This window comes from Pseudomonas sp. Pso3 (assembly GCF_055393275.1).
The window spans coordinates 2949584-3060451 of sequence record NZ_AP043687.1; the positions used below are offsets into that span (position 1 = coordinate 2949584).

105 protein-coding genes, 1 tRNA gene and 3 pseudogenes (2 of these 109 only partly in view) are annotated in these 110868 nt (G+C 66.0%); 57 read left to right on the forward strand and 52 right to left on the reverse strand.

What is annotated here, in order from left to right:
- Nucleotides 1–174, forward strand: partial view of a class I SAM-dependent methyltransferase gene (locus tag ACZ5R1_RS13885; protein WP_464712410.1) — the 3' portion only. It extends 405 nt beyond the left edge of the window; the window shows 174 of its 579 coding nt (coding positions 406–579); its start codon lies beyond the left edge, outside the window; its stop codon occupies nucleotides 172–174.
- An 87-nt stretch (nucleotides 175–261) separates the two neighbouring features.
- Nucleotides 262–1551 (forward strand): M18 family aminopeptidase, encoded by a 1290-nt coding sequence (locus ACZ5R1_RS13890; protein ID WP_314586471.1) that lies wholly within the window; start codon nucleotides 262–264, stop codon nucleotides 1549–1551.
- A 7-nt stretch (nucleotides 1552–1558) separates the two neighbouring features.
- Here ACZ5R1_RS13890 and ACZ5R1_RS13895 read toward each other — a convergent pair whose 3' ends face one another.
- Nucleotides 1559–2296 (reverse strand): UTRA domain-containing protein, encoded by a 738-nt coding sequence (locus tag ACZ5R1_RS13895; RefSeq protein ID WP_044341329.1) that lies wholly within the window; start codon nucleotides 2294–2296, stop codon nucleotides 1559–1561.
- Between the two features lie 182 nt (nucleotides 2297–2478).
- Here ACZ5R1_RS13895 and ACZ5R1_RS13900 point away from each other — a divergent pair, with 182 nt between their 5' ends.
- Genes ACZ5R1_RS13900 through ACZ5R1_RS13925 form a run of 6 tightly spaced genes read left to right on the forward strand, consistent with a single transcriptional unit; the run spans nucleotide 2479 to nucleotide 7580 of the window.
- Nucleotides 2479–3540, forward strand: a complete 1062-nt coding sequence (locus ACZ5R1_RS13900) for an ABC transporter substrate-binding protein (RefSeq protein ID WP_464712411.1) — start codon at nucleotides 2479–2481, stop codon at nucleotides 3538–3540.
- A 4-nt stretch (nucleotides 3541–3544) separates the two neighbouring features.
- Nucleotides 3545–4342 (forward strand): alkaline phosphatase family protein, encoded by a 798-nt coding sequence (locus ACZ5R1_RS13905; RefSeq protein ID WP_464712412.1) that lies wholly within the window; start codon nucleotides 3545–3547, stop codon nucleotides 4340–4342.
- Complete coding sequence (locus ACZ5R1_RS13910; RefSeq protein ID WP_108581969.1) at nucleotides 4339–5172, forward strand: ABC transporter permease; 834 nt, start codon at nucleotides 4339–4341, stop codon at nucleotides 5170–5172. Before ACZ5R1_RS13905 ends, ACZ5R1_RS13910 begins: the two co-directional genes overlap by 4 nt.
- Nucleotides 5159–5944, forward strand: a complete 786-nt coding sequence (locus ACZ5R1_RS13915) for an ABC transporter permease (RefSeq protein WP_027597665.1) — start codon at nucleotides 5159–5161, stop codon at nucleotides 5942–5944. The genes ACZ5R1_RS13910 and ACZ5R1_RS13915 overlap by 14 nt, the downstream gene beginning before the upstream one ends.
- Entirely contained in the window at nucleotides 5941–6930 is a 990-nt protein-coding gene (locus ACZ5R1_RS13920) for an ABC transporter ATP-binding protein (protein WP_027597664.1), read from the forward strand. The genes ACZ5R1_RS13915 and ACZ5R1_RS13920 overlap by 4 nt, the downstream gene beginning before the upstream one ends.
- Complete coding sequence (locus tag ACZ5R1_RS13925) at nucleotides 6927–7580, forward strand: HAD family hydrolase (RefSeq protein ID WP_027601263.1); 654 nt, start codon at nucleotides 6927–6929, stop codon at nucleotides 7578–7580. The genes ACZ5R1_RS13920 and ACZ5R1_RS13925 overlap by 4 nt, the downstream gene beginning before the upstream one ends.
- A 173-nt stretch (nucleotides 7581–7753) precedes the next feature.
- On the opposite strand, the gene ACZ5R1_RS13930 is transcribed toward ACZ5R1_RS13925, so the two are convergent.
- A complete protein-coding gene (locus tag ACZ5R1_RS13930; protein WP_027597662.1) occupies nucleotides 7754–8716 on the reverse strand; it encodes an NAD(P)H-quinone oxidoreductase in 963 nt (320 codons plus the stop codon).
- Nucleotides 8717–8953: 237 nt separating this feature from the next.
- On the opposite strand from ACZ5R1_RS13930, the gene ACZ5R1_RS13935 reads away from it, so the two are divergent.
- Both ACZ5R1_RS13935 and ACZ5R1_RS13940 read left to right on the forward strand, forming a co-directional pair.
- Nucleotides 8954–11035: a carboxy terminal-processing peptidase gene (locus ACZ5R1_RS13935; RefSeq protein WP_007162163.1), complete on the forward strand. Its 2082-nt coding sequence runs from the start codon at nucleotides 8954–8956 to the stop codon at nucleotides 11033–11035.
- A 92-nt stretch (nucleotides 11036–11127) separates the two neighbouring features.
- Complete coding sequence (locus ACZ5R1_RS13940; protein WP_027597661.1) at nucleotides 11128–12873, forward strand: bifunctional diguanylate cyclase/phosphodiesterase; 1746 nt, start codon at nucleotides 11128–11130, stop codon at nucleotides 12871–12873.
- 3 nt (nucleotides 12874–12876) lie between these two features.
- On the opposite strand, the gene ACZ5R1_RS13945 is transcribed toward ACZ5R1_RS13940, so the two are convergent.
- The 3 genes from ACZ5R1_RS13945 to ACZ5R1_RS13955 all read right to left on the reverse strand — a co-directional run bounded on the left by ACZ5R1_RS13945 (nucleotide 12877) and on the right by ACZ5R1_RS13955 (nucleotide 14642).
- Nucleotides 12877–13248 (reverse strand): hypothetical protein, encoded by a 372-nt coding sequence (locus ACZ5R1_RS13945; RefSeq protein WP_007162161.1) that lies wholly within the window; start codon nucleotides 13246–13248, stop codon nucleotides 12877–12879.
- Between the two features lie 5 nt (nucleotides 13249–13253).
- A complete protein-coding gene (locus ACZ5R1_RS13950) occupies nucleotides 13254–13718 on the reverse strand; it encodes a YkvA family protein (protein ID WP_007162160.1) in 465 nt (154 codons plus the stop codon).
- A gap of 150 nt (nucleotides 13719–13868) precedes the next feature.
- A complete protein-coding gene (locus ACZ5R1_RS13955) occupies nucleotides 13869–14642 on the reverse strand; it encodes an FKBP-type peptidyl-prolyl cis-trans isomerase (RefSeq protein ID WP_007162159.1) in 774 nt (257 codons plus the stop codon).
- A 255-nt stretch (nucleotides 14643–14897) separates the two neighbouring features.
- Between ACZ5R1_RS13955 and ACZ5R1_RS13960 the strand changes: the two genes are divergently transcribed.
- From ACZ5R1_RS13960 to ACZ5R1_RS13995, 8 genes are all read left to right on the forward strand, one after another.
- Complete coding sequence (locus ACZ5R1_RS13960) at nucleotides 14898–15188, forward strand: hypothetical protein (RefSeq protein WP_042137805.1); 291 nt, start codon at nucleotides 14898–14900, stop codon at nucleotides 15186–15188.
- Between the two features lie 63 nt (nucleotides 15189–15251).
- Complete coding sequence (locus ACZ5R1_RS13965) at nucleotides 15252–15926, forward strand: ABC transporter ATP-binding protein (RefSeq protein ID WP_058790809.1); 675 nt, start codon at nucleotides 15252–15254, stop codon at nucleotides 15924–15926.
- On the forward strand, nucleotides 15923–18382 hold the full coding sequence (locus ACZ5R1_RS13970) for an FtsX-like permease family protein (protein WP_464712413.1): 2460 nt from the start codon (nucleotides 15923–15925) through the stop codon (nucleotides 18380–18382). Before ACZ5R1_RS13965 ends, ACZ5R1_RS13970 begins: the two co-directional genes overlap by 4 nt.
- Nucleotides 18372–19424, forward strand: coding sequence for a lipocalin-like domain-containing protein (locus ACZ5R1_RS13975; protein WP_464712414.1), 1053 nt, complete (start codon nucleotides 18372–18374; stop codon nucleotides 19422–19424). The genes ACZ5R1_RS13970 and ACZ5R1_RS13975 overlap by 11 nt, the downstream gene beginning before the upstream one ends.
- A 125-nt stretch (nucleotides 19425–19549) precedes the next feature.
- Complete coding sequence (locus ACZ5R1_RS13980; protein WP_027601267.1) at nucleotides 19550–19861, forward strand: DUF6482 family protein; 312 nt, start codon at nucleotides 19550–19552, stop codon at nucleotides 19859–19861.
- Between the two features lie 159 nt (nucleotides 19862–20020).
- Entirely contained in the window at nucleotides 20021–20440 is a 420-nt protein-coding gene (locus tag ACZ5R1_RS13985) for an SgcJ/EcaC family oxidoreductase (protein ID WP_284671539.1), read from the forward strand.
- A gap of 143 nt (nucleotides 20441–20583) precedes the next feature.
- Entirely contained in the window at nucleotides 20584–21609 is a 1026-nt protein-coding gene (locus tag ACZ5R1_RS13990) for a TerC family protein (protein ID WP_115946813.1), read from the forward strand.
- Between the two features lie 16 nt (nucleotides 21610–21625).
- Nucleotides 21626–21913 carry a hypothetical protein gene (locus tag ACZ5R1_RS13995; RefSeq protein ID WP_044341337.1) on the forward strand — a complete coding sequence of 96 codons (288 nt, stop codon included), beginning with the start codon at nucleotides 21626–21628 and terminating at the stop codon, nucleotides 21911–21913.
- A 417-nt stretch (nucleotides 21914–22330) separates the two neighbouring features.
- Here the strand turns inward: ACZ5R1_RS13995 and ACZ5R1_RS14000 are convergent, their stop codons facing one another.
- Entirely contained in the window at nucleotides 22331–22804 is a 474-nt protein-coding gene (locus ACZ5R1_RS14000; protein WP_042137814.1) for a GreA/GreB family elongation factor, read from the reverse strand.
- A gap of 141 nt (nucleotides 22805–22945) precedes the next feature.
- Between ACZ5R1_RS14000 and ACZ5R1_RS14005 the strand changes: the two genes are divergently transcribed.
- Nucleotides 22946–23779 carry a DUF1206 domain-containing protein gene (locus ACZ5R1_RS14005; RefSeq protein ID WP_044341338.1) on the forward strand — a complete coding sequence of 278 codons (834 nt, stop codon included), beginning with the start codon at nucleotides 22946–22948 and terminating at the stop codon, nucleotides 23777–23779.
- Here ACZ5R1_RS14005 and ACZ5R1_RS14010 read toward each other — a convergent pair.
- The 4 genes from ACZ5R1_RS14010 to ACZ5R1_RS14025 all read right to left on the reverse strand — a co-directional run bounded on the left by ACZ5R1_RS14010 (nucleotide 23776) and on the right by ACZ5R1_RS14025 (nucleotide 31324).
- A complete protein-coding gene (locus ACZ5R1_RS14010) occupies nucleotides 23776–24501 on the reverse strand; it encodes a Mut7-C RNAse domain-containing protein (RefSeq protein WP_007162141.1) in 726 nt (241 codons plus the stop codon). The two genes, ACZ5R1_RS14005 and ACZ5R1_RS14010, sit on opposite strands and share 4 nt — an antisense overlap.
- Nucleotides 24502–24558: 57 nt before the next feature.
- Entirely contained in the window at nucleotides 24559–28584 is a 4026-nt protein-coding gene (gene hrpA / locus ACZ5R1_RS14015; RefSeq protein ID WP_108581961.1) for an ATP-dependent RNA helicase HrpA, read from the reverse strand.
- Between the two features lie 128 nt (nucleotides 28585–28712).
- A complete protein-coding gene (locus ACZ5R1_RS14020; RefSeq protein ID WP_464712415.1) occupies nucleotides 28713–29492 on the reverse strand; it encodes an SGNH/GDSL hydrolase family protein in 780 nt (259 codons plus the stop codon).
- Between the two features lie 152 nt (nucleotides 29493–29644).
- On the reverse strand, nucleotides 29645–31324 hold the full coding sequence (locus tag ACZ5R1_RS14025) for a long-chain fatty acid--CoA ligase (RefSeq protein WP_115946811.1): 1680 nt from the start codon (nucleotides 31322–31324) through the stop codon (nucleotides 29645–29647).
- A gap of 259 nt (nucleotides 31325–31583) precedes the next feature.
- Between ACZ5R1_RS14025 and ACZ5R1_RS14030 the strand changes: the two genes are divergently transcribed.
- Complete coding sequence (locus ACZ5R1_RS14030) at nucleotides 31584–32054, forward strand: MaoC family dehydratase (protein WP_007162137.1); 471 nt, start codon at nucleotides 31584–31586, stop codon at nucleotides 32052–32054.
- Between the two features lie 15 nt (nucleotides 32055–32069).
- On the opposite strand, the gene ACZ5R1_RS14035 is transcribed toward ACZ5R1_RS14030, so the two are convergent.
- From ACZ5R1_RS14035 to ACZ5R1_RS14105, 15 genes and pseudogenes are all read right to left on the reverse strand, one after another.
- Nucleotides 32070–32645, reverse strand: a complete 576-nt coding sequence (locus ACZ5R1_RS14035; RefSeq protein ID WP_464712416.1) for a DUF1349 domain-containing protein — start codon at nucleotides 32643–32645, stop codon at nucleotides 32070–32072.
- A 53-nt stretch (nucleotides 32646–32698) separates the two neighbouring features.
- Complete coding sequence (locus tag ACZ5R1_RS14040) at nucleotides 32699–33769, reverse strand: protein-glutamate methylesterase/protein-glutamine glutaminase (protein WP_027597648.1); 1071 nt, start codon at nucleotides 33767–33769, stop codon at nucleotides 32699–32701.
- Nucleotides 33766–34251, reverse strand: coding sequence for a chemotaxis protein CheD (locus tag ACZ5R1_RS14045; RefSeq protein ID WP_262378336.1), 486 nt, complete (start codon nucleotides 34249–34251; stop codon nucleotides 33766–33768). The genes ACZ5R1_RS14040 and ACZ5R1_RS14045 overlap by 4 nt, the downstream gene beginning before the upstream one ends.
- A 26-nt stretch (nucleotides 34252–34277) precedes the next feature.
- Nucleotides 34278–35081, reverse strand: a complete 804-nt coding sequence (locus tag ACZ5R1_RS14050; RefSeq protein ID WP_027597646.1) for a CheR family methyltransferase — start codon at nucleotides 35079–35081, stop codon at nucleotides 34278–34280.
- Nucleotides 35082–35091: 10 nt separating this feature from the next.
- Complete coding sequence (locus tag ACZ5R1_RS14055; protein WP_027601273.1) at nucleotides 35092–35562, reverse strand: chemotaxis protein CheW; 471 nt, start codon at nucleotides 35560–35562, stop codon at nucleotides 35092–35094.
- A complete protein-coding gene (locus ACZ5R1_RS14060) occupies nucleotides 35562–37217 on the reverse strand; it encodes a methyl-accepting chemotaxis protein (protein ID WP_464712417.1) in 1656 nt (551 codons plus the stop codon). Before ACZ5R1_RS14060 ends, ACZ5R1_RS14055 begins: the two co-directional genes overlap by 1 nt.
- Before the next feature lie 81 nt (nucleotides 37218–37298).
- Nucleotides 37299–37802, reverse strand: a complete 504-nt coding sequence (locus tag ACZ5R1_RS14065; RefSeq protein WP_027597644.1) for a chemotaxis protein CheW — start codon at nucleotides 37800–37802, stop codon at nucleotides 37299–37301.
- Nucleotides 37803–37809: 7 nt separating this feature from the next.
- On the reverse strand, nucleotides 37810–39984 hold the full coding sequence (locus tag ACZ5R1_RS14070; protein ID WP_464712418.1) for a HAMP domain-containing methyl-accepting chemotaxis protein: 2175 nt from the start codon (nucleotides 39982–39984) through the stop codon (nucleotides 37810–37812).
- Nucleotides 39985–40031: 47 nt separating this feature from the next.
- Nucleotides 40032–41183, reverse strand: a pseudogene (locus tag ACZ5R1_RS14075) (methyl-accepting chemotaxis protein); the annotation flags it as partial.
- A gap of 30 nt (nucleotides 41184–41213) precedes the next feature.
- Nucleotides 41214–42467: pseudogene (locus ACZ5R1_RS14080) on the reverse strand (MCP four helix bundle domain-containing protein); the annotation flags it as partial.
- A gap of 20 nt (nucleotides 42468–42487) precedes the next feature.
- A complete protein-coding gene (locus ACZ5R1_RS14085) occupies nucleotides 42488–44659 on the reverse strand; it encodes a chemotaxis protein CheA (RefSeq protein ID WP_464712419.1) in 2172 nt (723 codons plus the stop codon).
- Entirely contained in the window at nucleotides 44656–44961 is a 306-nt protein-coding gene (locus ACZ5R1_RS14090; protein WP_027601278.1) for an STAS domain-containing protein, read from the reverse strand. Before ACZ5R1_RS14090 ends, ACZ5R1_RS14085 begins: the two co-directional genes overlap by 4 nt.
- A 20-nt stretch (nucleotides 44962–44981) precedes the next feature.
- Nucleotides 44982–45353, reverse strand: a complete 372-nt coding sequence (locus ACZ5R1_RS14095) for a response regulator (RefSeq protein ID WP_007162125.1) — start codon at nucleotides 45351–45353, stop codon at nucleotides 44982–44984.
- Nucleotides 45354–45364: 11 nt separating this feature from the next.
- Nucleotides 45365–46114, reverse strand: coding sequence for a methyl-accepting chemotaxis protein (locus ACZ5R1_RS14100; RefSeq protein ID WP_237709571.1), 750 nt, complete (start codon nucleotides 46112–46114; stop codon nucleotides 45365–45367).
- Between the two features lie 566 nt (nucleotides 46115–46680).
- The gene (locus ACZ5R1_RS14105) at nucleotides 46681–47448 is read right to left on the reverse strand and encodes an FCD domain-containing protein (protein WP_027597638.1); all 768 of its coding nucleotides are present in this window, start codon (nucleotides 47446–47448) and stop codon (nucleotides 46681–46683) included.
- Nucleotides 47449–47669: 221 nt separating this feature from the next.
- Here ACZ5R1_RS14105 and ACZ5R1_RS14110 point away from each other — a divergent pair, with 221 nt between their 5' ends.
- The 4 genes from ACZ5R1_RS14110 to ACZ5R1_RS14125 all read left to right on the forward strand — a co-directional run bounded on the left by ACZ5R1_RS14110 (nucleotide 47670) and on the right by ACZ5R1_RS14125 (nucleotide 52381).
- A complete protein-coding gene (locus ACZ5R1_RS14110; RefSeq protein WP_314586433.1) occupies nucleotides 47670–49367 on the forward strand; it encodes a lactate permease LctP family transporter in 1698 nt (565 codons plus the stop codon).
- Nucleotides 49368–49440: 73 nt separating this feature from the next.
- Nucleotides 49441–50265, forward strand: coding sequence for a (Fe-S)-binding protein (locus tag ACZ5R1_RS14115; protein WP_007162121.1), 825 nt, complete (start codon nucleotides 49441–49443; stop codon nucleotides 50263–50265).
- Nucleotides 50262–51716: a LutB/LldF family L-lactate oxidation iron-sulfur protein gene (locus ACZ5R1_RS14120; RefSeq protein ID WP_074584558.1), complete on the forward strand. Its 1455-nt coding sequence runs from the start codon at nucleotides 50262–50264 to the stop codon at nucleotides 51714–51716. The genes ACZ5R1_RS14115 and ACZ5R1_RS14120 overlap by 4 nt, the downstream gene beginning before the upstream one ends.
- The gene (locus ACZ5R1_RS14125; protein ID WP_464712420.1) at nucleotides 51713–52381 is read left to right on the forward strand and encodes a LutC/YkgG family protein; all 669 of its coding nucleotides are present in this window, start codon (nucleotides 51713–51715) and stop codon (nucleotides 52379–52381) included. Before ACZ5R1_RS14120 ends, ACZ5R1_RS14125 begins: the two co-directional genes overlap by 4 nt.
- 174 nt (nucleotides 52382–52555) lie before the next feature.
- Here the strand turns inward: ACZ5R1_RS14125 and ACZ5R1_RS14130 are convergent, their stop codons facing one another.
- The 3 genes from ACZ5R1_RS14130 to ACZ5R1_RS14140 all read right to left on the reverse strand — a co-directional run bounded on the left by ACZ5R1_RS14130 (nucleotide 52556) and on the right by ACZ5R1_RS14140 (nucleotide 55363).
- Entirely contained in the window at nucleotides 52556–53026 is a 471-nt protein-coding gene (locus ACZ5R1_RS14130) for an MEKHLA domain-containing protein (protein WP_037007544.1), read from the reverse strand.
- 108 nt (nucleotides 53027–53134) lie between these two features.
- Nucleotides 53135–54256, reverse strand: coding sequence for a YncE family protein (locus ACZ5R1_RS14135; protein WP_007162793.1), 1122 nt, complete (start codon nucleotides 54254–54256; stop codon nucleotides 53135–53137).
- A gap of 102 nt (nucleotides 54257–54358) precedes the next feature.
- Nucleotides 54359–55363 carry a ribonuclease Z gene (locus ACZ5R1_RS14140; protein WP_464712421.1) on the reverse strand — a complete coding sequence of 335 codons (1005 nt, stop codon included), beginning with the start codon at nucleotides 55361–55363 and terminating at the stop codon, nucleotides 54359–54361.
- 186 nt (nucleotides 55364–55549) lie between these two features.
- Here ACZ5R1_RS14140 and ACZ5R1_RS14145 point away from each other — a divergent pair, with 186 nt between their 5' ends.
- Nucleotides 55550–56794, forward strand: coding sequence for an acyl-CoA dehydrogenase family protein (locus tag ACZ5R1_RS14145; protein WP_464712422.1), 1245 nt, complete (start codon nucleotides 55550–55552; stop codon nucleotides 56792–56794).
- A 57-nt stretch (nucleotides 56795–56851) separates the two neighbouring features.
- Here the strand turns inward: ACZ5R1_RS14145 and ACZ5R1_RS14150 are convergent, their stop codons facing one another.
- The gene (locus ACZ5R1_RS14150; protein ID WP_371099722.1) at nucleotides 56852–57283 is read right to left on the reverse strand and encodes a methyl-accepting chemotaxis protein; all 432 of its coding nucleotides are present in this window, start codon (nucleotides 57281–57283) and stop codon (nucleotides 56852–56854) included.
- 156 nt (nucleotides 57284–57439) lie between these two features.
- Nucleotides 57440–58168 (reverse strand): annotated as a pseudogene (locus ACZ5R1_RS14155) (PAS domain-containing protein); the annotation flags it as partial.
- Between the two features lie 211 nt (nucleotides 58169–58379).
- On the opposite strand from ACZ5R1_RS14155, the gene ACZ5R1_RS14160 reads away from it, so the two are divergent.
- From ACZ5R1_RS14160 to ACZ5R1_RS14175, 4 genes are all read left to right on the forward strand, one after another.
- Nucleotides 58380–59546: an acyl-CoA dehydrogenase family protein gene (locus ACZ5R1_RS14160; protein WP_464712423.1), complete on the forward strand. Its 1167-nt coding sequence runs from the start codon at nucleotides 58380–58382 to the stop codon at nucleotides 59544–59546.
- A 10-nt stretch (nucleotides 59547–59556) separates the two neighbouring features.
- Nucleotides 59557–60642: a sigma-54 interaction domain-containing protein gene (locus tag ACZ5R1_RS14165; protein ID WP_042138420.1), complete on the forward strand. Its 1086-nt coding sequence runs from the start codon at nucleotides 59557–59559 to the stop codon at nucleotides 60640–60642.
- A gap of 77 nt (nucleotides 60643–60719) precedes the next feature.
- Entirely contained in the window at nucleotides 60720–61580 is an 861-nt protein-coding gene (locus ACZ5R1_RS14170; RefSeq protein ID WP_464712424.1) for a pirin family protein, read from the forward strand.
- A 59-nt stretch (nucleotides 61581–61639) separates the two neighbouring features.
- Entirely contained in the window at nucleotides 61640–61981 is a 342-nt protein-coding gene (locus ACZ5R1_RS14175; RefSeq protein ID WP_027597627.1) for an FKBP-type peptidyl-prolyl cis-trans isomerase, read from the forward strand.
- Between the two features lie 13 nt (nucleotides 61982–61994).
- Here ACZ5R1_RS14175 and ACZ5R1_RS14180 read toward each other — a convergent pair whose 3' ends face one another.
- Both ACZ5R1_RS14180 and ACZ5R1_RS14185 read right to left on the reverse strand, forming a co-directional pair.
- Nucleotides 61995–62183, reverse strand: coding sequence for a hypothetical protein (locus ACZ5R1_RS14180; protein WP_027597626.1), 189 nt, complete (start codon nucleotides 62181–62183; stop codon nucleotides 61995–61997).
- Between the two features lie 224 nt (nucleotides 62184–62407).
- Nucleotides 62408–65092 (reverse strand): glycoside hydrolase family 5 protein, encoded by a 2685-nt coding sequence (locus ACZ5R1_RS14185; RefSeq protein ID WP_464712425.1) that lies wholly within the window; start codon nucleotides 65090–65092, stop codon nucleotides 62408–62410.
- A gap of 442 nt (nucleotides 65093–65534) precedes the next feature.
- On the opposite strand from ACZ5R1_RS14185, the gene xth reads away from it, so the two are divergent.
- On the forward strand, nucleotides 65535–66323 hold the full coding sequence (gene xth / locus ACZ5R1_RS14190) for an exodeoxyribonuclease III (protein ID WP_027597625.1): 789 nt from the start codon (nucleotides 65535–65537) through the stop codon (nucleotides 66321–66323).
- A 6-nt stretch (nucleotides 66324–66329) separates the two neighbouring features.
- Here the strand turns inward: xth and ACZ5R1_RS14195 are convergent, their stop codons facing one another.
- Nucleotides 66330–66722, reverse strand: coding sequence for a hypothetical protein (locus ACZ5R1_RS14195; protein ID WP_464712426.1), 393 nt, complete (start codon nucleotides 66720–66722; stop codon nucleotides 66330–66332).
- A 258-nt stretch (nucleotides 66723–66980) separates the two neighbouring features.
- Between ACZ5R1_RS14195 and ACZ5R1_RS14200 the strand changes: the two genes are divergently transcribed.
- Together ACZ5R1_RS14200 and rfbD are read left to right on the forward strand one after the other, a co-directional pair.
- On the forward strand, nucleotides 66981–67826 hold the full coding sequence (locus ACZ5R1_RS14200) for a sigma-54-dependent transcriptional regulator (RefSeq protein ID WP_042138427.1): 846 nt from the start codon (nucleotides 66981–66983) through the stop codon (nucleotides 67824–67826).
- 250 nt (nucleotides 67827–68076) lie between these two features.
- The gene (gene rfbD, locus ACZ5R1_RS14205; RefSeq protein WP_464712427.1) at nucleotides 68077–68958 is read left to right on the forward strand and encodes a dTDP-4-dehydrorhamnose reductase; all 882 of its coding nucleotides are present in this window, start codon (nucleotides 68077–68079) and stop codon (nucleotides 68956–68958) included.
- Nucleotides 68959–69030: 72 nt separating this feature from the next.
- Here rfbD and ACZ5R1_RS14210 read toward each other — a convergent pair whose 3' ends face one another.
- On the reverse strand, nucleotides 69031–70599 hold the full coding sequence (locus tag ACZ5R1_RS14210) for a catalase (protein ID WP_464712428.1): 1569 nt from the start codon (nucleotides 70597–70599) through the stop codon (nucleotides 69031–69033).
- A 260-nt stretch (nucleotides 70600–70859) separates the two neighbouring features.
- Between ACZ5R1_RS14210 and ACZ5R1_RS14215 the strand changes: the two genes are divergently transcribed.
- Entirely contained in the window at nucleotides 70860–71120 is a 261-nt protein-coding gene (locus tag ACZ5R1_RS14215) for a hypothetical protein (RefSeq protein ID WP_464712429.1), read from the forward strand.
- 88 nt (nucleotides 71121–71208) lie between these two features.
- The gene (locus tag ACZ5R1_RS14220; RefSeq protein WP_288461633.1) at nucleotides 71209–71415 is read left to right on the forward strand and encodes a carbon storage regulator; all 207 of its coding nucleotides are present in this window, start codon (nucleotides 71209–71211) and stop codon (nucleotides 71413–71415) included.
- A gap of 21 nt (nucleotides 71416–71436) precedes the next feature.
- On the opposite strand, the gene ACZ5R1_RS14225 is transcribed toward ACZ5R1_RS14220, so the two are convergent.
- Nucleotides 71437–71907, reverse strand: a complete 471-nt coding sequence (locus ACZ5R1_RS14225) for a hypothetical protein (RefSeq protein WP_007162776.1) — start codon at nucleotides 71905–71907, stop codon at nucleotides 71437–71439.
- A gap of 590 nt (nucleotides 71908–72497) precedes the next feature.
- Here ACZ5R1_RS14225 and ACZ5R1_RS14230 point away from each other — a divergent pair.
- Nucleotides 72498–72776, forward strand: a complete 279-nt coding sequence (locus ACZ5R1_RS14230) for a hypothetical protein (RefSeq protein ID WP_464712430.1) — start codon at nucleotides 72498–72500, stop codon at nucleotides 72774–72776.
- 60 nt (nucleotides 72777–72836) lie between these two features.
- Here the strand turns inward: ACZ5R1_RS14230 and ACZ5R1_RS14235 are convergent.
- The 5 genes from ACZ5R1_RS14235 to dapA form a co-directional block, all read right to left on the reverse strand.
- Nucleotides 72837–72926, reverse strand: a tRNA-Ser gene (locus ACZ5R1_RS14235).
- Nucleotides 72927–73006: 80 nt separating this feature from the next.
- Nucleotides 73007–73717 (reverse strand): phosphoribosylaminoimidazolesuccinocarboxamide synthase, encoded by a 711-nt coding sequence (gene purC, locus ACZ5R1_RS14240; RefSeq protein WP_007162774.1) that lies wholly within the window; start codon nucleotides 73715–73717, stop codon nucleotides 73007–73009.
- Nucleotides 73718–73874: 157 nt separating this feature from the next.
- The gene (locus tag ACZ5R1_RS14245; protein WP_017640332.1) at nucleotides 73875–74633 is read right to left on the reverse strand and encodes an MBL fold metallo-hydrolase; all 759 of its coding nucleotides are present in this window, start codon (nucleotides 74631–74633) and stop codon (nucleotides 73875–73877) included.
- Nucleotides 74572–75756, reverse strand: coding sequence for an outer membrane protein assembly factor BamC (gene bamC / locus ACZ5R1_RS14250; RefSeq protein WP_007162772.1), 1185 nt, complete (start codon nucleotides 75754–75756; stop codon nucleotides 74572–74574). The genes ACZ5R1_RS14245 and bamC overlap by 62 nt, the downstream gene beginning before the upstream one ends.
- A 14-nt stretch (nucleotides 75757–75770) precedes the next feature.
- The gene (gene dapA / locus ACZ5R1_RS14255; protein WP_007162771.1) at nucleotides 75771–76649 is read right to left on the reverse strand and encodes a 4-hydroxy-tetrahydrodipicolinate synthase; all 879 of its coding nucleotides are present in this window, start codon (nucleotides 76647–76649) and stop codon (nucleotides 75771–75773) included.
- A gap of 153 nt (nucleotides 76650–76802) precedes the next feature.
- Here dapA and ACZ5R1_RS14260 point away from each other — a divergent pair, with 153 nt between their 5' ends.
- Entirely contained in the window at nucleotides 76803–77363 is a 561-nt protein-coding gene (locus ACZ5R1_RS14260) for a glycine cleavage system transcriptional repressor (RefSeq protein ID WP_007162770.1), read from the forward strand.
- A gap of 22 nt (nucleotides 77364–77385) precedes the next feature.
- Complete coding sequence (locus ACZ5R1_RS14265; protein ID WP_027601299.1) at nucleotides 77386–77859, forward strand: peroxiredoxin; 474 nt, start codon at nucleotides 77386–77388, stop codon at nucleotides 77857–77859.
- Here ACZ5R1_RS14265 and ACZ5R1_RS14270 read toward each other — a convergent pair whose 3' ends face one another.
- Nucleotides 77860–78114: a sulfurtransferase TusA family protein gene (locus ACZ5R1_RS14270; RefSeq protein WP_007162768.1), complete on the reverse strand. Its 255-nt coding sequence runs from the start codon at nucleotides 78112–78114 to the stop codon at nucleotides 77860–77862.
- Between the two features lie 96 nt (nucleotides 78115–78210).
- Here ACZ5R1_RS14270 and ACZ5R1_RS14275 point away from each other — a divergent pair, with 96 nt between their 5' ends.
- Complete coding sequence (locus ACZ5R1_RS14275; RefSeq protein ID WP_007162767.1) at nucleotides 78211–79650, forward strand: M48 family metalloprotease; 1440 nt, start codon at nucleotides 78211–78213, stop codon at nucleotides 79648–79650.
- A gap of 17 nt (nucleotides 79651–79667) precedes the next feature.
- On the opposite strand, the gene nadA is transcribed toward ACZ5R1_RS14275, so the two are convergent.
- Nucleotides 79668–80726, reverse strand: coding sequence for a quinolinate synthase NadA (gene nadA, locus ACZ5R1_RS14280; RefSeq protein ID WP_007162766.1), 1059 nt, complete (start codon nucleotides 80724–80726; stop codon nucleotides 79668–79670).
- A 214-nt stretch (nucleotides 80727–80940) separates the two neighbouring features.
- On the opposite strand from nadA, the gene ACZ5R1_RS14285 reads away from it, so the two are divergent.
- A complete protein-coding gene (locus ACZ5R1_RS14285; RefSeq protein WP_464712432.1) occupies nucleotides 80941–82794 on the forward strand; it encodes a pyruvate kinase in 1854 nt (617 codons plus the stop codon).
- Nucleotides 82795–82815: 21 nt separating this feature from the next.
- On the opposite strand, the gene ACZ5R1_RS14290 is transcribed toward ACZ5R1_RS14285, so the two are convergent.
- The 5 genes from ACZ5R1_RS14290 to apbC form a co-directional block, all read right to left on the reverse strand.
- Nucleotides 82816–83706 carry a S66 peptidase family protein gene (locus tag ACZ5R1_RS14290; protein ID WP_027597615.1) on the reverse strand — a complete coding sequence of 297 codons (891 nt, stop codon included), beginning with the start codon at nucleotides 83704–83706 and terminating at the stop codon, nucleotides 82816–82818.
- On the reverse strand, nucleotides 83703–84506 hold the full coding sequence (locus ACZ5R1_RS14295; protein WP_042138446.1) for an MOSC domain-containing protein: 804 nt from the start codon (nucleotides 84504–84506) through the stop codon (nucleotides 83703–83705). Before ACZ5R1_RS14295 ends, ACZ5R1_RS14290 begins: the two co-directional genes overlap by 4 nt.
- A gap of 72 nt (nucleotides 84507–84578) precedes the next feature.
- Nucleotides 84579–85508: a chemotaxis protein CheV gene (locus ACZ5R1_RS14300; protein WP_007162762.1), complete on the reverse strand. Its 930-nt coding sequence runs from the start codon at nucleotides 85506–85508 to the stop codon at nucleotides 84579–84581.
- A 116-nt stretch (nucleotides 85509–85624) separates the two neighbouring features.
- Nucleotides 85625–86191, reverse strand: a complete 567-nt coding sequence (gene dcd / locus ACZ5R1_RS14305) for a dCTP deaminase (protein WP_007162761.1) — start codon at nucleotides 86189–86191, stop codon at nucleotides 85625–85627.
- Nucleotides 86192–86272: 81 nt separating this feature from the next.
- On the reverse strand, nucleotides 86273–87367 hold the full coding sequence (gene apbC / locus ACZ5R1_RS14310) for an iron-sulfur cluster carrier protein ApbC (RefSeq protein ID WP_027597613.1): 1095 nt from the start codon (nucleotides 87365–87367) through the stop codon (nucleotides 86273–86275).
- A 122-nt stretch (nucleotides 87368–87489) separates the two neighbouring features.
- Here apbC and ACZ5R1_RS14315 point away from each other — a divergent pair, with 122 nt between their 5' ends.
- The 5 genes from ACZ5R1_RS14315 (at nucleotide 87490) to ACZ5R1_RS14335 (ending at nucleotide 92752) form a co-directional block, all read left to right on the forward strand.
- Nucleotides 87490–88641: a M14 family metallopeptidase gene (locus ACZ5R1_RS14315; RefSeq protein WP_464712433.1), complete on the forward strand. Its 1152-nt coding sequence runs from the start codon at nucleotides 87490–87492 to the stop codon at nucleotides 88639–88641.
- Between the two features lie 98 nt (nucleotides 88642–88739).
- Nucleotides 88740–90779 (forward strand): methionine--tRNA ligase, encoded by a 2040-nt coding sequence (gene metG / locus ACZ5R1_RS14320; RefSeq protein WP_464712434.1) that lies wholly within the window; start codon nucleotides 88740–88742, stop codon nucleotides 90777–90779.
- A 42-nt stretch (nucleotides 90780–90821) separates the two neighbouring features.
- Nucleotides 90822–91796 (forward strand): RnfABCDGE type electron transport complex subunit B, encoded by a 975-nt coding sequence (locus ACZ5R1_RS14325; RefSeq protein ID WP_464712435.1) that lies wholly within the window; start codon nucleotides 90822–90824, stop codon nucleotides 91794–91796.
- Nucleotides 91793–92431 carry an endonuclease III gene (nth, locus tag ACZ5R1_RS14330; protein ID WP_042138452.1) on the forward strand — a complete coding sequence of 213 codons (639 nt, stop codon included), beginning with the start codon at nucleotides 91793–91795 and terminating at the stop codon, nucleotides 92429–92431. Before ACZ5R1_RS14325 ends, nth begins: the two co-directional genes overlap by 4 nt.
- Before the next feature lie 141 nt (nucleotides 92432–92572).
- Nucleotides 92573–92752 (forward strand): PA3496 family putative envelope integrity protein, encoded by a 180-nt coding sequence (locus tag ACZ5R1_RS14335; protein WP_007162755.1) that lies wholly within the window; start codon nucleotides 92573–92575, stop codon nucleotides 92750–92752.
- A 50-nt stretch (nucleotides 92753–92802) separates the two neighbouring features.
- On the opposite strand, the gene ACZ5R1_RS14340 is transcribed toward ACZ5R1_RS14335, so the two are convergent.
- Complete coding sequence (locus ACZ5R1_RS14340) at nucleotides 92803–94020, reverse strand: argininosuccinate synthase (RefSeq protein WP_007162754.1); 1218 nt, start codon at nucleotides 94018–94020, stop codon at nucleotides 92803–92805.
- 117 nt (nucleotides 94021–94137) lie between these two features.
- Nucleotides 94138–95088 (reverse strand): flagellar protein MotY, encoded by a 951-nt coding sequence (locus tag ACZ5R1_RS14345; protein ID WP_074584574.1) that lies wholly within the window; start codon nucleotides 95086–95088, stop codon nucleotides 94138–94140.
- A 141-nt stretch (nucleotides 95089–95229) separates the two neighbouring features.
- Between ACZ5R1_RS14345 and pyrC the strand changes: the two genes are divergently transcribed.
- The 4 genes from pyrC to bfr all read left to right on the forward strand — a co-directional run bounded on the left by pyrC (nucleotide 95230) and on the right by bfr (nucleotide 97945).
- Nucleotides 95230–96273 (forward strand): dihydroorotase, encoded by a 1044-nt coding sequence (gene pyrC, locus ACZ5R1_RS14350; protein ID WP_340247133.1) that lies wholly within the window; start codon nucleotides 95230–95232, stop codon nucleotides 96271–96273.
- Between the two features lie 2 nt (nucleotides 96274–96275).
- The gene (rnt, locus tag ACZ5R1_RS14355) at nucleotides 96276–96947 is read left to right on the forward strand and encodes a ribonuclease T (RefSeq protein ID WP_371099723.1); all 672 of its coding nucleotides are present in this window, start codon (nucleotides 96276–96278) and stop codon (nucleotides 96945–96947) included.
- Between the two features lie 110 nt (nucleotides 96948–97057).
- Nucleotides 97058–97273: a bacterioferritin-associated ferredoxin gene (locus ACZ5R1_RS14360; protein WP_007162750.1), complete on the forward strand. Its 216-nt coding sequence runs from the start codon at nucleotides 97058–97060 to the stop codon at nucleotides 97271–97273.
- 192 nt (nucleotides 97274–97465) lie between these two features.
- Entirely contained in the window at nucleotides 97466–97945 is a 480-nt protein-coding gene (gene bfr / locus ACZ5R1_RS14365; protein WP_027597606.1) for a bacterioferritin, read from the forward strand.
- Nucleotides 97946–98005: 60 nt separating this feature from the next.
- Here bfr and grxD read toward each other — a convergent pair whose 3' ends face one another.
- Nucleotides 98006–98332 carry a Grx4 family monothiol glutaredoxin gene (grxD, locus tag ACZ5R1_RS14370; RefSeq protein ID WP_007162748.1) on the reverse strand — a complete coding sequence of 109 codons (327 nt, stop codon included), beginning with the start codon at nucleotides 98330–98332 and terminating at the stop codon, nucleotides 98006–98008.
- Nucleotides 98333–98576: 244 nt separating this feature from the next.
- On the opposite strand from grxD, the gene ACZ5R1_RS14375 reads away from it, so the two are divergent.
- Together ACZ5R1_RS14375 and argF are read left to right on the forward strand one after the other, a co-directional pair.
- Nucleotides 98577–98981 carry a DUF3597 domain-containing protein gene (locus tag ACZ5R1_RS14375; RefSeq protein ID WP_464712436.1) on the forward strand — a complete coding sequence of 135 codons (405 nt, stop codon included), beginning with the start codon at nucleotides 98577–98579 and terminating at the stop codon, nucleotides 98979–98981.
- Nucleotides 98982–99175: 194 nt separating this feature from the next.
- A complete protein-coding gene (gene argF / locus ACZ5R1_RS14380; RefSeq protein ID WP_007162746.1) occupies nucleotides 99176–100093 on the forward strand; it encodes an ornithine carbamoyltransferase in 918 nt (305 codons plus the stop codon).
- A 48-nt stretch (nucleotides 100094–100141) separates the two neighbouring features.
- Here argF and ACZ5R1_RS14385 read toward each other — a convergent pair whose 3' ends face one another.
- Nucleotides 100142–100924 (reverse strand): PhzF family phenazine biosynthesis protein, encoded by a 783-nt coding sequence (locus tag ACZ5R1_RS14385; protein ID WP_007162745.1) that lies wholly within the window; start codon nucleotides 100922–100924, stop codon nucleotides 100142–100144.
- Nucleotides 100925–101220: 296 nt separating this feature from the next.
- Between ACZ5R1_RS14385 and ACZ5R1_RS14390 the strand changes: the two genes are divergently transcribed.
- The 5 genes from ACZ5R1_RS14390 (at nucleotide 101221) to metR (ending at nucleotide 107327) form a co-directional block, all read left to right on the forward strand.
- Nucleotides 101221–102093, forward strand: a complete 873-nt coding sequence (locus ACZ5R1_RS14390; RefSeq protein ID WP_027601308.1) for an MIP/aquaporin family protein — start codon at nucleotides 101221–101223, stop codon at nucleotides 102091–102093.
- A 30-nt stretch (nucleotides 102094–102123) separates the two neighbouring features.
- On the forward strand, nucleotides 102124–103632 hold the full coding sequence (gene glpK, locus ACZ5R1_RS14395; RefSeq protein ID WP_027597604.1) for a glycerol kinase GlpK: 1509 nt from the start codon (nucleotides 102124–102126) through the stop codon (nucleotides 103630–103632).
- A 171-nt stretch (nucleotides 103633–103803) separates the two neighbouring features.
- Nucleotides 103804–104568 carry a DeoR/GlpR family DNA-binding transcription regulator gene (locus ACZ5R1_RS14400; protein WP_007162742.1) on the forward strand — a complete coding sequence of 255 codons (765 nt, stop codon included), beginning with the start codon at nucleotides 103804–103806 and terminating at the stop codon, nucleotides 104566–104568.
- A gap of 156 nt (nucleotides 104569–104724) precedes the next feature.
- Nucleotides 104725–106254 (forward strand): glycerol-3-phosphate dehydrogenase, encoded by a 1530-nt coding sequence (gene glpD, locus ACZ5R1_RS14405; RefSeq protein WP_464712437.1) that lies wholly within the window; start codon nucleotides 104725–104727, stop codon nucleotides 106252–106254.
- Nucleotides 106255–106409: 155 nt separating this feature from the next.
- Nucleotides 106410–107327 (forward strand): transcriptional regulator MetR, encoded by a 918-nt coding sequence (metR, locus tag ACZ5R1_RS14410; RefSeq protein ID WP_007162740.1) that lies wholly within the window; start codon nucleotides 106410–106412, stop codon nucleotides 107325–107327.
- A gap of 24 nt (nucleotides 107328–107351) precedes the next feature.
- Here the strand turns inward: metR and ACZ5R1_RS14415 are convergent, their stop codons facing one another.
- Nucleotides 107352–107612 (reverse strand): type B 50S ribosomal protein L31, encoded by a 261-nt coding sequence (locus tag ACZ5R1_RS14415; RefSeq protein ID WP_007162739.1) that lies wholly within the window; start codon nucleotides 107610–107612, stop codon nucleotides 107352–107354.
- Nucleotides 107613–108010: 398 nt separating this feature from the next.
- Here ACZ5R1_RS14415 and ACZ5R1_RS14420 point away from each other — a divergent pair, with 398 nt between their 5' ends.
- Together ACZ5R1_RS14420 and ngg are read left to right on the forward strand one after the other, a co-directional pair.
- Nucleotides 108011–109783, forward strand: a complete 1773-nt coding sequence (locus ACZ5R1_RS14420) for an N-acetylglutaminylglutamine amidotransferase (RefSeq protein ID WP_027601310.1) — start codon at nucleotides 108011–108013, stop codon at nucleotides 109781–109783.
- A gap of 13 nt (nucleotides 109784–109796) precedes the next feature.
- Nucleotides 109797–110868 carry the 5' portion of an N-acetylglutaminylglutamine synthetase gene (ngg, locus tag ACZ5R1_RS14425; RefSeq protein WP_464712438.1) on the forward strand. Its footprint extends 668 nt past the window's final position, so the window shows 1072 of its 1740 coding nt (coding positions 1–1072); the start codon lies at nucleotides 109797–109799; its stop codon lies beyond the right edge, outside the window.

The following is a 110868-nucleotide window of genomic DNA, read 5'->3' on the forward strand; positions in this document are numbered from 1 at the left end:
GAGCGGGACAGCTGGGCCAGCAAGGGCGTGACGGTAGTCGACGCCGCGGCCCTGCGGCGGTTTCTCCAGGACTGGGACGTCCTCCTGCACCGGGAAGAGGAAGAGGACGGCCATACCGCGGTCGGGCGGCCCAAGCACTGGCACATCCACCACCTGGTGCTGCAGCGCCGCTGAGCAAGGCGGTGCCCCTGGGCCCGGCGCTACGCTCGACTCCCCCGGGTCCAGAACCTAGACTGGACGCCTTGTCGTCCGGAGTCGTCCATGCGTACCGATCAGATCCAAGGCCTCATCGATTTCCTCGCCAGTTCCCCCACCCCCTTCCATGCCACCGCCACCCTCGCCCGCCGTCTCGAAGCCGCCGGCTACCAGCGCCTGGACGAGCGCGAGAGCTGGTCCGTGCAGCCGGGTGGTCGCTACTACGTCACCCGCAACGATTCCTCGCTGATCGCCGTACGCCTGGGCGCCCAACCCCTGGAGCGCGGTCTGCGCCTGGTCGGCGCCCATACCGACAGCCCCTGCCTCAAGGTCAAGCCGCAGCCGGAGCTGCAGCGGCAGGGCTTCTGGCAACTGGGCGTCGAGGTCTACGGCGGCATGCTGATGGCGCCCTGGTTCGACCGCGACCTGTCCCTGGCGGGCCGGGTGACCTTTCGCGCCGGTGGCCGGGTGCAGAGTCGACTGATCGACTTCCGCAAGCCGCTGGCGATCATTCCCAACCTGGCCATCCACCTCAATCGCGAAGCCAACCAGGGCTGGGCCATCAATGCCCAGAACGAATTGCCGCCGATCCTGGCCCAGGTGCCGGCCGGCGAGCGGCGCGACTTCCGCGCCCTGCTGGCCACCCGCCTGCAACAGGAGCACGGCCTCGACGACGCCGAGGTGCTGGATTTCGAACTGAGCTTCTATGACGTCCAGCCCGCTGCCCTGGTCGGCTTGGAAGACGATTTCATCGCCGCCGCGCGCCTGGACAATCTGCTGTCCTGCTATGCCGGTCTGGAAGCCCTGCTGGCCGACGAGGGCAACGAAAACGCCGTACTGGTCTGCACCGATCACGAGGAAGTGGGCTCCACCTCCTGCTGCGGCGCCGACGGCCCCTTCCTCGAACAGGTGCTGCAGCGCCTGTTGCCCGTCGGGGATGCCTTTACCCGCACCCTGCAGCGCTCGCTGCTGATCTCGGCCGACAACGCCCATGGCGTGCACCCCAACTACGCCGACAAGCACGATGGCAACCACGGCCCGAAACTGAACGCCGGACCGGTCATCAAGGTGAATGCCAACCAGCGCTATGCCACCAGCAGCGAGACCGCGGCCTTCTTCCGCGACCTCTGCCAGCGCGAAGGGGTGCCGGTGCAGAGTTTCGTGGTGCGCAGCGACATGGGTTGCGGCTCCACCATCGGGCCCATCACCGCCGGACAGCTGGGCGTGCGCACCGTGGACATCGGTCTGCCCACCTTCGCCATGCACTCCATCCGCGAATTGGCCGGCAGCCACGACCTGGGCCATCTGATCAAGGTACTGACGGCCTTCTATTCGAGCAGCGAATTGCCGCTCTGACGCCGGTCTAGTCCGGCACCTCGACCCTGACCTGGATGGCGTCGTGCCGCCAGAATTCCAGGTCGCAGTCGATCAGGCGTCCCTGCTGGTCGTGGTTGATGCGGGTGATGTGCAGCGCCGGACTGCCCTGGGCCACCCGCAGCGCCTGGGCCGCTTCCGGCAGCAGCGCCGTGGGCAGGATCTCGAAGCGCACCTCGCCGTAGCGGATATCGTAGCGGTCGCGATACAGCTCGGTGAGAGAGCGCTGCAGGTCGTGCTCCAGCAGGCCCGGGAAATAGGCGGCATTGAGGTAGTGCTCGACATAGAGCACCAGTCGGCCATCCACGCGGCGGACCCGGCGGATCTGATAGACGCTGGACAGCGCCGGCAACTCCAGCAGGCGGCAGATCTCCGCCGAGGCCAGCATCTGCCGCGCCGCCAGCACCTCGGTAGCCGGTCGGCGACCCTGGGCTTCCACCATGGCATGGAAATGGGTCCGCGCCAGGGGGTTGTAGGCCAGGCGCGGTGGGGCGACGAACCAGCCGCGGCGTTCCTCGCGATAGATCAGCCCCAGGGCCTCCAGCTGCAGCAGGGCTTCGCGCAGGGTGATGCGGGTGGTGGCGAAGAGTTCGCTCAGCTGGCGCTCGGACGGCAGGCGCTCCATGGCCGGCAGCAGACCGTGGGCGATCTGCTCCTGCAGGGCCTGGCGGATGGCGCCGGCACCTGGCGCACTTCTTTGGACTAGACCAGTTTCAGATTGGTGCACCCGTAACGCCTCGACTAGGGTTTGGTTGGAGACTAAGACGGCCAGATGACCGCTTGGTGACGACTGCAGCGCCCGTGCCAGCAGAGAACCTGGGCGGATTGCCATCAAATCGTCATACCCCGGTCCTAGATTGGCCTGTGTCTTGCTGACCTAGACCAAGCCCTAATCCCTGGAGCGCCCGTATGACCCGTATGCTTGCTTCCCTGTTGGCCACAGCCGTTGCGGTACAGGCCGGTACCGTCTTCGCCGATACCGTCGATCTCAAAGCCCTCGAAGCCGCCGCCCGCAAGGAAGGCGAGGTGAACAGCGTCGGCATGCCCGATACCTGGGCGAACTGGAAAGGCACCTGGCAGGACCTAGAGCAGAAGTACGGACTCAAGCACCAGGATACCGACATGAGCTCCGCCCAGGAGATCGCCAAGTTCGCCGCAGAAGGCGAGAACGCCTCCGCCGACATCGGTGACGTCGGTGCTTCCTTCGGCCCCATCGCCGTGCAGAAGGGCGTTACCCAGCCCTACAAACCCAGCACCTGGGACCAGGTCCCGAGCTGGGCCAAGGACAGCGACGGTCACTGGGCCCTGGCCTACACCGGCACTATTGCCTTCATCGTCAACAAGCAGACCGTCAAGGACGTTCCCCATTCCTGGGCCGACCTGCTCAAGGGCAACTACAAGGTCACCATCGGCGACGTCAGCGCGGCCTCCCAGGCGGTGAGCGGCGTACTGGCGGCGGCCTATGCCAACGGCGGTGACGAAAAGAACATCAAGCCGGCGCTGGATTTCTTCGCCAAGCTGGCCAAGCAGGGCCGCCTGGCCTTCACCAACCCGGTGGTGGCCAACCTCGAGAAGGGTGAAGTGGAAGTCGGCGTGGTCTGGGACTTCAATGCCCTCAACTATCGCGACCAGATCGATCGCTCGCGCTTCGAGGTACTGATCCCCTCCGATGGCTCGGTGACCTCCGGCTACACCACCATCATCAACAAGTATGCCAAGCACCCCAACGCCGCCAAGCTGGCCCGCGAGTACATCTTCTCCGACGCCGGCCAGATCAACCTGGCCCAGGGCTATGCCCGGCCGATCCGCGCCGAGCACCTGACCCTGCCGGCCGATGTCCAGGCCAAGCTGCTGCCCCAGGCGCAATACGCCAAGGCCCGCCCCATCGCCGATGCCAAGGCCTGGGAAGAGACCTCCAAGCGCCTGCCGCGGCTCTGGCAGGAACACGTTCTGATCAACATGCAGCAGTGACATCATGAAGGTCATCCTGGTCGTACTGGACGGACTCGCCCTGAGGGTCGCCGAACACGGACTCGGCTTCCTCCAGGCGCTCTGCCTGGCCGGCCGGGGTCGCCTCTACCGGCTGGAATGCGAGTTGCCCTCGCTCTCTCGTCCGCTCTACGAATGCCTGCTCACCGGGGTGCCCCCGGTGCGCAGCGGCATCGTCCACAACGGCGTGGACCGGCTATCCAACCAGACCAGTTTCTTCCACCTGGCCCAGGCCGCCGGCCTCACCACGGCGGCAGCGGCCTATCACTGGGTCAGCGAACTCTACAACCGCAGCCCCTTCGACCGGGCACGGGACAGGCACGTCAGCGACACCGCCCTGCCGATCCAGCACGGCCACTTCTATTACGCCGACCACTATCCGGATTCCCATCTGTTCGACGATGCCGAGCACCTGCGCCTGGCCCATGACCCGGACATCCTGCTGGTGCATCCGATGAACATCGACGATGCCGGTCACCGGCACGGGCTCTCCAGCCACGAGTACCGCAACGCCGCGCGCCGCGCCGACGGCCTGCTGTCCCACTACCTGCCCGCCTGGCTGGACGCCGGCTACCAGGTGCTGGTGACCGCCGATCACGGCATGAACGACGACCGCAGTCACGGCGGGACGCTCCCGGAAGAACGCGAGGTGCCCCTGTTCGTCTTTGGCGCAGGCTTCTCCCTGGGCGAGGCGACGCCGCTGCAGGTGGAGCTCTGCGGCACCGTCTGCACGCTGCTGGGCCTCGCCCATGACAAGCCCCTGTGTCGGGAGCTGCTGGCATGAAGCGGCCCCGACTCGCCCTGCTGCTGATCCTGCCTTTCCTGCTGGTGTTCGGCGCCTTCCAGCTGGCGCCCCTGGCCTGGATCGCCTTCAACAGCTTCAACTCCAGCGAAAGCGGCTGGGGCCTGGGCAACTACGCCGAAATCCTCGGCTCGCCCTTCTACCTGCAGGCCATCCGCTTCTCCCTGGAGATTTCGCTCTGGTCCAGCGTCTGCGGCCTGCTGATCGCGCTGCTCGGCGCCTATTCGCTGACCCGGGTCGACTCGCGGCTGCGCGGCTTCGTAGTGGCCTTCACCAACATGACCAGCAACTTCGCCGGGGTGCCGCTGGCCTTCGCCTTCATCATCCTGCTGGGGATCAACGGCTGCCTGACCCTGGCGCTCAAGCAATTCGGGCTGATCGAAGGCTTCAACCTCTACACCAAGGGCGGCCTGATCCTCATCTACACCTACTTCCAGATTCCCCTGGGCGTGCTGCTGCTGTTCCCGGCCTTCGAAGCCCTGAAGCAGGACTGGCGCGACGCGGCGGCGCTGCTGGGTGCCGGCACCTGGCAATACTGGCGGCACATCGGCCTGCCGGTGCTCAGTCCGGCGCTGATCGGCACCTTCATCATCCTGCTCGCCAACGCCCTGGGTGCCTACGCCACGGTCTATGCCCTTACCGTCGGCAACTTCAACGTAGTGCCGGTGCGCATCGCCGCCCTGGTCTCCGGCGACATCTATCTGGAGCCCAACCTGGCCGCGGCGCTGGCCATGCTGCTGGTGGCCTTCATGACCCTGATCACCCTCGTCCATCAATGGCTGCTGCGGCGGAGTCGTCATGTCCAGAGCTGAGCGCCTCTACCATCGGCTGGTGGTCTGGATCCTGTTCCTGATCCTGTTCACGCCCCTCGCCGCGACCCTTATATATTCCCTGGCCACCCAGTGGTCGGCGACCCTGCTGCCGGCGGGCTTCACCTTCAAGTGGTACCTGCAGCTGTGGAGCGATCCGCGCTTTCTCGCCGCCTTCGGTCGCTCCCTGGCGATCTGCTTTGGCGCCCTGGCGCTGTCCTGCGTGCTGATCCTGCCGACCATGTTCGCCGTCGCCTATCACTTCCCCCGGCTGGATGCGCTGATGAACGTGCTGATCCTCCTGCCGTTCGCCGTGCCGCCGGTGGTCTCGGCGGTGGGCCTGCTGCAGCTCTATGCGAGCGGGCCGCTGCCGCTGACCGGCACGCCCTGGATCCTGGTGTTCTGCTACTTCACCATCGCCCTGCCCTTCATGTACCGCGCCATCAGCAACAACCTCCAGGCGCTGAATCTGCGCGACCTGATGGACGCCGCCCACCTGCTCGGCGCCAGCTCCTGGCGCGCCGCCCTGCTGGTGGTGCTGCCCAATCTGCGCACCGGCCTGATGGTGGCCCTGTTCCTGTCCTTCTCCTTTCTCATCGGCGAATTCGTCTTCGCCAACCTGCTGGTGGGGACGCGCTACGAGACCCTGCAGATCTATCTCTACAACCTGCGCAACGGCAGCGGCCACCTGACCAGCGCCCTGGTGATCTCCTACTTCCTCGCGGTCCTGCTGCTGACTTGGATCGCTAATCGCCTGAATCGGGAGCGGACATGAGCTATCTCGCGGTCAAGGGACTGCACAAGCGCTACGGCGCCAATACCCTGTTCACCGACATCGAATTCCATGCGGAACAGGGCGAACTGGTGACCCTGCTCGGCCCCTCGGGCTGCGGCAAGTCCACCCTGCTGCGCTGCCTGGCCGGGCTCACCGAGGTCGATCGCGGCGCCATCGTGCTGGCGGGACAGGACATCACCCACCTGCCGCCGCAACGCCGTGGCATCGCCATGGTGTTCCAGAGCTATGCGCTGTTTCCCAACATGACCGTGGCGCAGAACGTCGCCTTCGGCCTGCGCATGCAGCGCCTGGCGCGGGACGAAATCGAGCAGCGGGTGCGCGAGGCCCTGACCCTGGTAGAACTGCAGGGCTTCGCCGAGCGCTATCCGCACCAGCTCTCCGGCGGCCAGTGCCAGCGCGTGGCCCTGGCGCGCTCGCTGATCGTGCGGCCGCGGCTGCTGCTGCTGGACGAACCCCTCTCGGCGCTGGATGCCCGCATCCGTCGCCACCTGCGCGAACAGATCCGCGCCATCCAGCAGGAGCTGGGCCTGACCACGGTGTTCGTCACCCACGATCAGGAAGAAGCCCTCACCCTGTCCGATCGCATCGTGCTGATGCGCGAAGGCCGCATCGTCCAGAGCGGCGATGCCGAGACCCTCTACACCGCACCGGTGGATGCCTTCGCCGCCGGCTTCATCGGCAACTACAACCTGCTCAGCGCCGACCAGGCCAGCCGCCTGTTCGGCCAGACCTTCCAGGGGCAGGTGGCGATTCGCCCCGAGGCCATCCGACTCGGCGTCGCTGGCGGTTTCAGCGGCCGCATCGTCGGTCACAGCCTGTTGGGCAACGTGATCCGCTACCGGATCGCCACCGAAGCCTGCGAACTCAATGTCGACGTTCTCAACCATGGGCCGACGGCCTTGCAGCCGAACGGCACAGCCGTCACCCTGGCCGTCGATTCCGACAGCCTGAGAGAAGTGGCATGACCCTGGCGATTTTCGATCTCGACGAAACCCTTATCGACGGTGACTGTTCCAGCCTGTGGAGCCAGCAGATGGGCGTGCTCGGCTGGGTCGACCGCGAGTCCTTCGTGCGGCGCGACAGCGAGCTGATGGCGGCGTACGCCCAGGGCGAGTTGGCCATGGAAGACTACATGGCCTTCCACCTCGAACCCCTGGTGGGCCGCACGCCCGAGGAAGTGGATTTCGAGGTCGGGCCCTGGGTCGAGGACGTCATCGAACCCCTGATCTTCAGCGACGCCATGAAGTGCATCGCCGCCCACCGCGCGGCCGGCGACCGGGTGATCATCGTCTCGGCTTCCGGGGTGCATCTGGTGGAGCCCATCGCCGAACGCCTCGGCGTGGAAGAAGTGCTGGCCATCGACCTGCAGGTCAATCACGGCGTCTACAGCGGCCAGGTCGAGGGCGTCATGACCTTTCGCGAAGGCAAGCTGACCCGCCTGCTGGAACTGCTCGGCGGCGACCGCAGCCTGCTGGCTGGCGCCAGCTTCTACTCCGACTCGCGCAACGACCTGCCGCTGCTCGAAGCGGTGGGCAAGCCGCACGTGGTCAACCCCGATCCGGTACTACGCGAGCGCGCGGCACAGGCTGGCTGGCCGATCCTCAGCTGGCGGTAGAGTCAGTCAGACACGAATGTTATCGCGGCCATGGGCCGCTCCTACAGAAGCATCACCCCTCGTAGGAGCGGCCCATGGCCGCGATAAAGACAGTTGCGCCTACAGCGGACTCGATCTGTAGGAGCGGCCGTAGCGGCGGACCGCCATGGCCGCGATAACCCTGGCCGTGGGTGCTACTCCAGCCCTTCGTCCAGCACCAGCACCACCTTGCCGTTCACCTCGTTGCTTTCCAGGGCGGCAAAGGCGGCTTCGGCGTTCTGGGCGGCGAAGCGGCGTTCCAGGTTGACGTTCAGCTTGCCTTCGGCGAACAGCGGCCACACCTTGGCCTCCAGGGATCTCATGGTCTTGGCCTTGAATTCCACGGATCTGTTGCGCAGCGTCGAGCCGATGATGCGGATGCGCTTGCCGAGCACCTTGCCCAGATCCATCTCGGCCTGGCGACCGCCCATGAGGCCGATCAGCACCCAGCGTCCGTCCTGGCCCAGCAGATCCAGATTGAGCGACGCATAGTTCGCGCCGACCGGATCGAGGATGACGTGGAAGGGGGCGAAATCGCGCAGCCCTTCCAGATCGGTCTTGCGCAGCACCCCGCCCTCGGCACCGAGGCGCTCGCAATGCGCCAGGCGATCCTGGGAGCCGACGCTGACCCAGCAGGGATTGCCGAAGGCCTTGCACAGCTGGATGGCGGCCGAGCCGACGCCGCTGGCACCGGCGTGCAGCAGTACCTTTTCGCCCGGCTGCAGCGCGGCCAGATCGAACAGGTTGCTCCAGGCGGTCGCCCAGACCTCGGGCAGCGCCGCGGCCTCGATCAGCGACAGGCCTTCCGGCACGGAGGCCGCCTGACGCCCGTCCACCACCACCTCGCTGGCCATGCCACCGCCAGCCAGCAGCGCGCAGACGCGGTCACCGACCTGCCAGCGCGAATCCGCAGTGGTCTCGCTGACCACCCCGGCACATTCGAGGCCCAGGGTCGCCGGCGCGCCGGGCGGCGGCGGATAGTTGCCCGCCAGCTGCAGCAGGTCCGCGCGGTTGAGACCGGCAGCCGCCACCTTGATGCGAATTTCCCCAGGCGCCAGCGCGCGCGCGCTCAGTGACTGCCATTCCAGTTGCCCTTCGATACCTTGCAATGCGTTCACGGTGCCTCCATAGTGGCTCAGGCTTTGACGAAAAGCGCCTGCGCCGGCGGGTTCTGCGGGAGTCGAGCGGACCGGAAGACGCGGGGCTGTCACAGCCTTCCCCTCCGATCGCCGCTACCCTTCAGACCGCCGTCAGACGACTTTCGTCAGCGCCCGTCATACTTCCCCTGGCCGCGGAACCGCCCGGGCCGGGAAGGGCCTATAGCCTATTCCTTTCCGTGCATTAGTCGAATACACATGAAGCAGCTCTTGTCCCGTACCGCCCTCGTTGTCCTGCTTGGCGTCAGCGCAACGCCCCTCTTCGCCAAGCCCAACGCGCCGGTAGGCGCCGAGAAACTGCAACCCGATCGCGACCAGGTCATCGCCAGCCTCAACATCGTCGAGTTGCTCAAGCGGCACCACTACAGCAAGCCGCCGCTCAACGATGCCCAGTCGATCAAGATCTACGACAGCTATCTGAAGATGCTTGATCCCGGCCGGTTGTATTTCAATGCCGCCGACATTCGCGAATTCGACGCCTCGCGCACCCGCTTCGACGACTACCTCAAGCAGGGTAACCTCGAACCGGGCTTCGCCATCTACCGGCGTTATGCCCAGCGTATGACCGAGCGGCTGAACTACGGCCTGGGTCTGCTCAACGCCGGCATCGGCAAGCTCGACTTCACCGTCGACGAATCCTTCAACACCAATCGCGAGAAGGCGGCCTGGCCGGCGGACACCGCTGCGCTGGACGATCTCTGGCACCGCAAGCTCAAGGACGAGGTCCTGCGCCTGCGCCTGTCCGGCAAGACCGACCAGCAGATCCAGCAGCAGCTGACCAAGAGATACAAGAATCAACTGGCACGGCTCAACCAGACCCGCAGCGAAGACGTCTTCCAGACCTACATCAACGCCTTCGCCGAGTCCTACGACCCGCACACCCAGTATCTCTCCCCGGAAAGCGCGGAAAATTTCGACATCAACATGAGCCTGTCGCTGGAAGGCATCGGCGCAGTGTTGCAGAACGACAACGACTACGTGCAGATCCTGCGCCTGGTACCGGCCGGCCCGGCCGACAAGTCCAAGCAGATCGCCCCGGCGGACAAGATCGTCGGCGTCGCCCAGGGCGACGGCGAGATGGTCGACGTCATCGGCTGGCGGCTGGACGAGGTGGTCAAGCTGATCCGCGGACCCAAGGGCTCCAAGGTCCGCCTGGAGGTCATCCCGGCGAGCAATGCGCCAAACGACCAGAAGACCAAGATCGTCACCATCACCCGCGAAGCGGTCAAGCTCGAAGAGCAGGCGGCGCAGAAGCACGTGATCGACGTGCCCCACGAGGGCAAGCACTACAAGCTCGGCGTGATCGACGTACCGGCCTTCTATCTGGACTTCAAGGCCTATCGCGCCGGCGACCCGAACTACAAGAGCACCACGCGTGACGTGAAGAAGCTCATCGGCGAGCTGCAGAAGGAAAAGGTCGATGGCATCGTCCTGGACCTGCGCAACAACGGCGGCGGCTCGCTGCAGGAAGCCACCGAACTGACCGGGCTGTTCATCGACCAGGGTCCCACCGTGCTGGTGCGCAATGGCGACGGCAAGGTCGAGGTGCTGGCCGACGACGAAGGCGGCGCCTTCTACAAGGGCCCGCTGACCGTGCTGGTCAATCGCCTGTCCGCCTCGGCCTCGGAGATCTTCGCCGGCGCCATGCAGGACTATCACCGGGCGCTGATCGTCGGCGGCCAGACCTTCGGCAAGGGCACCGTCCAGACCATCCAGCCGCTCAACCATGGCGAGCTGAAGCTGACCATCGCCAAGTTCTACCGCGTCTCCGGCCAGAGCACCCAGCACCAGGGTGTACTGCCGGACATCGACTATCCGGCGGTGGTGGACACCAAGCAGATCGGCGAGAGCGCCCTGCCCGACTCCATGCCCTGGGACACCATCGCCCCGGCGGTGACCGGTCTGAGCAATCCCTTCGCCAACTACCTGCCGGAACTGGTCAAGCGCCATGACGTGCGGGTGCAGAAGGATCCCGACTTCATCTTTGCCCGCGAGCGCCTGAAGCTGGCCCAGGAACTGGCGGCGGATACCACCGTCAGCCTCGACGAGAAGAAGCGCCGCGCCGAGCAGACCGCCCTGGACGAGCGCCAGCTGGCCATGGAAAACCAGCGTCGCAAGGGCAAGGGCGAAGCCCCGCTCAAGGAGCTGAAGAAGATCGACGAGGACAACCCGGCGATCGACGACGACAAGACCAAGCCGCAGGACGACGCCTATCTCATGGAGTCCGGCCATGTGCTGCTGGACTACCTGGACCTGAGCCAGACGCCGCCCAAGCGCTGACATCAAAACGTCACATCTCTGTCGTGAAATGCCCGGGGGTCGCCACCTGCGACCCCCGGGCATTTTCGTTTCCGGGTTCCTGCAGGCTTATCATGACGCTTAACGACCAGGCTGGGGTGTTGGATCGCATTCTCGCCAACCGCGAGTTGCATTCGCTCTTTCAACCCATAGTGTCCTTGAGCGAGCGACGCATCCTCGGCTACGAGGCCCTCATTCGCGGCGCCTCGAATACCCCGCTGCAATCCCCCCTGCCCCTCTATGCCACCGCCCGCCAGGCCGGTCGCCTGTCCGAACTGGAAATCGCCGCACGCCAGCAGTCCTGCCAGACCTTTCGCGAGCTGGCGCTGGATGGCCTGCTGTTTCTCAACGTCTGTCCGGAAACCCTGCTGGAACCGGCGCACCAGTCGGGCCAGACCCTCAAACTGCTGCAGCGCCTGGGTCTTTCCCCGGCGCAGGTGGTGATCGAGCTCACCGAGCAGGCGCCCATCGATGACTTCGCGCTGCTAGCCACCGCCCTGCACCACTACCGCGCCATGGGCTTTTCCATCGCCCTCGACGACCTGGGCGCCGGCTATTCCAGTCTCCGGCGCTGGTCGGAATTGCGCCCGGACTTCGTCAAGATCGATCGTCACTTCATCGAGTCCATCCACCGCGATGCGGTGAAGCGCGAATTCGTCGGCTCCATCCTGAAGATGGCCGAAGCCTCGCGCGCCCAGGTGATCGCCGAAGGCATCGAGACCCACGAAGAGCTCTCGACCCTGGCAAGCATGGGCGTGGATCTGGTCCAGGGCTATCTGCTGGGTCGACCGACCGCCGCCCCACCGCGCGAGATCCAGACCCTGCTGCCGGTGATGGAGGTCCGCAGTTCCGAGCTTGCCGAAGAATCGACCACCGTTGCCAGTCTCCGGGTCGAGCAGGTCGCGGTCGGCCAGGACATGCTCATTCCCGAAGTGCTGGAGCGTTTCCGCCTGCAGCCGAGCCTAAACACCCTGGCGGTGGTGGACGAAGACGATCGCCCGGTGGGTATCGTCCACCATCACGAACTGAGTTCGGCGCTGCTCAAGCCCTTCGCCCACGAGGTGTTCGCGCGCAAGCCCATCGCCCGACTGATGAGCCAGGACTTCCTGGCGACCGAATCCGGCCAGTCACTGCAGCAGGTCAGCCGCCTGCTCACCGCCCGGGCACGCCAGCGCATCGAAGAGGATTTCATCATCACCGAAGGCGGTCGCTATGTCGGCGTCGGACGGGTGATGGACGTGCTGCGCCTGATCACCGAACAGCGCATCCAGCAGGCCAAGCATGCCAACCCCCTCACCCAGCTGCCCGGTAACGTGCCCATCCAGCAGTGCCTGACCCGGCTGCTGGATCAGCAGCGCGAAGCCGTGGTGTGCTACGTCGACATCGACGGCTTCAAGCCCTTCAACGACCTCTATGGCTACGCCAAGGGCGACGAGGTCTTGCTCTGCCTGGCGCAGACCCTGTCCGAGCGCCTGGATCCACAGCAGGACTTCGTCGGCCACATCGGCGGTGACGACTTCCTGGTGGTGCTGGGGTCGGCGGACTGGCGGCGGCGCCTCAATGGCCTGATGGCGGCCTTCCAGGAGCGCTGCCGACATTTCTATCGCAGCGAGCACCTGGAGGCCGGCTGTTTCCTGGCCTACGACAGGGACGGCCGCCGGCGCGAGTATCCGCTGCTGTCGCTGTCCCTGGGGGTGGTGGAACTGGACCGAGAGGCCGGCCAGCGGGTGGATGCCAGCGGAGTGGCGGCGCTGGCCTCGGAGGCCAAGCGCAATGCCAAAAGGGTGCCCGGCTACAGCCTGCACCTGATGCGGGCCTGACGCCTATTCCTGGCGATGGTCGGGATAGCGGTGATCGAACACCCGGGTCACTTCGGCCGCATGCCAGCTGATGGCGTCGGTGACGGGCGGCGAACCTTCCAGGGCGCCCAGGCGCAGGGCACAGTCGAAGAAACCTTCACGGGGGATGCGCGTACCGCTCTGGCTGACCACCAGCGCACTGCGCAGCGGCCGACCCTCGCGCCGATCGAGGGCGGCCAGATACTCTAGCGCCGTGGTCAGGGTGACCATCGCCGGCTGGGGCAGCCCCAGCCGTTCGATCACCGAGCGGTAGGTCAGGAGACTGCGGCTGCGCCGCGCGCTCTCCAGTTCATCCAGCAAGGCCAGCCAGTGCTGGCGACTGATGCGTACGCTCAAATCCCTCAATCCCGCAACTGATCGAGGGCGACGCCGGGCGCCGGCCGCTCGTGCTTGTCGGGCAGGGCCGCCAGGGCCGCCTGCTGGCTCGCGGTGCGGTTGGCGCGCCAGGCCCGAAAGCCGTCCAGCTCATCGCTGCAGGCCTTGCCGACCCAGGCCAGCACGGCGAGGTCGTCGAACAGACCGAACATGGGCACCCAGTCGGGAATGAGATCGATGGGCAGCAGGAAGTAGACCAGACCGCCGGCGACGGTCAGCAGCGTCTTGCGACTCACGCCGCGGTATTCGCCTCGCCACCAGGCCAGCAACAGCTGATGGAACAGACTCAGGGTGTCGCGGGCCTCGCCCAGCTTGAGGCCGCGCTTGCTGGTCTTGCGCGCTACGCCGAGCAACAACGCGGGCAGGCGGCCACGGATCAGCAGGCGCTGGGCGATACCAAGGTAGCGATCAAAATTCTTCGGCGGCTTCATGGACACCTCGAGCAGGAGAGAGCATTGGCCAGAGACCCGTAAACCACAGGTCTTTGCGCCCTTGCTTGGATCGCACCGCTGCGGCAGGGTTTCCCGCCGTCCAATGTAAAACGCCCTGCTAGGCAGGGCGTTCGGTACAAAGAGTGCGGCTTACTTCTTGGCCGGAGCCTTTTCGGCAGCGGCCGGCGCCTCGGCAGCCGGAGCGGCCGGAGCGTCTTCGGCGTCCGCGGCAGCGGCGTCCTTGATGCCGAGCAGTTCCAGGTCGAACACCAGCACGGAATTGGCCGGGATCGCCGGGCTCGGGCTCTGGGCGCCGTAGGCCAGCTCGGAGGGGATGTACAGCTTGATCTTCTCGCCGACGTGCATCAGTTGCAGCGCCTCGACCCAACCCGGAATCACGCCGTTGACCGGCAGGTCGATCGGGGTGCCACGCTTGATGGAGCTGTCGAACACGGTGCCGTCGACCAGCTTGCCCTCGTAGTGCACGGTGACCACGTCGGTGGGCTTGGGCTGCGGGCCATCGGCCTTCTTGACCACTTCATACTGCAGACCGGAAGCGGTGGTGATCACGCCAGGCTTCTTGCCGTTCTCTTCGAGAAACTTCTTGCCGGCCTTGGCGTTGTCTTCGCTGACCTTGGTCATCTTCTCTTCGGCGCGCTTCTGCAGGGCGGCGAAGGCTTCGGTCAGCTGCTGATCGGTCAGCTTCTGGTCCTTCTTGCCAACGGCGTCCTCGATACCCAGGGCGACGGCCTTGGGATCCAGGTCGTCGATGCCTTCCTGGGCCAGGCTCTTGCCCATGTTCAGGCCGATGCCGTAGGACGCCTTCTGGGCCGGGCTTTCCAGCTCGACCTTGGGCTTGGAGTCGCAGCCGCTCAGAACCAGACCCACCAGGGCCACCGCTGCTGCCAACCGATACTGTTTCATGTTGATTCCTTATCCGTGCGCATTGTGCGCGTTCAAATAACTGATCGAGCTTACAAGGAGACCTGCTCGCTTGCCATCGCCAGGCCTCTAAATGGCTGCAAAGGATAAGATTTCAAGCTTATGTCTGCCTGAACATCGCGTGAACGAGCGGCGGGCTATCCCTGCGACGTCTTGTCCGGGACGCCCGGGCAGTGGCGACCGACGCGAGTCCAGGCGCTAAACTAGCGCCTTCTTCAGAGCCTGCCAGAGACCTCCATGTTCGAGCCCAACGATCTGAATCGCCCACCTCTCGACCTCGCCCGCGAATCGCGCAAGGCCGGTGGCTACGGCCTGCTGTACTCGGTGCTGCTGGCGATCGGCATCCTGCTCTATCACCACTGGGTGCCCAGCGCCTTCCCCGGCAGCCTGCTGCAGATGTCCCTGGCACTGCCCATCATCCTGTTCGCCGGCAGCGCCGTGTACTACCTCACCATGGTGCGCAAGTGCGAGCGTCTGCAGCGCGAGGAAGACGAGAAGGCTGGCAAGGGCAAGGCCAAGCGCCGCTAGCCGCGCTGAACGTCGCCGCCCCCGCCCGGTCGATTGCAGACCACGACCGGCGCTGGAGGCGCGATGCTGACCATCACCGATCTGCACAAGAGTTATCCGACGCCCCAGGGCCCGCTGCCGGTCCTGCGCGGCGTGGACCTCAGCCTGGCGCGGGGCGCGAGTCTGGCGCTCATGGGCGAATCCGGCAGTGGCAAGAGCACCCTGCTGCACCTGGTCGCCGGCCTCGACCGGCCTGACCGAGGCCACATCCAGGCCGCCGGCCAGGCACTCGACAGTCTCAACGAACGGGCCCTGGCCGCCTGGCGCCGCGAGGGCATCGGGCTGATCTTCCAGCAATTCAATCTGATCGCCAGCCTCACGGTGGCCGACAATCTCGCCTTCCAGGCGCGCCTGGCCGGGCGCCATGATCCGCGCTGGCAAGCCGAGCTGGCCGAGCGCCTGGGGCTGACCGCCCTGCTGGAGCGCTATCCGGAACAGCTTTCCGGCGGCCAGCAGCAGCGCGTGGCCCTGGGACGCGCCCTCGCCTCCCGGCCGCCCCTGCTGCTCGCCGACGAACCCACCGGCAATCTCGACGAAGCCAGTGGCGACCAGGCCCTGGCCCTGCTGCTGGAACTGGTCGCCGAGACCGGAAGCAGCCTGCTGATGGTGACCCACAGCGCGCGCATCGCCAGCCATCTGGATCGCACCCTGCAACTGGAACGCGGACGTCTCGGCGGCGCAGCCATGGGCCAACCATGAGACTGCTCTACTGGAGTCTGCACAGCCTGGCCAGCCATTGGCGGCGGCATCCGCTGCAACTGGCCGGCCTAGTCGCCGGGCTGTGGCTGGCGACCGCGCTGCTGATCGGGGTGCTGGCGCTCAATGCCCAGGCCCGCCAGAGCTATGCCCAGGCCAGCGCCCTCTTCGGTGCCGACCAGTCGAGTCTGGAAGCCCGGGACGGCAAACGCTTTCCCCAGGCGCTGTTCGTCGAATTGCGTCGTCAGGGCTGGCCGGTGTCGCCCGTCCTGCAGGGCCGCCTGACCCTGGCCGAGCGCGAGGGCGCCCTGCCGCTGCTGGGCATCGAGCCGGTCACCCTGCCCAGTGACCGGGGGGTGGCGGCCAGCGCTTCGCCCGAGGCCCTGTTCGACTTTCTCGGTCCGACTGGCACCACCTGGATCGCGCCGGAAACGCTGCGCGAATGGCGGCTCCAGGCCGGTGAAGTGCTGCACCGCGCCGATGGCCTGGCGCTACCACCGCTCCAGCCGCGCCCCGGCCTGGCGCCTGGCACCCTGGTCATGGACATCGGTCAGGCCCAGCGGGTGCTGGACGCACCGGACCAGCTTTCCCGGCTGATCCTGCCAAAGACCTTTCAGCGCGCCCTGCCCACCCTGGACGGGGTCGACCTGCAACGGCTGGAGAACGACCAGGGCGCCGAACTGGACCGCCTGACCGACAGCTTCCACCTCAATCTGCTGGCGCTCGGCCTGCTGGCCTTCGCCGTCGGCCTGTTCATCGTCCACGCCGCGACGGGCCTGGCGCTGGAGCAGCGCCGCGCCCTGCTGCGCACCCTGCGCGCCTGTGGTCTGTCGGCCGCGACCCTGGTGCTGGCGCTGACCCTGGAACTGGCACTGATCGCCCTGGTAGCGGGCGCCCTGGGAGTTGCCAGCGGCTATCTGCTGGCGGCGCTGCTGCTGCCCGACGTGGCGGCCAGTCTGCGTGGCCTCTATGGCGCCGAGATCGCCGGCAGCCTGACCCTAAGCCCGGCCTGGTGGCTGGCCGGCCTCGGCCTCAGCCTGGGCGGTGCCCTGCTGGCAGGTGCCGACGGCCTCTGGCGCGCCGCGCGGCTGCCGCTGCTGGCGCTGGCCCAGGGCGAGGCCTGGCGCGCCGCCCATGGCCGCTGGCTCCAGCGCCAGGCCCTGGGCGCCCTGCTGGTGGGGCTGGCGGCGCTGGGGCTGTGGCTGGGTGGCAACAGCCTGGCCAGCGGCCTGGCCCTGCTCGGTTGCCTGCTGCTGGCGGCGGCCCTGGCATTGCCGCCGCTGCTGAGCGCCCTGCTGGATCTGCTCCTCAAGCAGGCCCGGCGCCCGCTTTCACGCTGGTTACTGGCCGACGCCCGCCAGCAGCTGCCCGGGCTGTCCCAGGCGCTGATGGCGCTGCTGCTGGCGCTGGCGGCCAATGTTGGCGCGGGCAGCATGACCGAAGGCTTCCGCCGCACCTTCGATGGCTGGCTCGACCAGCGCCTGGCCGCCGAGCTCTATCTGCGCCCGCAGGATGCTACCCAGGCCGCGGCCCTGCTCGCCTGGCTACCCCAGCAATCCAGCGTCCGCGCGGTGCTCCCGGTGTACGAACTAGAGACCAGGATTGAAGGCCAGCCGTCCACCCTGAGCGGGGTGCTGGACGCTGACCTCTATCGCCAGCACTGGCCGCTGCTCGATGCCGGTGGCGACGCCTGGACGCCCTTCTTCGCCGGAGAGGGCGTGATGCTCAGCGAGCAACTGGCGCGCCGCCTCGGGGTGGCCAAAGGGCAGCGGGTGGAGCTGCAGGGCAGCCAGGGGCGCTGGTCCGCGACGGTGCTCGCCACCTACGCCGACTATGGCAATCCGCGTGGCCATCTGCTGTTGTCCCAGGCGCGCCTGCGGGCGCTATGGCCGGATGCCGCCCTGGTGCGCATCGTCATCCGCATGGCGCCGGCGCAGGTAGAGGCCCTTCGCGGCAAGCTGCAACAGCGCTTCGGGCTGGACACCAGTCATTCCATCGACCAGGGGCAGTTGCGGCGCTATGCCGACCAGGTCTTCGAGCGCACCTTCAGCGCCACCGCGGCGCTCAACGCCCTGACCCTGGCGGTGGCCGGTCTCGCCCTGTTCATCGCCCTGCTCGGCCAGGCGCAGCGGCGTCTCGGTCAGCTCGCGCCGCTCTGGGCGCTGGGCATCGAACGACCTCGGCTGATCCTGCTGAGCCTGGGCCAGTTGCTGGGGCTCGCCCTCCTCACCCTGGCCCTGGCCATGCCGCTGGGTATCCTGCTGGCCTGGTGCCTGGTGGCGGTGGTGAACGTCCAGGCCTTTGGCTGGCGACTGCCGCTGCAGGTCTTTCCAGGTCAGTTGCTGGCGCTTTCCGCCATTGCCCTGCTGGCTACCCTGGTGGCGGCCGCCTGGCCGCTGCTGCGGCTGCAACGCAGTCAACCGCTGGATCTGCTGCGAGAACTCGGCAATGAACGCTAGGGCCCTGCTGGTCGCACTCCTGCTGCTTAACGGTTGCGACCAGCAACCGGCTTCCGAAGGCTTCGCCGGCCTTGGCCAGGGCAGCGAGAATTTCGCCCCCGTCGTGCCCGGCAAGGTCTTCAGCTTTCCCGCCGATCACGGTGCTCATCCGGATTTCCGCATCGAATGGTGGTACGTCACCGCCAATCTCAGCGATGCCGAGGGTCATCACTACGGCGTGCAGTGGACGCTGTTCCGCAATGCCCTGCGGCCCGGCGCCGACCAGCCTGGCTGGAGCAATGGCAACCTCTGGCTGGGCCACGCCGGCCTTACCACCGAGACCCGCCAGTTCTCTGCCCAGACCCAGGGTCGCGGTGGTATCGGCCAGGCCGGCGTGACGGCCGCGCCCTTCGCCGCCTGGATCGACGACTGGCGCCTCGCGGGCGACCTGGCCGGTCGAGCGCAGGTCCAGGCACGAGGCCCGGGCTTCGCCTATCAGCTGGAGCTCGCCGCCACCGGACCGCTGGTGCTCCAGGGCGAAGGCGGGGTCAGCCGCAAATCGGCCAGCGGCCAGGCGTCCTACTACTACAGCCAGCCCTTCTTCCAGGCCCAGGGCGAATTGGAGATCGAAGGAAGGCGCGTGCCGGTCAAGGGCCTGGCCTGGCTGGATCGCGAATGGAGCAGCCAGCACCTGGCCGCGGACCAGCTGGGCTGGGACTGGTTTTCCCTGCACCTGGACGACGGTCGCCAGCTGATGCTCTATCGCCTGCGCCAGGCCGACGGCCAGCACTATCTGTTCGGCAACCTGATCGCTGCCGATGGCCACAACCAGCCGCTGCATCCCGGCGATATCCGCCTGGCGCCAGAGTCCACCCACAGGGTCGCCGGCCGCGAGGTGCCGGTACGCTGGTCCATCACCCTGCCGGGGCAGCAGCTCGATCTGCATATCGCGGCAGTCAACCCCGATGCCTGGATGGCCCTGGGCACGCCCTACTGGGAAGGTCCGGTCAGGGTGGAGGGCAGCGCCAGGGGGATGGGCTACCTGGAAATGACGGGGTACTGACAAGAGCGGAGAGACACCTCCCGGACGCATCTCACTCAGGAACTCCCGGCCCCGCTCCCGCCTCGAATCCTTACCTACTCCTGCCGCTGCGCAGGGCTCGTTAGCGTGATAACCGAGGTGTGTCGATGAATGTCAAAGAGCTGAATCAGCAGGTCAAGGCCGGCGCGGTCAAGGAAGTCAATCTGGTGTCCATGGAAGGCGGCTCCTACGTCATCCATGCGCTGGTGGAAGGCACCTCGGTCCCCGTCGCCGATGACAAGGGCGCCACCCTGCACGTGGCCTCGGTGGAAGAAGCCCGGCGCATCCTCGATGACGTCAAGGACGTGCGCCTGTTCATCGCCCAGCCGGCGGTCTATGAAGAGATGGTCGGCCAGCCGGTGAGCCAGACCGATTCGCGCGAAGAGATCCCGCTGCGGTCGAAGGTCGAGAATCGCTGATCCACCTCGCCCCCGCCGTCGCCGGCAACCGGCGGCGACACCTCCGTGCCCCGGACGCCTCGCGCAGGCGTCACCCTCGAGCGATAGGTCGCCACAGCGCAACCACCCGGGATTGATTGTTATATTATAACAGTCACCTATCAGCCCGAGGATTCCGTCATGTCGATCGCCGCTCCTGCCCGCTCCAACGAAGAGATCGCCTGCCTGGCCGGAGCCAAGGCCGCGCTGTACACCTGGGCCGCGACCGTTGCCACCCGCGACGTGGAGGCCATCCTTGCGCTCTATGCGCCGGACGCCATCCTGGTGCCGACCCTGTCTAACGAGGTGCGCGACAGCGAGGAAAGCCGCCGCGAGTACTTCCGCAACTTCCTCGCCAACGACGGGCTGGTGTGCGACGTCCAGATCTTCAAGAAAAGGGTCAGCAGCAAGCTCGGCACCGTGGTGGTCGGCGGGCTCTATGTCTTCCACTATCGGGAAGGCGAGCAGGCCATCAGCGTGCCCGCGCGCTTCCTCTTCACCTTCGAGCAGATCGACGGCCGCTGGCTGATCACCGGCCACCACTCCTCCCGAGAAGCCTGAGCTAGAGCGGTTGCATTTTGTAAAACTGCAATCCTTGCCGAATGTGCGCGAGTTCGAAATCCTGTTCTGGTGACCCGGGCCCCTCTGACGGCGTGTGCCGCCATGTCGAGTCATAGTCTTGAAACTTGACTAAGGAGGGGCTCATGAACGCCCTGCATGCATTCTTCTTCGCCGACTTCCTCGGCACCGCCACCTGGATGTGGCTGACCTTCTTCGCCGTCGTCATCGCCCTGCTGGCCTTCGACCTGGGTGTGCTCCACAAGGAGAACAAGCCCATCGAGGTCAAGGAAAGCCTGCTGCTGTCCGCCGGCTACATCAGTGCGGGTCTGCTGTTCGCCCTCTTCGTCTGGCAGCTCAAGGGCGCCGACGCCAGCCTCGACTACGTCACCGGCTTCCTGATCGAGAAGTCGCTGTCCATGGACAACGTCTTCCTGATGGCGGTGATCTTCGGCTTCTTCGCCATCCCCCGCGAGTACCAGCACCGGGTGCTGTTCTGGGGCATCCTCGGGGTGATCGTGCTGCGCGCCATCATGATCGGCCTGGGCGCGGCCCTCATCCACCAGTTCGACTGGATCCTCTATATCTTCGGCGCCTTCCTGGTGATCACCGGGGTCAAGATGCTGTTCGCCAAGGTGGATGAAGAGCCCAACCTAGACGACAACGTCTTCATCAAATTCCTGCGCAAGAAAATGCGGGTGACCGATGAGCTGCATGGCGATCATTTCTTCGTGCGCCAGCCCGATGCCAGTGGCAAGGCGGTGCTCTGGGCGACCCCGATGTTCCTGGCGCTAGTCGTGATCGAGTGCGCCGACCTGGTGTTCGCGGTGGACAGCGTGCCGGCGATCTTCGCCATCACCCAGGACCCCTTCATCGTCTACACCTCCAACGTCTTCGCCATCCTGGGCCTGCGCGCGCTGTACTTCGCCCTGGCGGCGATGATTCATCGCTTCGCCTACCTCAAGTACGCCCTGGCGCTGGTGCTGGTGTTCATCGGCTGCAAGATCTTCCTGGTGGGCATCATCGGCAAGATTCCGCCGGCGATCTCCCTGAGCGTGACCCTGGGCCTGCTGGCCGGTGGCGTGCTGGTCTCGCTGTACAAGACCCGCGGCGAAGCCAAGCACAGCGCCGCCGGTCATGAACCGCGCGATTCGCTGAAGCGGCCTTCGTGACAAGGAGCGGACGAACATGAGCACCAAAACCATCCTCGGACTCGCCGGCATCCTGCTGCTGCTCGGCCTCGGCGGCTGCGACAGCGCCGAGAAGGCGGCGGACAGCTTCGCCACCAAGGTGGAAGAAGCCGCCCGCGAACAGGCCCGGGAAACCCTGGGCGGAACTCTCGACGAGCTGAACAGGAAGGTCGACGAGGCCCAGCAGCAGAGCCGCGCCTGGCTCGATCAGCACCGGCCGAAGCAGGAAAAGGAAGAGACCGCACCGCCCAGGGCCAACCGGTCGGTGGAAGGGGTGGAGACCTGAGAGAGGGATTGCCCTGGCGGCAATCCCGAAATCACGACAGACCTCATCGTCTCTTGATCGCGGCCATGGCGGTCCGCCGATGCGACCGCTCCTACGGCCAACCTGGATGGTTGGAGCTTTGTCCCAATCGCACAACATGGTCGACGCCCTGAAGCGAGATCGGTAGGAGCGGCCCATGGCCGCGATTGTCCCCAACGCAGCTTCATAGCGCCGTAGCGCGGAAAACGGCGTAGCCTTTTCCACTGGGGCTTAGTGGAAGGACACCCTCACCCCAACCCTCTGCCGAGAGGAGAGGGAGCTATCCGAGCGGGCATTCATCTCCATTGGCACCGGCAAGCCTGCGATCCGCCGTCATTGCCCAGTCCATGGGAGCGGACCAAGGCCACGACGGAGATAGGACATTACCTCTGCCCTACGCTAATACACCGCCAGAATCTCCTGCCGGTGCACCTTGCCTTCCACGGTCACCGCCACCTCGTCGCCCTCCTCCCGCCCGAGCAATGCCTGACCGAGGGGCGCGCGCGGGGAGATCACCAGCACCTCCTGACCATCCAGCCTGACCTTGAGTCCCGCCGCATCCGGGCCGAGGAACAGCCAGCGGCTGGCCGTGGCGGTAGTGAGTTCGATCAGGGCGCCGACGCGGACACCGTCGCTCATGGTCATGGGAGTCAGCGCGCGGTAGGCGGCCAGGGCTAGCTCGATCTCGTGCAGACGGCGGCGTTGGCCATCGGCCAGGTAGGCCGCTTCCAGACCGCGGGTGTCGTACTTGTTCTCGGCCTTGCTTTCACTGTGGGTGGCCGCTTCATGGCTGGCCGCCAATTGCTGGCTGATGACCTCGCGGTCGGCTTCCAGCGCCTGGAGAATGAGGGTGAGCAGTCGAGCTTTGTCCATGAAACTGTCGCCGAGGCAAAGGGTGCGAGCCTAAGGCCTAACGCCACGTCCCGCCAGCATCCCCGGTGCGCATGTCCGCCCGCCAGAACCCGTACGCGGGCCGCCGGTCAGTACAAGGCAGGATGTAACAGGACATAACAGATGCGCACCCGTACCGGACTCACTCTCCTGGCCCGCGGCGGCTATGCCGCCCGCGGTCTCGTCTATCTCATCATCGGCGTGCTGGCGCTGCTGGCTGCACGCGGCTCCGGCCAACCAGCGGACAGCCACGACAGCCTGGAAGCCCTGCTCGCCCAGCCCTTCGGCCACTTCCTGGTCGGCCTGGTGGTGGTCGGCCTGGTCGCCTTCGCGGCCTGGCGCATCCTCCAGGCCATCCGCGATGTGGATGACCATGGCAGCAAGCCCAAGGGCCTGGTGATCCGCACCGGCCTGCTGGTGGGTGGCATCACCTATGGCGCCCTGGCCTTCTTCGCCCTCGGCCTGCTGGTCAGTGGTCTGCGCCAGGGCGGTGGCTCGGGTGGGGAAACCAACGACCTACTGCAGACGCTCCTCGGTTGGCGCTATTCCAACCTGCTGGTGTACGTCGCTGCGCTGATTCCGCTGGGCGTGGGCCTTGCCCATTTCGTGAAGGGCTGGAAGGCCAGCTTCGAGCGTTATCTCGAAGCCAGTCCGGAGCAGCTGCGATTGATCCGGCCCATCGGCCGCTTCGGGCTGATCGCCCGGGGCGTGGCCTTCGTCGAGATCGCCGTCCTGCTGGTGGTCAGCGGCTCGCGCTACCAGGCGCTGCATCCGCCGGGCATGAAGGACGCCCTGAACGGCCTGCAGAATCTGCCCTTTGGCGGACTGGTGCTGTCCGTGGTCGGCCTCGGCCTGATCGCCTTCGCCTGCTACAGCTTCGCGGAAGCCTGGTGGCGGCGCATCGAGATGGACCTGCCGGACGTGGGTGGCTCGCTGCGCCAGGTATTGCCGCGTTAGACCAGCGCCAGCCGCTCGCGCATGGCGCGCCAGTGGCTGCCTTCCCAGAACAGCTTGTCGCAGTGCGGACAGTGCAGAAAATGCCGGTGGCGTTCCCGCACGCGCGGAGGCAGGCGATCGGCGACCTCCGCCAGGCTGACCGCCTGCAGACTCGAGTTGCAGGCCAGACAGCGCGAAAAGGGCAACGCCCAGGGACGCAGACCCAGGCGCTGGTAGAGCTCCTGCAGCTGCGCCTCCGGACGCAGGGCATGCACATAGCAGCCATGCAGCACCTGCCGTCGCTTGAGCAATTCACGATCCCGGGTGAGCAGGATACGTTCCTCGCGCCGGGCGAGATCGGCCAGGGCCGGATCGGCATAGGCGTTGTCGTACAGGGTATCGAAGCCCGCCATGCGCAGACGCCGCGCCAACGCACCGAGGTGTGCATCGGCGACGAAGCGCGGACGCCCTGCCCCTGGATGACCAGGCGCGGATTCGCCTGAGCTCTCGGCCTGCGCCGGATGAACGATGACCTCATCGCCGTCGTCCAGTCGCTGCGTCAGCGCAGCCGCCTCGCCGTTGATCAGCAGCAGACCCACCTCGGTATGGGGCACACCGAGGGCTTCGATCTGATGCTTGACGCTCGCCACCGCGGCGCATTCGACCCGGATCACCCGGCCGCGACGGGTCGGGGCCAGAAAGCGTTCGAGGGCGCCGTGGAAGCGAAAGCTGGCCTGGGTCATGGCCTCACTATGCCAGCGGCCGACCCGGGCCTGGGAGGGTTCCGATGGATGACCGCGCTAGGCCTCCACCAGACTCCACTGCTTGTTCAATCGCTTGTCCGACACCGGCATCCGCGTGCCCAGCTGCTGGGCCCAGAGGGATACGCGGTATTCCTCCAGCATCCAGCGATAGAGCTCCAGATTGGCGTCGCGCTTGCCCTCCTGGCCATGCTTGGCGGCGCGGGCGCGATACTGCTCCCAGAGCCCGGCCAGCTCCCCGCTCCAGACGCGATCGCGCTGCACCTGGCTGCCGAGCTTGTCGAAGCGCTGCTCGATGGCCTTCAGATAGCGCGGATACTCCTTGAGCCATTCCAGCGGCGTATCCCGGACGAAACCGGGATAGACCAGGCTGGCCAGTTGCGCCTTGATGTCGTTCAAGGCGACCGCCTGGGCCAGGTCGATGCGACCCTTGAATTTCTTCTGCAGGCCATGCCAGAGCTTGAGGATTTCCAGGGTCAGGCGCGCGATCCGTTCGGCCTGCTCGGTCCAGCCGCCCTTGCGCCGCTCGGCCAGTGAAGCCAGGCCGGCGCCATCGCGGGGCAGCTCGGCGTCGTCGGCGAGGATGGCGGCGTCCAGACTGGCCAGCAGGATGTCTTCCACCAGCGCCTCTGGCCGACCCAGTTCGCGGTGCAGCAGGCCCAGTTCGGTGAGGCCGGGCAACTTGCCGCGCAGGAACTTGGCCTGCTCCGCCAGTTGCTGCAGCAGCAGTCGCTGCAGGGCGCGGCGATGCTGGTAGCGCGCTTCGGCCTGGGTGGCGAAGCGGCCTTCGCGCACCGTGCCCTGCTCGTCCACCAGCGCCGGATAGACCGTCATGGAAAGGCCGGCCACCTGCTGCTGGGTCTTGGCCGCCACCTCGGCGAAGGCCTTGGCCTCCACCGGGCGCTGCTCCTGGCGTTTCTGCGTCGGCAGGGCCAGAGCCGCCTGGCTCTCCTGGGCGAAGCGCGCCGTCACCTCGGCCAGGTCGCGGCCTTCGCCCAGCGGCTTGCCCTGGGCATCGACCACCTCGAGATTCATGCGCAGGTGCGGATCCAGGCCGGCTTCGGCCTCCGGCCAGGCCTCGTCGGGGATACGGGCGCCGGTCATGCGCTGCAATTCGCGCCCCAGGGCCTCGTGCAGCGAGCCCTCGCCGAAGGGGATCTTGTCCAACGCCGCGCGAACGAAATCCGGCACCGGCACGAAGTTCTTGCGCAGCGCCTTGGGCAGGTTGCGCACCAGGGCCACGCAGCGATCGTAGAGCAATCCCGGCACCAGCCAGTCGAGGCGCTGCGGCGGCAGCTGCGGCAACAGCGGCGCCGGCACCCGCAGGGTGACGCCATCGCGCGGATGGGTCGGGTCGAATTCGTAGGACAGCGGCAGAATCAGCTCGCCCAGGCGCAGGGTGTCCGGATACTGGGCAGCGGTCACCTCGCTGGCTTCGCGGGCGAGGACGTCTTCCTCGCGCATGATCAGCAGATCGGGCTGCCTGGCGCTCTCGCGGCGGTACCAGCTGTCGAAGGTGGCGGTCTGGTAGACGTCCGCCGGCAGACGCGCAGCATAGTAGTCGAACAGCGTTTCCTCATCGGCGAGGATGTCGCGGCGGCGGGCCTTGGCTTCCAGTTCGTCCAGCCGCTCCAGCAGCGCCCGGTTGGCGGCCAGGCACTTGGCGCGGCTGTTGATCTCGCCGCGCACCAGGCCTTCGCGGATGAACAGCTCGCGGGCGGCAGGCGGATCTATGGGGCCGAAGTGCACCGGGCGGCGGCCGACCACGATCAGGCCATAGAGCGTGACCTGCTCATAGGCCACCACCTGGCCGCGCTTCTTCTCCCAGTGGGGCTCCAGGTGCGTCTTCTTGACCAGGTGGCCCGCCACCGGCTCGATCCAGTCCGGTTCGATCTTGGCCACCATACGGGCGAACAGCTTGGTGGTCTCCACCAGCTCCGCGGCCATGATCCAGTTGGGTTTCTTGCGGCCGATGACGCTGCCGGGATGGATCCAGAAGCGCCGCTGGCGCGCGCCCAGGTAGTCGCCGTCCTCGCTCTTCTGGCCGATCTGGCTGAGCAGGCCGGCGAGAATGGCCTTGTGCAGCGCCGCATAGCCGCGGGCGCGTACCGCCGCCTCGCTGGCTTCGGCCTGTTGCTGGGCCTTGGCGTTGACGTGCTTGTCGGTGGTCGGCGCAGGTCGGTTGCCGACTTCCGCCGGTGCCGGCGCCGGACTGTCGGCCTTGCGCGCCTGGAGCCCCAGTTCGCGGCACAGCAGGGTCAGCTGGCGATGGGCATCGCGCCACTCGCGCAGCCGCAGGTAGTTGAGGAAGTGCTTGCGGCACCAGCTGCGCAGGGCGTTGGAGCCCAGCGCCTGGCGCTGCTCTTCGAAGCCGTGCCAGAGATTGACCAGGGCGGCGAAGTCGGAATCCGGGTCCTTCCACTGGGCATGGGCCTGATCGGCCTGGGTCTGGCGGTCCGCCGGGCGCTCGCGCGGGTCCTGCACCGACAGGGCGCTGGTGACGATCAGCACCTCGGCGAGGCTGCCCTGCTCGGTCGCTTCGAGCAGCATGCGGCCCAGGCGCGGATCGACGGGCAGGCGCGCCAGTTGCCGCCCCAGGGGCAGCAGGCGCCCCTCGACGTCCACCGCCGAGAGTTCCTGCAACAGGGTGAAGCCGTCCTTGATCGCCTTGCCATCCGGCGGCTCGATGAAGGGGAAGTCCTCGATGCGACCCAGGCGCAGATGCAGCATCTGCAGGATCACCGCCGCCAGGTTGGTGCGCAGGATCTCCGGATCGGTAAAGGTCGGTCGACCGAGGAAATCCTCTTCGCTGTAGAGGCGGATGCAGATGCCCGGCTCGACCCGGCCGCAGCGGCCCTTGCGCTGGTTGGCGCTGGCCTGGGAGATGGCTTCGATGGGCAGGCGCTGGACCTTGGCTCTATAGCTGTAGCGACTGATGCGCGCGGTGCCGCTGTCGATCACGTAGCGGATGCCCGGCACGGTCAGCGAGGTCTCGGCGACGTTGGTGGCCAGCACGATCTTGCGCCCCGGACGCGGCTGGAAGATCTTCTGCTGCTCGGCCGGCGTCAGGCGCGCATAGAGCGGCAGCACCTCGGTGAATTTCAGCTGGGCCTTGCGCAGGACCTCGGCGCAGTCGCGGATCTCGCGCTCGCCGGGCAGGAACACCAGCACATCGCCCGGACGCTGACCGACGCTGCGCTCATGGGCCTCGATCTCGTCCAGTGCCTGGAGGATGCCCTGGTCCACCGAGAGATCGTCCACCAGGCGCTCGCCGTCTTCGTCCACCTCGGCGCTGAGCGGGCGATACCAGGTCTCCACCGGATAGGTCCGCCCGGACACCTCGACGATGGGCGCGCCGTCGAAGTGCCGGGAGAAGCGCTCCAGGTCGATGGTGGCCGAGGTGATGATCAGCTTGAGATCGGGGCGACGCGGCAGCAGGGTCTTGAGAAAGCCCAGCAGGAAGTCGATGTTGAGACTGCGCTCGTGGGCCTCGTCGACGATGATGGTGTCGTAGCGTTCGAGAAAGCGGTCGTGCTGGGTCTCGGCCAGCAGGATGCCGTCGGTCATCAGCTTGATCAGGGTGGCATCGGTGCTCTGATCCTCGAACCGCACCTGATAGCCGACCAGTTCGCCCAGCGGCGAACCCAGTTCCTCCGCCACCCGGGCACCCACGCTGCGCGCCGCCAGCCGGCGCGGCTGGGTGTGGCCGATCAGCCCCTGCACACCCCTGCCCAATTCCAGACAGATCTTGGGCAGCTGGGTGGTCTTGCCCGAACCGGTCTCACCCGCGATCACCACCACCTGGTGGCCGGCGATGGCGCGCTTGATCTCCTCGCGCTTGGCGGCGATCGGCAGGGCGTCGTCGTAACGGATGGTCGGCACGCTGGCACGCCGCGCCTCGACCTTGGCGCAGGACGCCTGGAAACGCTCCAGCCACTGGGCTTCGCGGGCCGGATCAGGCTGTTTCTGCAGGGCCTGGAGCTGGCGCCTCAGGCGATGGCGATCGGCGTTGAAGGCCTGATCCAGGTTGGCGGCGAGACGGGCAACGGAGGGGGTATCGGTCATGAAACTCTTTCGACGGCGGTCGCTTGGACCGGTAAGTGTAAAAGAGTTGGGGGGTGCGGCGGGGCTTTACAAGAACGGCGGGCGGAAAACCGCTGCGCGGCCGGACGGCGCGCAGCGGCGGAACGGACTCAGCGCTTGGCCTGGACGCTGGCCACGTTCAGCTTGGCCGGCGGCGTGCGCAGGGCCATGTCCAAAGACTGCAGGGCCTTCCAGGCGTCCTGTTGCAAATCGGCGGGGTCGGCGTGATCGAACTTGATCTTTTCGCCGGCGGCCGGCAGCGGCGGACGGGTGCCGTAGATCAGGGCATAGAAGACCGAGGCGGTCAGGTAGGTACCGGTAAAGGACGGGTGGCTGCCGTCGGGCAGGAACAGACCCGGTTGCGGCTGATCGGCCAGGGCCTTCTGCCAGGCCTGGCCCACCGGGGCCAGCAGCGCGCCGGTTTCCTTGGCCAGGGAGGTGTAGACGCTGTCCAGCTGCGCCTGCATGGTCGAGTTGTTCTGCCGGGCCCAGGTCAGGTAGAGGATCGGCTGGGCACCGTCCTTGCGCGCCAGGTCGGCGATCAGGCGCACGTACTGACGAGTCAGGTCCGGATTTTTCACCGGCATCATGCTGTGGTCCTGGATCACCACGTAGTCGTAGTTGGCCTTGGCCAGCTCGTCCTGCACGTCGTGGCGCTTCCAGTGTTCCTCGAGGCTGGCGCCGCTGAAGGTCACATGCTTGACGTCCAGCGGGCGCGACTGACCGGCGTCGACGGACATTTGACGGACCATCGCCGGCAGATCGTTGACGAAGGTGTAGCTGTTGCCCACGAACAGGACGCGGATGGGTTCACCGGCCTGGACCTGACCGAGCACGCTGGAGCCCAACAGGAAGAGGCCCAGCACGGCCTGGCGTACGCTAATTCGCATGGTGTGTCCTCAAGGAAAGAGGTCGGAGAGGTGACGGCAAAATGCCGCCTGCGGTTTATACCCGAACCTCTTGCGAAAACCATGCTTGGAAACCAGCGGCACCGCTACCAGTCGACGAGAGGTAGCGGCGCGGGGGACATAGTGAAGTCCTGTTACGCCTTCTTGAGTTCGGCGTCACGCAGTTCGCGACGCAGGATCTTGCCGACGTTGGTGGTCGGCAGGCTGTCGCGGAATTCCACCAGCTTGGGTCGCTTGTAGCCGGTGACGTTGTCGTGCATGTGCTTGAGCACCTGCTCGGTGGTGAGGGACGCACCGGGCTTGGGCACCACGAACACCTTGATCTTCTCCCCCGCCACCTCGTCGGGGATACCGATGGCGGCGCACTGCAGCACCCCGGGCAACTGGGAGAGTACCTCTTCCAGCTCGTTGGGATAGACGTTGAAGCCGGACACCAGGATCATGTCCTTCTTGCGATCGACGATCCGCAGATAGCCATCCGGCTCGATCACGGCGATGTCGCCGGTGCGCAGCCAGCCTTCGGCGTCCAGCACCTCGGCGGTGGCCTCGGGACGCAGCCAGTAGCCCTTCATGACCTGGGGGCCCTTGACGCACAGTTCGCCAGGGGTATCGAAGCTCTGGGCCACGCCATCGGCATCCACCACCTTGCAGTCGGTGCCTGGCACCGGCACGCCGATGGTGCCCAGCCGGCGCCGCTCCAGCGGATTGAAGCTCACCACCGGACTGGTCTCGGTCATGCCATAGCCTTCGCAGATGCCGCAGCCGGTCACCTCTTCCCAGCGCAGAGCCACGGATTGCTGCAGCGCCATGCCACCGGAAAAGGTCACCTTGAGCTGGGAGAAATCCAGCTGGCGGAAATCCTCGTTGTTGCACAGGGCGGCGAACAGGGTGTTGAGGCCGACGAAGCCGTTGAAGCGCCACTGCCGCAGTTCCTTGACCAGCGCCGGCAGGTCGCGCGGATTGGTGATCAGGACGTTGTGGTTGCCCTGGATCAGCATGGCCATGCAGTGAATGGTGAAGGCATAGATGTGATAGAGCGGCAGCGGCGCGATCATCACTTGGGCACCGCCGCCCAGGTACTTGGTCATCAGCACCTGGCACTGCAGCATGTTGGCCACCAGATTGCGGTGGGTCAGCATGGCGCCCTTGGCGATGCCAGTGGTGCCGCCGGTGTACTGCAGCACGGCGACGTCCTCGGCCGCCGGGTCGGCGTCGACGAAATCGACGTGCTCGCCCTTGGTCATGGCATCGACGAAGCGGATGGAATGGGGAATGCGATAGGCCGGCACCATCTTCTTGACGTGGCGGACCACGGCGTTGACCAGCAGGCGCTTGAAGGTCGGCAGCAGGTCGCCGACCTCGGTGATGATGACGTGCCGGATGTCGGTCTGCGGCAGCACCTGTTCGGCCAGGTGCGCCATGTTGGCCAGGCAGACCAGCGCCCGGGCGCCGGAATCCTTGAACTGGTGCTGCATCTCGCGGGCGGTGTACAGCGGGTTGGTGTTGACCACCACCAAGCCGGCACGCATGGCGCCAAAGACCACCACCGGATACTGCAGCACATTGGGCATCTGCACGGCGATGCGATCGCCGGGTTGCAGGTCGGTATGTTTTTGCAGGTAGGCGGCGAACTGACCGGACAGCTCATAGAGTTCGCGGTAGCTCAGGGTACGACCCAGGTTGCTGAACGCCGGGCGCTCGGCGTAGGTCTGGCAGGCCTCGCGGAATACCGCCAGGACGTTGCGATAACGGTCCAGGTCTATGTCTGTCTGGATGCCCTCGGGATATTTGTCACTCCAGAAATTCGGCATCATGCAGCCCGCTCCCGCTCTATGGTTATTGTTCGTTGGAGTGCCGTGATCAGCGCTGAACCGGCCCTGCGAGCCTAGCAGCTTTGCCCTGCCCGCAACAGCATCAATATCCGCCCTGAACGTCACCTAATGACCAGATGGTCACTTATGGTCACCTTCTCTCGGGGCTTTTCCGGGCGTCGATTAGCCTCGGGCGGCGAGCCTGGGTAGAATGCCCGGCTTCGCGGCGTCCGCCGCCTTGTCACAGCTGCCGGAGCGCGTCATGAGCCTGACCGAAAACATCCCTTATGAAGCCCTCGAGATCGGCCAGAAGGTGACCGTGACCCGCACCATCGAGCAGCGCGATGTGCTGCTGTTCGCCGCCCTCTCCGGGGACTGCAACCCGCTGCACCTGGACGCCGAATTCGCCGCCAAGACGCTGTTTCGCGAGCCCATCGCCCACGGCATGCTCAGTGGCGCCCTGATCAGCGCCGCGGTGGCCTGCAACCTGCCGGGCCCGGGCACCCTCTATGTCGACCAGACCATGACCTTCGAAAAGCCGGTCAAGCTGGGCGATACCCTGACGGTGGAAATCGAGGTGCTGGAAAAGCTGCCGAAGTTTCGCGTGAACCTGGCCACCCGGGTGTTCAACCAGCACGGTGACAAGGTCGTCGACGGGGTCGCCAAGGTGGTCGCCCCGCGCAAGCCGGTGCAGGTGCAGCAGGTCGAACTGCCCCCCGTCACCGTCGGCTGAGTCGCCCTCCCCGCCTCAACTCAGATCGGCCAGGCCTCGCTGCAGCGGGGCCTGCAGACTGAAGTCGCTGAACGCCACCTCCATGCCACCTCGCTCCGGGGTGCCACAGACCGGGCCGACCCGGTACTCGGCGGCGACGGGCAGGCTGGCCAGGCGCAGCAGCGGCCAGCGCTGACCGTCGAGCGAGGCCTGGACCCGCAGGGTGCCCTGGGTCAGGGTAATCCTCAGCCACAGCTCTTCGCGCTCGCCCAGCGGTGCGCCCACGGCCAGATCCGAGCGTCCCAGGGTCAGGACGCTGAGCAATTGCGGGGTATCATCGAAGTAGCCGATGCCGGCCCGCAGCCAGTGCTGCTCGTCGATCCGCACCATCAAGCCGGCATGGTCGCCCTGGTTCTTGCAGCGCGCCGCCACCCGCAGCTGGGCGGTGAAGCCGCTGGTGACCCGGGCGCCGAAGAAGTGGCCGCTGTGGCGCTCGCCGCCGTCGTGGGTGTGGCTCCAGAAGTCACTGTGGCGATCGGTGATGACCCGCAGCCGCTCGGGCTCGGCCAGCCAGGTTTCAGGCTCGTTGATCCAGTGGCAGATGTCGAACATGGGGCTCTCCTCGCGTGCTCGCGCTTGGAGTCCCGCCTGCCCCGCAAGTTCGTCTAGACCCCACCTTTGAGGATGGCGGCGGCGATCTGGTTGAGGCCGATCTCCTGCTCCACCGCGCCGAGCTTCATGGCTTCCTTGGGCATGCCGTAGACCACGCAGCTGTCTTCGTCCTGGCCGAGGGTACGGCCACCGACGTCGCGCAACTCCTTGAGGCCACGGGCGCCGTCGTCGCCCATGCCGGTCATGATGATCCCCAGGGCATTGCTGCCGGCGGCCCGCGCCACCGAGCGGAACAGCACGTCCACCGAGGGGCGATGACGACTGACCGGCGGGCCGTCGACCACGTCCACCTGGTACTGGGCACCGCTGCGCTTGAGCAGCATGTGGCGACCACCCGGCGCGATCAGCACCCGTCCCGGCAGGACCCGATCGCCATGCCGCGCTTCGCGCACCTCCAGCTCGCAGAGGCGATCCAGGCGCTCGGCGAAGGCGGCGGTGAAGCGCTCGGGCATGTGCTGGACCACCACGATGCCGGGGCAGACCCGCGGCAGCGAGGTCAGCACCGCTTCCAGGGCCTGGGTGCCGCCGGTGGATGTACCCAGGGCGACGATGCGCTCGGTAGTGCGCGCCATGGCCGGGCTGCCGCCGGACGGTAGGATGGCGTCGGCGCTGAGCTTGGGCGTCGGCACCACCGGCACGCCACGCGGCGCCAGGCGCTTGAGATTGGCCCGAGCGGCGGCCTTGACCGCGCTGGTGAGGTCGTCCGAGGCGTCCTTGAGGAATTGCTTGAGGTTGGCCTGGGGCTTGGTGACGATGCTGACCGCCCCGGCGGCCATGGCCTGCAGGGTGGTGGCGGCGCCCTTCTCGGTCAGGGTCGAGCAGATCACCACCGGGGTCGGGCGCTCGGCCATGATCTTCTTGAGAAAGGTGATGCCGTCCATGCGCGGCATCTCCACGTCCAGCACGATGACGTCGGGCCACTGCTTGCGCATCTTGTCCTGGGCGAACACCGGGTCGGCGGCGACCCCCAGCACCTCGATGGCCGGATCCTCCGCGAGACTCTGGGCGAGCACCTGCCGCACCACGGCGGAGTCGTCGACGATAAGGACCTTGATCTTGTTCATGGAGTAAGTCTCGTAAGCGGCGGAACATAGGGTAGCTCCACCTGTTGCATGAGCACCCGGCCGTCGACGAGGTCCAGGGACAGTTTGCGATGGCCGGCGCCGCGGACATGGGTCCGCACCGAATGGATACCGGCCTGGGCCAGCTGCGCCAGCGCCGCCTCGACATTGACGTCGCCAATGTTGCGGACGCGCCCGCGCAGAAGCTGGGGAAACATGTTGCCACCCCCGTAGAGGTGCACCTGGTAGCCGGAGAGATCACCGCCGTGGCGGGCGATCGCCCCCAGCATCAATTGCAGGGATTCGTCGACATAGTGGCCGTCGGCGGGTGCGCCGGGAGCGGCGCGCTGACGCGTGGGCAGCAGCGCATGGGTCATGCCGCCGAGGCGTCGCTGCGGGTGCCAGAAGACAAAGGACACGCAGGAGCCCAGAATGGTCCGGATCCGCAAATCGCCCTGGCCGAAATACCAGTCGCCAGGACGCAAGAACAGTTCCGGCGCGGCTGCCATGGCTAGAGCGGACGTTGATAGATGGAAGGACTGACCATTTTCAGGGCGTCGGTCACCCCGTTGAGGCTCTCGGAATGGCTGACGAAGAAGTAGCCACCGGGTCGCAGGTGGCGAACCAGACGGGCCACCACCTGGCGCTTGGTGGGCACGTCGAAGTAGATCATCACGTTGCGTAGAAAGATGATGTCGAAGGTGCCCAGCTCCGGCAGCGAGTTGTTCAAATTGATCTGGCGAAAGGCGATCCGCGCGGTCAGCCGCGGATCCACCAGAAAGGTGCCGTCGTTCTCGCCCACGCCCTTGAAGCAATAGCGCCGCAACAGCGCCGGCGGGATGTTCTCGGCTTCGGCGAGCGGATACTGGGCGTTGCGCGCCTTGGCCAGCACCCGGGTGCTGAGGTCGGAGGCGACGATTTCCCAGGGGCGCTCGCCCAGCCCTTCGGCCAGGGTCATGGCCAGGGTATAGGGCTCCTCCCCCGAGGAGCAGGCGCCGCTCCACAGTCGCAGCGGCTGGCGTCTGTCCCAGTTCGGCAGCACCTGCTCGCGCAGGAAGTCGAAGTGCTTGGGCTCGCGGAAGAAGTAGGTCTCGTTGGTGGTCAAGAGATCGACCGCCATCTGGCATTCCGCCTGGTCACGCTGGATCAGCTGGAAATAGGCGTCATAGCTGGGCGTACCGCGCTGGCGCACGCGCTTGGCCAGGCGACCGCTCACCAGCGGGCGCTTGGCATCGGACATGCTGATGCCGGCGACCCGGAAGATGAAGCTGCGAAACTGACGGAATTCGCTGTCGGTCAGCGCGGGGAGTTCCATGGCCGGCGACTCAGGCAGCCGTCATGGCGGCGAGCTGGGCGAGATCGTCTGCGCCCAGGACCCGATCCATGTCGAGCAGGATGACGAAACCGGCACCCTGCTTGGCCATGCCGAGGATGAAGTCGGTGCGGATCGAGGCGCCGAAGCGCGGCGCCGGCTCGATGCCGTCGGCGGCGATCTCCAGCACCTCGCAGACCGCGTCCACCACGATGCCGAACACCTGGGGGCCACCGTCGACCTGGATTTCCAGCACCACGATGCAGCTGCGGCGGGAGGTCTCGGTCACCTCGTTGCGAAAACGCACGCCGAGGTCCATGACCGGCACGGCGGCGCCGCGCAGGTTGATGACGCCACGGATCGCCGGCGGCAGCATGGGCACCGTGGTGACCGCGCCGTACTCGATGATCTCCCGCACGCAACTGGTGTTCACGCCGTAGAGATCACCGGCAAGCTGAAAGGTCAGAAACTGGCGCAATAGCATCAGGCTTGCTCCTCGAAACGGGCGAAACCGGCCGGCACGCTGCCACGGGCCGCACGCCGGGGTGAGTCGATCAGGGCAGAGGTGCGCTCGGCCAGGCTCGGACCCGAGCGCTTGGCGCCCGGACGGGCGACCTGCTGGGCCACCGGCGAACCGCTCAGGGTGAAGAATTCCATCATCTGCTGGAGCTGCTCGGCCTGGCCGCTCATCTCTTCCGCGGTGGCGGCCAGCTCTTCGGACGCCGAGGCGTTCTGCTGGGTGATCTGGCTCAGCTGCAGCATGGCGCCATTGATCTGCTCGACCCCGGCGCTCTGCTCTTCGGAGGCCGCGGTGATTTCCTGCACCAGGTCGGAGGTCTTGTTGATGGAAGGCACCATCTCGCTCAGCAGGGACCCGGCGCGTTCGGCCAGGGCGACGCTGCTCTTGGCCACGGTGCCGATCTCCTGGGCGGCGACCTGACTGCGTTCGGCCAGCTTGCGCACCTCGGCGGCCACTACGGCGAAGCCCTTGCCATGCTCGCCGGCACGGGCGGCCTCGATGGCGGCGTTGAGCGCCAGCAGGTTGGTCTGGTAGGCGATGTCGTCGACGATGCCGATCTTGTCGGCGATGGTCTTCATGGCCACCAGGGTCTCGCGCACGGCCTGGCCGCCCTCGTCCGCTTCCCGCGCGGCCTTGCCGGCCATGCCGTCGGTGACCTTGGCGTTCTCGGTGTTCTGGGCGATGGAGGCCGACATCTCCTCGATGCTGGCGCTGGTTTCCTCGACGGAGGCGGCCTGCTCGGTGCTGGCCTGGCTCATGCTCTGGGCGGTGGCCGAAACCTCTTCGGAGGCGCTGGCCAGGCCATCGGCCGAGCTGCGCACGTCACTGATGATCTGCGCCAGGGTGGTGGTCATGGTGCGCACCGAGGCCAGCATGCTGGTGGTATCGCCCTCGCGGGTCGCCACCTCGACGCTCAGGTCGCCGCGGGCGACGCGCTGCACCACCTCGGCGGCATAGGCGGGTTCACCACCCAGCTGCCGGATCAGGCTGCGGGTGATCAGGTAGCCGAGCAGGATGGAGATCAGGACTGCCACCGTACCTATCACGATCATCAGATTGCGGGCATCTACATAGGCGTCGGTCGCCGCTTCACCAGCTTCCTGCATGCGCTGGGCCTGCAGGTCGTTCAGGGCGCCAAGGGCGGCCACCAGCTCGTTGTTGTTGGGGGCGAAGACGTTCAGCAGATAGTCACGAGCCTGGCCGCGGTCGGTGTCCAGCAGGCGAAAGAATTCGCCGTACTTGTCCTGCAGGCGCTGACGGGCATCCACGGCAGCGGCCAGCTTCTGCTTGCCTTCGTCGCTGGTGATCTTCTTCTGCAGATCGGCAAGGATCTCGCCGTTGCCCGAACGGACCTTGGCGATGTCTTCCTTGGTCTTGGCCAGGGCACGCTCATCGTCCAGCAGCAGCAGGTTGCGCATCAGGCGGCCGCTGTCCAGGGTGTTGCGCACCAGGGTGTTGGCCTGGACGGTCATGGGGAAACGGAATTTCGACATGTTGTCGGCCGAGTCCTTCATGGTGCCCATGTTGAGCAGGGCGACGCCCATGACCAGCAGCAGCATCAGGATGGCGGTCCCGAAACCGATCGCCAGCTTGGTCGAGACGCGAAGAGTGTTCAGCATGGTGGAAGCGCCTCCGGCGCCGGTTACGACTGTTTCGTTTTAGAGGCGCCGGTTACCGTCGCCCATGCAATGCGGAATCTCTCAGCTGGCAGCCTGGGCCAGGCTCGCCAGTTCCTGCACATCCAGGACCTGGGCCACGTCGAGCAGGGTCAGAAAGCCGTCCTCGGACTTGACCATGCCGGCGATGAAGTGCGGCGCCAGGCGACTGCCAAAGGCCGGCGCCGGACGGATGTCCGCCGCGGCAATTTCCAGCACCTCGCTCACCGCATCCACCACCACGCCCAGCACCTGGGTGTCTTCGTCGGCGCACACTTCCAGGATGACGATGCAGGTCCGCGGGCCGACCCGGGTCGGTCGCCCGCCGAAGCGGGCTTCCAGATCGACCACCGGGACCACGGCGCCGCGCAGGTTGATCACCCCGCGAATGCAGGCCGGCATCAGCGGGACCTGGGTCAGCTGGCCGAACTCGATGATCTCGCGCACCGCGAGGGTATCCACCGCATAGGTTTCCCCATCGACCACGAAGGTCAGGTGCTGATGGCCGAGGTGTTCGTGGGCGATGTCGCCAAGGGTCAGGGCTGTCATGAAGCCATTACTCCGGGAAGCGGACGTAACCGTCCGGCAGGCCGCCCGCGGCCATCTGCGGACGACGCGAGGTTGGCTGGGCCGTGCGGCTGGCGACCGGGCGCGTCTGCTCGATGGCACGCTCCAGGTCCTGGACCGCACGACCCTCGCCAGTGTGGAAGAAGCCCATCAGGCGCTGCAGCTGCTCGGCCTGACCGCTCATTTCTTCGGCGGTCGCGGCCAGCTCTTCCGAGGCCGAGGCGTTCTGTTGGGTGATCTGGTTGAGTTGCAGCATGGCGCTATTGATCTGAGTGACTCCGCTACTCTGTTCTTCGGACGCAGCGGCGATTTCCTGTACCAGATCGGAGGTCTTGCTGATGGACGGTACCATTTCGTCGAGCAGTGACCCGGCGCGCTCGGCCAGGGCCACGCTGCTCTTGGCCACGGTGCCGATTTCCTGGGCGGCGATCTGGCTGCGTTCGGCCAGCTTGCGCACCTCGGCGGCCACCACGGCGAAGCCCTTGCCATGCTCGCCGGCGCGGGCCGCCTCGATGGCCGCGTTGAGCGCCAGCAGGTTGGTCTGGTAGGCGATGTCGTCGACGATGCCAATCTTCTCGGCAATGGTCTTCATGGCCACCAGGGTCTCACCCACCGCTTCGCCGCCTTCGTTGGCCTCGCGCGCGGCCTTGCCGGCCATGCCATCGGTAACCTTGGCGTTCTCGGTGTTCTGGGCGATGGAGGCCGACATCTGCTCGACGCTGGCGCTGGTCTCCTCGACCGAGGCGGCCTGTTCGGTACTGGCCTGGCTCATGCTCTGGGCGGTGGCGGAGATCTCTTCCGAGGCACTGGCCAGCGCATCGGCGGACAGGCGCACGTCGCCGATGATCTGGTTCAGCTTGCCGACGGTGCCGTTGATCGACTCCTTGAGCTCCAGCAACTGGCCCTGGTAGTCACCGCGCACGGTGCGGCTCAGGTCGCCCTGGGCGAGCCCGGCCATGACGCCCATGGCTTCGTTGACCGGGGCGACGATGGCGTCGAGGGTGCCGTTGATGCCGGCGACGATGCGGCGGAAGTCGCCCTGGTGGGCACTGGCATCGGCACGGGTGTCGAGACGACCGGCCATGGCCGCCTGGCTGAGCTGGTTGGCGTCTTCGACCAGGCGCTGGATGTTGCCGCGGACCTGTTCGAGGTTGTCGTTGATCACCGCCTTCTGGCCGGGGAAGCGCTCCAGCGCCACCGACAGATCGCCCTCGCCAAAGCTCTTGACGCAGGCCATGGCCTTGGCGGAATCGCTCAGGTGGCCGGCGACCATGCCGTTGACCCCTTCGGCCATGTTGCGATAAGCGCCCTGGAAGCGCTCAGCCGGGATGCGCACCACGGTTTCACCGCGGTCGTGGGCCGCCGACATGCTGCTCATTTCGCCGATCAGGCCACGCAGGGTGGTGACCATGTTCTGCATGGCCGCCATCAGGCTGGTCTTGTCGTCGCCGCGCAGCTTGATGTCATCGGGCAGATCACCGGCGGCCACACGGCCGGCCAGGGCCGCCACCGCCGCGGGCTCACCGCCCAGCTGACGCAGCAGGTTGCGGGTGATGAAGAAGCCCAGCAGGGCCACCGCCAGCAGGGTCGCCAGGGCGATGGACAGGGCCAGCCAGGTGGCCTCGACCTTGGTCTTCTGAGCGACCTGCACGCCCTGCTGCGCGAGGCTCTCGTTGTAGCCGACGTGCTCGTCGAGGGCCTTGTTGATGGCCAGCATCACGTCGGTGCGGCTGCGCATCAGGGCCTGGGCGTCGTCGTTGCGATTCTGCCGCGACAGGGCGATGACCTGGTCGCCCAGGTTGAACAGCGCCGTGAAGGCGGCGCGATCGGCGGCCAGCAGGCCACGATCGCGGTCGTCCGAGACCAGCGTCTCGTACTTGGCGAGACTCTGGCCAATGCGTTCCTTGGCCGCGGCCAGGTCCTGCTCGGCGGTGGTCATGGCTTCGCTGCTGGTCGACAGCACATGGCGATAGATGCCCACCACGTAGTCGGAGCGGCTGTCATTGACATCACCCAGCGCCTTCAGGCTGGGAACGGTATTGTCGTTGCCGTAGTTGGCCGCCTGGAACACCTTGTCGATTTCGTATTGCCCGGTGCCGGCCAGTACCAGGATGCCCAATAGCGCTGACAGCACCAGCAGCAGCATTTTCTTGATGACGGTCATGTCGGTGGTCTCAAAAAGGCCACCCGCAGGTGGCCGTAGGATAGGGATCAGGATTCGAAGGGGACGTAGCCGTCAGGCACGCCCGAGGTACCCGTACGCAGTGCCTTGCCCGGGACCTGCATGGCCTTCGGCCGCGAGGCCTCCAGCGCGCGCTCCAGGTCCTGTACCACCCGGCTTTCGCCGGTATTGAAGAAGCCCATCAGGCGCTGCAGCTGCTCCGCCTGGGTACTCATTTCTTCGGCGGTGCCGGCCAGCTCCTCGGACGCCGAGGCGTTCTGCTGGGTGATCTGGCTCAGTTGCAGCATGGCGCCGTTGATCTGGCTCACCCCGCTGCTCTGTTCTTCGCTGGCCGAGGCGATTTCCTGGACCAGGTCGGAGGTCTTGCTGATGGACGGCACCATTTGCTCCAGCAAAGTGCCGGCGCGTTCGGCCAGGGCCACGCTGCTCTTGGCCACGGTGCCGATCTCCTGGGCAGCGACCTGGCTGCGTTCGGCCAGCTTGCGCACCTCGGCGGCCACCACGGCGAAGCCCTTGCCATGCTCCCCGGCACGGGCGGCCTCGATGGCGGCGTTGAGCGCCAGCAGATTGGTCTGGTAGGCGATGTCGTCGACGATGCCGATCTTGTCGGCGATGGTCTTCATGGCCACCAGGGTCTCGCTGACGGCCTGACCACCCTCCCCGGCTTCACGCGCGGCCTTGCCGGCCATGCCGTCGGTGACCTTGGCGTTCTCGGTGTTCTGGGCGATGGATGCCGACATCTGTTCGACACTGGCGCTGGTCTCTTCGACCGAAGCCGCCTGTTCAGTGCTGGCCTGGCTCATGCTCTGGGCGGTGGCGGAGATCTCTTCCGAAGCGCTGGCCAGGGAGTCGGCCGACAGGCGCACGTCGCCGATGATCTGGTTCAGCTTGCCGACGGTGCCGTTGATCGACTCCTTGAGCTCCAGCAACTGGCCCTGGTAGTCACCGCGCACGGTGCGGCTCAGGTCACCCTGGGCGAGCCCGGCCATCACGCCCATGGCTTCGTTGACCGGCGCCACGATGGCGTCGAGGGTGCCGTTGATGCCGGCGACGATGCGGCGGAAATCGCCCTGGTGGGCACTGGCATCGGCGCGGGTATCGAGACGACCGGCCATGGCCGCCTGGCTCAGTTGGTTGGCGTCTTCGACCAGGCGCTGGATGTTGTCGCGGACCTGTTCGAGGTTGTCGTTGATCACCGCTTTCTGCCCGGGGAAGCGCTCCAGCGCCACCGACAGATCGCCCTCGCCAAAGCGCTTGACGCAGGCCATGGCCTTGGCGGAATCGCTCAGGTGGCCGGCGACCATGGCGTTGACGCCTTCGGCCATGCCACGGAAGGTGCCCTGGAAGCGCTCGACGGGGATGCGCGCATCGGTGTCGCCGCGATCATGGGCGGCGGACAGTTGCACCATCTCCGCCACCAGCAGCTGGATGTTGTCGCGGACCTGCTCGAGGTTGTCGTTGATCACCGCCTTCTTGCCGGGGAACCGCTCCAGCGGCGCAGCCAGATCGCCCTCGCCGAAGCGCTTGACGCAGGCCATGGCCTTGGCGGAATCGCTGAGGTGGCCGGCGACCATGGCGTTGACACCTTCGGCGACGTTGCGGAAGGTGCCCTGGAAGCGCTCCAGCGGAATGCGCGCCTCGGTCTCGCCGCGATCGTGCTCGCTGGCCATGGTGCTCATCTCCTGCACGAGACCGCGCAGGGTCACCACCATGCGCTGCATGGCGGCCATCAGGCTGGACTCGTCGCCGGCACGCAGCTGCAGATCATCGGGCAGGTCGCCCGCGGCGGTGCGGTTGGCGACCTTGGCCACCTCGGCCGGCTCGCCGCCCAGCTGGCGCAGCAGGTTGCGGGTGATGAAGAAGCCGAGCAGACCGATCAGCAGCAGGGTGGCCAGGGAGATGCCGATCGACAGCAGCGTGGCCTGAGTGAGGGTGCCTTCCGCCAGGCTGGATTGTTCCGCGCCCAGCTTCTGGTTGTAGAGGCGATGGGCGTCGAGGACATCCCCGACATGGGTGATGATCTCCTGGTTTTCGCCCAGCAGCCGCTTGACCTCGTCATCCAGGCTGGCGCGCGACAGCGGGATCACCTTGGCGGCGAGCTGGTTGAGCGCGGCGATGGCCTGCTTGTCGTCTTCCCACAGGCGCTTGTCGGTCTCGTCGGAGATCTGCCCCTCGTAGGCCTTGAGCGCCTCTTCGGTCAGCCGCTGCGATTCGCCGAGTTCCTTTTCGGCCTGCCGGGTGGCGGCTTCGCCATCGGCGGCGAGGTGGCGATAGATGTTGGTGATGACATCGGCGGAATGGGCGTCGACGGCGTCGATGCCCAGAATGGCCGGCACGGTATCGTCGTTGCCGAAATTGGCTCGTTCGAACACCTGGTGCAATTGGTAGTAAGCCAGCCCTGCCAGCAGGATGATGCCAAGCAACGCGGAAAGGACCAGCAGGGACATACGTTTGGTAACGGTCATGGACTCGAATTCCTTGTCGGTCAGGTCAGCACGGGAGCGTGGACTGGAGCAGTAACGCTGGTAGACGCGGCCTCTCCTATCAGGCCGGGCACGTTGAGGATCAGCGCCACGGCGCCGGTACCCAGGATGGTGAAACCGCCCAGGCTGCGGTTGTGGCCGAACAGCGGACCGAGCGGCTTGATCACCGTCTGGAATTCGCCGAGCAGCTGATCGACCACCAGACCGGCGCGCTGGCCGGCGTAGCGCACCACCACCACGTTCTGCCGCCGCGGCGGCGCTTCCTCGATGGCGAACAGCTGGCGCAGGCGCAGCACCGGCAGCACCTCGCCGCGCAGGTCGAGGTAGTCGTTGCCGTTGGCCTGGACACTGGCCGCCTCGGTCAGCTCGATGCACTCCTCCACCGCCTCCAGGGGCACCACGTAGGTGGCCTTGCCGACGCCGATGAGGAAGCCGTCGATGATCGCCAGGGTCAGGGGCAGGCGAATGGTCACCGTGGTGCCGCGGCCTTCCTCGCTGGTGAGGTCGACGCTGCCGCGCAGGGCGGTGATGTTCTTTTTCACCACGTCCATGCCGACGCCGCGACCGGACAGGTTGCTGATCTGCTCGGCGGTGGAGAAGCCCGGTTCGAAGATCAGGTTGAACACGTCCTTGTCGGCCAGCACCTGGCCCTCGGCGATCAGGCCGCGCTCGGTCGCCTTGCGCAGGATGCGCTCGCGCGACAGACCGCCGCCGTCGTCGGTGACCTCGATGACGATGCTGCTCGACTCGTGGTAGGCGTTGAGCCCCACGGTGCCCTGGGCCGGCTTGCCCCGCGCCAGGCGCAGCTCGGCGGATTCGATGCCATGGTCCATGGCGTTGCGGATCAGGTGGGTCAGCGGATCGCCGATCTTTTCCACCACGGTCTTGTCCAGCTCGGTCTCGCCGCCGCTGATGCGCAGGGCGATGTCCTTGCCAATTTCCTTGGAGACGTCGCGGACCACGCGCTGGAAACGATTGAAGGTGGTGCCGATCTGCACCATGCGCAGGGTCAGGGCGGTGTCGCGGACCTCTTCCACCAGGCGCGACAGCACCCCGGTGGATTCCACCAGAGCCGCCAGACCGCTCTGCTGGGCGATCAGCTGGGTCCCGGCACCGGCGATGATCAGCTCGCCGATGAGATCGATCAGCTGATCGAGCTTGGTCGCGTCGATACGGATCAGCTGGCCTTCGCCGGCCGGCGCACGCTGCTCCTTGATCTTGCGCTGCTTGTTCAGGGCCGCATCCACCACCGGCGGATTGACCAGCTGGGCCTCCACCAGGGCTTCGCCGATGGGCTGGCGCGGGGTGGCCGGATCGGCCTGGCGACGCAGCACCTCGTCCAGTTCGGTGGCGGTCAGGGTGCCGCAACGCACCAGGATCTCGCCCAGGCGCAGGTCTTCCTCGGCCAGGTCGTCGATCAGCTGGCAGTAGTCGCTGCTGCGGCTGTGCGGCGGCAGGATGCGGATCTGGCTGTCTTCGCGGACGAATTCGAAGGCCGCCTCGATGGTCGCCTTGTCGGCGTCGCTGTCGAAGGCGACCTCGAAGCCCAGGTAGCAGGTCTCCGGATCCATCTCCGCCGCGGCCGGGATGGCGTCGGTCAGGGTGACGATGTTGACGATGCGGCCAAAGCTGTTGAGGTAGCGCACGAAGGCCAACGGATCCATGCCATTGCGCAGCATGTCCGGACCGAAGCGCAGCGACAGGTGCCAGTGGCCGGCGGCGACACCATCGACCGGTGCCGTCAGGGTACGGGCGGCGGCGACCGGCTGGACCGCCTTGGCGCTCGGCTGCAGATAGTGCTCCAGGCGCTGCACCAGCTCGGCGCCGGCGGCCTGGAAGTCGGGCTCCGGCTCGCTGCCGGACGATACCCGGGCGATCAGGCCGTTGAGGTGGTCGCAGACCTCCAGGAACAGCGCCGACAGGGTCTCGTCGAAGGCCAGCTCGTTGCTGCGGATGCGGTCGAGCACGCTTTCGGCGACATGGGTGAAGGCCACCACATGGTCCAGGCCGAACAGCCCGGCCGAACCCTTGATGGTGTGGGCGGCGCGAAAGATGGCATTGATCAGCTCGACGTCATCCGGCGCCTGCTCGATCTGCAGCAGCGCGGCTTCCATCTGCTGCAGCAATTCCTCGCTCTCGGCGATGAATGTCTTGAGGATCTCGTCCATGTTCATGCGGCAACACCTTCCGCGGCGGCCGCGGTAAAGAAGTCGGCAAGACCTGCCAGCTCCAGCAGTTCGGTGACGGCGGGGCTGGGGTCGACCAGTTCGAGGCTGCCGCCCAGACGCTGCGCCTCGCGGTGGGCCAGCAGCAGCAACTGCAGACCCGCGGAGTCGAATTCATCGACCTCGGCCAGTTCCAGCGCCACGGTGACCCCGGCGGTCAGGGGCTCCATCAGCAGCGGCTTGCTGTCGGCCGCGGTGTAGATGGTCAGCGGCCCGGTAAGGGGCAAGCGGGTACGAACGATGTCGTTCATGGGGGCAGCCTCCGGGGCCATCAGGGCATGATCAGCTTGGAAACCGCCGCCAGCATCTGCGCCGGCTGAAACGGCTTGACCATCCAGGCCTTGGCACCGGCGGCCTGGCCGGCGGCCTTCTTGGCAGCATCGGATTCGGTGGTGAGCATGATCACCGGGGTGAACTTGTAGGCCGGCAGCTTCTTGGCCGCGGTGACGAAGGTGATGCCGTCCATGTTGGGCATGTTCACGTCGCTGATGATCAGGTGCACCTTGCGCCCGTCCAGCTTGGTCAGGGCATCGCGGCCGTCGCAGCCTTCGATGACGTCGTAGCCCGCGCTTTTCAGGGTCATGGACACCACTTGGCGGATGGAGATGGAGTCGTCGACGATCAGAATGGTCTTGTTGCTCATGACAGCTTTCCTTAAAAGAACGTGATATCGGATTCGGCGGGGGCGGCGGCCGGTCGCTTGCCGTGGTGCACGGCGACCTGCTCGGCCATGGTGTAGGTGCGGGCCAGGTCGGCGAGCCAGCCGCGGGTGTCGAGGGTCGGCAGCGGCTGACCGCTGGCGGCCAGGGCGCGACGGTCGATCACCAGGCGCTCGAGGCGGGCCTGGTCGTCACGGATGTGGCCGAGCATCTGGCTGACGCGATCCTGGAATTGCAGGGCGACCAGCACCTCGGCGATGGCGCCGCCCACGGCTGCGGCGTTGTCGGCCAGGGCATCGCTGCGCTCGACCACGTCACGGGTGGTGCCGCCAAAGGTGCCGATGACCTGCTCGATGGTCTCGCCGGACTGGTTCAGGGTGCCGGTGTCGCGCTCGGCGTGGAGCTGCGAAAGCTCCAGGGTGCGGGCGATGGCGCCGTTCACCGTTTCCACGGTCTCGCCGATCTTCTGCCCGGTATCGCCGGACAGGGTGGAGAGCTTGCGCACCTCGTCGGCGACCACCGCGAAACCGCGCCCGGCTTCACCGGCACGGGCGGCTTCGATGGCGGCGTTGAGGGCCAGCAGGTTGGTCTGGCGCGCCACGTCGCCGACGTCCTTGGCCATGCTCTTGAGCTGTTCGGTCAGGCCGGCCAGGCCGTTGATTTCGTTGAGCAGCGCGCCCTTGCTGGACAGCGCCTCGCGCAAGGCCTGGAGGATGCCGTCCAGCTGGTTCTGGCTGCTGGCCATGAGGTTGACCAGGCGATCGCCGCTGCCGTGATCGGCGCCGGCCACGCTGTGAATGCGGTCGGCCAGTTCGGCGAAGCGACTGGTCAGGCTGACGATTTCCTGCTCGGTGTGGGCCCGCGCGGCTTCGATCTGCTCGGACCAGACCGGCAGTACAGCCACGCAGAGGGCTTCGAGGGCTTCGTCCCGACCGCTGGCGGGGCTCTGGCTCACGGCCTGCTCGGCGGCGCGCTCGGCCTGGCGCGCCTGGGCGCGACGCAGTTGCCAGAAGCCCAGCCCGGCGGCCAGGACCACCTGGGTGGCACTCAGGGCCAGGGTGGTCGACGTCACGCCGCCCACGAACAGGATTGCCCCGGTGCCGCATGCACCGAGCAATGCAGGAGTGAAGGTAAGGTCGACGAGCGAGGGCGAAGAAGAGGCGTGTTCCACAGGAGGGTACCGGTCTAGACGCCAGCGAAGGCGGGAAGGTGTGACCGGGTTATCAGCTCTGGAACGCTAAACTTTAGCCGCGGACGCTCAATTTATGCTACTAGCATAATGACATCATGAAGTTTCACGCCAGATTTTTTTTAGAGCTCATCGCGCCGTTTGGCCCGTGCTAGACGGCCTGCCATGGCGCCGGCCTCCTCCAGAACCTCTCTCACATAGCCCAGATGGCGGCTCGCCGCCTCACGTGCATTCTCCGCTTCCCCCGCAACAATCGCCTGGTAGAGCGCCCGGTGTTGCTCCAGCAGTCGCTCGCGGGTCTCACCCCGTTGGGCGTGCATCCCGCCGATGTTGGTCACCATGTGGTGGCGCAGCAATTCGAACAGGCTGCGGATGCTGTGCAGGTAAACGGCGTTGTGGCTGGCCTCGGCGATGGCCAGGTGAAAGGCCGCGTCGGCCTCGCCCTCCTCTTCCCGGGTGAGGGTTTCGCGCCGGCGGTAGCAGTCCTCCAGGCGCTCCCAGGCCAGGGTCAGCCGCGCCAGGTCCGGCTCGGTGGCGCGCTGGGCGGCGTAGTAGGCGCAGGCGCTTTCCAGGGTGTGGCGAAATTCCAGCAGATCGCGGCGGGTTTCCTCGCGGCTTTCCAGCAGCGGCAGCAGGGGATCGGTGAAGGCGCTGTTGAGCGCCTCGGTGACATAGGTACCGCCGCCCTGCCGGCTGAGCAGCAGGCCGCGCGCGATCAGCTTCTGGATGGCTTCGCGCAGCGAGGGTCGCGACACCCCGAAGCGCTCGGCCAGCACCCGCTCGGCCGGCAGGCGCTCGCCAGGGCGCAGCGAGCCTTCGGCGATCAGCGCTTCCAGGTGCTTGACGATGTCGTCGGACAGACGACGTTGCTTGACCGGTTCGAACCCCATGAAAAACCTCGAAAAATGCTGCGGACAGCAGCGGCCGTCCGCCAGGCGGAAGAGCTGGGCCGACGAAAGTCGCACATCAAGGGGTTTGACAGGCACAAAGACCCCGCTTAACGTGCGTGAAGTCGCCCTTGTAAATTGGTCTTACCAATTTTTGTCACAGGTCGCGATCTTGTGCAACCCCGTCCTGCCGCCTCCCTACAAAAACAATCAAGGAGCACCCGATGGAAACCTGGCAACAGATCTATCTCCCCCTTGGCAGCCTTGGCCTTTCGGCCTTCGTCGCCGCCTTGCCCATTCTGTTCTTTTTCGTCGCCCTCGCCGGTCTGAGACTCAAGGGCCATGTGGCGGGCGCCATCACCCTGGCGATCGCCCTGCTCATCGCCCTGTTCGTCTATCGCATGCCGGTGGACAAGGCGCTGGCCTCGGCCGGCTACGGTTTCCTCTACGGCCTCTGGCCCATCGCCTGGATCATCGTCACGGCGGTGTTCCTCTACAAGCTGACGGTCAAGTGCGGCCAGTTCGACATCATCCGCAGCTCGGTGCTGTCCATCACCGACGATCAACGCCTGCAGGTGCTGCTGATCGGCTTCTGCTTCGGCGCCTTCCTGGAAGGTGCGGCCGGTTTCGGCGCGCCGGTGGCCATCACCGCCGCGCTGCTGGTGGGCCTGGGCCACAATCCGCTGAAGGCGGCCGGGCTCTGCCTGATCGCCAACACCGCGCCGGTGGCCTTTGGCGCCCTGGGCATCCCGACCATTGTCGCTGGCCAGGTGACCGGCATCGACGCCTTCAAGATCGGCGCCATGACCGGCCGCCAGCTGCCGCTGCTGTCGCTGCTGGTGCCGCTGTGGCTGATGTTCATGATGGACGGCATGCGCGGCCTGCGGGAAACCTGGAAGCCGGCGCTGATCTGCGGCGGCACCTTTGCCGTGTTCCAGTACCTGACCTCCAACTTCATCGGTCCGGAACTGCCCGACATCACCTCGTCGCTGGCCGCCATGATCGCCCTCACCGGCTATCTGAAGCTGCGCCAGCCGCAGCACGCCACCGCGGGTGCGACTGCAGTGGTCGGTGGCGGTGGCGGCGCCGCCATGCTGGGCGGTGGGGCCGGCTTCGGCAGTGGCGGTCGCCTGCCGCCCGAGCATTCGCTGGGCACCGTGATCAAGGCCTGGTCGCCGTTCCTGATCCTGACCGTGGTGGTGACGATCTGGACCACCAAGGCCTTCAAGGCGCTGTTCGCCAGCGGCGGTGCCCTCTATGCCCTGGTGATCAACGTGCCGGTGCCCTACCTGGACAAGCTGGTGCTCAAGACGCTGCCGATCGTGGCCACCCCGACGCCCATGCCGGCGGTCTACAAGCTCGATCTGCTGTCGGCCTCCGGCACCGCCATCCTGATCTCGGCGCTGATCTCCATGGCCATCTTCCGCATCAAGCCCTCGACCGCCCTGGGCGTGTTCAAGGAAACCCTGGTGGAGTTGCGCAAGCCGATCCTGTCCATCGGACTGGTGCTGGCCTTCGCCTTCGTCGTCAACTACTCGGGGATGTCCACCACCCTGGCCCTGCTGCTGGCCGGTACCGGCGCGCTGTTCCCCTTCTTTTCGCCGCTGCTGGGCTGGCTGGGGGTGTTCCTGACCGGTTCGGATACCTCGTCCAACGCCCTGTTCGGCTCGCTGCAGGCCACCACCGCGCACCAGATCGGTGTTTCCGACACCCTGCTGGTGGCGGCCAACAGCTCCGGCGGCGTGACCGGCAAGATGATCTCGCCGCAATCCATCGCCGTGGCCTGCGCCGCCACCGGCATGGTGGGCAAGGAATCCGACCTGTTCCGCTTCACCGTGCGCCACAGCATCGGCTTTGCCGTGCTGGTCGGGTTGATCACCCTGGCGCAGGCCTATGTGTTCACCGGCATGCTGGTGCACTGATCACGCGGTTCCCGGCGGCGGTTCAGGCCGTCGCCGGTCCTCTTATTACCGGGCCAACCCGGAGTGACGCCTGATGAACGATCTTTTCTACAACGCCGCCCCTAATGCCACCCGCACCGCGCCACCGCTGGCGCCGCCGCGGACCTATCCGCAGCAGAAGCCGACCCAGGTCTATCTGTTCGGCACCTGCGTGGTGGACCTCTTCTATCCCGAAGCCGGCATGGACAGCATCCGCCTGCTGGAGCGCGAAGGCCTGCGCGTGCATTTCCCCCAGGCGCAGAGTTGCTGCGGCCAGCCGGCCTATACCTCGGGCTACACCGAGGAAGCCCGCGCCGTGGCGCGCACCCAGCTGGCGCTGTTCGCCGAGCCCTGGCCGGTGGTGGTGCCTTCCGGCTCCTGCGCCGGCATGCTGCGCCATCACTATGCCGAGCTGTTCGCCGACGAACCCGAGACCCTGCGTCAGGTGCAGGATCTGGCCGAGCGCACCTACGAGCTGGCGGAATTCCTGCTGCACGTCTGCCAGGTCGACTACCAGGATCGCGGCGCTCCGACCAAGGTGGCGCTGCACACCTCCTGCAGCGCCCGCCGCGAGATGCAGACCCACCTGCACGGCCGCGCCCTGCTCGGCCAGCTAGAGGCCGTGGAGCGTGTCGACCATGACCACGAAAGCGAATGCTGCGGCTTTGGCGGCACCTTCTCGGTGCGGATGCCGGACATCTCCGGTGCCATGGTGGCGGACAAGACCCGTGCCCTGCAGGACAGCGGCGCGGCCCAGGTGCTCACCGCCGACTGCGGGTGCCTGATGAACATCAACGGCGCCCTGGAAAAGCAGCGCGCCGCCCTGCGTGGCGAACACCTGGCGAGCTTTCTCTGGCGCCGTATCGGAGGTGCCGCATGAACGAGATGCTGAAGATCCCCCTCACCGACCTCAGCGAAGCGCCTCCCTTCAGGACCCGTGCGCGGCAGGCCCTGGGCGACGACCAGCTCAGGCGCAACTTCCGCACGGCCATGGATTCGCTGATGACCAAGCGCCTGGCCAGCATGAGCGATGCCGACGAGCGCGAGCGCCTGCGCGAACTGGGCAATCGCACCCGTGCCCGGGCGCTGTCCAAGCTGCCGGAGCTGCTGGAACGCCTGGAGGCCAACCTCACGCGCAATGGCGTCCAGGTGCACTGGGCCGAGACCACGGCCGAGGCCAACGCCATCGTCCAGCAGATCGCCGAGCGCCATGCGGCCAAACTGCTGATCAAGGGCAAGTCCATGGTCAGCGAAGAGATGGACATGAACCACGTCCTCGGCGCCCAGGGCATCGACTGCCTGGAGTCGGACATGGGCGAGTACATCATCCAGCTCGCCGGCGAGAAGCCGTCGCACATCATCATGCCGGCCATCCACCTCAACCGGCAGCAGGTCGGCACCCTCTTCCACGAGCATCTGGACGAGCCCTACACCACCGACGTCGACGAACTCATCCAGACCGGTCGGCGGGTGCTGCGGCAGAAATTCTTCGAGGCCGACATCGGCATCTCCGGGGTCAATTTCGCCGTCGCCGAAACCGGTACCCTGCTGCTGGTGGAAAACGAGGGCAACGGGCGGATGTCCACCACGGTGCCGCCGGTGCACATCGCCGTGACCGGCATCGAGAAGGTGGTGGAGAATCTGCGCGACGTGGTGCCGCTGCTGTCGCTGCTGACCCGCTCCGCCCTGGGCCAGCCGATCACCACCTACGTCAACATGATCTCCGGTCCGCGCAAGGCCGAGGAACTGGACGGCCCTCGCGAGGTGCACCTGGTGCTGCTGGACAATGGTCGCAGCCAGGCCTTCGCCGACAGCGAATTGCGCCAGACCCTCAACTGCATCCGCTGCGGCGCCTGCATGAACCACTGCCCGGTCTATACCCGCATCGGTGGCCACGCCTATGGCGAGGTCTACCCCGGCCCCATCGGCGCCATCATCACCCCGCACCTGGTCGGCCTGGAGCGCGCACCGGATCATCCCAGCGCCTCCTCGCTGTGCGGCGCCTGCGGCGAGGTCTGCCCGGTCAAGATCCCGATTCCGGCGCTGTTGCGGCGATTGCGCGAAGAGAACGTCAAGGCCCCCGAAGCCGAGCCGCACCTGCTGCGCGGCCAGGGCAGCAAGTTCTCCGCCCGGGAGCGCTGGACCTGGCACGCCTGGCAGAACCTCTACACCTCGCCGCTGCTCTACCGTGGCTTCAGCTACCTGGCCACCCGCTTCGGCCGCTTCACCCCGGGCCAGCTCGGCCCCTGGACGGAACACCACAGCGCGCCCAGGCCGGCATCCCGCTCGCTGCACGAACTGGCCCGCGAACACCTGGAGAAACGCCCATGAGCGCCCGCGACAACATCCTCGCCAAGCTGCGCGGCAGTCTGCAGGGCACCCAGCCGCTGGCGGACACCTTCGACGAAGCCCTGGTGACCGAACCCTGGCGCTATCGGCCTGAAGAGCGCGTCGCCCGCCTGCGTACCCTGATGGAAACGGTGCATACCGAAACCCATTTGACCACCGTGGCGGACTGGCCGGCGCTGGTCGAGCGCATCCTCGCCGAACGGGGGCTGGACCAACTGCTGATCGCCCCCGGCACGCCCCACGGCGCGCGCCTGGTGGAGCGCTGGCAGGGCGACGGCTCACCGCGCTGGAAGGCCTATGATCGCCCCGTGGAAGAATGGAAGGCCGAGCTGTTCAACGACACCCCGGCCAGCCTCACCGGCACCCTGGGCGCCCTGGCCGCCACCGGCAGCCTGGTGCTCTGGCCGGATCGCCAGGAGCCGCGCCTGATGAGCCTGGTGCCCCCGCTGCACATCGCCCTGCTCAGGGCCAGCACCGTGGTGGACAACTTCTACGAGTTGCAGCAACAACACCGCTGGCAGGACGGCATGCCGACCAACGCCTTGCTGATCTCCGGGCCGTCCAAGACCGCCGACATCGAACAGGTGCTGGCCTATGGCGCCCACGGGCCCAAGGATCTGGTGGTGCTGATCGTCGAGGATGAGTGAGGGTTGTGGTCCCCTCACCCCAGCCCTCTCCCTCAGGGAGAGGGGGCAGTTAACCCGCGTGGAAAACGCTACGCGGTTTTCCACCCTACGGCGGGGGCATGCGTAGGGTGACAACGGCGCAGCCTTGTCCACGAATTCGATCTTCCGCGCGCAGCCGAGCCCAACAATCCGGCCTCACTCCACCTGCCCGATCCGCTGCGGATCCGGCCAGAACAGCGCCGCCTGCCCCCGCCGCGTACCTTCGGGATCGATCAGATTCCACACCACCCCCGCATGGATCTGGAAGGCCTCTCCCGCCTTGTCGACGCGCCAGCCTTCGTAGCCTGAGGCATAGCCCTGGCGCCCCACCGCCTCCATCAGGCGCTGTCGCTCGTCGCGGTCCCTGGGCGAGGCGCTGTAACGCGAAGGCATGCCGATGAATTGGGCGCGGGGATAGCCGAAGCAGCTCAGCGCCTGCCGGTTGGCGTAGCAGAACAGCGGATCGCTCTCGGTACCGTGGGCCAGCAGGGCATAGGGTGCCTGCTCGTGCAACCAGGCAGGGACGTCGGCCTCAGGCAAGCCGACAGGACGCGGCAGCGGCTGACCGAGCCAGTGGCGGTAGGAGGCGTCCAGCAGCGGCAGCAGGCTGAGATCGGTGGCGGACAAGGCGGCGGCTCCTGGGTGGGGGGACCCCCGCATTCAAGAGCAAGCCGGCGGACTTGGGAAGCGCGGGGCCACCGCAGCAGGACGCTGCGGCAGCCCGGGCGGCGCGGTTTACTTCACCGCGGAAAGGTCGATGCGCACCACGCTTTCCGGCGCGGTGTTCATGTATTCCTTGTCGAAGGGGGTCTTCACCGTCGCATACAGCGTCTGGCCATCCGGGCTGACCAGCAGGCTGTTGGGATTGGGCTTGAGGTCGTAGGCCTTCTTCTCGGCGTAGGTGGTGGCGTCGAGGATCAGCAAGCGACCGGTCTCGCGCTGGGTGATGTACAGCTCGTTGCGGGTGGTGTTGAGCTTGATGGCCAGGGCGTCGCCCACCGGCAGGCGCTTGATCACCTTGCCGCTGCGAATATCGAAGACCAGCACGGTCTTGGCTTCGGAGTTGTCGGTCACGAACAGCTGGTGGTTCGCGCGATCCTCGGCCAGGTTCAGCAAGAGGTACTTGCCGCCATCGCCCGGCGTCCAGCGGTGCTCGATCTTGCGGGTGCGCGGATTGATCACCAGCACTTCGCCGCTGCCGTTGGCCGCATAGAGGCGCCCGGTGTCCTCGGAGTACAGCAGGCCGGTCACCCACTTGCCGGCATTGGGAATGCGCGCCTTGAGGGTCAGGGTCTTGGCGTCCACCACCCAGATCACGCCCGGATCGCCGACCCCGCCGACGTACAGCAAGCCGTCGTGGAGAATGACCTGGCGCGGATTGACCGGATGGCCGTCACGCCCCATCTCGTTGAATTTCAGCCGCTTCTCCACCTTGCCGGTGCGCAGGTCGATACGGCTGAGGCCGCCGTCCAGGGAGTTGGTGACGAACAGCGTCTCGCCACTGGCATCGGTGGTCAGGGCGAAGTTCTTCAGATCGGTGTGGATCTGGCCGGTGATGGCCAGGGTGGCCGGATCCAGCTGATAGATCACCCCACCGGTGACGCCCTTGGTCAACTGGGCGGTCGCCGCATAGACCGACTGCTTGGCCGGGCTGTAGGCCAGCTCATAGACGCCGTAGCCCAGTTCGATGCGCTTGAGTTCGGCCGGGGCCTGAGGCGCGGCGGGTTGCGCGGCAACGGGCGCCGGCGCGGGTGGCGGTGGCGTCGGTGCCTCCGGGCGATTGGAACAGGCTGCCACTGCCAGGGACAGCAGCGCCATGGCGCCCAGCGTCGAGACCTTGTTGAAAGACACCGCCATTTGCTTCTCCTAGGGACGAGGTGCGAGGGATCGAATCGATCCTGGAATGATAAACGTTCGCACTATGCCCAAGGCGCAAAGGTCAGACAAGACCGAAAGAGTTCAAATTCCTGTCGGGTGCCGGTCGCCAGCCTCTGCCCGGCCGCTCTGGTCCAGGGCTTTCAGCCGGCCCTGGCGATCCAGGCGAAAGCGCGCGAAATCCTCGGCCAGCTGCAGGTTGCCGCGGTAACAGGCCGCGGCCTCCTGGCGCAGGTCGTCGATGGACGGCGAACGCCCCGCCTCGGCCTGGTAGCGCGGACTGAAATGGGTGAGCAGCAGGGCCGGCAGTCCCTGCGCCTCGGCGAAACGGGCGACGCCCGCCGCGCTGCTGTGGCCCCAGCTCTGCCCGGTCTTGTCGATCTGCGCCTGGGCATAGGTGGCTTCATGGACCAGCAGCTGAGCGCCCCGGCAGGCCTCCGTCAGCAAGGCGGGCGCGTCGTTGTCCCCCGCCACCACCAGCCGTCGTTCGCCATGGGCCGCCTGCAGGAAGTCGGCGCTGCGCAGCAGGCGGCCTTCGTGCAGCACATCCTCGCCGCCATGCAGCCGGCCCCACAGCGGGCCACGCGGCACCCCGGCCGCCGCCAGGGCCGCGGGATCGAGGCGCTGCGGCCGGCGGGTCTCGCGGAAGCGAAAGGCGTGACTGGGCACCCGGTGGGAAAGCGCGAAGGCGTCGATATCCCAGGCCCCGACGGAGACGCCCGCGAAATCTTCCAGGGCGTGGAAGCGCAGTTCGAAGGGCAGGTGCAGCGCGGTCAGCGCCTGGGTGGCGGCGAGCCAGTCCGCCACCGCCTGGGGCGCGACCAGCACCAGCGGCTGGCTGCGTCCGCTCATGGCGGCGCTGGCCAACAGCCCCGGCAGGCCATAGCAGTGGTCGCCATGGACATGGGTGATGCAGATGGCGCGCAGATCCGCTGCCGACAAGGGGGTACGCAGCAGCTGGTGCTGGGTCGCCTCGCCGCAATCGACGAGAAACCAGTCTTTGCCCTGGTCCTCGATCAGGGCCAGGGCCGAGACATTGCGCCGCCGAGTGGGCACCCCGGCCGAGGTGCCGAGAAACAGGAGGTCCATGGGGGCTCCGGGCAAAAGCTCAGTCTAGCGCGGCCACCCCACTGTCGCCCGGGCAACAGTGGCCAGGCACTCCTGCTGCTGGCCAGGCACCCCGGGCCCCGCAAACCCCGAGAAAACGGCCTTTCAGGCCCTGGCAGCGCTCTTGCAAAGCCTCTGGCGTCGACCTTTCAATCGCCGAGGATCACCATGAATCTGCCCGCTCGCCATCTGCCGCCCAGCCCTGCGCCCAGCCCCGACTACGAACAACTGGCCGCCCGCTTCCGTCCGCTCTTTGCGCGCATCGCCGAAGGCGCCTTGGAACGCGAACGCAACCGCAACCTGCCCTATGCGCCCGTCGCCTGGCTCAAAGACGCCGGCTTCGGCGCCGTGCGGGTGCCGGTGGAATTCGGCGGCAGCGGTGCCAGCCTGCCGCAACTGGTTCGGCTGCTGATCGAGCTGGCGGCCGCCGACAGCAATCTGCCCCAGGCCCTGCGCGGCCACTTCGCCTTTGTCGAGGACCGCCTCAACGCCCATGCCAGCACCTCCCAGCGGGTCTGGTTCGAGCGCTTCGTCGCCGGCGACCTGGTGGGCAACGCCTGGACCGAGATCGGCACGGTCAAGCTCGGCGAGGTCATCACCCGGGTCAGCCAACGGGACGGCGAATGGCGCCTCAACGGCACCAAGTACTACAGCACCGGCAGCCTGTTCGCCGACTGGATCGACGTCTATGCCCAGCGCGACGACACCGGCGGCGACGTCATCGCCGCCATCCGCACCGACCAGCCGGGCGTGCGCCAGTCCGACGACTGGGACGGCTTCGGCCAGCGCACCACCGCCAGCGGCACCTCGGTGTTCGAAAACGTACGGGTGGCGCCCGAGAATCTCATCGACTTCGCTACCCGCTTCAAGTACCAGACCGCCTTCTACCAGCTGGTGCTGCTGGCCGTGATCACCGGCAGCGGCCAGGCCGCCGTGCGCGAATTCGCCGGCGAAGTGCGCGGGCGCACGCGGGTCTACAGCCATGGCAATGCCAGCGCGGCCAGTGCCGATCCCCAGGTGCAGCAGGTGGTAGGCAAGGCCTCGGCCTTCGTCTATGCCGCCGAAGCCGCGACCCTGGCCGCCGCCGCGGCGGCCCAGTCCGCCTTCGAGGCCCGCTATGCCGGGGATGCCGCCGCCGAGCACAGGGCCAACGTGGCGGCGGAGCTGGAATCGGCCCAGGCGCAATCGGCAGTCGCCGAGCTGGTGCTGCGGGCCACCAGCGACCTGTTCAATGCCCTGGGCGCGTCGGCCACCAGCACCCGCAAGGGGCTCGATCGACACTGGCGCAACGCCCGTACCGCCGCCTCGCACAATCCGCTGATCTACAAGGAGCGCATCGTCGGCGCCTGGGCGATCGACGGCAGCGAACCGCCCTTTGTCTGGCAGATCGGCGGCGGCAGCAAGCAGGGCTGACCACCAGAACGCACAACGGCAACCCTGGGGTTGCCGTTGTGCATTCAGCGCGCCGGATCAGTTCGACAGCTGGCGGGCGAAACGCCCCACGGCGCCGACCACTCGCTGGGCGCCATCCTGGATCTCCACGATCACCTGGCCGGCCTGCCCCGCCAGTTCCAGGCCCTGCTCGGCCTGGCGCCGACCGTTCTCGATCACCGTCACCGCCTCGCCGGCCAGTTGCTGGTTTTGCTGCACCACTCCGACGATCTCCTCGGTCGCCTTGCTGGTGCGCGAGGCCAATTGCCTGACCTCATCGGCCACCACGGCGAAACCACGACCCTGCTCACCGGCCCGGGCCGCCTCGATGGCCGCGTTGAGCGCCAGCAGGTTGGTCTGTTCGGCGATGCCGCTGATGGTCTTGATGATGGTCCCGATCACCTGGGACTGGTTGTCCAGCGCCTCGATGCCCTTCACCGCTTCCTGCATCTGGGTGGCCAGGGCGCGCATCACTTCCACCGTCTGCTGCGCCACCGCCGCGCCTTTGCGGGCCGTGTCGTCGGTATGCTGGGAGGTCTCGAAGGCTACGCTGGCGGCTTCGGACACCGCCTGCTCCTGCTGGACCTGATCGGTGATCACGGTGGCGAACTTGACCACCTTGTACAGCCGGTCATGGGCATCGATCACCGGGTTGTAGGAGGCTTCCAGCCAGACGTCGCGGCCATGGGCATCCAGGCGCTTGAAGCGATCCACGACGAATTCGCCGCGACGCAGGCGCGCCCAGAATTGCTCGTAGGCCTCGGAATTGGCCTCGGCCGGCTCGCAGAACAGCCGGTGGTGCTTGCCCTTGATCTGCGCCAGGGAATAACCCATGGCCTGCAGGAATCTGTCGTTGGCATCGAGCACCTCGCCCTGGAGGTTGAACTCGATGACCGCCGTGGAACGGCGCAGCGCCTTGAGCAGGCTTTCGTGCTCGCGCGAGGTCTCGATGGTTCGCGTCAGGTTGTTGCAGAACAGTCGGAAGCGCGTCACCTGGCCCTGGCTGTCATGGAAGGGGTGCAGGATGCCGCGCAACCAGGCTTCCTGACCGTCGCCACGCAAGAGATGCAGGGCACCGCTGTAGGGCTCGCCGCGGCTCAGGGCCTGCTGCAGTCGGCGGCTGTATTCCTGGTTGCGGACGTGCGCCGGAATGAGGTCCGCCAGGGGGCGTCCCAGCACATCCGCGGCGCGCACGCCCATCTCCTTTTCGAAGTTGGCGTTCACCGCGGAAATGCACCCGCGGCCATCCAGTTCCAGGCCCAGCATTTCCACGTCGAGCTCGGCCTTCAGTCGCTTGAAGGAGTCCACCTGCTCGCGGAGGCGCTGCAGTTCTTGTTTTAGGCCTTTGTTGAACATGACACGCCCCTGGTTGGGAGATTAGGTTACCGCTGTATCGACCGGGATTAGTCAGGCCTTGAATGCCGTCAGCAGGACAGTGACCAGATGTCCGGAATGCAAGATGGATGGCGGCGGGCCATTAACTAATAACAAAAAAATATTTCAACTCAGGGTTTGGCCGGCATTACGTTCTAACGCCTGTCTGCTCTCTCCATTGCAAGAGTCCCCCATGTCCGATTCCCTGCTGGACCCCCTCCCTCCCCTGCTGGAGCGCTTCGCTGCCACCGCGGCGGAACGTGATCGTAAGGGCGGCACGCCCAAGGCCGAGCGCGATGCCCTGCGCCAGAGCGGTCTCCTGGCCCTGAGCATTCCTACGGAACTGGGCGGCCTCGGCGCCTCTTGGGAACAGACGCTGGAGGCGGTGCGGCGACTGGCCCGGGTCGACAGCTCCCTGGCCCACGTCTTCGGCTTCCATCACCTGCTGCTGGCCACCGCCCAGCTGTTCGGCCAGCCCGCGCAGTGGCGACCCTGGCTGGAGGGCACCGCGCGCGATGGTCTGTTCTGGGGCAATGCCCTCAATCCCCTGGATCGCCGTACCCTCGCCCGCCGCAGCGGCGATGCCTGGCAGGTGGATGGCCAGAAGAGCTTTTGCAGTGGCGCCCTGGATTCGGATCTGTTGCTGCTTTCCGCGCTGGAAAACGATGACAGCGGACGCCTGCTGATCGCCGTGGTACCCACCGGCCGTGCCGGCATCCAGCTGTTCGACGACTGGGACAACAACGGCCAGCGCCAGACCGACAGCGGCAGCGCGCGCTTCGACGGGGTACGGGTCGAACACCAGGAATGGCTGCTCGATCCCGGCCCGCTGAGCACCCCCTTCGCCTGCCTGCGGCCGCTGCTGGCCCAGCTGATCTTCGCCAATATCTTTCTCGGCCTGGCCGAAGGCGCCTTTGCCGAGGCGCGCCGCTACACCACCACCCAGGCACATCCCTGGTTCAAGTCCACAGCGGCCAGCGCCAGCGAAGACCCCTACATCCTGCGCCACTACGGAGAATTCTGGGTGGCCCTGGAGAGCAGCCGGCTGCTGGTGGAGCGCGCCAACGGCGCCTTCGCCCAGGCCTGGCAGCAGGGCACCGCGCTGACCGCCGCGGCACGGGGCGAACTGGCCATCGCCATCGCCACGGCCAAGGTCGCCGCCAGTCGTCACGGTCTCGATCTCGCCAGCCGTCTGTTCGAGGTGGGCGGGGCCCGGGCCACTGCCGGCGCGCTGCGCCTGGATCGCTACTGGCGCAACCTGCGCACCCAGACCTTGCACGATCCGGTCGATTACAAGCTGCACGAGCTGGGCGACTGGGCCCTCAACGACACCCTGCCCACCCCCAGTTTCTACTCCTGAGGAGCCCGCGATGACCCTGCTGACCCTGACGCGCACACCCGAGGTGCCCCGCTACCGGGCAACGGCCCAGGTGTTCGCCGATCCCAAGTCGCGCGACCTGCTCGCCCACCTGGAAAAGATCGCCCCGAGCGACGCCAGCGTGCTGGTGATCGGCGAAACCGGTACCGGCAAGGAACTGATCGCCCGGCATATCCATGCGCTCAGTCACCGCCATGCCGGCCCCTTCGTCGCCGTCAATTGCGGCGCCTTCGCCGAGAGCCTGGTCGAGGCGGAGTTGTTCGGTCATGAAAAGGGCGCCTTCACCGGCGCCCTGGCCGCGCGCGCCGGCTGGTTCGAGGAGGCCAACGGCGGCACCCTGTTTCTCGACGAGATCGGCGACCTGCCGCTGTCGGTGCAGGTGAAGCTGCTGCGCGTCCTGCAGGAGCGCGAGGTGGTGCGACTCGGCTCTCGCCGCAGCGTGCCGCTGAACGTGCGGATCATCGCCGCCACCAATGTCCCGCTGGAGCGGGCGGTGGCCGAAGGCACCTTTCGCGAAGACCTCTGGTACCGACTCAATGTGGTCAGCCTGCCGCTGTTGCCGCTGCGCCAGCGCCAGGGCGATATCCTGCCGCTGGCCCGGCACTTCCTCCACGCCTATGCCCAGGCGCCGGTCGCCCTGACCCCGGCGGCGGAGCGACGCCTGCTGGAGCACCCCTGGCCGGGCAATATCCGCGAACTGGAAAACACTCTGCAGCACGCCCTGCTGCTCAAGCCCCAGGGCCTGCTGGATGCCGGTGACCTGTCGTTCGTCCAGCGTCCCAGCCTGGTCCCGGCGGCGCCGCGCCCGACCGAGGCGGCACCGGTGGACAGCCTGCTGACCGACGCCTTCGCCCAGTTGTTCGAAGAGCAACCGGAGGCCCTGCACGAGCGCGTCGAAGATGCCCTGGTCCGCGCCGCCTACCGCTTCTGCCATCGCAACCAGGTCCACACCGCCCGCCTGCTGGGGCTGAGCCGCAACGTCACCCGTGCCCACCTGATCCGTATCGGCGAGCTGGTGGTCAATCACCGTCGGCCGCTCGCGCCCCGGCCGGAACGCGAGGTCCGCTTCTCCATCTGAAGGGTGGTCCTACCCGACGGGATACCGACAGGCCATGGAGCGCCTTACACTGGGGTTTTGTTCCGCGAGGCCTCCGCATGACCCCCCGTACCCTGCTGCACCGCCATTCCGCCCGGCGTGACGACATCGGCGACCTCCAGACCCGGCGACCGCTACCCGGCCCCGGCCTGCCCCATCTGGACCCCTTCCTGTTCCTCAATCACCACGGTCCCCAGGTCTATCCGCCGCACAATGCCGGTCTGCCCTTTGGTCCTCATCCCCATCGCGGCTTCGAGACGGTGACCTTCATCCTCTCCGGTTCGCTCGCCCACCGCGACAGCGGCGGCCATGAGAGCGTCATCGAAGCCGGGGGCATCCAGTGGATGACCGCGGGCAGCGGCCTGGTGCATGCCGAGCTGTCCCCCGCCGCCTTCAAGCGCGATGGTGGCGACCTGGAAATCCTGCAGCTGTGGGTCAATCTTCCGGCCCGGCTCAAGTTCACCCCTCCGGCCTACCACGGCGTTTCCGCCGCGGACCTGCCCCTGATCGAAGCCGACGACGGCCGGGTACGCCTGCACCTGGCATCGGGCAGCCATGAGGGTATCCAGGGCGCCGTGGCCAGCCCGACACCCATCACCCTGATGACCGTCGAGATCGCCCCGGGTGGCCGCGTCACCCTGCCCGCCCCGGCCGGAAACTCGGTGTTCTGCTATGGCGTGCGCGGTACCGTGCAGATCGCCGGCCAGGACGAAGCGCCATGGCAGCTGTTCGAATTCGCCGATGACGGCGACCACATCGACGTCTCCAGCCGCGACGGCGCCGTGGTGCTCTATGGCCATGCGGCGCCCTTCGCCGAGCCCATCGTCGCCCACGGCCCTTTCGTGATGAACAGCGCCGAGGAGATCCGTCAGGCGATCCGCGACTACCAGGCCGGCCTGTTCGGTGACGTACCGGAGTAAGTCGCCCCGCCAGGACGCCGCGCCCAGGCTAGAATCCGGCTTTTGCCTGGAGCATGGCGATGAGTGACGAATTGCGGATAGAGGATCTGGTGGTGGGCGACGGCAAGGCGGTGGTCAAGGGCGCCCTGATCACCACCCACTATGAGGGCTGGCTGGACGACGGCACCCTGTTCGATTCCTCCCGCGCCAAGGGACGGCCCTTCCAGTGCGTCATCGGTACTGGCCGGGTGATCAAGGGCTGGGATCAGGGCCTGATGGGCATGCGGGTCGGCGGCAAGCGGCGCCTGGAGGTACCGGCGGCGCTCGCCTATGGCGAACGCCAGGTCGGAGCGCTGATCAAGCCACATGCCAACCTGAGGTTCGAAATCGAATTGCTGGAAGTCCTGACACGCGACGATTGAGGTCTGGCCGACTTCAGCTCGGCGTCTTGGTATTGCGGCGCACCAACTCGAGCTGGGCTTCGAGCACGCTCAGCCGGGCGAACTGGCGGGTGTAGATGACGAATTGCTCCTGAAAGCTCTGACGGCTCCGGGCAAGGTCCTGTCGATGACTGCGGATCTGCTCTTCAAGCGTCTGCAGCCGCTGCTGGGTGGTTTGCGTCATGGCACCTACTCCTTGTGCTTGGGGTGTCAAATGGACTCTAACCGTGCCCCGACAAGTCGAGCTATAGCCGTTCGTCGTCCCTTAGACCACCGCTGCAGAGCCGTTTCGTCTCACGAATGCATCAGTGCAAGGCGTGAAAAGCGCATCTTTCCTCACCGAACGATCAAGAAAAAAGGCGACGAACCCGAGGAGGTTCGTCGCCTTCAGGACACACGCGGTAAAAGCTACCGCGGGCCTACCGCCGTGCAGCTGTTGCTGGCATCGACGTATTTCTTCAGCGTCGGCCACTGCGGACGCTCCACGCCATTGACCGGCTCCACCGCCAGCGCGGAAGCACCCCAGCCCGGACCGGCCGCCCAGTAGGTCAGCGGCATGCAGTTCTGCTGCAGATAGGCCAGCATATTGTCGGTGGCGGTCAGCCAGCGGCTGTCGCCTGCGGGTACGCCGAACTCGGCGATCATGCCCCGCTTGCCATTGCGCTTGAGCCATTCGACGAAGGGCTTGACCCGATTGACCCCGACCTGCGGATCGATGGTGCTCGGATTCTGGGCGGCATAGGTGCCACTGCCGTCCTCGTCGAGGTAGACGTTGGCCGCGTAGACGATGTTGTTGGCCGGATCCTTCAGATTGAGCAAGGCATTGCTCACCCCGGGCCAGTTGGCCGCGCTACCCCAGGCATTGCCCTGGACGATCACCGGGTGGGTGCGGTCCATGGTGCGGACGCCGTCGATGCCGGACTGGGCCGTCACCGGCCAGCTGCTGTCGGCGCCATTGGGCTTGCCCATGATGTCATAGCCATAGAGCGCGGCATGGTTGCCCCACTGGTAGGCCAGGCGGTACATCAGATCCCAGTAGTTGAAGTTGGTGACGGTACCGGTGCCGATCAGGGTGCCCTTGTAGCGGCCGCCGTTGTCCAGCGCCAGGATCACCTTCATGTTGTACTTCTTGGCCAGCTCCAGCACCTGGGTGACCTGCTGGGTGTAGGCTCCTTCCAGGCTACCGAAGAAGCGGGTCTGCAGGCGCTCCCAGATCACCGGGAAGCGGATCAGCCGCACGCCCTTGGCGCTCCACTGCTGGAAATTCGCCTCGCCCGGCATGATGTAGTTGACGTTGAGAACCCCGGGCAGCGTCTGGGGTGCAAAGGCGGCACCCGAGAAATTCAGCCCCACCAGGTTGAGCTTGGCGCTGTTGGCGGGCGTGCCGGTCGATCCCGTGGGTGTGGTCGTCGAACCGGTGGCGGGCGTGGTGGCACCCGAGGAGCCCGTGCTGCCGCTGCCGGTCGCAGGCTTCACCTCGGCCACTGGCGTCGTCACGGCCGGCGTCGCACTGCCCGAGTTGCTGCCCGAACTGGCGCTGCCGGTGCTGCCGGTGCTGCCCGTAGAGCCCGTCGTGGTCCCCGGCACCGTCGTCGACGTGCCGGAGGTGGTGGTCCCGGTCTTCAGGGTCTTGGGATAGCCGTAGGCATTGCCATCGAGCTGCGGACTCTCGATGAAGACACTCATGTTGCTGCCGACGACCTGGGCATAGGTCACCTTGTAACTCTTGCCATCGGCCGGCGTGATCTGCGCGCCCACCTTGAAGGCGCCCACGTTGGCCGCCGACGCCGGAATGGAGAAGCCGGCCGCCTTGCGATAGACGCCGTGCAGCCAGTCCTCGTTGGTGAAATCGTTGATCGAGGTGGTCACCCCGGTCGTGGTCGAGCCGCTGGTGTTGCCGGTGCCCGCGGAGGCGCCGGTGCCCGAGCTGCCACCGTTATTCGAGCCGGTATTGCCGCTGGTGGAGCCACCGCTGCTGCCGGTGGAGCCGCTGGAGCCGCCCGTGGCACCGGTACCGCTGGCTGGCGTGCTGCCGGAACCACTGGCCAGCGGGCCGATGGCGGTGCAGCTGCTGTCATCGATGTACTTATTCAGGGTCGGCCACTGCGGCCGGTCGACGCCATTGATCGGCTCTACCGACAGGAAATAGTTGCCCCAACCCGGGCCGGCGGCCCAGTAGGTGGCGGGAATGCAGTTCTGCTTGAGATAGGCCAGCATGCGGTCCATCAGCGGCAGCCAGCGGGGATCGTTATCCGGCACGCCGAATTCGCCGATCATGCCCTTCTTCTTGTTCTTCTTCAGCCACTCGACGAAGGGACGGACCCGCTCCACGCCATAGTCCTGGCTCAGCTTGCCGACATCGATGCCGGTGTAATTGCCGCCGGCGCTTTCATCGAAATAGGAATGCGCCTGGAAGATCAGGTTGTCGGACGGATCCTTGAGCGCCAGCAGCGAGTCGTTCCACAGCGGCCAGCGGGTCGCTTCCGACCAGCCGTTGCCTTCGATCATGATCGGCTTGGTCTTGTCGACCGCGCGGACCCCATTGATGCCGTACTGGGCGGCGATCGGCCACTGGGCCATGGAATCGTGGGGCTCGTTCATGATGTCGTAGGCGTACAGCGACGGCTGACTGCTCCAGCGCTGGGCGATCCGGGTCATGATCTCCTGGTAGCGGTCATAGGGAACCGCTGCGCTGCCGATCACCGATCCGCGATAGAAGGTGTAGTTGTGCAGATCGAGGATGATGCGCATGCCGTATTTCTGCGCATTGACGAAGGTCTGGTCCACCAGCGCCGCATAGGTCGGGTCCAGCGGACCGCCCAGCACTGGTTGCAGGCGCTCCCAGATGATCGGGAAGCGGATCAGCTTGATGCCCTTGCCGCTCCACTGCTTGAAGTAGGCCTCGACGGGAAAGATGTAGTGGGTGCCGTTGACGCCCGGTAGTACCTGGCCAGCGAAACCGGCGCCGGACAGGTTCAGGCCGACCAGATTGACCTGCTCGGCCTTGGCACCGGTAGCCAGGGTCAGGGCGGCAACGAAGGGCAGCACCTGGGCTGCTCTGCAGGAAAACTTCAGGAAGGATGGATTCATCATCACCAACTGCGCTAAATCGACAGCCCGCTCCCTGAACACTGGCCGATATGAAGTGAGAGAAGAGTCGCGCCATGTTGCCAAGCGCGACGTTGCCTCCAGGCATGTCCAGCTATACAAGCCACATGCCAACTTCATAGTACCTTACTATGGCCACTATTTAGACATCATTGATAAGTTTAAAAAGCTTTTGATTTTAAAGGCTTTTCTATAAATACCGTTCATCGGCTCCGATGGGTGAATCCATTCACCACTAATCATCAGCGCGCCGATGCAAGTCCGCCGTCAAATTTATTTCCGGAACAACCCGACAACCGACCAAAAGTTCCCGAAGGTGCCAAAAAAAGTAAGTCGCAAATTAACGTGAAACAGATCACATAAATATGGCTGAGGAACTGCCCATATCTCGTTCGGGTCATGGCTATAACCGCTTCCGGAGCACTTCATGACCTCCCTTACCCTTGCGACCTATAACGTCAACGGCATTCGTGCCCGGTTGCCCATCCTCCTGCAGTGGCTGGAGCGGGAGCAGCCCGACATCGTTTGCCTGCAGGAACTGAAAGCGAAATCCGCCGACTTCCCGCAGGCGGAACTGGAAGCTGCGGGCTACGGTGCGCTCTGGGACGGCCAGCCTTCCTGGAACGGGGTCGCCATCCTGGCGCGGGATGACCAGCCACTGGAGGTTCGCCGGGGCCTGCCAGGAATGACCGACGATCCGCAGCGCCGCTATCTGGAAGCCGCGGTCAAGGGCGTGGTCGTCGCCAGCCTCTATCTACCCAATGGCAATCCCTGGCCGGGCCCGAAGTTCGATTACAAGCTGGCCTGGTTCGAGCGCTTCATCGAGCATGCCCAGGGACTGATGGCGAGTGGGCATCCCGTGGTGCTGGCAGGCGACTACAACGTGGTGCCGACCGACCATGACATCTACGACCCGAAATCCTGGCGCAAGGACGCCTTGCTGCAACCCGAGAGTCGCGCCTGCTTCGAACGGCTGCTGGACCAGGGCTGGCTGGACGCCTTGCGCGCCTGCCATCCGGATGAGGCGATCTACACCTACTGGGACTATTTCCGCCAACGCTGGCAGCGCAACGCCGGTCTGCGTATCGATCATCTGTTGCTGAGTCCGGCGCTGCAGAAGTCCCTGCAGGAAGCCGGGGTGCATCGCTGGGTACGCGACCTGGAAAAGACCAGCGACCATGCGCCGACCTGGATCCGCTTCAAGGCGCCTGACTGAAGGCGTTCAAGCGTCGCGCAGCAGGTCCTTGGCGTTGAGCAGGGCGAAGAGCACTTCCGGACGCTGATTGAGACCGCGGCGCACCGCGGCCGGTATCGTCTGATGGAGCTTGCGACACAGTCCCGGGCGTGGCTGCAGCTCGATGAGCATGCCACGCGCGCTGCGTACCTCTCCCGGTCCCGGCTCGATCTCCAGCTGGATGCCGAGTTGCTCCTGCAGGCGCCGTTGCAGGCGCTGCAGATCGGTCACGCTGGTAACGTTTTCCAGGCGCTCCAGCAGTCGCTGTTCTTCCTGGCGATTGAGCAGCAGCGCCCGCGCATCGGCGGCCGGATCGGCCAGCACGGCGTCGCGCTCGCAGGTACAGACGCCAGGCGGACAGGGCGCACGCAAGGAAGCCATGTGACGTCTTTTCCTCTCGTTCCGGAGCGGCAGGATAGCGCCGATCGCCTCACTCTGACGACGGCGGTGCCGAGTGGGCGACACGACAGAACGTCCAGACAGTGAGTCTCCCGGCCGTTCAAGAGACCCCGTGGCCGACACAGGGATTCCCTGCATGCCGAGTACCAAGGGATCGCGCTCCGCCCAAAAAACCAATCGATATTAAAAAATAGCTAAAGCTTATTTTTAGATATATTAAATGGCCGCTAGGATGAGGCTTTGACTGCCCGCGATATCGCCATGCCGACGCTCTCCTCCGACCTCCTGATCGTGCCCGCGGAGCAACAAAGCTCCCTGACCATCCGCGCCAAGGCCCTGGCCTTCGCCGACCCGCGTTCGCGGCAACTGCTCGAGCACCTGGATGCCCTGGCGCCGCGCCCCTCCCCCGTGGTGCTGACGGGCGAATGGGGCACCGGGCGCGAATTGCTGGCGCGACGGCTCCACGAGCGCAGCGGCCGCACCGGACTGTTCAGCAGCCTCGACTGCGCCTCGCTCAGTCGTCGGCATGCTGCGGCCGAACTCTTTGGCTATGTCCCACGCGCCTATGCCGGCACCTCGGGCAGTCGGGTGGGCTGGTTCGGTACCGCCCACGGGGGCAGCCTCTATCTCGACGAGATCGCCGACCTCTCCCGCCCGCTGCAGGAGGAGCTGGTCGAGGTCCTGTCCGACGGAAGCATCCTGCGGCTCGGCAGCAGTCAGCGCACCGCGGTGGACGTCCGCCTGATCGCCGGCTCCAGTATCGATCTGGCGCTGGCCGTCGCAGCCGGCCACTTCGACGAACGCCTCTGGCAACGCCTCGCGCCGGGGCAGGTGGCGGTACCGCCCCTGCGCGAGCGACCGGCCGATCTGCTCCCCCTCGCCCGGCATTTCCTCAGACTGCATGCCGAACGTCTCGACCGGACACCCCCGGAATTGACGGCTGAGGACGAAGCCGCGCTGATCGCCTATCCCTGGCCGGGAAACATTCGCGAACTTGAACAGGTTCTCCATACCGCGCTGCTAACTGCCTCGACGTCCGGACTCCAGCTTGGCAAGCTGCTGCCACTGTCCCTGGTACCCCGCTGAACTCTGCCGACAGACGGCAGTCCTAGGCGCGTACCCTTGTTCGAGTCCCAGCATGACCACCCTGTCCATCCTGTCGATGCCCACTCCGCCATAGTCTGCGGCGGCCATCTTTCCCCAGGAAAGATGATCGGAATCCTCGTTTTGTCGCCTCGCGCGGCAGGCGTTGATTCGTGTGGGAAAAGCCCAGGGCTTTTCAGGAATCGATCGACAGGACGTACGTCTTCCGCTGAAGACGTTCAGGCATGCTTTCATGAATATTGTGATCACTGGCCGTTCCGGCCAAGTTTCGCGCGCCTTGCAGCGCGAGTTCGGTAGCACCCATCAATTGACCGTGCTGGGTCAGGCGGATCTCGATCTGGCCCAAACCGGGCAACTGCGCGCAGCCTTCGACCGGCTGGAACCCGACCTCATCCTCAACGCCGCCTATACCGCCGTGGATCAGGCTGAGGCGGAAATCGAACGCGCCGAGGCGATCAACGCCCGGGCACCGCAGATCCTGGCCGAGTTGGCGCGTGAGCGGGATATCCCCTTCGTGCACTATTCATCCGACTACGTCTTCGATGGCCGGGGGCATCAGCCCTATACCGAGGCTTGCGCGCCGGCGCCGCTGAGCGTCTACGGCCGCTCCAAGCTGGCGGGCGAACAGGCGGTACTGGCGGCCGGTGGCCGCGCCCTGGTGCTGCGTACCTCCTGGGTCTACTCCCATGATGGCCAGTGCTTCTTCAACACCATGCGCCAGCTGCTGGCCGAGCGCGACGAACTCCACGTAGTGGAGGATCAGCTCGGCGCCCCCACCTGGGCGCCTACGATCGCCACGGCCACCCGCCAACTGGTCGAACGTCTGCTGGAGCATGGCGATGTCGGCGGTCTCTATCACTTGACCAATGCAGGCCAGACCTCCTGGTACGGCTTCGCCGCCGCCATCGCCGCACGTCTGGAGCGACGCGGCGAACTGCGCGCCCGCCTCTATCCCACCACGACCGCACATTACCCCACGCCGGCGACGCGACCGCTCTATTCCTGCCTCGACTGCAGCAAGGTCGAAGCGGTCCTGCCGAACGCCCTGCCGGACTGGCAGGCCGACTTCGACCGCTGCTGGGCGCGGTTCGAACGCGATAGAACGCTGAATTGAGCGGGCCGGACCCCGGCGGCGCCTGCCCGCCGGGTCGCCTCGGCTTCAGCCGCAGGCGACGGCGTCCCCCCCTCAACGGCTCTCCCGTTCCCCACCCTGGTAGGTGGGTTCAGCCACGTCCTCGTTGGGCGCAGGATGGCCCGGCAGATTCGGTAGCGCCTTGGCCCTTTCCAGGTCGATGCCGGCGCCCTGGGCCACCCGGGTGCCATAGTCCGGATCGCAGTGCCAAAAGTGCCAGACCATGCGCAACTGGATGTCTTCGGGACAGGCCTGCAGGTCGGCGACCAGGTTGGCGATGAGATCGTCCCTTTCCCAGTTTTCGAAGCTGCGATAGCGCGCACCGGTCTGCTGGTAGTCGGCAGCCGTCTTGCGGGATTGATAGCGCCCCAGATGGCCTTCGATCCATTGACGATACTCGTGCTGCGGCCGCGGCGCCTCGTTCAGGCCACCCTGGGAACTGGGCTCGTAATTGACGTGAGGATTGCTCCCGCTGCGATCCACCTGCAGCGCCATCTGGCCATCGCGCTGATTGGTGGCGTAGGGGCATTTGGGCGCGTTGATCGGCAATTGCAGATAGTTGGCGCCGACCCGATAGCGCTGGGTATCGGAATAGGACAGGGTCCGCCCCTGCAGCATCTTGTCGTCGGAAAAGTCGATGCCCTCCACCAGCACCCCCGTGCCGAAGGCGGCCTGCTCGGTTTCGGCGAAGACGTTCGAGGGATTGCGATCCAGCACCAGCCGGCCCACCGGCAGCAGGGGAAATTGGTCTTCCGGCCAGCGCTTGGTGTCGTCCAGGGGATCGAAGGGCAATTCGTCGTGCGCCTCGTCCGCCATGATCTGCACGCACATCTCCCACTCGGGATAGTCACCCCGCTCGATGGCGTCGTAGAGATCCCGACTGGCATGGCCCACGTCGTACTTCTGGATTTCGGCCGCCTGCTCGCTGGTGAGATTCCGGATGCCCTGCTTGGGCTCGAAGGAGAACTTGCACAGCACCGCCACGCCCTGGTCGTTGACCAGCTTGTAGGTGTTCACGCTGGAACCCTGCATGTGCCGATAGTCCGCCGGGATGCCCCAGGGGCTCTTCACCCAGGTCACCATGTGCAGCGCTTCCGGGTGATGCTGGACGAAGTCGTAGAAGCGCCAGGGCTCCTGGCGATTGGTGATGGGGTCGGGCTTGAAGGCATGGATCATGTCGGGAAACTTGATGGCGTCGCGAATGAAGAACACCTTCAGGTTGTTGCCCACCAGATCCCAGTTGCCGTCCTCGGTATAGAACTTGATCGCGAAGCCTCGCGGATCACGCGCGGTCTCGGGCGACTCCTTGGCCCCGATGACGGTGGAGAACCTCAGGAAGACCGGCGTCTTCACCCCGGTTTTGGTCAGCACCTTGGCACAGGTGTAGCGGCTGGCGGGTTCGTCGCCGATGGTGCCATAGGCCTCGAACCAGCCGTGGGCAGCGGTGCCCCGGGCATGCACCACCCGCTCGGGCACCCGCTCCCGATCGAAATGGGTGATCTTCTCGATGAACTGGTAGTTTTCCAGCGTGGCGGGGCCCCGCTCGCCCACGCTGCGCAGGCTTTGGTTGTCCCGTACCGGATGACCCTGGCGGGTCGTGAGAGTGATCTTGTCGTCGCTCATGGTGGTCTCCAGGCTAGTCACGTCGAACACTGCAGTGACCGGGCCTGTCCGCGGCAGTTGTCAGCCGTCAGACGAGCTGTCCGGAGACGAAACGGCGCCCGGGCCGCTTCTGCTGACCACCCGGGGCTCTAGCCGCTACCTCTCGTCCGTTCGGCGGAAAAAATCGCTGATCGCGCTATCGATCCCATCCAGACTGTTCATCAGCAGTCGATAAGACTCACGGCGATACTCTCCAACAAGAACAGCAGCCGGAGCTTCCCATGCCAGAAGAATACGAAAGCGATCCGCACCCCTGCTCGAAACCGGCGGGGCATTCCGACTTCAACGAAATGGCTGCCGCCGTCGCCGCCGCCATCTCCGTCTGGGCCCTGGCCACCCTAGTCGCCTTGCTCGCGGGTTATCACGGCAGTGGTCCGACCAATGTCATCAACCTGCTGGTGGTCCTCGCGGGCGCTTTGGGATTCGTTGGACGGCGCTGGCAACTGGGGCGTCGGTATCGCTCCGTACATCGCGCCAGATAACCGGCGGAGCCCAACAATCTGCCTACTGATTCTCACCAGAGGCGGAACTGTTTATCATCGGCGCCCTGAAATCATGGCAGGGATGCTCATGCCTTATCTGGTCTTGACCCGTCGCACCGACGAAATCATCAATCTTTCCCTGAAGCCGGGGGCCGATGAAGAACAGGTGCTGGATCTGCTATTCAATGGCGGCATCAACATCCGCATCCTCAAGGTGCAGGGCGACCGCGTGCAGGTAGGCATCCAGGCGCCGACCGACATCAGCGTGATGCGGCAGGAATTGCTGCCCTTCTGAGTCGCCGCTGACCGACCGTCGCTACCGCAACCAGGGCGAGTTGCGGTTGCGCACGTACTCGAAGCGCCCCTCCAGACCCCGCCATTCAACGCCCTGCCAGAGTTCCGGCGCCAGCGTGCCTTCGGCCTGCAGATCCGCTCGATAGTGGGCGAAGAACGGCTGGCCGTCGCGCAGGACGATGACGTTGTGGCGCTCTTCGATCTGGGCGATGAGATCCAGGACGGCTTCGGCCGAGCGGCCGCCGCTCAGGCAATAGCAGCTGCCATATTGATGCAGCATGCTTTCGAAGCGGTAACGATAGAGGGTGCAGCGATCGGTCTCGAGGTGAACGCTCTGCCCCTTGGCATCCTGCAGGGCATGGTGGACGCAGTGGTCGCAGTCCTCGAATTCCTGACGCGACTCCACCCATTCACCGAGAAACTGCTTCTTCCACCGCCATACCAGCAGCCCACGATCTTCAGGCCGGGAATACACGCTGACCTTGTAGAACATCGCTCGACTCCTCTTATTGTTATGCGCCGAAGCCACCGTCCAATGGCTGCCGCTTGCCGCTCGGCCATCGGAGGTCGCACGCTCTGAGGCGTGCCTTTCCAGCATCGCTCCATTTGCCTGAGGCGTCCAGCCATTCCCGGGCGCTGGACCCTACCGCTCGACGGTACGCAGCTACCGCAAACGGCCCTGGATGCGACATGAAGCGCCGCGGCTTCGTCCAACTTCCATACAAGATGACATCGGGTCTGCCGGCCGCCTTATCGCCTCGAGATCACGCAAGACCGCCATTCCAGAGCCGGATACAACAAGGGTACAAGTTCTGGTACCGCCCATCAGGCAAGGCGATATTGGCTGCTCAAGACGATTCCGGCGAACTAGTATTCGGCCAACCGTGATCGCCAGGAGTGGTCGAAATCGCAGCCCTGACAAGGACTTGGACGGTCCCGGTGCCCAGGCAACCGCGCCTGGTCGCGTTCGGATCCCTGACCGGCTGAACGCCTTTTCGCGAATCGCCAGCAGCAGGGCCTGCAGCCGCCCTGGCCATCCAGGGCGGCGCCTCGGTGAACCCCTTATCCACTCAAGGACCTTTTATGACTGGCCTGGATAGCGACTGCAAAGAGGCGCTCCGTTATGCCATCAGAAACTGTCCCGCGCGCACGACGGGCCAGCTGGCGGCCATCGACTATGCCGAACGGGCCATCCGCCAGGGCCTGAACGCCCTCTCCCCCCTGGAGCAGAAGACGCTGGCCCTGGAGCTGGGTTTCTGGCTGACCCATTACCAGCGGATCCAGGAGTGCTCCGCTCCTGGCCCAGCCGATGCAGAGACCGCGCAGACGCCTGCAGCCTCCCCTACCCGCAAGATCGACTAGCCAATCCGCAGGCAATAAAAAAACCCCAAGGTGCCTGGCACGCTCGGGGTTTTCCGTATTTGGCGGAGAGATAGGGATTTGAACCCTAGGAGCCATTGCTGACTCAACGGATTTCGAATCCGTCCCGTTCGACCACTCCGGCATCTCTCCAACGCGGCGCATGATACCAGTCATGCGGGCAAAAGCGAACAAGCAATTGCAAAAAAAGCTCTGGTATCAGCGGCTTGCGTTTAGAGCGGGACACCCAGGCGCTGGGCGACCTCTTCGTAGGCCTCGATCACGCCGCCCAGACCCTGGCGGAAGCGATCCTTGTCCATCTTCTTGCGGGTTTCCTTGTCCCACAGGCGGCTACCGTCCGGGCTGAATTCGTCGCCCAGCACGACCTTGCCGTGGAACAGGCCGAATTCCAGCTTGAAGTCCACCAGCAGCAGACCGGCGTCGTCGAACAGCTGCTTGAGGATGTCGTTGATGCGGAAGGTCAGCGCCTTCATCTCGGCCAACTGGTCGAGAGTGGCCCAGCCAAAGGCCTGGACATGGCTTTCGTTGACCATGGGGTCGTGCAGCGCATCGTTCTTCAGGAAGAGTTCGAAGGTCGGCGGCGTCAGCTCCAGGCCCTCCTCCACGCCCAGGCGGCGCACCAGGCTGCCAGCGGCGAAGTTGCGCACCACGCATTCCACCGGAATCATCTCGAGCTTCTTGACCAGGCATTCGTTGTCGCCCAGCAGCTGCTCGAACTGGGTGGGAATGCCGGCCGCTTCGAGCTTCTGCATGACAAAGGCATTGAACTTGTTGTTCACCATGCCCTTGCGCTCGAGTTGCTCGATGCGCTCGCCATCGAAGGCAGAGGTGTCGTTGCGGAACAACAGGACCAGGCGATCGGGATCGTCGGTGGTGAATACCGACTTGGCCTTGCCACGGTAGAGTTCTGCGCGTTTTTCCATCTTGGACTCCGGTTCGAAGGGCTTGCAGGCTGTGGACGAACGCAGGCGAGACGACCGGTTCGGGACGAGTACAGCCGGGAAGCGCAGTTTACATAGGATCGTGGATCTTTTGGCCGTGCAGCAACGCTCGACCGCTAAAGAAAAGCGGGTCAGCGCCTCAGGCGATGGCCTGCCATTCCAGCCCCTGCTGCTGATCGGCGATCTGCAGCCAGTCCGCATCGCAGCCCAGCACATTGGTGAAGCAGGCGCGGGCGAGCCAGGGGTTGTTGTTCTTCTCGCTCAGGTGGGCGAGCACCAGATGCTGCAGGCCCGGACAGGCCAGCTCCATCACCAGCTCGGCCGATTGCCGGTTGTTGAGGTGACCGCGCACCCCGCCGACCCGTGCCTTGAGGTGATAGGGATAAGGGCCCGCGGCGAGCATGTTGCTGTCGTGGTTGGCTTCGATCACCAGGGCATCCAGGCCACGGTAATGCGCCAGCACCCCAGGGGTGGCCTCGCCGAGATCGGTGAGCACGCCCAGGCGCTTGCGGCCATCGTCGAAGACGAACTGGGTCGGCTCCAGGGCGTCATGGGACACCTGCACCACGGTCACTTCCAGCGCGTCCAGCACCAGCCGTTCGCCGTCCACCAGCAGGCCCTGGGCGGCCACCGGCTTACGCAGGCCGCGACCGGTACCGGCGCTGTAATAGACCGGCACCCCGTGCTTGCGCGCCAGGAGCTCGACGCCCTGCACGTGATCAGAGTGTTCGTGGGTGACCAGGACGGCATCCAGCTGGGCAGGTACCACGCCCAGCCGGGCCAGACGACGTTCGGCTTCCCGCAGGGAGAAGCCGCAGTCGATCAGCACATAGCTGTTATGGCTGTGCACCAGGGTCGAGTTGCCCCGACTGCCGCTGCCCAGGATTGCGAAGCGCATACTGCATGCTCGTCTGAAGCTTTTTCAGCACGCCTTCGGCGATGTCCTGGGGTGCTGCGGTGTTGATGGTCTTGTCCAGAGTGACCTGGACGGTGTTGCCTACCGAGGTGAGGCGCACCTGGAAGCGCCGTGCGCGGGCGTCTTCCTCTTCCTTGGTCTCGCCCTTGCCAAACATGCGGCCGAAGAAGCCCGGCTTGCGCTCTTCGGGCTTTTGCGCGCCTTCGGCGATGTTCACGTAGTAGACGCCCAGGCTGCGATCCATGTCGTCGACGCGGATGTCGGCGCCTTCGATGGCGCGACCCACGCTGGACCAGGCGCGATTCAGATCGCTTTCCAGCACCAGCATGGGCACGCCGCTGCCGTCGACCTCGTAGGTCACGCGCTCGGGGGTGTCGTAGCCACCAGCGGCCAGCAGCGAGACCGAGCCACTGCCCTGCTCGCTGCGGTCCAGGCCGGCCAGCACCTGATTCAGCAGGGCGTCATCGAGTGCCGAGCTGTTCTGGCTGCTGGACCAGGACGGCTCGCTGGAGCTGCCCTGGCTGCGGGTCTGGGTCTGGATGAAGATTTCGCTGCTGCCCGATTGCACGCCCGGCTCGATGCGCAGGCGGGTGCGCAGCTCGTTGCCCGGCTGCAGGCGGCCGTTGGTGCTCAGACTGCGGGCCAGCGGGGTCGACAGCTCGGTGGGCGCCTGCCAGGCGGTGATGATCTCACCGGTCTGCGGACGCTCTTCGGCAATGCGGAAGCCGTTGTCGGTCAGGTACTGACGGGCCACCGGCCAGACGCTGGCGGGGACCTTCTGGGCGGCCAGCCAGCGGGCGTTGCCGCTGCGCTGCACGCTGAACTGTTCGTTGCCACTGCCCTGGACGGCCAGCGCCTGGGGTTTCGGCACTTCGAAGCCATAGGAGCGATTCTGGGTATCGGCCACGTTGGCCGGAATCGGTAGCAGCGGATCCATCGGCTTGGCCTGGACATCGGTCGGCACCTGCATGGGGCCGGTTTCGCGGGCTTCGAGATAGTCATTGCCGCGATCGCGGAAATAACCATGCTCGCCCCACACCCAGCTGCAGCCACTGGCGGTGGCCACGGCCAGACCCAGCGTCGTCAAACCCAGAACACGTTTCATCGACTGCTTCCTAATCACGCCAGCACTCCCGCCTGACGCAGGGCCTGACGTACCACTTCGTGGCAGCGCGAGCTCAGCCAGGTCAGCGGCAGGCGGATACCGGCGTCGATCATGCCCATTTCATGCAGGGCCCACTTCACCGGGATCGGATTCGATTCGATGAACAGATTCTTGTGCAGCGGCATCAGCTGTTCGTTGAGCGCGCGTGCGGTGTCGGCATCGCCCCGCATGGCGGCGGCGCAGAGTTCGCTCATGGCGCGCGGCGCGACGTTGGCGGTCACCGAGATGTTGCCCTTGCCGCCCAGCAGCATGAGTTCGGCGGCGGTGGCGTCATCGCCCGAGTAGACCAGGAAGTCCTTGCCCACACGGGAGAGGATGTCGCGGGCGCGCGCCAGGTCGCCGGTGGCTTCCTTGATACCGATGATGTTCGGCACCTTGGCCAGGCGCTCGACGGTCTCGGCCAGCATGTCGCAGGCGGTACGGCCCGGCACGTTGTAGAGGATCTGCGGAATGGCGACGGTTTCGGCGATCATGCGGAAGTGCTGGTACAGCCCTTCCTGGGTCGGCTTGTTGTAGTAGGGCACGACCAGCAGACAGGCGTCGGCGCCCGCGTCCTTGGCGGCGCGGGTCAGGTCGATGGCCTCACGGGTGGAATTGCCACCGGTGCCGGCGATGACCGGGATGCGGCCCTTGACCTGCTCGACCACATGACGGATCACGGCAACGTGCTCGTCGACGTCGACCGTGGCGGATTCACCCGAGGTGCCCACCGCGACGATGGCGTCGGTGCCTTCGGCGAGATGGAAGTCCACCAGCTTGGTCAGGTTGTCCCAGTCGATACGCCCCTGGGCGTCCATAGGGGTGACCAGCGCCACCATGCTCCCCGCAATCATGCAACCGCTCCTGCCGGAAAAAGAGAGCGGTAATGGTACTGACGCCTCTGCGCCAGCACAAGCAACGCGCCCCCAACGGGCATTCCCCCCGCGAGCGCTTTTCGCTACCCTTTCGCCTTTGCCAGTCTGTAATTCCCCCTGCCAGGAAGCCTAATGTCCGCCACCCCCCCGATTCGCGAACAATTTCTCGTCATCAGCGCGCTGGGCGCCAACCCCATGGAGCTGACCAACGTGCTCTACCGCAGCTGCATGGACAACCGCTGCGCAGTGGTCAGCAGCCGGCTGAGCCGGCACGGGGAATACAGCGCGCTGATCCTGCAGGTCTCCGGCAACTGGGACGGCCTGGCGCGCCTCGAAGGCGGCCTCGCCGGCCTCGGCAAGCGTCACGGCTTCACCGTCGGCGTCACCCGCAGCGCCGCCCTGGAGAATCGCCCCCAGGCCCTGCCGTACGTCGTCTATGTCAGTGCCGCCTATCGCCCGGACATCCTCAACGAGCTCTGCCAGTTCTTCGCCGACCACAAGATCGAAGTGGAGAACCTGGTCTGCGATTCCTACCAGGCGCCCCAGACCGGCGGCACCATGCTCAACGCCACCATCACCGTGACCCTGCCCGCCGGCACCCAGATCAGCTGGCTGCGCGACCAGTTCCTGGATTTCGCCGACGCCCTCAATCTCGATGCCCTGATCGAGCCCTGGCGGCCGCAGAGCAACTGACGGAACCCGCAAGGAGCTGCCCATGAGCGTGACTCTCGACCAACCGCTTCCGGCTTTCCAGGCCCAGGCCACCAGCGGCCTCGAGGTCTCGCCGGCCAGTCTGCGCGGCCGTCAGGCGGTGCTCTATTTCTACCCCAAGGACAACACTCCCGGCTGCACCACCCAGGGCCAGGGCTTTCGCGATCTGCACGAGCAGTTCCTCGCGGCCGACACCCAGGTCTTCGGCATCAGCCGTGACAGCCTGCGCACCCACGAGAATTTCCGTACCAAGCAGGGCTTTCCCTTCGAGCTGATCAGCGACAAGGACGAGACCCTCTGCCAGCTGTTCGACGTGATGCGACAGAAGAAGCTCTATGGCAAGGACTACATCGGCGTGGATCGCAGCACCTTCCTCATCGACCGGGAAGGCGTGGTGCGCCAGATCTGGCGCGGCGTGAAGGTCCCCGGGCACGTCGCCGAGGTCCTGGCCGCCGCCCAGGCGCTGAACAAGGCCTGATCAGGCCTTGCGCAGCCAGTAGCGGAAGGTTTCCCCCGCCACCTCTTCGCCCACCAGGGCGTGTCCCGACAGCTTGGCGAAGGTACGGAAGTCGCGTTGCGACCCGGCATCGGTCGCCACCACGGCCAGCACCTCGCCGGAAGACAGGCGGTTGAGTTCCAGCTTGGCCTTGAGCAGCGGCATGGGGCAGCTCAGGCCACTGGCGTCCAGCTGGGCGGTCACCGCGCCGGTGTAGGGTTGGCTCAGATCGGCCATGAGATTCTCCATTGGGGGCTAGGTCAGTGCCCGGGTTTGCTAGGCACCCAGACGGCGGGCCGCTAAAGTAGCCCTTTTGCGGCCACGAGTCTTGCCATGAACGTCCTGCGCCCCGCCCTGCTGTCCCTGGCGCTACTCGCCGCGCCCCATCTGGCGCAGGGGGCGAACGATCTGCCGTCACTGGGCGATGCCAGCTCTTCGATCGTCTCGCCCGAGCAGGAGTTTCAGATGGGCCGCGCCTGGCTGAGCATGTTGCGCGGCCAGGTCCCGGCTATCAACGATCCGCAGCTCAAGCAATTCGTCGAGCAAACCGTCTACAAGCTGGCCGAGACCAGCGACCTGCAGGACCACCGCCTGGTCTTCATCCTGATCAAGGATCCCGAGATCAACGCCTTCGCCGCGCCCGGCGGGGTGATCGGGGTCAATGGCGGGCTGTTCCTCAAGTCGGAGACCGAAGCCGAGTACGCGGCGGTCATGGCCCATGAGTTGGGTCACCTCATCCAGCGCCACTTCGCCCGCGGGGTGGAAAACCAGCAGCGCATGCAGTTGCCGCTGATGGCGGCCCTGCTCGCCGGCATCGTGGCCGCCGCGGCAGGCGGCGGCGATGCGGGAATCGCCGCAATCGCCTCGACCCAGGCGGCGGCCATCCAGAGCCAGTTGCGCTTTTCCCGACTCAACGAGCAGGAGGCCGACCGCGTCGGCATCGTCAATCTGGAGCGCGCCGGCTACGATCCGCGCGCCATGCCGGAGATGTTCGGTCGGCTCGCCCGGCAGTATCGCTATGACCGTACCCCGCCGGAATTCCTGCTGACCCACCCGGTCACCGATAGCCGGATCGCCGATACCCAGGCGCGTGCCGAGCGTTTTCCCAAGGGCGGCGTCGAGGATAGCAAGCGCTTCCAGCTGATGAAGGTGCGGGCTCAGATGTATTTCGAGGAAACCGCCGGCCTGCTGGTGAAGCGCTATAGAGCCCAGCTGCAGGAAAACCCGGACAACGACGCGGTCCGCTACGGCCTGGCCATGGGCCTGACCAAGCAGGGCCAGCTCAACGAGGCGCGGGACACCCTGGCGCCGCTGCTGCGCAAGGCGCCGGACGAGATCAGCTACAACCTCGCCCAGGTCGACCTGGACATCACCGCCAATCGCCTGCCCGACGCCCAGAAACGCGTACAGCGACTGCTGGAGCTCTATCCGGACGATCTGGCGGTGAGCCTGGCCCAGGTGGACCTGCTTGGCCGCACCAAGCAGGCCAAGGCCGCCAGCCAACTGCTCGACAAGCTGCTCAAGCAGCGGCCGATCGATCCGGATCTGTGGAATCAGGCGGCGGACGTCCGCGGTCAGGCCGGCGACCTGGTCGGCGTGCACCAGGCACGCGCCGAGTACTTCGCCCTCACCGGTGACTACAACCAGGCCATCCAGCAACTGGGCTTCGCCAAGCAGCGCGCCGCCAGCAACTATCAGCTGGCCGCGCGGATCGATGCCCGCCAGCAGGAGATGATCGCCCAGCGCAAGCTGAGCGAAGAAATCCTGCGCTAGCGTCCTGGGCCGCGCCCTCAGGCGTTGCCCTTGACCTTCAGCTGCAGCGCCTGGGTGAAGTCGAGCATGCGCTTGAGCGGCTTGACCGCCCGGGGGATGAGTGCCGGATCGACCAGCACCTCGCCGGAGCCGTCGAGCAGGCAGTTGAGGGTGCGCTCCAGGGTATTCATCGCCATCCACGGGCAGTGGGCGCAGCTGCGGCAGGCGGCGCCGTTGCCGGCGGTGGGCGCCTCGATGAAGGTCTTGTCCGGGCAGGCCTGCTGCATCTTGTAGAAGATGCCGCGATCGGTGGCGACGATGAACTGGCGATTGGGCAGCGTCTGGGCCGCCTTGATCATCTGGCTGGTGGAGCCGACATGGTCGGCCAGTTCGATCACCGCCTCGGGCGACTCCGGATGCACCAGGATGGCCGCCTCCGGATAGAGCCGCTTGAGGTCTTCCAGCTGGCTCGCCTTGAATTCCTCATGGACGATGCAGGAGCCTTCCCAGAGCAGCATGTCGGCGCCGGTCTCGCGCTGGATATAGCGACCCAGGTGGCGATCGGGGGCCCAGAGAATGGTCTCGTCGTTGTCCATCAGGTGCTCGACGATGTCCAGCGCGCAGCCGGAGGTGACCACCCAGTCCGCCCGGGCCTTCACCGCGGCCGAGGTGTTGGCGTAGACCACCACGGTGCGCTCGGGATGCTGGTCGCAGAAGGCGGAGAATTCCTCCACCGGGCAGCCCAGGTCCAGGGAGCAGGTGGCTTCCAGGGTCGGCATCAGCACCCGCTTTTCCGGGTTGAGGATCTTGGCCGTCTCGCCCATGAACTTGACCCCGGCCACCACCACGGTGGACGCCGGATGGCGATTGCCGAAACGCGCCATCTCCAGGGAGTCGGCGACGCAACCGCCGGTCTCCTCGGCCAGCGCCTGGATCAGCGGATCGGTGTAGTAGTGGGCGAGCAGCACCGCGTTCTGCGCCTTGAGCTCGCGGGCGATGGCGGTCTTGTAGGCCGCGATCTCGTCCGGCCCGAGCGCCTTGGGCTGCTTGGCGGCCAGATGGGCCTGGACCAGGAGACGTTCGGAAATCTGCACCATGGCGGGTACCTGAAAACGGGGGTCGTCAAGGCCGCGCATCATAGCAGCATCCTGGCCGACTCCCTATGGACGCCAGCGGCGGCCTGCGCGATGAGTGGCCATCTGCCGCTAATGTCTGGCAACACTTGGCTTTTCACTTCTCCGGCGGTCACGGGTCCGAGACAGGAACGCCCGGTGAGCGTCTCGCCTGGGCCCCCGCTGCTGGAGACCTATCGTGCCGCCCCGTTCGACCTCGCGTTCCCGGACCTCCGATCACGATCTCGCCACCCTCCTCGCTGAACTGCGCGCCCTCCAGGATGCCCTGCACCAGGCCAGCGCGGATCCGCGCCTGGATCGCCAGGCGCTCAATCCTGCCTACCTCGCCAGCGCCCAGAACCTGCTCGCCTATCTGGCGTTGCGCGAGGGCGATCTGCACGGCCTTCAGCTGCGCCTCTCCGCCCTGGGGCTGTCGTCGCTGGGTCGTTCCGAAGCCGCGGTGCTGCCGGCGGTGGCGACCCTTATCAACACCCTGGAGCGACTGCTCGGCGGGAGCCCGGCGGCGCGGCCCACGGCCAAGGCCGCCAACCCGCTGGCGGATCACGCCCGCATGCTGTTCGGCTCCCCTGCCGCCGAGCGGGAGGTGCGCATCATGGTCACCTTGCCGCGCGAGGCCGCGGACAACTATTCCCTGGTGCGGGATCTGCTGGCGGCGCACATGGATTGCGTGCGCATCAACTGCGCCCACGACGAACCGGCCAGCTGGAAGCGGATGATCGAGCACGTGCGCCGTGCCAGCGCGGAGCTGGACCGGCCCTGCAAGGTGTTCATGGACCTGCCGGGCCCCAAGCTGCGTACCGGGCCCATCGCCACGGGCGCGGCGGTGCAGAAGGTGAAGCCCGAACGCGATGCCCAGGGCCGCGTCCGCCAGCCGGCGCGGATCTGGCTGACCGGCCGTCGCCAGCCGCGACCGGCGCCCTCCCCGGCCGCCGCCAGTGTCCAAGTGGGCGAACGCTGGCTGAAGGATCTGCAGCCGGGCGACCATATCCGCCTGGTGGACACCCGGCAGGCGCAGCGGCGCTGGACGGTGGTCGAGGTCGGCGACCGCGGCTGCTGGGCGGAGGCGACCAAGACCACCTACCTTGCGCCCGGACTGCGTCTGAGCGTCACGCGCGAGGGGCGCAAGAGACACAGCCGCATTGGTGATTTCGCCCCGCAGCCGGGTGCCCTGCGCCTCGCCGAGGATGATCTGCTGATCCTGACTGCCGACCAGACGCCCGGCCGGCCCGCCAGCCAGGACAGCGGCGGTCGCCTGCTGACACCCGCCACCCTGGGCTGCACCCTGCCCCAGGTGTTCGCCGACGTGCGCGGCGGCGAGCCGGTCTGGTTCGACGACGGCAAGATCGGCGGGGTGATCGAAGGCGCCGATCAGGATGCGCTGCAGGTCCGTATCACCCACGCGCCGGGCGGCGCCAAGCTCAAGGGCGACAAGGGCATCAACTTTCCCCAGAGCAACCTGCGGCTGGCAGCGCTGGGCGAACAGGACCTCGCAGCCCTGGCGTTTGCCGCCGAGCACGCCGACGCCATCGAGATGTCCTTCGTCAACAGCGCCGACGACGTCCGTGCGCTGCTCGCGGAACTCGAGCGCCTGCAGGCCGAGCACCTGGGTGTGGTACTGAAGATCGAGACCCGCCGCGGTTTCGACAACCTTCCCGCACTGCTGCTGGCCGGCATGCAGCGCGGCGGCTTCGGCGTGATGATCGCCCGCGGCGACCTGGCGGTGGAAGGCGGCTTCGAGCGCCTGGCGGCGCTGCAGGAAGATATCCTCTGCCTGTGCGAAGCGGCCCACGTGTCGGTGATCTGGGCGACCCAGGTGCTGGAGAATCTGGCCAAGAAGGGTTCGCCTTCGCGCGCCGAGATCACCGATGCCGCCACCGGAGTCCGCGCCGAATGCGTGATGCTCAACAAGGGCCCGCACATCCTCAAGGCGGTCGCCACCCTGGATGAACTGCTGGTGCGGATGCAGGGCTATAACAGCAAGAAGCGCCAGATGCTGCGCAAGCTGGAGCTGGCCTCGCCCTGGGCGGACTGATCCGCCCAGGATCGGTCGGGCCTAGAGCACCTGCAGGCGACCCGCTTCCAGGCGCACCCGGGCGCCATAGGGCCAGGCCTGGTTGTCCGGGCCATGGCCGCTGGGCAGGCCGCGATAAAGGGCGATGCCGCGCGGCGCCAGCCATTCGGCGAAGATCTCTTCCAGCGACTGCTCGACGTTGCGCGCCGGGCAGTCGGTGAAGGTGCCCAGGCAGACCGCGCCGATGCGGTGCTCGGTGAGGTTGCCGAGCAACTGGCAGAGGCTGCGTTCGAGTCGATAGTAGGGCTCGCCGACATCTTCCAGCATGAGGATGGCGCCATCGTGGGGACGCAGCGCCGCGGCGGTGCCGACCACGCTGGCCAGCGTGGTCAGGTTGCCGCCGATCAGCTCGCCGGCAGGCACCTGGGCCGGACCGGCCAGGCGCTCCAGCTGCCAGGCCGGACGGCCACCGGCGCACAGCTCCAGGACTGACTCCAGCGAGCGGGTCCGGGCCGCCTGGGTAGCCGGATCCTCGTCGCGGCGCCCCCAGTCCAGGGCGCCAGGACCATGGATGGCGGTGAGACCGCGGCGATGGAAGGCTTCCAGCAGCACCGTCAGGTCGGAATAGCCGATCAGCGGCCGGCCCTTGCTGCTGGACAGGCGCGACCAGTCCAGCCAGGGCAGCAGCTGTGCGGATCCATAACCGCCGCGCAGGCACCAGACCGCATCCACGTCCGCCTGGCTGAAGGCCCAGTGCAGATCTGCGGCCCGCTCCTCGGCGGTCCCGGCGAGATAGCGATGACGCTTGAGCGCCTGCTCGCCCAGCACCGCTTCGATGCCGGCCGCCTGCAGCTGTTCGATCGCCGCCGTGACCAGCTCCTGCTTGACCGCACCTGCCGGACTTACCAGCGCCACACGCCGCACGGGAGTCATTCCAGCACCTCCACCGGCATGCCAGCCTCGATGACGCCGCGCCCCAGGGGGATGACGTTCATGCCGAACAGCATGCGATTGTCGTGGAAGCGGTATTCGCGCAGGGCGGTCAGTGGCTGCCGATCCGGATCCTTTTCGCCGGTCACCGGATCCTGGGTGATGACGATGCAGCGCGAGCAGGGACAGGCGACGGCGAAGTCCACCGTGCCGATGCGCAGCCGTTTCCAGCCGTCCTCGGCATAGGCCGCGGTGCCCTCCACCACCAGATTAGGCCGAAAGCGCAGCATTTCCAGCGGTTTGCCCACCCGCTCCGCCAGATCGGCCAGGGAGGCCTCGCTGGTCAGCAGCAGGGGAAAGCCGTCGGCGAAGTGGACCTTCTGTCCCGGCTCGGCGAAATCGGTATTGATCTGGCGTGCATGGCTTTCGGCGATGTACACCAGGCGGCAGCGGCGCCCGAGGAAGTCGCTCAGCCAGGCATCGGCCTCGGCGGCGACCGGCGCCTGCAGGGTGTCGCGCCAGATGGTCACGCCTAGCTGCTCACCGGTGGCATCGGGCACCGCCACCTCGAGCGGAGTCCGCCCTGGCGCGCTCAGGCGCAGTCGATCGGCGGCCAGCCAGCGCGCCTCGATGTGATTCATCTGCGCAAGCTGGCGCAGGGTCAGGAAGCGACCGGTGTCGGCATCCACCACCATCCAGCGGCGATCCCCCACCAGGCCCAGGGCATCCACCTCGGCCTGGGCGAGGGATTCCACGGCCGTCGACTTGACGGGATAACGATAGAGGGCACTGAGGTGCGACATGGGCGCGGCTTCCTGGCGGCGGACAAAGGCCGTCAGTGTAAGGGAGGCGCCGGAGCGGCGAAACCGCGGGGATCAGCCCTCGGCCAGTGCCAGGCGGCGGCGGACTTCCTCGACCAACTGATCGGGCTGGAACTTGGAGAGGAAGGCGTTGCAGCCGACCTTCTTCACCATGGCTTCGTTGAAGCTGCCCGACAGCGAGGTGTGCAGCACCACATAGAGGTCGGCGAGGCGCGGATCCTGGCGGATCTCGGTGGTCAGGCGATAGCCGTCCATTTCCGGCATCTCGGCATCGGTCAGCACCATCAGCAGCTTCTCGGTCAGCACCACGCCTTCGTCGGCCCAGGCCTTGAGCTTGCGCAGGGCCTGCAGGCCGTCGGTGGCGACGTGGAATTTCAGATCCAGCTGGACCAGGGTGTCGCGCAGCTGGCCGATGGCGGTGCTGGAGTCGTCCACCAGCAGCACCTCGCGACCGCGGGCCTTGGCCAGCAGCGGATCGGCCAGGCGTTCCTGGGAGACCTTGACGTTGTAGGGCGCGATCTCGGCCAGCACCTTTTCCACGTCGATCACCTCCACCAGGCGGTCTTCGATGCGGGTGATGGCGGTCAGGTAGTGCTGCCGTCCGGCACCGCCGGGCGGGGCCTGGATGCTGTCCCAGTTGAGGTTGATGATGCGATCGACGCTGCCGACCAGGAAGGCCTGCACCGAGCGGTTGTACTCGGTGACGATGATGGTGCTGTTCTCGTCGGGCGTGATGGGTCGCATGCCGATGGCGGCGGCCAGGTCGATCACCGGCAGGGTCTGGCCACGCAGGTGGACCACGCCGCAGATCATCGGGTGGCGCTTGGGCATCTGGGTCAGGCGCGGCAGCTTGAGGACTTCCTGCACCTTGAACACGTTGATGGCGAACATCTGCCGGCTGGACAGCTGGAACATGAGAATTTCCAGACGATTCTCGCCAACCAGCTGGGTGCGTTGATCGACGGTGTCGAGAATGCCGGCCATGGAAAGTCCACTCCAAAGATAAGTCAGGTCACAGGCTATCGGCGGCCGTGGACTTTTCTTGAGGCCCGGAAACGGCGAAGCCGCCAGACAGGCGGCTTCGCTCGAATAGCGCCAAGTCAGGCGCGTGGCAGGGTCACGCCGCGCTGGCCCTGGTACTTGCCGCCGCGATCCTTGTAGGACACCTCGCAAGCCTCGTCGGATTGCAGGAACAGCATCTGGGCCACGCCTTCGTTGGCGTAGATCTTGGCCGGCAGGGTGGTGGTGTTGGAGAACTCCAGGGTCACGTGCCCTTCCCACTCGGGCTCCAGCGGGGTGACGTTGACGATGATGCCGCAACGGGCATAGGTGCTCTTGCCCAGGCAGATGGTCAGGACGTCGCGCGGAATGCGGAAATATTCCACGGTGCGCGCCAGGGCGAAGGAGTTCGGCGGGATGATGCAGACGTCGCTGACCACGTCGACGAAACTCTTGTCGTCGAAGTTCTTGGGATCCACCACCGCCGAATGGATGTTGGTGAACACCTTGAATTCGTTGGCGCAGCGCACGTCGTAGCCGTAGCTGGACACCCCGTAGGAGATCACCCGGCTGTCGTCCGCGCCGCGCATCTGGCGCTCGACGAAGGGCTCGATCATGCCGTGCTCCTGGGCCATGCGGCGAATCCACTTGTCCGATTTGATGCTCATGGCAGGTCTGGCTCCGGGGCGAAAAAATTGACCGCGCATTCTAGAGGATCGCAGCGCGGTCTCAAAGGCGAACGGACGAAATCAGTCGTCACTGACGGTGATGGTCGGCATGCCGCCACCGGCCTGACCGCCCAAGGCGATGCGGGCCCCGACTTTGCGCGCCAGTTCCTGGTAGATCAGCGCGATCTGGCTGTCGGGATCGGCGATGGCGGTGGGGCGCCCGGCGTCGGCCTGCTCGCGGATGGCCATGGCCAGCGGCAGCGAGGCCAGGAGGTCCACGCCGTACTGCTCGGCCAGCCGGCCGCCGCCGCCTTCGCCGAACAGGTGCTCGGCGTGGCCGCAGTTGGAGCAGATGTGCACCGCCATGTTTTCCACCACCCCGAGCACCGGGATATTGACCTTCTGGAACATCTCCACGCCCTTCTTGGCGTCCAGCAGGGCCAGGTCCTGGGGCGTGGTGACGATCACCGCGCCGGCCACCGGCACCTTCTGCGCCAGGGTCAGCTGGATGTCGCCGGTGCCCGGCGGCATGTCGATCACCAGGTAGTCGAGGTCATTCCAGGCGGTCTGGGTGATCAGCTGGATCAGGGCGCCGGAGACCATGGGGCCACGCCAGGCCACCGGGGTCTTGTCGTTGGTGAGGAAGGCCATGGACATGACCTCGACGCCATGGGCCTGCAGCGGGATGAACCACTTTTCGTCGCGCACCTCGGGACGGGTGCCCTCGGCGAAGCCGAACATGATGCCCTGGCTGGGACCATAGATGTCGGCGTCCAGCACCCCGACCCGGGCGCCTTCGCGGGCCAGCGCCAGCGCCAGGTTGGCGGCGGTGGTGGACTTGCCCACCCCGCCCTTGCCCGAGGCCACGGCGATGATGTTCTTGACGTTGCCCATGGCTTCCAGCTGCGGCTGGGCGGCGTGGGGCGCGATTATGCAGTCGACCTGGATCTCGGCGGTGTCGACCCCGGGCACGTTCTCCAGCGCGGTCTTGAGCACCTGGGCCAGGCCACCCTTGAAAAGTCCGGCGGCATAGCCCAGCTCGAAGCGGGCGCGCACCCGGCCACCGTCCAGCGCGAGGTCGCGCAGGGCACCGGCGCTGAGCAGGTCCTGTTCGAGATAGGGATCGTGATACTGGCGCAGCGCGGCCTCGATGGCCTCGCGAGTCGGAGCGGTCATGCAGACTCCCGGAAACAGCGGATAGGAAAGAGAAGCTGCGGCCTATGCTACCCACTGTCCTTGCTAAAGCCTATCCACGCGGCGCTACACTCCCGGCTTTCCCCTCGCCCGTGGAGCCCTGCGTGAACGCCTCTTCCCTGCACATCAGTTCCACCTTCGACAGCGGCGCCGTCGAGGTGCTGTCCCTGGCCGACCACGCCGACATCCGCCTGCGCATCCGCCCGGACACCGCCTCGCCCTTCACCCAGTGGTTCCATTTCCGTCTCGAAGGCGCCCGCGGCCTGCCCTGCCAACTGAGCTTCGACAACGCCGGCGAGTGCGCCTACCCCGAAGGTTGGCGCGACTATGGGGTGGTGGCCAGCTATTGCGGCCAGCAGTGGTTCCGCATCCCCAGCCGCTATGACGGCAAGACCCTGAGCTGGACGGTCACCCCGGAGCACGACAGCCTGTTCTTCGCCTATTTCGAGCCCTATCCGGAGAGCCGCCACCTGGCCTTCATGGGCGAAGCCCAGCGGCATCCCGCCGTCCGTCTGGAAACCGTCGGCCGTTCGCTGCTGGGACGTTCGCTGGACCTGCTGCGCATCGGCACGCCGGGCGTCGGCAAGAAGAACATCTGGATCATCGCCCGCCAGCACCCCGGCGAGCCCATGGCCGAGTGGTTCGTCGAAGGCCTGCTGCGCCGGCTGCTGGGCCTGGGCGAACACCAGGGCGATCCGGTGGGCGGCAAGCTGCTGGAGCACGCGGTGCTGCACGTGGTGCCGAACATGAATCCCGACGGCTCGGCCCTGGGCAATCTGCGCACCAACGCCGCCGGCGCCAACCTCAACCGCGAATGGCTGGAGCCGGACGAAGAGCGCAGTCCCGAGGTGCTGGCGGTACGCCGGGCCATCGCGGCGAGCGGCTGCGATCTGTTCCTCGACATCCACGGCGACGAAGCCCTGCCCTATGTCTTCGTCGACGGCTGCAATGGCCTGCCCACCTTCGGCGAGCGCGAGGAAGCCGAGCAACGGGCCTTCCTGCAGCGCTTCCAGCGCGCCAGTCCGGACTTCCAGACCCAGTACGGCTATCCCCGCGGTCATTTCGGCAGCGAGACCCTGAAGCTCGCCACCAAGTACGTCGGTCATACCCATGGCTGCCTGGCCCTGACCCTGGAGCTGCCGTTCAAGGACAACGCCAACGATCCCCGTCCGGACGTCGGCTGGAACGGTGCCCGCAGCGCTGCCCTGGGTGCCGCCATGGTCAGTGCCCTGTATTGGCAGCTGGCGGATCTCTAAGTCCGGACCTGCACCCGCCCATCCCCACGGATGAAACCGACCGGCCATTTCGCTATGATGGTCGGTCACCTTATCAGCGTCGCGATCCAGCCAAGACCATGACCGAGCCCCGCAAGATTCTCGTCACCAGCGCCCTGCCCTATGCCAACGGCTCCATCCACCTCGGCCACATGGTCGAGTACATCCAGACCGACATCTGGGCGCGCTTTCAGCGGCTGCGCGGCAACCAGTGCCTCTATGTCTGCGCCGACGACGCCCACGGCTCGGCCATCATGCTGCGCGCCGAACGCGAGGGCATCACGCCCGAACAGCTGATCGACAACGTCAAGCGCGAGCACAGCGCCGATTTCGCCGACTTCGGCGTGGCCTTCGACAACTTCCATTCCACCCATGCGGAAGAGAATCGCGAGCTGTCGCGCGCCATCTACCTGAAGCTGCGCGAAAACGGCCACATCGCCACCCGTCCGGTCACCCAGTATTTCGACCCGGACAAGCAGATGTTCCTGGCCGACCGCTTCATCAAGGGCACCTGTCCCAAGTGCGGCAGTGCCGACCAGTACGGCGACAACTGCGAGAAGTGCGGCGCCACCTATGCGCCCACCGAACTGAAGGATCCCAAGTCGGCCATCTCCGGCGCGACCCCGGTGCTGCGCGAATCCGAGCACTTCTTCTTCAAGCTCCCCGATTTCACCGAGATGCTCAAGGGCTGGACTCGCGGCGGCGCCCTGCAGGAATCGGTCGCCAACAAGATCGCCGAGTGGCTGGACGCCGGCCTGCAGGAGTGGGACATCTCCCGGGATGCGCCCTACTTCGGCTTCGAGATCCCCGACGCCCCGGGCAAGTACTTCTATGTCTGGCTGGACGCCCCCATCGGCTACATGGCCAGCTTCAAGAATCTCTGCGATCGCCGCGACGACCTGGATTTCGATGCCTTCTGGAACAAGGACAGCAGCGCCGAGCTGTACCACTTCATCGGCAAGGACATCGTCAACTTCCACGCGCTGTTCTGGCCGGCCATGCTCGAAGGCGCCGGCTATCGCAAGCCGACCGCGCTCAACGTCCACGGCTTCCTTACCGTCGACGGCCAGAAGATGTCCAAGTCCCGTGGCACCTTCATCAAGGCGCGCACCTATCTGGATCACCTCAATCCCGAGTACCTGCGCTACTACTTCGCCGCCAAGCTCTCGCGCCATGTCGAGGACATCGACCTGAACCTCGAAGACTTCGTGCAGAAGGTCAATTCCGACCTGGTGGGCAAGGTGGTCAACATCGCCAGCCGCTGCGCCGGCTTCATTCACAAGGGCAACGCCGGTCTGCTGGTGGACGCCCAGGCCGCGCCCGAGCTGGAAGCCGCCTTCCGCGCCGCCGCGCCGAGCATCGCCGAGGCCTATGAGACCCGCGACTTCGGCCGCGCCATGCGCGAGATCATGGCCCTGGCCGATCGCGCCAACGCCTGGATCGCCGATAAGGCGCCCTGGAGTCTGGCCAAGCAGGACGGCAAGCAGGATGAGGTCCAGGCCATCTGCGCCCAGGGCATCGAGCTCTTCCGCCAGCTGGCGATCCTGCTCAAGCCGGTGCTGCCCAACCTGGTCGCTGCCGCCGAGAGCTTCCTCAATGTCGCCCCCCTGACCTGGGCCGACCTGGACACGCGCCTGGCCAATCATCAGCTCAATGCCTTCCAGCCCCTGCTCACCCGCATCGAACCCGCCAAGGTGCAGACCATGATCGACGCTTCCAAGGAAGACCTGGCCGCCCAGGCCGCACCGCAGCCCGCCGGCAACGGCGAACTGATCAAGGCCCCGCTGGCCGAGACCATCGACTTCGACACCTTCTCCAAGGTCGATCTGCGCATCGCCCTGATCGAGAAGGCCGAGTTCGTCGAGGGCGCCGACAAGCTGCTGCGCCTGACCCTGGACATCGGCGATGCCAAGCGCAACGTCTTCTCCGGCATCAAGAGCGCCTACCCGGAGCCGAGCCAGCTCGAAGGCCGCCTGACCCTGTACGTTGCCAACCTGGCGCCGCGCAAGATGAAGTTCGGCGTCTCCGAAGGCATGGTCCTGGCCGCCGGCCCCGGCGGTACCGAGATCCACCTGCTCAGCCCCGACAGCGGCGCCAAGCCCGGCCAGCGGGTGATGTGATAGCGACGGCGCCCCAGGGCGCCGTCCTTTCAAGTGCAAGCCATGAACGCTCAACCTACCCTCATCACCGCCATCGACGCCCTCTTGCCGCAGACCCAGTGCGGCAAGTGCGGCCATCCCGGTTGCCAGCCCTATGCGGCGGGCATCGCCGCGGGCGAAGCGCACAACAAGTGCCCACCCGGCGGCACCGCCACCATCCTCGAGCTTTCGGCGCTGCTCCAGCGTCCGGCGCTGCCTCTGGACTCGCCCTACCCGGTGACGCCCAGCCAGCGTGCGGTGATTCGCGAGGCCGACTGCATCGGCTGCACCAAGTGCATCCAGGTCTGCCCCACCGACGCCATCCTTGGCGCAGCCAAGCTGATGCACACCGTCATCGAGAGCGAATGCAGCGGTTGTGAACTGTGTCTGGCACCCTGCCCGGTGGACTGCATCGACCTGGTGGCGGTACCGGCCCCGGTCGATCGCCCGGCGGAGCGTCGCCGCGCGCAGTACTACCGCCGCCGCTTCGACGCCCGCCAGGCGCGCCTGCAGCGCGACCGCGAGCGCCTGGAGGCCGAACGCCAGCGGCGGCAGGTGCCTCCTGCAGTCAGCACGCCGGCGGAGACGCCGGTCACCGCGGACGCTGCGATCAAACCCTTGAAGATCGCCGCTGCCATGGCCCGGGTCGCCCTGCAAAAGGCCGAACGGCAACTGGCGCAGTACGGGACACCGGCCCTGGAGGCCCAGGTGCAGCAACTGCGCGAAGCCGCCGAGCAGGCCCAGGTGACCCTGGACAGCGCGCAGCGGGGGGCGGCCACCGCCAGGGCGCCGGAGCAGACGACGCCAGCCACCGACCCCGCCGCCCTCAAGCAGGCACGCATCGCCGCCACTCTGGCGCGTGCCCAGCTGACCAAGGCCGAGCGCGCCTTCGGTAGCGCGCCCACCCCCGAGCAGAGCGCTCAACTGGCAACCCTGCGCGGCGCTGCTCAGCAGGCTGCCCACCGTCTTGCCGCACTGGAAACCCCGACCCGCCCATGAACGCCGCCAAACGCCTGGAGATCTTTCGCCGCCTGCACGAGGACAATCCCGATCCCAAGACGGAACTGGCCTACGCCTCGCCGTTCGAGCTGCTGATCGCGGTGATCCTCTCCGCCCAGGCCACCGATGTCAGCGTCAACAAGGCCACCGCCCGCCTCTATCCGGTGGCCAACACCCCCCAGGCCATCCTGGACCTGGGCGTGGAAGGGCTGTCGGAATACATCAAGACCATCGGCCTCTACAACAGCAAGGCCAAGAACGTCATCGAGACCTGCCGGCTGCTGCTGGAGCGCCATGGCGGCGAGGTGCCCCAGACCCGCGAGGAACTGGAGGCGCTGCCCGGCGTGGGTCGCAAGACCGCCAACGTGGTGCTCAACACCGCCTTCCGCCAGCTCGCCATGGCAGTGGACACCCATATCTTCCGGGTCAGCAACAGAACCAATCTGGCACCCGGCAAGAACGTGGTGGAGGTCGAACTCAAGCTGCTCAAGGTGGTGCCCAAGGATTTCCTGCTGGATGCCCACCACTGGCTGATCCTGCACGGCCGCTATGTCTGCCAGGCGCGCAAGCCCCGCTGCGGCAGCTGCCGGATCGAGGATCTCTGCGAATACAAGGCGAAAACCTCTGACGATTGAAAAAGGGCCTGTCAAAGCCCTTTGGCGATTGAAAAAATCTTTTTTACCGGCTCCTGCTTTGTCGTTATAAGGTGCGCGAAAAGGTCCCGCAGCCCTGTCGATGAGTGCGTGTGATCCTGTCCAGCCTTGCAGGAGTTACCAATGGCCGAAGACAAAAGCGATATCGATGTAGACGATGATTTCGAGACCGATGGCGAAGCGCCCGAGACCGTCGAACCCGTCGTCAGCAAGACCAACCTGACCAAGCGGCGGCTGATCGACAACATGCTCGAAGAGCGCCGCCTGAAGCGGCAGATTTCCGAGTACGACTTCGATCTGTAAGCCATAAAAAACCCCAGCCGAGGCTGGGGTTCTGTCGTGCGGGGCTACCCTTACAGCAGGGTGCGGCCCTTGCCTGCGGCGATGCGCATGCGCAGGGCGTTGAGCTTGATGAAGCCCGCCGCGTCCGCCTGGTTGTAGGCGCCGCCGTCTTCTTCGAAGGTGGCGATGTTGGCGTCGAACAGCGACTCGTCGGACTTGCGGCCGACAACGATGACGTTGCCCTTGTACAGCTTCAGGCGCACCACGCCGTTCACGTTGGCCTGGGAGGCGTCGATCATCTGCTGCAGCATCAGCCGCTCGGGGCTCCACCAGTAGCCGGTGTAGATCAGGCTGGCGTACTTGGGCATCAGCTCGTCCTTGAGGTGGGCCACCTCGCGGTCGAGGGTGATGGACTCGATGGCGCGGTGGGCCTTGAGCATGATGGTGCCACCGGGGGTCTCGTAGCAGCCACGGGACTTCATGCCCACATAGCGGTTCTCGACGATGTCCAGGCGACCGATGCCGTTCTCGCCGCCGATGCGGTTCAGTTCGGCCAGCACGGTGGCCGGGCTCAGTTCCTTGCCGTCGATGGCGACGATGTCACCGTTGCGGTAGGTCAGCTCGAGATAGGTCGGGGTATCCGGCGCGGCTTCCGGCGACTTGGTCCAGCGCCACATGTCTTCTTCATGCTCGGTCCAGGTGTCTTCCAGCACGCCGCCCTCGTAGGAGATGTGCAGCAGGTTGGCGTCCATGGAGTACGGCGACTTCTTCTTGCCGTGGCGCTCGATCGGGATCTGATGCTTTTCGGCGTAGTCCATCAGCTTCTCACGGGACAGCAGGTCCCACTCGCGCCAGGGCGCGATCACCTTGACGCCCGGCTTGAGGGCGTAGGCGCCCAGCTCGAAGCGCACCTGGTCGTTGCCCTTGCCGGTGGCGCCGTGAGAGATGGCGTCGGCGCCGGTCTCGTTGGCGATCTCGATCAGGCGCTTGGCGATCAGCGGACGGGCGATGGAGGTACCCAGCAGGTACTCGCCTTCGTAGACGGTATTGGCACGGAACATCGGGTAGACGAAGTCGCGGACGAATTCTTCGCGCAGGTCGTCGATGTAGATTTCCTTGACGCCCATGGCCTTGGCCTTGGCACGGGCCGGTTCGACTTCCTCGCCCTGGCCGAGGTCAGCGGTGAAGGTCACCACTTCGCAGTTATAGGTATCCTGCAGCCACTTGAGGATCACCGAGGTGTCCAGGCCGCCGGAATACGCCAGGACTACCTTCTTCACATCCGCCATGCCGTTCGCTCCCGTGTATTGCGTTGAGTCGGAAAGCGACAATTCTACTGGTCGCCTCGCTGCTTTTACAGGGGCGCGACGCACTCTGATGTCTGGGCGACATGCGGTCGGGGCGGATCAGCCCTTGGGCTTGGCCAGCGGTGCCGGGGTGGGCGCCGGCGATTCGGGCGGATTGGCCGCGGTACTGGTGGCTGGCGCAGCCGGCGGCTCGCCGCTCGGCGGGACCCGCGAGAACACCAGGGTCACCCGGCGGTTGAGCGCGCGATTGGCCTTGCTGGTGTTGGGCGCCACGGGGTACTGCTCGCCAAAGAAGCGCAATTCGATCTGCTCCGCGGCGAAGCCCTTGCTCTTGAGGTACTCCATCACCGCGATGGCGCGCAGCCGCGATTCCTGCCGGTTGTCCAGGCGGGTGCCCTGATTATCGCTGTAGCCGGAGACGATGACATGATTGACCGTCGGATCGGCGTTCAGGTATTCGTCGATGAGGTCGAGCTTGGCCTTGGCGAGGTCGTCGAGGGTATCGCCACCGCCCGGGAAATTGACCTGGGAATGGCGGATCTGCTCGAAGTTGACCGCCAGCAGCTTCTGGGTGCAGGCCTGGAATTGCTGGTAGGCCGGTTCGAAGCGCACTGGCAACAGTCGCACCTCGACGCGGTCGTCCAGGGCCCCCGAGCGACTCACCTGGGGCATGCGCCCCTCCATCAGCCCCGCCAGCAGGCGCTGCGCCTGCTGCGCGCTGGTGGCCAGCGCCTGCTCGCCCTCAACCACCTTGACCGAGCCAAGGCTGATATCGCCCAGCCCCGGCTTCCAGGGCACCGCCGCCGCCTTCAGGCTGGCGCTGCCCGCCGGCAACCACTGGCCATTGGGCCGCAATTCGAACACCGTGGACTCGCCCGCGCGGCGCAGGAAGCCACCACTGCCGAAGCGCGGGATGGGCTGCAGCAGACGACAGGCGAAGATGTCGCCCTCCACCTTCCATTCCACGCTCTCGAGCCGGCTCTGGAAGGTCATCCCCCAGGCCGGCACGGCGAGCAGCAGACAGGAAAGGAAGAGGTAACGCGGGCGCACGTCGGACTCCGGAAAGAAAAAGTACCTGGGGTTCTTATCGGTCAAGGGCGCGGAAAACTTGAGCGCGGTCCCGCCGCACGGGTGCCGGCTACCCCCTTTTCCGGTAGCATTTCCCTACTTTCCCGCAGCCTGGAATCCCGCATGACCGACCGGATCACCCTTGCCCGTCCCGATGACTGGCACATTCACCTGCGCGACGGCGCCGCCCTGCAGCAGACCGTCGCCGACGCCGCCCGGGAATTCGGTCGCGCCATCGTCATGCCCAACCTGGTACCGCCGGTGCGCAATGCCGAGCAGGCCGCCGCCTATCGCGAGCGCATCCTGGCGGCACGCCCGGCCGGCAGCCGCTTCGAGCCGCTGATGGTGCTCTATCTCACCGACCGCACCAGCCCGGAAGACGTCCGCGCCGCCAGGGCCAGTGGCTTCGTGCATGCCGCCAAGCTCTATCCGGCCGGCGCCACCACCAACTCCGATTCCGGCGTGACCTCGCTGGACAACCTCTTCCCCACCCTGGAAGCCATGGCCGAGATCGGCCTGCCGCTGCTGGTGCACGGCGAGGTCACCCATGCCGAGGTGGACGTCTTCGATCGCGAGAAGAAATTCATCGATGAGCACCTGGTGCGTATCGTCCAGCGCTTCCCGACGCTGAAGGTGGTCTTCGAGCACATCACCACCGGCGACGCTGCGGCCTTCGTGCGCGAGGCCCCGGCCAACGTAGGCGCCACCATCACCGTGCATCACCTGCTGTACAACCGCAACCACATGCTGGTGGGCGGGATCCGGCCGCATTTCTATTGCCTGCCGATCCTCAAGCGCAACACCCATCAGAGCGCCCTGCTGGACGCCGCCACCAGCGGCAATCCCAAGTTCTTCCTGGGCACCGATTCGGCGCCCCACGCGCGTCACGCCAAGGAAGCGGCCTGCGGCTGCGCCGGCTGCTATACCGCCTATGGCGCCCTGGAGCTCTATGCCGAGGCCTTCGAGAGCCGCGATGCCCTCGACCGCCTGGAAGGCTTCGCCAGCCACTTCGGTGCCGATTTCTACGGCCTGCCGCGCAATGCCGAAACCGTCACCCTGGTGCGCGAGGACTGGCAGGCGCCGGCTTCCCTGCCCTTCGGTGACCACGAGGTGATTCCGCTGCGCGCCGGCGAGACCCTGCGCTGGCGCCTGGAGGTGGGTGCATGAGCATGGACGAGACCTTCAGCGACGAACTGGACGCCAGCCAGCCGATGTCCGACTCGCGCATCCCCATGGCCCGCCGCTTCCGCGGCTACCTGCCGGTGGTGGTGGATGTCGAGACCGGCGGCTTCAACGCCGCCACCGATGCCCTGCTGGAAATCGCCGCCACCACCGTGGCCATGGACGAGGAAGGCGTGCTCTATCCGGATCACACCTACTTCTTCCGCGTCGAACCCTTCGCCGGCGCCAACATCGAGGCGGCGGCGCTGGAATTCACCGGCATCAAGCTCGACCATCCGCTGCGCATGGCGGTGGGTGAAGAGCAGGCGCTCAGCGAGATCTTCAAGGGCGTGCGCAAGTCGCTCAAGTCCAGCGGCTGCAAGAGGGCCATCCTGGTCGGCCACAACAGCAGCTTCGACCTGGGCTTCCTCAATGCCGCGGTGTTGCGCTGCGGCCTGAAGCGCAATCCCTTCCACCCCTTCTCCAGCTTCGATACCGCGACCCTCGCCGGCCTGGCCTATGGCCAGACGGTGCTGGCCAAGGCCTGTCAGGCGGCCGGCATCGAATTCGATAACCGCGAAGCCCACTCCGCCCGCTACGACACCGAGAAGACCGCCGAGCTGTTCTGCGGCATCGTCAATCGCTGGCGGGAGATGGGTGGCTGGGTCGATCTCGACTGACCGTCCGTCGCCGATCCTGCCTTTGATGAGATTTTGCCGCCTACAACTTTGACAATCATTCTCATTGTCATTAGCTTTGGCGGCACCTCCACTCATACAGCAGGCGATCCATGTACGTGTGTCTTTGCCGTGGCGTGACCGACAAGCAGATTCGTGAAGCCATCTACGAGGGCTGCTGCAGTTATCGGGAAGTTCGGGAAAGCACCGGTTGCGCCACCCAGTGCGGCAAGTGCGCCTGCCTGGCCAAGCAGGTGGTCAAGGAAACCCTCGGCGAACTGCACGGCGCCCAGCAGCTCGCCTACGCGCTGGACGTGCCGCGCGCCTGAGCGCAAGCCCTGTAAAAAAAGCCGGACCCTGGGTCCGGCTTTTTTATTGTCTAATCAAACGCTTACGGAAAGGATGGAAAAGCTTCCGATTACCGTTCGATTTTCGTCGATTTTTCAACAACTTAAGCTTTTGACAAAGGGCTGTTCCACGCTCAGACTGCCGGCAATCCCACCCCATTCGTAGGTCCGGCCATGAAAGGCGATATCACCGTCATCCAGCATTTGAACAAGATCCTCGGCAACGAACTGGTGGCCATCAACCAGTACTTCCTGCATTCGCGGATGTACAACGACTGGGGTATCCGCAAACTCGGCCATCACGAGTACAAGGAATCCATCGACGAGATGAAGCACGCCGATCGCCTGATCGAGCGCATCCTGTTCCTGGAAGGCCTGCCCAATCTGCAGGACCTGGGCAAGCTGATGATCGGCGAGAATACCCAGGAGATGATCCAGTGCGACCTGCGCCTGGAAATCAGCGCCGTGGCCGATCTGCGTGAAGCCATCACCTACTGCGAAAGCGTACGGGACTACGTCAGCCGCGACATGCTCAAGGACATTCTCGAATCCGAGGAAGAGCACATCGACTGGCTGGAAACCCAGCTGAGCCTCATTGCCAGTGTCGGGATCGAGAACTACATCCAGTCGCAGATGCACGACGACGACGATTGATCGGGCAGACGCCCACAAAAAAGCCCGCACGTTGCGGGCTTTTTTTTATGGACCAGGGACTCAGGCGTCCTTGGTTTCCACGGCTTGCTTGATCAGGGTCTGCAATTCGCCCTTCTCGTAAAGTTCGGCGAGGATATCGCTGCCGCCGACCAGTTCACCGCCGACCCACAGCTGGGGGAAGGTCGGCCAGTTGGCGTACTTGGGCAGATTGGCGCGGATTTCCGGATTCTGCAGGATGTCGACGTAGGCGAATTTCTCGCCACAGGCCATCAGCACCTGAGCGGCACGGGAAGAGAAGCCGCACTGAGGCGCGTTCGGCGAACCCTTCATGTAGAGCAGCACGGGATTGTTGGCAATCTGGTCTTTGATGGTATCGATGATGTCCACGATGCACCTCGCTAATACGGTGGGACGATTGTAACGGAAAGGCCGGTGGAACGCCGGGATTTCCGCGACGTCCAGCCCGTGACAGGCGCGGCTCGACCTGGCAATCGACCACGTTCCGACCCGGCCGTTCGCCAGCACCATGACCATCCCGAGCGGCGCCAGGCAAAACTTTGGCGCCCGGGCCGTGGTCAGGTTAAGGGTAGGCGTCGCTCGGTGCGCCTGATCCAAGACCCAGGAGAACTCCATGAGCCTGTTCAGCAAGATCCTCTCGAAGCTCGGCATTGGTGAAGCCCATGCGGATACCCCCGCCGCTGCGCCCACCACCGGCGCGACCGATACCGTCGCACCCGCCGGCAGCCCGGCCGCCCCGACCGGCGCCACCCCCATGAGCCAGGTGGACGTCGCCGCCAAGCTTGACGGTCTGGCCGCCCAGAAAGGCGAACAGCTCAACTGGAAGACCTCCATCGTCGACCTGCTCAAGCTGCTCGACCTGGACAGCAGCCTGACCGCCCGCCAGGAGCTGGCCAAGGAACTGAACTGCCCCGCCGACAAGATGGGCGACTCCGCCCAGATGAACATGTGGCTGCACAAGGCCGTTCTGCAGAAGCTGGCCGACAACGGCGGCAACGTCCCCGCTGACCTGCTGTAAGGCACCGCCCCTTCGCTACCCCGTCCCAGGCTAGCCGCTCGAAACGAAGGGCCTAGGCTGGGATGGTGGTAAAATGCGACATGAACTTATACCATTTCGCCTTTGGTCTTTCCGCCGTTTGAAACGGCATGCTCTCAGGTTCGCCGCGCCCTCCATGGACGGCCGTTACCGGGACGGGACGCTAGGGTAACGAAATGACGGTTCGCCACTTTCTTTCTTTCATGGACTGTTCCCCCGAGGAACTCCGGCAACTCATCGCACGCGGCATCGAGCTCAAGGCCCTGCGTAACAGGGGCGTGCTGCATGAGCCCCTGCGCAATCGCGTCCTGGGCATGATCTTCGAGAAGGCCTCCACCCGCACCCGCCTCTCCTTCGAGGCCGGCATGATCCAGCTCGGTGGCCAGGCGATCTTCCTCTCGTCTCGGGACACCCAGCTCGGCCGTGGCGAGCCCGTCCCGGACAGCGCTCGCGTCATGTCGAGCATGCTCGACGGCGTGATGATCCGCACCTACGCCCACGAGATGCTGACCACCTTCGCCGCCCATTCCCAGGTGCCGGTGATCAATGGCCTGTCGGACGATCTGCACCCCTGCCAGCTGCTGGCGGACATGCAGACCTTCTTCGAGCACCGCGGCGATATCCGTGGCAAGACCGTGGCCTGGATCGGCGACGGCAACAACATGTGCAACAGCTATATCGAAGCGGCCGAACAACTCGACTTCAATCTGCGCATCGCCTGCCCGGAAGGCTACGAGCCCAATCCGCGCTTTCTCGAACGTGCCGGCGAGCGCGTCCGGTTGACCCGGGATCCGCGCGAGGCCGTGGCCCAGGCGCACCTGGTCAGCACCGACGTCTGGACCTCCATGGGCCAGGAAGAGGAAACCCGCCTGCGCCTGGCAGCCTTCAAGCCCTATCAGGTCACTGCCGAGCTGCTCGATGGCGCCGCGCCGGATGTCCTCTTCATGCATTGCCTGCCGGCGCACCGCGGCGAAGAGATCAGCCATACCCTGCTGGACGACCCGCGCGCCGTGGTCTGGGACGAAGCCGAAAATCGCCTGCATGCCCAGAAGGCGCTGCTCGAATTCCTCATCAAGCCGCCACTGCACGCCTGATCCGGAGCCGAAGGCCTCGGCGGCACCCTGGCCGCCGAGGTCTCACCATCACAGCAGCAACTGCCCGCGCATGACCGTTACCGCGCGTCCGGCGATGCTGACCCTATCCCCTTCCAGCCGACACCTGAGCTGCCCACCCCGCGCCGAAAGCTGCTGGGCGGTGAGCATCCGCTTGGCCAGTCGCCGCGACCAGTAGGGAATCAGGCTGCAATGCGCCGAACCGGTGACGGGATCCTCATCCACGCCCACCGCCGGGGCGAAGAAGCGCGACACGAAGTCGACCTCCTGGCCACGCGCGGTCACGATGACGCCCTGCCAGGGCAGCCGGGCGATGGCCGCCAGATCCGGCTTGCAGTCCCGTACCGCCTGTTCCGATTCCAGCAGCACCAGCAGCTTGTCCGCCGCCAGGGCATCCACCGGCGATACCCGCAGGGCACGCTCCAGTTCGGGGGTCACCCCCAGCTCCGTGGGCACTAGCGCAGGGAAATCCAGCGCCAGCAGGCCGTCCACTTCGCGAAACACGCGCAGAACGCCCGACTGGCTGATGAACGCCAGGCGGTCGCCCGCCTCGCCATACACCTCGAACAGGACATGCGCCGCGGCCAGAGTGGCATGGCCACACAGGGGCACCTCGGTCCGCGGGGTAAACCAGCGGATGCGCCAGGTATCTCCCTCCTGCACTACGAAGGCGGTTTCCGAAAGATTGTGCTCGGTGGCGATCCGCTGCAGCAGCTCGTCGGCTGGCCAGCTGTCCAGGCGGTAGACCGCGGCGGGATTGCCGCGAAAGGGCTGATCGGTGAAGGCATCGACCTGATGAAATTCTAGGGGCATGCGCGCTACCTGAGCAGAAGAAGAAAAACAGCGAGCGTCGCCGTCGCGCGGGCATCAGACCCCTGATGATCCCTGGCCGCGACGGCTACCTCTTGAGACCTGCCAACGGGCCGGTTGTCGCCAGAAGTCCTATGACCAAAATAGCAGGCGGCGTCGCATCGGCAATGAATTGTCGAACGTCGTCACTGTTTTTGCGCTCAGGAGCTTTGACAGTTTTCATATTTGAAATTAGATTTTCGGTTGCGAACAAATGGCTCCCCGGCCACCTATAAATACAACAACCACGAGGCTCCTCCATGAGTACTCTTCTCGCTCCAACGCTACGCGGTCAATGCATCGCCGAATTCCTCGGCACAGCCCTCCTCATCTTTTTCGGCACAGGTTGCGTGGCGGCCGCGAAGGTCGGCGGTGCCACCCTCGGCCTGTGGGAAATCAGCATCATCTGGGGCGTGGGTGTGAGCATGGCGGTCTACCTGTCCGCCGGGGTCTCCGGCGCGCATCTCAGCCCGGCCGTCACCATCGCCCTCTGGCTGTTCGGCGGCTTCGAAAGACGCAAGGTGCCGGCCTACATCCTGGCTCAGGTCGCCGGTGCCTTCTGCGGCGCGGCTCTGGTCTACGGCCTCTACAGCAGCCTGTTTTTCGATTATGAACAGGCCCACAACATGGTCCGCGGCAGCCAGGCGAGCCTGGAGCTGGCCGGCGTCTTCTCCACCTATCCCCATCCTTCCCTGTCGATTGGCCAGGCGTTCCTCGTCGAAGCCGTCATCACCGCGATCCTGCTGGCCATGATCATGGCCCTCACCGACGACGGCAACGGTCTGCCCCGCGGCCCGCTCGCGCCCCTGCTGATCGGCCTGCTGATCGCCGTGATCGGCGGCTCCATGGGCCCGCTGACCGGCTTCGCCATGAACCCGGCGCGGGATTTCGGACCCAAGCTGATGACCTTCTTTGCCGGCTGGGGCGAGATCGCCTTCACCGGTGGCCGTGACATCCCCTACTTCCTGGTGCCCATCTTCGGCCCTATCGTCGGTGCCTGCCTGGGCGCCGCCGGTTACAAGGCGCTGATCTGCCGCCATCTGCCCGGCCTGGCCTCCGGTGCCTGCGACGTTCCGGCCAAGGCCGAGGACAGTGCCCGCACCGAAGTGACCTCCGCCTCCAAAGCGTCCTGATCGCCGCGAATCACAATAAGGAACAAGACCATGACCGACCAGAACAAGCAGTACATCGTCGCGCTCGACCAGGGCACCACCAGTTCGCGCGCCATCGTGCTGGACCGCAATGCCAATGTGGTGACCATCGCCCAGCGCGAATTCGCGCAGATCTATCCGCAGGCCGGCTGGGTCGAGCACGATCCCATGGAGATCTGGGCCACCCAGAGCGCGGTGTTCGTCGAGGCCCTGGCCCAGGCCAGCATCAGCAACGAGCAGATCGCTGCCATCGGCATCACCAATCAGCGTGAAACCGCCATCGTCTGGGACAAGACCACCGGTCGTCCCATCTACAACGCCATCGTCTGGCAGAGCCGCCAGAGCACCGCGATCTGCGACCAGCTCAAGCGCGACGGCATGGAAGACCATATCCGCAAGACCACCGGCCTGGTGATCGACCCCTATTTCTCGGGCACCAAGATCAAGTGGATCCTCGACCACGTCGAAGGCAGCCGTGAACGCGCCCGTCGCGGCGAACTGCTGTTCGGCACCGTGGACACCTGGCTGATCTGGAAGATGACCCAGGGTCAGGCCCATGTGACCGACTACACCAACGCCTCGCGCACCCTGCTGTTCGATATCCACAAGCGCGAGTGGGACGCCACCATGCTCGAGGTGCTGGACATCCCGCGCGAGATGCTGCCTGAGGTGAAGTCTTCTTCCGAGGTCTATGGCCAGGCGCACCTGGGCAGCGGCCAGACCACCGGCATCCCCATCGCCGGTATCGCCGGCGACCAGCAGGCGGCCCTGTTCGGCCAGATGTGCGTGGAGCCGGGCCAGGCCAAGAACACCTATGGCACCGGATGCTTCCTGCTGATGAACACCGGCGAGAAGGCGGTGCAGTCCCAGCACGGCCTGCTGACCACCATCGCCTGCGGTCCCCGCGGCGAGGTCAACTACGCCCTGGAAGGCGCCATCTTCAACGGCGGCTCCACCGTCCAGTGGCTGCGTGACGAACTCAAGGTGATCAACGATTCCCTGGATTCCGAGTATTTCGCCACCAAGGTGACCGACAGCAACGGCGTCTACCTGGTCCCGGCCTTCACCGGCCTGGGCGCGCCCTACTGGGATCCCTATGCCCGCGGCGCGCTGTTCGGCCTGACCCGCGGCGTCAAGGTGGACCACATCATTCGCGCCACCCTGGAATCCATCGCCTTCCAGACCCGCGATGTGCTGGATGCCATGCAGCAGGACGCCGGCGAAGCCCTGAAGTCCCTGCGGGTGGACGGCGGCGCCACCGCCAACAACTTCCTCATGCAGTTCCAGTCGGACGTGCTCGGCACCCGGGTCGAGCGGCCGGAAATGAAGGAGACCACCGCCCTCGGCGCGGCCTACCTGGCCGGTCTCGCCACCGGCTTCTGGAGCAGCCTGGACGAGTTGCGCAGCAAGAGCACCATCGAGCGCGTATTCGAACCGGCCTGTGATCCGACCAAGAGAGACACCCTGTACAAGGGCTGGAAGAAAGCCGTCGAGCGTACCCGTGGCTGGGCGCTGGACTGAGTCGAATCCGACCGGGAGGCGACCGGCACCTGCCGGGCCGCCTCCCGCAAGGCTCCCCCACCAGGCCGGCGTCTTCCGACGCCGGTCTTGCTTTGCGCGACAAGCGCTTTCCACCTGGATAGAGCTACGGCATCCTCTGTGAATTTACTCGATCACCTCAAGGAAGCCGTAATGAGCCTGGCGCCTCGCCAACAGCAGATTCTCGAACTGGTCCGTGAGCGCGGCTACGTCAGCATCGAAGAGCTGGCCCAGCATTTCTCCGTCACCCCCCAGACGATCCGTCGTGACATCAATCAGCTTGCCGAAGCCGGGCTGCTACGGCGCTACCACGGGGGCGCCGCCCATGACTCCAGCGTGGAAAACACCGAATACAGCATGAGAGCGGGCCAGATGCGCGAGGAAAAGCGCCTGATCGCCGAAGCCGTAGCCGCTGCCGTGCCCGACCACGCCTCGCTGTTCATCAACATCGGCACCACCACCGAGGCCATCGCCCATGCCCTGCTCGGGCATCGCAGCCTCAAGGTCATCACCAACAATCTGCACGTGGCCAACATCCTCAGCGCCAAGGACGACTTCGACGTGCTGATCGCCAGCGGCAAGGTGCGCAGCGATGGCGGCGTGGTGGGCCAGGCCACGGCCGACTTCATCAAGCAGTTCAAGGTCGACTACGCCCTGGTCGGCATCAGTGGCATCGACGAAGACGGCACCCTGCTGGACTTCGACTACCAGGAAGTCTGCGTCTCCCAGGCCATCATCCATAACGCCCGCCAGGTGTTTCTCGCCGCCGACTCCAGCAAGTTCGGCCGCAACGCCATGATTCGCCTTGGCAGCCTGGAACAGATCGACCAGCTGTTCACGGAGCAGGAGCCTTCTCCGGCCTTCGCGCGCTGCCTGCGCGAGTGGCAGGTCAAGGTCGAAGTGGCGCGTCCGCGCTGATCCCTCGAGGCGACGACCATTCGTCGCCTCGCCTCTGTCTATATTCGTTTTTTTTCGTTTTAGCGGTCTTAAGCCACAGGCTTGGCTAGAACCTGAGTTTTTGCTGGGCTATTATGTTCGAAACCGAATAATTATGTTCGTTTCACAGGAGGCATCATGGCCCAGGCACCCACTGCAACTCCCCGGACTTACGATCTCGCCGTCATCGGCGGTGGCATCAACGGTGTAGGCATCGCGGCCGATGCAGCCGGTCGGGGTCTGTCGGTGTTTCTCTGTGAACGCGACGACCTGGCGAGCCATACCTCTTCCGCCAGCAGCAAGCTGATCCATGGTGGCTTGCGCTACCTGGAACATCACGAATTCCGCCTGGTGCGCGAAGCCCTCGCCGAGCGTGAGGTGCTGCTGGCCAAGGCGCCCCATATCGTCAAGCCGATGCGCTTCGTCCTGCCCCACCGTCCGCACCTGCGTCCGGCCTGGATGATCCGTGCCGGTCTCTTCCTTTATGACCACCTCGGCAAGCGCGAAAAGCTGCCGGGCTCCCGTGGCCTGAAGTTCGATGCCCAGGGGCCGCTCAAGGCCCAGATCAAGCGCGGCTTCGAATATTCCGATTGCTGGGTGGACGACGCCCGCCTGGTGGTGCTCAACGCCATGCAGGCGCGCGACAAGGGTGCCGACATCCTCACCCGCACCCGCTGCGTCAGCGCCCGGCGCGTCGAGGGTCACTGGGAAGTCGAGGTCGAGGGGCCCCAGGGCCGCCAGCAGATCCGCGCCAAGGGCCTGGTCAATGCCGCCGGCCCCTGGGTCGCCAGCTTCATCCGCCAGGACCTGCAGCAGAAGTCGCCCTATGGCATCCGCCTGATCCAGGGCAGCCACGTCATCGTGCCCAAGCTGTACGAAGGCGAGCAGGCCTACATCATGCAGAACGAAGACCGCCGTATCGTCTTCGCCATCCCCTACCTCGGCCAGTACACCATGGTGGGGACCACGGATCGCGAGTACCAGGGCGATCCGGCCAAGGTGACCATCACCGACCAGGAAATCGACTACGTCCTCGGTGTGGCCAACGCCCACTTCCGCAAGCAGCTCAGCCGCGACGATGTGCTGCACACCTTTTCCGGTGTGCGCCCGCTGTGCGACGACGAATCGGACAACCCCTCGGCCATCACCCGTGACTACACCCTGTCGCTGGCCGAGGAACAGGGCGCGCCGCTGCTGTCGGTGTTCGGTGGCAAGCTGACCACCTACCGCAAGCTGGCCGAATCGGCCATGGCGCAGCTGCAGCCTTTCTTTCCGCAGCTGGGCAACAGCTGGACCGCGTCGGCACCGCTGCCCGGTGGCGAGCAGATGACTACGCCCCAGGCGCTGACCCGCGAATTGCTGGACAAGGTCAGCGGCCTGACGCCCGCCCTGGCACAACGCTGGGCGACCACCTACGGCAGCCGCGTCTGGACCCTGCTGGGCGATGCGCGCTCCGTGGAGGAGCTGGGTGCGGTGCTAGGCGCCGATCTGCATGTGCGTGAGGTGGAATACCTGCAGCGTCACGAGTGGGTCACTCGCGCCGATGACGTGCTCTGGCGGCGGACCAAGCTGGGCCTGGTGTTCACCGACGCCGAGCGGACGGCCCTGGAAGACTTCCTGGCGCATTCGGAACCGGCCCAGGCCACCAAGGGCAGCAACGCGGCCTGAGACCCGGGAAGAGTTGTCTCCGAGTGGGCAATCCGCTCGGGGACGGTCGGAACTCACCCGGCAATCGAACCGGCAAGGACTGGCTAGAGGCGTCAGAGCATAGGCAGCACCATGAAAAGTCTTCATGATGCGCCTTTGTCTCCAGTACCAGCGCCATGTTCGAACTCCGTCACCTGAAAACCCTGCATGCTCTCCGTGAATCCTCCAGCCTGGTGGAAGCCGCAGAGCGATTGCACCTGACCCAGTCCGCGCTCTCCCATCAGTTCAAGGAACTGGAAGAGCGCCTGGGGACCCCGCTGTTCATCCGCAAGACCAAACCCATTCGCTTCACCAGTGCCGGCCTGCGGCTGCTGCAGACCGCAGACGCGGTGTTGCCGCACCTGCGCAGTGCCGAGCGGGACCTGGCGCGTCTGGTCGGGGGTACGGCGGGTCGCCTGCACATGGCCATCGAATGCCACAGCTGCTTCCAGTGGCTGATGCCGACCATTGACCAGTTTCGTGATTCCTGGCCGGAAGTGGAGCTGGACCTGGCCTCCGGCTTTTCCTTCGCGCCCCTGCCGGCGCTGGCCCGTGGCGATCTGGACCTGGTGGTGACGGCCGATCCGGTCGACCTCTCGGGGGTGACCTATGTGCCGCTGTTCACCTACGAGGCCCTGCTCGCGGTAGCTAACCAGCATCCGCTGGCGCAGCGGCCCTATATCGTCCCCGAGGATCTCGCCCAGGAAACGCAGATCACCTATCCGGTGGAGCGCGATCGGCTGGATATCTTCACCCGCTTCCTCGATCCGGCCGATGTCGAGCCGCTGTCGGTGCGCACGGCGGAGATGACGGTGATGATGCTGCAGCTGGTGGCCTCGGGGCGTGGCGTCTGCTGCCTGCCCAACTGGGCGATCCACGAGTACAGCTCGCGCGGCTATGTGACCGCGCGGCGGCTGGGCGAGAAAGGGCTCTATGCGACGCTCTATGCGGCGATCCGCGAAGACATGCTGGAGGCGCCCTTCATGCAGGATTTCCTGCTGACCGCCAAGGACACCTCCTTCGCCACCCTGGAAGGGGTCAGCAGCGCGCGCTGAGCCGGCGCGCTGCTCGCGAGGGGCTTACTTGCTGTTGCCGCCCGGGAAGCCGGCAAACTTCTTGTTGAAGCTGGAGACCCGACCTTCGACCTTCATCTGGCGCTGCTCACCGGTATAGATGGGGTGCGAGGCGCTGGATACGTCGAGGCTGATGTAGGGATAGGTCTCGCCTTCGTATTCCTGGGTACGGTCGCTCTCGGCGGTGGAGCGGATCAGGAAGTAGGTGTCCGAAGTGGTGTCGTGGAACAGCACGGGACGATAGTTGGGATGGATACCGGGTTTCATGAGGCGTCTCCTGGTCTGGGCGCCCGAGACGGGATGTCTCCTGCGCACCGATTAAAGATACATTATAACATATAAAGGTCGTTTTTGCAGCCTCGCCTGTGACGGTGACGGCAGCCATGGCCTTTGCAATGGAACCATCCGCCGCGCGCGGGGCTCGTAACCTGAGGCCCTGACCGGCGGTACCCCACCCTCTCTGAGACCCGCTGTCGGTCGGTGCGTGCGTTCAGGCCCGCGGCGCCAGACAGACGAACTGTCCGCCCCCTGCCCTGTTCACCCGCACAGCGCCCCTGCATTGGCTTCTCAAGGATGGCGAGAAGTCCACACGCATTGGATGCGCACGCCGGGTTCGGGACTGAACTCACCGCGCCGCATCCCAAGGATTCAAGAGGCACAGCACCATGTGCGGCATCGCCGGAGAGCTTCGTTTCGATCGTCAACCTGCATCCATCAGCGCGGTGGAGCGCATCACCCACCGCCTCGAACAGCGCGGCCCCGACGCCTGGGGTTTCCATAGCCAGGGGCCGGTCGCCCTGGGCCATCGGCGGCTGAAGATCATGGATCTGGCGGAAGCCTCGGGCCAACCCATGATCGAGCCCGAGCTGGGGCTGTCGATGGTGTTCAACGGCGCCATCTACAACTACCCGGAACTGCGCAGCGAGCTGGAAGCCAAGGGTTACCGCTTCCACTCCGGCGGCGATACCGAGATCCTGCTCAAGGCCTATCACGCCTGGGGCAAGGCCATGTTGCCCAAGCTCAATGGCATGTTCGCCTTCGCCATCTGGGAGCGCGACAGCGGTCGGCTGTTCATCGCCCGGGATCGCCTGGGCATCAAGCCGCTGTACCTGTCCTTTACCGACAAGCGCCTGAGATTCGCCTCCAGCCTGCCCGCGCTGCTGGAAGCCGGTGACATCGACACCCGCATCGATCCGGTCGCCCTCAACCACTACCTGAATTTCCATGCCGTGGTGCCCGCGCCGCGCACCATCCTGCAGGGCGTGCAGAAGTTGCCCCCGGCGACCTGGATGACTGTGGACGCCTCCGGCCAGCAGCACCAGGAAACCTGGTGGACCCTGGACTACGGTCCCCACGAAGACGAGCGTCGCTACACCCTGGACGACTGGGCCGAACGGGTCCTGCATGGCCTCAAGGACGCCGTGGCGATCCGCCAGCGGGCGGCGCGCGAGGTGGGGGTGCTGCTTTCCGGCGGGGTGGATTCCAGTCTGCTGGTCGGCCTGCTGCACGATTCGGGGGTAAAGGACCTGCTGACCTTCTCCATCGGCTTCGAAGATGCCGGCGGCGAGCGCGGCGACGAATTCCAGTATTCCGACCTGATCGCCAATCACTACGGCACCCGCCACCACCAGTTGCGCATCGCCGAGGACGAGATCATCCAGCAGCTGCCGCGCGCCTTCTCGGCCATGAGCGAGCCGATGGTGAGCCATGACTGCATCGCCTTCTACCTGCTGTCGCGGGAGGTCTCCAAGCACTGCAAGGTGGTGCAGAGCGGCCAGGGCGCGGACGAACTCTTCGCCGGCTACCACTGGTATCCCCAGGTGCATGGCGCCGCCGATCCCTTCGCCGCCTACCGCGCCGCCTTCTTCGATCGCGACTATGCCCAGTACGCCGCCACCGTGCAGGCCGGCGTGCGCCTGGAGGAAGACGCCGCCGAGACCTTCGTCCGCCAGCACTTCGCCAAGCCCGGCGCCAGCGCCGGCGTCGACAAGGCCCTGCGCCTGGACAGCACCGTGATGCTGGTGGACGACCCGGTCAAGCGGGTCGACAACATGACCATGGCCTGGGGCCTGGAAGCCCGGGTGCCCTTCCTCGACTATCGCCTGGCCGAACTCTCGGCACGCATCCCCGCCGAATTCAAGCTGGGCGACGGCGGCAAGCAGGTGCTCAAGGCGGCAGCGCGCAAGGTCATTCCCCAGGAAGTCATCGACCGGCCCAAGGGCTATTTCCCGGTGCCGGGCCTCAAGCACTTGGAAGGCAACACCCTGACCTGGGTGCGGGAACTGCTGCTGGACCCGAGCCAGGATCGCGGCCTGTTCGAGACCGCCGAGATCGATCGCCTGCTGACCAATCCGGCCGACCGCATCACCCCCCTGCGCGGTTCCAAGCTCTGGCAACTCGCGGCGCTCAACCTCTGGCTGAGCGAGCACGGACTGTAAGGGCGGAACACCCATGAAAGCGACCAGCTACAACCAGCGCCTCCAACGCGCCCAGACGCCCTCCTACGAACGGCTGCAGGCGCGCCTGGCGGAAGGCGACCAGCCGATCTGCCAGCCGCTCTCCCTGCATTGCGGCTGGGGCCGGCTGCTCATCGGCCATACCTATCCCGACCCCGCCAGCCTGGCCAAGGAACTGCTCACCGAAACGCCTGGCGAGCGCGACATTGCCCTCTATGTGGCCGCGCCCCACCAGGTGCTGGCCCAGGCACCGCAACAGCTGTTTCTCGACCCCAGCGACACCCTGCGGATCTGGTTCAGCGACTATCGTCCGGCCCGACGGATCTATCGTGGCTTTCGCATCCGCCGGGCCTGCTCCGCCCAGGACTGGAGCGAGATAAACCGCCTCTACCAGCAGCGTCACATGCTGCCCGTCGACACCGAGCGACTGACCCCGCGGCACAAGGGTGGCCCGGTGTACTGGCTGGCGCAGGACGACGACAGCGGCGCCATCATCGGCTCGGTGATGGGGCTCAATCACGTCAAGGCCTTCCAGGACCCGGATGGCGGCTCTTCGCTCTGGTGCCTGGCGGTCTCCCCGGACTGCAGCAGACCCGGCGTCGGCGAGGCGCTGGTGCGCCATCTGATCGAACACTACGCCAGTCGCGGCCTGGCCTTTCTCGACCTGTCGGTGCTGCACGACAACCTGCAGGCCAAGCGGCTCTACGACAAGCTGGGCTTCCGGCCGCTGCAGACCTTCGCGATCAAATGCAAGAACGGCATCAACCAGACGCTGTTCCTCGGTCCGGGGCCGGCGGCCGAGCTCAATCCCTATGCGCGCATCATCGTCGACGAAGCCCTGAGGCGCGGCATCGAGGTGCAGGTGGATGACGCCGAGGGTGGTCTCTTCACCCTGATCCAGGGCAACCGGCGCATCCGTTGCCGCGAGTCCCTGACCGACCTCACCTCCGCGGTGACCATGACCCTGTGCGCCGACAAGGTGCTGACCAGCCGTACCCTGGCCCGGGCCGGGCTGCGGGTGCCGGAACAGCAACTGGCGGGCGGCGACGACGACAACGCCGCCTTCC

Coding starts and splice junctions, on each gene's coding strand:
- ACZ5R1_RS13915 (WP_027597665.1), top strand. CDS start 5,159: ATGTCCAGAGCTGAGCGCCTCTACCATCGGCTGGTGGTCTGGATCCTG.
- ACZ5R1_RS14335 (WP_007162755.1), top strand. CDS start 92,573: ATGGCCGAAGACAAAAGCGATATCGATGTAGACGATGATTTCGAGACC.
- ACZ5R1_RS13940 (WP_027597661.1), top strand. CDS start 11,128: ATGACGCTTAACGACCAGGCTGGGGTGTTGGATCGCATTCTCGCCAAC.
- ACZ5R1_RS14025 (WP_115946811.1), bottom strand. CDS start 31,324: ATGATGCCGAATTTCTGGAGTGACAAATATCCCGAGGGCATCCAGACA.
- argF (WP_007162746.1), top strand. CDS start 99,176: ATGACGGTTCGCCACTTTCTTTCTTTCATGGACTGTTCCCCCGAGGAA.
- nth (WP_042138452.1), top strand. CDS start 91,793: ATGAACGCCGCCAAACGCCTGGAGATCTTTCGCCGCCTGCACGAGGAC.
- ACZ5R1_RS13900 (WP_464712411.1), top strand. CDS start 2,479: ATGACCCGTATGCTTGCTTCCCTGTTGGCCACAGCCGTTGCGGTACAG.
- rnt (WP_371099723.1), top strand. CDS start 96,276: ATGGACGAGACCTTCAGCGACGAACTGGACGCCAGCCAGCCGATGTCC.
- glpD (WP_464712437.1), top strand. CDS start 104,725: ATGGCCCAGGCACCCACTGCAACTCCCCGGACTTACGATCTCGCCGTC.
- ACZ5R1_RS14135 (WP_007162793.1), bottom strand. CDS start 54,256: ATGGCGGTGTCTTTCAACAAGGTCTCGACGCTGGGCGCCATGGCGCTG.
- metG (WP_464712434.1), top strand. CDS start 88,740: ATGACCGAGCCCCGCAAGATTCTCGTCACCAGCGCCCTGCCCTATGCC.
- bfr (WP_027597606.1), top strand. CDS start 97,466: ATGAAAGGCGATATCACCGTCATCCAGCATTTGAACAAGATCCTCGGC.
- ACZ5R1_RS14415 (WP_007162739.1), bottom strand. CDS start 107,612: ATGAAACCCGGTATCCATCCCAACTATCGTCCCGTGCTGTTCCACGAC.
- ACZ5R1_RS14210 (WP_464712428.1), bottom strand. CDS start 70,599: ATGAGCGACGACAAGATCACTCTCACGACCCGCCAGGGTCATCCGGTA.
- ACZ5R1_RS14165 (WP_042138420.1), top strand. CDS start 59,557: ATGACCCTGCTGACCCTGACGCGCACACCCGAGGTGCCCCGCTACCGG.
- ACZ5R1_RS13925 (WP_027601263.1), top strand. CDS start 6,927: ATGACCCTGGCGATTTTCGATCTCGACGAAACCCTTATCGACGGTGAC.
- ACZ5R1_RS14115 (WP_007162121.1), top strand. CDS start 49,441: ATGAACGATCTTTTCTACAACGCCGCCCCTAATGCCACCCGCACCGCG.
- xth (WP_027597625.1), top strand. CDS start 65,535: ATGACCTCCCTTACCCTTGCGACCTATAACGTCAACGGCATTCGTGCC.
- ACZ5R1_RS14085 (WP_464712419.1), bottom strand. CDS start 44,659: ATGAACATGGACGAGATCCTCAAGACATTCATCGCCGAGAGCGAGGAA.
- rfbD (WP_464712427.1), top strand. CDS start 68,077: ATGAATATTGTGATCACTGGCCGTTCCGGCCAAGTTTCGCGCGCCTTG.
- ACZ5R1_RS14095 (WP_007162125.1), bottom strand. CDS start 45,353: ATGAGCAACAAGACCATTCTGATCGTCGACGACTCCATCTCCATCCGC.
- ACZ5R1_RS14295 (WP_042138446.1), bottom strand. CDS start 84,506: ATGTCGCACCTCAGTGCCCTCTATCGTTATCCCGTCAAGTCGACGGCC.
- ACZ5R1_RS13890 (WP_314586471.1), top strand. CDS start 262: ATGCGTACCGATCAGATCCAAGGCCTCATCGATTTCCTCGCCAGTTCC.
- ACZ5R1_RS14100 (WP_237709571.1), bottom strand. CDS start 46,114: ATGGCCAGCAGCCAGAACCAGCTGGACGGCATCCTCCAGGCCTTGCGC.
- ACZ5R1_RS14170 (WP_464712424.1), top strand. CDS start 60,720: ATGACCCCCCGTACCCTGCTGCACCGCCATTCCGCCCGGCGTGACGAC.
- ACZ5R1_RS14270 (WP_007162768.1), bottom strand. CDS start 78,114: ATGGCCGATCTGAGCCAACCCTACACCGGCGCGGTGACCGCCCAGCTG.
- ACZ5R1_RS14125 (WP_464712420.1), top strand. CDS start 51,713: ATGAGCGCCCGCGACAACATCCTCGCCAAGCTGCGCGGCAGTCTGCAG.
- ACZ5R1_RS14030 (WP_007162137.1), top strand. CDS start 31,584: ATGAGCCTGACCGAAAACATCCCTTATGAAGCCCTCGAGATCGGCCAG.
- ACZ5R1_RS13980 (WP_027601267.1), top strand. CDS start 19,550: ATGAATGTCAAAGAGCTGAATCAGCAGGTCAAGGCCGGCGCGGTCAAG.
- ACZ5R1_RS14150 (WP_371099722.1), bottom strand. CDS start 57,283: ATGCGCGCCCTGGCCACCCAGATGCAGGAAGCGGTGAAGGGCATCGAG.
- ACZ5R1_RS13910 (WP_108581969.1), top strand. CDS start 4,339: ATGAAGCGGCCCCGACTCGCCCTGCTGCTGATCCTGCCTTTCCTGCTG.
- ACZ5R1_RS14140 (WP_464712421.1), bottom strand. CDS start 55,363: ATGGACCTCCTGTTTCTCGGCACCTCGGCCGGGGTGCCCACTCGGCGG.
- ACZ5R1_RS13975 (WP_464712414.1), top strand. CDS start 18,372: ATGAACGCTAGGGCCCTGCTGGTCGCACTCCTGCTGCTTAACGGTTGC.
- ACZ5R1_RS14290 (WP_027597615.1), bottom strand. CDS start 83,706: ATGACTCCCGTGCGGCGTGTGGCGCTGGTAAGTCCGGCAGGTGCGGTC.
- ACZ5R1_RS14070 (WP_464712418.1), bottom strand. CDS start 39,984: ATGACCGTCATCAAGAAAATGCTGCTGCTGGTGCTGTCAGCGCTATTG.
- ACZ5R1_RS13920 (WP_027597664.1), top strand. CDS start 5,941: ATGAGCTATCTCGCGGTCAAGGGACTGCACAAGCGCTACGGCGCCAAT.
- ACZ5R1_RS14300 (WP_007162762.1), bottom strand. CDS start 85,508: ATGGCCGGCATTCTCGACACCGTCGATCAACGCACCCAGCTGGTTGGC.
- ACZ5R1_RS14005 (WP_044341338.1), top strand. CDS start 22,946: ATGCGCACCCGTACCGGACTCACTCTCCTGGCCCGCGGCGGCTATGCC.
- ACZ5R1_RS14390 (WP_027601308.1), top strand. CDS start 101,221: ATGAGTACTCTTCTCGCTCCAACGCTACGCGGTCAATGCATCGCCGAA.
- ACZ5R1_RS14000 (WP_042137814.1), bottom strand. CDS start 22,804: ATGGACAAAGCTCGACTGCTCACCCTCATTCTCCAGGCGCTGGAAGCC.
- ACZ5R1_RS13935 (WP_007162163.1), top strand. CDS start 8,954: ATGAAGCAGCTCTTGTCCCGTACCGCCCTCGTTGTCCTGCTTGGCGTC.
- bamC (WP_007162772.1), bottom strand. CDS start 75,756: ATGAAACGTGTTCTGGGTTTGACGACGCTGGGTCTGGCCGTGGCCACC.
- ACZ5R1_RS14185 (WP_464712425.1), bottom strand. CDS start 65,092: ATGATGAATCCATCCTTCCTGAAGTTTTCCTGCAGAGCAGCCCAGGTG.
- ACZ5R1_RS14010 (WP_007162141.1), bottom strand. CDS start 24,501: ATGACCCAGGCCAGCTTTCGCTTCCACGGCGCCCTCGAACGCTTTCTG.
- ACZ5R1_RS14385 (WP_007162745.1), bottom strand. CDS start 100,924: ATGCCCCTAGAATTTCATCAGGTCGATGCCTTCACCGATCAGCCCTTT.
- ACZ5R1_RS14050 (WP_027597646.1), bottom strand. CDS start 35,081: ATGGAACTCCCCGCGCTGACCGACAGCGAATTCCGTCAGTTTCGCAGC.
- metR (WP_007162740.1), top strand. CDS start 106,410: ATGTTCGAACTCCGTCACCTGAAAACCCTGCATGCTCTCCGTGAATCC.
- ACZ5R1_RS14035 (WP_464712416.1), bottom strand. CDS start 32,645: ATGTTCGACATCTGCCACTGGATCAACGAGCCTGAAACCTGGCTGGCC.
- ACZ5R1_RS14260 (WP_007162770.1), top strand. CDS start 76,803: ATGTCCGCCACCCCCCCGATTCGCGAACAATTTCTCGTCATCAGCGCG.
- ACZ5R1_RS14420 (WP_027601310.1), top strand. CDS start 108,011: ATGTGCGGCATCGCCGGAGAGCTTCGTTTCGATCGTCAACCTGCATCC.
- ACZ5R1_RS14245 (WP_017640332.1), bottom strand. CDS start 74,633: ATGCGCTTCGCAATCCTGGGCAGCGGCAGTCGGGGCAACTCGACCCTG.
- ACZ5R1_RS13995 (WP_044341337.1), top strand. CDS start 21,626: ATGAGCACCAAAACCATCCTCGGACTCGCCGGCATCCTGCTGCTGCTC.
- ACZ5R1_RS14195 (WP_464712426.1), bottom strand. CDS start 66,722: ATGGCTTCCTTGCGTGCGCCCTGTCCGCCTGGCGTCTGTACCTGCGAG.
- ACZ5R1_RS13955 (WP_007162159.1), bottom strand. CDS start 14,642: ATGAAACAGTATCGGTTGGCAGCAGCGGTGGCCCTGGTGGGTCTGGTT.
- ACZ5R1_RS14065 (WP_027597644.1), bottom strand. CDS start 37,802: ATGACAGCCCTGACCCTTGGCGACATCGCCCACGAACACCTCGGCCAT.
- ACZ5R1_RS14090 (WP_027601278.1), bottom strand. CDS start 44,961: ATGAACGACATCGTTCGTACCCGCTTGCCCCTTACCGGGCCGCTGACC.
- ACZ5R1_RS13905 (WP_464712412.1), top strand. CDS start 3,545: ATGAAGGTCATCCTGGTCGTACTGGACGGACTCGCCCTGAGGGTCGCC.
- ACZ5R1_RS14180 (WP_027597626.1), bottom strand. CDS start 62,183: ATGACGCAAACCACCCAGCAGCGGCTGCAGACGCTTGAAGAGCAGATC.
- dcd (WP_007162761.1), bottom strand. CDS start 86,191: ATGAGCATCAAATCGGACAAGTGGATTCGCCGCATGGCCCAGGAGCAC.
- ACZ5R1_RS14225 (WP_007162776.1), bottom strand. CDS start 71,907: ATGTTCTACAAGGTCAGCGTGTATTCCCGGCCTGAAGATCGTGGGCTG.
- ACZ5R1_RS14160 (WP_464712423.1), top strand. CDS start 58,380: ATGTCCGATTCCCTGCTGGACCCCCTCCCTCCCCTGCTGGAGCGCTTC.
- ACZ5R1_RS13985 (WP_284671539.1), top strand. CDS start 20,021: ATGTCGATCGCCGCTCCTGCCCGCTCCAACGAAGAGATCGCCTGCCTG.
- ACZ5R1_RS14175 (WP_027597627.1), top strand. CDS start 61,640: ATGAGTGACGAATTGCGGATAGAGGATCTGGTGGTGGGCGACGGCAAG.
- ACZ5R1_RS14275 (WP_007162767.1), top strand. CDS start 78,211: ATGAACGTCCTGCGCCCCGCCCTGCTGTCCCTGGCGCTACTCGCCGCG.
- ACZ5R1_RS13965 (WP_058790809.1), top strand. CDS start 15,252: ATGCTGACCATCACCGATCTGCACAAGAGTTATCCGACGCCCCAGGGC.
- ACZ5R1_RS13970 (WP_464712413.1), top strand. CDS start 15,923: ATGAGACTGCTCTACTGGAGTCTGCACAGCCTGGCCAGCCATTGGCGG.
- ACZ5R1_RS13950 (WP_007162160.1), bottom strand. CDS start 13,718: ATGAAGCCGCCGAAGAATTTTGATCGCTACCTTGGTATCGCCCAGCGC.
- ACZ5R1_RS13990 (WP_115946813.1), top strand. CDS start 20,584: ATGAACGCCCTGCATGCATTCTTCTTCGCCGACTTCCTCGGCACCGCC.
- ACZ5R1_RS14220 (WP_288461633.1), top strand. CDS start 71,209: ATGCCTTATCTGGTCTTGACCCGTCGCACCGACGAAATCATCAATCTT.
- ACZ5R1_RS14340 (WP_007162754.1), bottom strand. CDS start 94,020: ATGGCGGATGTGAAGAAGGTAGTCCTGGCGTATTCCGGCGGCCTGGAC.
- pyrC (WP_340247133.1), top strand. CDS start 95,230: ATGACCGACCGGATCACCCTTGCCCGTCCCGATGACTGGCACATTCAC.
- ACZ5R1_RS14375 (WP_464712436.1), top strand. CDS start 98,577: ATGAGCCTGTTCAGCAAGATCCTCTCGAAGCTCGGCATTGGTGAAGCC.
- ACZ5R1_RS14120 (WP_074584558.1), top strand. CDS start 50,262: ATGAACGAGATGCTGAAGATCCCCCTCACCGACCTCAGCGAAGCGCCT.
- ACZ5R1_RS14145 (WP_464712422.1), top strand. CDS start 55,550: ATGAATCTGCCCGCTCGCCATCTGCCGCCCAGCCCTGCGCCCAGCCCC.
- ACZ5R1_RS14325 (WP_464712435.1), top strand. CDS start 90,822: ATGAACGCTCAACCTACCCTCATCACCGCCATCGACGCCCTCTTGCCG.
- ACZ5R1_RS14105 (WP_027597638.1), bottom strand. CDS start 47,448: ATGGGGTTCGAACCGGTCAAGCAACGTCGTCTGTCCGACGACATCGTC.
- ACZ5R1_RS14265 (WP_027601299.1), top strand. CDS start 77,386: ATGAGCGTGACTCTCGACCAACCGCTTCCGGCTTTCCAGGCCCAGGCC.
- ACZ5R1_RS14400 (WP_007162742.1), top strand. CDS start 103,804: ATGAGCCTGGCGCCTCGCCAACAGCAGATTCTCGAACTGGTCCGTGAG.
- ACZ5R1_RS14230 (WP_464712430.1), top strand. CDS start 72,498: ATGACTGGCCTGGATAGCGACTGCAAAGAGGCGCTCCGTTATGCCATC.
- nadA (WP_007162766.1), bottom strand. CDS start 80,726: ATGGTGCAGATTTCCGAACGTCTCCTGGTCCAGGCCCATCTGGCCGCC.
- purC (WP_007162774.1), bottom strand. CDS start 73,717: ATGGAAAAACGCGCAGAACTCTACCGTGGCAAGGCCAAGTCGGTATTC.
- ACZ5R1_RS14040 (WP_027597648.1), bottom strand. CDS start 33,769: ATGAACAAGATCAAGGTCCTTATCGTCGACGACTCCGCCGTGGTGCGG.
- dapA (WP_007162771.1), bottom strand. CDS start 76,649: ATGATTGCGGGGAGCATGGTGGCGCTGGTCACCCCTATGGACGCCCAG.
- ACZ5R1_RS14110 (WP_314586433.1), top strand. CDS start 47,670: ATGGAAACCTGGCAACAGATCTATCTCCCCCTTGGCAGCCTTGGCCTT.
- ACZ5R1_RS14020 (WP_464712415.1), bottom strand. CDS start 29,492: ATGCGAATTAGCGTACGCCAGGCCGTGCTGGGCCTCTTCCTGTTGGGC.
- apbC (WP_027597613.1), bottom strand. CDS start 87,367: ATGACCGCTCCGACTCGCGAGGCCATCGAGGCCGCGCTGCGCCAGTAT.
- ACZ5R1_RS14215 (WP_464712429.1), top strand. CDS start 70,860: ATGCCAGAAGAATACGAAAGCGATCCGCACCCCTGCTCGAAACCGGCG.
- ACZ5R1_RS14360 (WP_007162750.1), top strand. CDS start 97,058: ATGTACGTGTGTCTTTGCCGTGGCGTGACCGACAAGCAGATTCGTGAA.
- ACZ5R1_RS13960 (WP_042137805.1), top strand. CDS start 14,898: ATGTTCGAGCCCAACGATCTGAATCGCCCACCTCTCGACCTCGCCCGC.
- glpK (WP_027597604.1), top strand. CDS start 102,124: ATGACCGACCAGAACAAGCAGTACATCGTCGCGCTCGACCAGGGCACC.
- ACZ5R1_RS14055 (WP_027601273.1), bottom strand. CDS start 35,562: ATGCTATTGCGCCAGTTTCTGACCTTTCAGCTTGCCGGTGATCTCTAC.
- ACZ5R1_RS14060 (WP_464712417.1), bottom strand. CDS start 37,217: ATGCTGAACACTCTTCGCGTCTCGACCAAGCTGGCGATCGGTTTCGGG.
- hrpA (WP_108581961.1), bottom strand. CDS start 28,584: ATGACCGATACCCCCTCCGTTGCCCGTCTCGCCGCCAACCTGGATCAG.